The 84,600-nt window shown below is 68.0% G+C and carries 58 protein-coding genes and 4 pseudogenes; 16 read left to right on the forward strand and 46 right to left on the reverse strand.

Annotated features, from left to right (window positions below; all coding sequences use genetic code 11):
• Positions 1-1,243: 1,243 nt before the first annotated feature.
• Positions 1,244-1,486, reverse strand: coding sequence for a transposase (locus ACH4UM_RS22380; RefSeq protein WP_398181931.1), 243 nt, complete (start codon positions 1,484-1,486; stop codon positions 1,244-1,246).
• Positions 1,487-1,636: 150 nt separating this feature from the next.
• Here ACH4UM_RS22380 and ACH4UM_RS22385 point away from each other — a divergent pair.
• Positions 1,637-2,375: pseudogene (locus ACH4UM_RS22385) on the forward strand (transposase family protein).
• A 147-nt stretch (positions 2,376-2,522) separates the two neighbouring features.
• Here the strand turns inward: ACH4UM_RS22385 and ACH4UM_RS22390 are convergent.
• Positions 2,523-4,046, reverse strand: a complete 1,524-nt coding sequence (locus ACH4UM_RS22390; protein ID WP_398181934.1) for a serine/threonine-protein kinase — start codon at positions 4,044-4,046, stop codon at positions 2,523-2,525.
• 470 nt (positions 4,047-4,516) lie between these two features.
• A pseudogene (locus ACH4UM_RS22395) lies at positions 4,517-5,291 on the reverse strand (transposase); the annotation flags it as partial.
• Between the two features lie 1,090 nt (positions 5,292-6,381).
• Between ACH4UM_RS22395 and ACH4UM_RS22400 the strand changes: the two are divergent.
• From ACH4UM_RS22400 to ACH4UM_RS22420, 5 genes are all read left to right on the forward strand, one after another.
• A complete protein-coding gene (locus ACH4UM_RS22400) occupies positions 6,382-7,167 on the forward strand; it encodes an MHYT domain-containing protein (protein WP_398181936.1) in 786 nt (261 codons plus the stop codon).
• A gap of 262 nt (positions 7,168-7,429) precedes the next feature.
• A complete protein-coding gene (locus ACH4UM_RS22405) occupies positions 7,430-9,778 on the forward strand; it encodes a nitrate- and nitrite sensing domain-containing protein (protein ID WP_398181939.1) in 2,349 nt (782 codons plus the stop codon).
• The gene (locus ACH4UM_RS22410) at positions 9,775-10,209 is read left to right on the forward strand and encodes a roadblock/LC7 domain-containing protein (protein ID WP_398181942.1); all 435 of its coding nucleotides are present in this window, start codon (positions 9,775-9,777) and stop codon (positions 10,207-10,209) included. Before ACH4UM_RS22405 ends, ACH4UM_RS22410 begins: the two co-directional genes overlap by 4 nt.
• Positions 10,206-10,577 (forward strand): DUF742 domain-containing protein, encoded by a 372-nt coding sequence (locus ACH4UM_RS22415; RefSeq protein WP_398181945.1) that lies wholly within the window; start codon positions 10,206-10,208, stop codon positions 10,575-10,577. Before ACH4UM_RS22410 ends, ACH4UM_RS22415 begins: the two co-directional genes overlap by 4 nt.
• Positions 10,558-11,160 (forward strand): GTP-binding protein, encoded by a 603-nt coding sequence (locus ACH4UM_RS22420; protein ID WP_398181948.1) that lies wholly within the window; start codon positions 10,558-10,560, stop codon positions 11,158-11,160. Before ACH4UM_RS22415 ends, ACH4UM_RS22420 begins: the two co-directional genes overlap by 20 nt.
• Before the next feature lie 105 nt (positions 11,161-11,265).
• On the opposite strand, the gene ACH4UM_RS22425 is transcribed toward ACH4UM_RS22420, so the two are convergent.
• Positions 11,266-13,710, reverse strand: a complete 2,445-nt coding sequence (locus ACH4UM_RS22425) for an ATP-binding protein (protein ID WP_398181950.1) — start codon at positions 13,708-13,710, stop codon at positions 11,266-11,268.
• 1 nt (position 13,711) lies between these two features.
• Entirely contained in the window at positions 13,712-14,599 is an 888-nt protein-coding gene (locus ACH4UM_RS22430) for a LysR family transcriptional regulator (protein ID WP_398181953.1), read from the reverse strand.
• Between the two features lie 912 nt (positions 14,600-15,511).
• Between ACH4UM_RS22430 and ACH4UM_RS22435 the strand changes: the two are divergent.
• The 3 genes and pseudogenes from ACH4UM_RS22435 to ACH4UM_RS22445 all read left to right on the forward strand — a co-directional run.
• Positions 15,512-15,713, forward strand: a pseudogene (locus ACH4UM_RS22435) (hypothetical protein); the annotation flags it as partial.
• Positions 15,714-16,650: 937 nt separating this feature from the next.
• On the forward strand, positions 16,651-19,503 hold the full coding sequence (locus tag ACH4UM_RS22440; RefSeq protein WP_398181956.1) for an AAA family ATPase: 2,853 nt from the start codon (positions 16,651-16,653) through the stop codon (positions 19,501-19,503).
• Between the two features lie 179 nt (positions 19,504-19,682).
• Positions 19,683-20,888: an RICIN domain-containing protein gene (locus tag ACH4UM_RS22445; protein WP_398181959.1), complete on the forward strand. Its 1,206-nt coding sequence runs from the start codon at positions 19,683-19,685 to the stop codon at positions 20,886-20,888.
• A gap of 71 nt (positions 20,889-20,959) precedes the next feature.
• Here the strand turns inward: ACH4UM_RS22445 and ACH4UM_RS22450 are convergent, their stop codons facing one another.
• Genes ACH4UM_RS22450 through ACH4UM_RS22460 form a run of 3 tightly spaced genes read right to left on the reverse strand, consistent with a single transcriptional unit; the run spans position 20,960 to position 24,077 of the window.
• Complete coding sequence (locus tag ACH4UM_RS22450) at positions 20,960-21,349, reverse strand: DUF742 domain-containing protein (RefSeq protein WP_398181960.1); 390 nt, start codon at positions 21,347-21,349, stop codon at positions 20,960-20,962.
• Positions 21,350-21,366: 17 nt separating this feature from the next.
• Complete coding sequence (locus ACH4UM_RS22455) at positions 21,367-21,792, reverse strand: roadblock/LC7 domain-containing protein (protein WP_398182120.1); 426 nt, start codon at positions 21,790-21,792, stop codon at positions 21,367-21,369.
• A 2-nt stretch (positions 21,793-21,794) separates the two neighbouring features.
• The gene (locus ACH4UM_RS22460) at positions 21,795-24,077 is read right to left on the reverse strand and encodes a nitrate- and nitrite sensing domain-containing protein (RefSeq protein WP_398181963.1); all 2,283 of its coding nucleotides are present in this window, start codon (positions 24,075-24,077) and stop codon (positions 21,795-21,797) included.
• 612 nt (positions 24,078-24,689) lie between these two features.
• Between ACH4UM_RS22460 and ACH4UM_RS22465 the strand changes: the two genes are divergently transcribed.
• Both ACH4UM_RS22465 and ACH4UM_RS22470 read left to right on the forward strand, forming a co-directional pair.
• Positions 24,690-26,528, forward strand: a complete 1,839-nt coding sequence (locus ACH4UM_RS22465) for an RICIN domain-containing protein (RefSeq protein WP_398181966.1) — start codon at positions 24,690-24,692, stop codon at positions 26,526-26,528.
• 170 nt (positions 26,529-26,698) lie between these two features.
• Positions 26,699-29,020, forward strand: a complete 2,322-nt coding sequence (locus tag ACH4UM_RS22470) for an ATP-binding protein (protein WP_398181968.1) — start codon at positions 26,699-26,701, stop codon at positions 29,018-29,020.
• Between the two features lie 178 nt (positions 29,021-29,198).
• Here the strand turns inward: ACH4UM_RS22470 and ACH4UM_RS22475 are convergent, their stop codons facing one another.
• The gene (locus ACH4UM_RS22475; protein ID WP_398181971.1) at positions 29,199-33,611 is read right to left on the reverse strand and encodes a hypothetical protein; all 4,413 of its coding nucleotides are present in this window, start codon (positions 33,609-33,611) and stop codon (positions 29,199-29,201) included.
• A gap of 1,422 nt (positions 33,612-35,033) precedes the next feature.
• Here ACH4UM_RS22475 and ACH4UM_RS22480 point away from each other — a divergent pair.
• Positions 35,034-35,216, forward strand: a complete 183-nt coding sequence (locus tag ACH4UM_RS22480) for a hypothetical protein (RefSeq protein WP_398181973.1) — start codon at positions 35,034-35,036, stop codon at positions 35,214-35,216.
• Positions 35,217-35,785: 569 nt separating this feature from the next.
• Here ACH4UM_RS22480 and ACH4UM_RS22485 read toward each other — a convergent pair.
• The 15 genes from ACH4UM_RS22485 to ACH4UM_RS22555 form a co-directional block, all read right to left on the reverse strand.
• The gene (locus ACH4UM_RS22485) at positions 35,786-36,865 is read right to left on the reverse strand and encodes a LacI family DNA-binding transcriptional regulator (protein WP_398181976.1); all 1,080 of its coding nucleotides are present in this window, start codon (positions 36,863-36,865) and stop codon (positions 35,786-35,788) included.
• Positions 36,862-37,947, reverse strand: a complete 1,086-nt coding sequence (locus tag ACH4UM_RS22490; RefSeq protein ID WP_398181978.1) for a Gfo/Idh/MocA family protein — start codon at positions 37,945-37,947, stop codon at positions 36,862-36,864. The genes ACH4UM_RS22485 and ACH4UM_RS22490 overlap by 4 nt, the downstream gene beginning before the upstream one ends.
• Before the next feature lie 222 nt (positions 37,948-38,169).
• The gene (locus tag ACH4UM_RS22495) at positions 38,170-38,508 is read right to left on the reverse strand and encodes an L-rhamnose mutarotase (RefSeq protein ID WP_398181981.1); all 339 of its coding nucleotides are present in this window, start codon (positions 38,506-38,508) and stop codon (positions 38,170-38,172) included.
• Positions 38,509-38,514: 6 nt separating this feature from the next.
• Positions 38,515-38,997: a VOC family protein gene (locus tag ACH4UM_RS22500; RefSeq protein ID WP_398181984.1), complete on the reverse strand. Its 483-nt coding sequence runs from the start codon at positions 38,995-38,997 to the stop codon at positions 38,515-38,517.
• An 8-nt stretch (positions 38,998-39,005) separates the two neighbouring features.
• Complete coding sequence (locus ACH4UM_RS22505) at positions 39,006-40,004, reverse strand: alpha-ketoacid dehydrogenase subunit beta (RefSeq protein ID WP_398181987.1); 999 nt, start codon at positions 40,002-40,004, stop codon at positions 39,006-39,008.
• Positions 39,997-40,935 (reverse strand): thiamine pyrophosphate-dependent dehydrogenase E1 component subunit alpha, encoded by a 939-nt coding sequence (locus ACH4UM_RS22510; protein ID WP_398181990.1) that lies wholly within the window; start codon positions 40,933-40,935, stop codon positions 39,997-39,999. The genes ACH4UM_RS22505 and ACH4UM_RS22510 overlap by 8 nt, the downstream gene beginning before the upstream one ends.
• A gap of 62 nt (positions 40,936-40,997) precedes the next feature.
• The gene (locus ACH4UM_RS22515; RefSeq protein ID WP_398181992.1) at positions 40,998-42,035 is read right to left on the reverse strand and encodes a hypothetical protein; all 1,038 of its coding nucleotides are present in this window, start codon (positions 42,033-42,035) and stop codon (positions 40,998-41,000) included.
• Positions 42,036-42,054: 19 nt separating this feature from the next.
• Positions 42,055-42,915, reverse strand: a complete 861-nt coding sequence (locus tag ACH4UM_RS22520) for an amidohydrolase family protein (protein ID WP_398181995.1) — start codon at positions 42,913-42,915, stop codon at positions 42,055-42,057.
• Positions 42,916-42,988: 73 nt separating this feature from the next.
• Positions 42,989-44,224 carry an ABC transporter permease gene (locus ACH4UM_RS22525; RefSeq protein ID WP_398181997.1) on the reverse strand — a complete coding sequence of 412 codons (1,236 nt, stop codon included), beginning with the start codon at positions 44,222-44,224 and terminating at the stop codon, positions 42,989-42,991.
• Entirely contained in the window at positions 44,217-45,764 is a 1,548-nt protein-coding gene (locus ACH4UM_RS22530; protein WP_398181999.1) for a sugar ABC transporter ATP-binding protein, read from the reverse strand. The genes ACH4UM_RS22525 and ACH4UM_RS22530 overlap by 8 nt, the downstream gene beginning before the upstream one ends.
• Positions 45,765-45,819: 55 nt before the next feature.
• A complete protein-coding gene (locus ACH4UM_RS22535) occupies positions 45,820-46,812 on the reverse strand; it encodes a sugar ABC transporter substrate-binding protein (RefSeq protein ID WP_398182002.1) in 993 nt (330 codons plus the stop codon).
• Positions 46,813-47,080: 268 nt separating this feature from the next.
• Positions 47,081-48,442 carry an adenylosuccinate lyase family protein gene (locus tag ACH4UM_RS22540; RefSeq protein ID WP_398182005.1) on the reverse strand — a complete coding sequence of 454 codons (1,362 nt, stop codon included), beginning with the start codon at positions 48,440-48,442 and terminating at the stop codon, positions 47,081-47,083.
• Complete coding sequence (locus tag ACH4UM_RS22545; protein WP_398182008.1) at positions 48,442-49,218, reverse strand: SDR family NAD(P)-dependent oxidoreductase; 777 nt, start codon at positions 49,216-49,218, stop codon at positions 48,442-48,444. The genes ACH4UM_RS22540 and ACH4UM_RS22545 overlap by 1 nt, the downstream gene beginning before the upstream one ends.
• Positions 49,215-50,564 carry an aspartate aminotransferase family protein gene (locus ACH4UM_RS22550; protein ID WP_398182011.1) on the reverse strand — a complete coding sequence of 450 codons (1,350 nt, stop codon included), beginning with the start codon at positions 50,562-50,564 and terminating at the stop codon, positions 49,215-49,217. The genes ACH4UM_RS22545 and ACH4UM_RS22550 overlap by 4 nt, the downstream gene beginning before the upstream one ends.
• A gap of 1,413 nt (positions 50,565-51,977) precedes the next feature.
• A complete protein-coding gene (locus ACH4UM_RS22555; protein ID WP_398182014.1) occupies positions 51,978-53,072 on the reverse strand; it encodes a sugar ABC transporter substrate-binding protein in 1,095 nt (364 codons plus the stop codon).
• A gap of 537 nt (positions 53,073-53,609) precedes the next feature.
• On the opposite strand from ACH4UM_RS22555, the gene ACH4UM_RS22560 reads away from it, so the two are divergent.
• Positions 53,610-53,792, forward strand: coding sequence for a hypothetical protein (locus ACH4UM_RS22560; RefSeq protein ID WP_398182132.1), 183 nt, complete (start codon positions 53,610-53,612; stop codon positions 53,790-53,792).
• A gap of 125 nt (positions 53,793-53,917) precedes the next feature.
• Entirely contained in the window at positions 53,918-54,652 is a 735-nt protein-coding gene (locus ACH4UM_RS22565) for a hypothetical protein (protein ID WP_398182017.1), read from the forward strand.
• Positions 54,653-54,785: 133 nt separating this feature from the next.
• On the opposite strand, the gene ACH4UM_RS22570 is transcribed toward ACH4UM_RS22565, so the two are convergent.
• The 18 genes from ACH4UM_RS22570 to ACH4UM_RS22655 all read right to left on the reverse strand — a co-directional run bounded on the left by ACH4UM_RS22570 (position 54,786) and on the right by ACH4UM_RS22655 (position 75,530).
• On the reverse strand, positions 54,786-55,259 hold the full coding sequence (locus tag ACH4UM_RS22570) for a hypothetical protein (protein ID WP_398182020.1): 474 nt from the start codon (positions 55,257-55,259) through the stop codon (positions 54,786-54,788).
• Between the two features lie 270 nt (positions 55,260-55,529).
• Positions 55,530-57,047 (reverse strand): hypothetical protein, encoded by a 1,518-nt coding sequence (locus tag ACH4UM_RS22575; RefSeq protein WP_398182023.1) that lies wholly within the window; start codon positions 57,045-57,047, stop codon positions 55,530-55,532.
• Between the two features lie 85 nt (positions 57,048-57,132).
• Positions 57,133-59,106 carry an ATP-binding protein gene (locus ACH4UM_RS22580; protein WP_398182026.1) on the reverse strand — a complete coding sequence of 658 codons (1,974 nt, stop codon included), beginning with the start codon at positions 59,104-59,106 and terminating at the stop codon, positions 57,133-57,135.
• Entirely contained in the window at positions 59,103-59,789 is a 687-nt protein-coding gene (locus ACH4UM_RS22585; protein WP_398182029.1) for a DUF4255 domain-containing protein, read from the reverse strand. Before ACH4UM_RS22585 ends, ACH4UM_RS22580 begins: the two co-directional genes overlap by 4 nt.
• A complete protein-coding gene (locus tag ACH4UM_RS22590; protein WP_398182032.1) occupies positions 59,786-61,090 on the reverse strand; it encodes a hypothetical protein in 1,305 nt (434 codons plus the stop codon). Before ACH4UM_RS22590 ends, ACH4UM_RS22585 begins: the two co-directional genes overlap by 4 nt.
• A complete protein-coding gene (locus ACH4UM_RS22595) occupies positions 61,087-62,316 on the reverse strand; it encodes an NADase-type glycan-binding domain-containing protein (protein WP_398182034.1) in 1,230 nt (409 codons plus the stop codon). The genes ACH4UM_RS22590 and ACH4UM_RS22595 overlap by 4 nt, the downstream gene beginning before the upstream one ends.
• Entirely contained in the window at positions 62,317-62,970 is a 654-nt protein-coding gene (locus ACH4UM_RS22600) for a hypothetical protein (RefSeq protein WP_398182037.1), read from the reverse strand.
• A 48-nt stretch (positions 62,971-63,018) separates the two neighbouring features.
• Positions 63,019-64,968 (reverse strand): putative baseplate assembly protein, encoded by a 1,950-nt coding sequence (locus ACH4UM_RS22605; protein ID WP_398182040.1) that lies wholly within the window; start codon positions 64,966-64,968, stop codon positions 63,019-63,021.
• Positions 64,955-65,461 (reverse strand): GPW/gp25 family protein, encoded by a 507-nt coding sequence (locus ACH4UM_RS22610; protein ID WP_398182043.1) that lies wholly within the window; start codon positions 65,459-65,461, stop codon positions 64,955-64,957. Before ACH4UM_RS22610 ends, ACH4UM_RS22605 begins: the two co-directional genes overlap by 14 nt.
• A gap of 1 nt (position 65,462) precedes the next feature.
• A complete protein-coding gene (locus ACH4UM_RS22615) occupies positions 65,463-65,792 on the reverse strand; it encodes a PAAR domain-containing protein (protein ID WP_398182046.1) in 330 nt (109 codons plus the stop codon).
• Positions 65,793-65,926: 134 nt separating this feature from the next.
• Positions 65,927-67,696, reverse strand: a complete 1,770-nt coding sequence (locus ACH4UM_RS22620) for a VgrG-related protein (RefSeq protein WP_398182049.1) — start codon at positions 67,694-67,696, stop codon at positions 65,927-65,929.
• Between the two features lie 154 nt (positions 67,697-67,850).
• On the reverse strand, positions 67,851-68,555 hold the full coding sequence (locus ACH4UM_RS22625; protein ID WP_398182052.1) for a peptidase M23: 705 nt from the start codon (positions 68,553-68,555) through the stop codon (positions 67,851-67,853).
• A 93-nt stretch (positions 68,556-68,648) separates the two neighbouring features.
• Positions 68,649-69,089, reverse strand: coding sequence for a phage tail protein (locus ACH4UM_RS22630; RefSeq protein WP_398182055.1), 441 nt, complete (start codon positions 69,087-69,089; stop codon positions 68,649-68,651).
• Complete coding sequence (locus ACH4UM_RS22635; RefSeq protein ID WP_398182057.1) at positions 69,079-69,360, reverse strand: hypothetical protein; 282 nt, start codon at positions 69,358-69,360, stop codon at positions 69,079-69,081. The genes ACH4UM_RS22630 and ACH4UM_RS22635 overlap by 11 nt, the downstream gene beginning before the upstream one ends.
• A gap of 3,332 nt (positions 69,361-72,692) precedes the next feature.
• Complete coding sequence (locus ACH4UM_RS22640; protein WP_398182060.1) at positions 72,693-72,848, reverse strand: DUF6760 family protein; 156 nt, start codon at positions 72,846-72,848, stop codon at positions 72,693-72,695.
• Between the two features lie 2 nt (positions 72,849-72,850).
• Positions 72,851-73,330 (reverse strand): hypothetical protein, encoded by a 480-nt coding sequence (locus tag ACH4UM_RS22645; RefSeq protein WP_398182063.1) that lies wholly within the window; start codon positions 73,328-73,330, stop codon positions 72,851-72,853.
• Between the two features lie 11 nt (positions 73,331-73,341).
• Positions 73,342-73,782 (reverse strand): phage tail protein, encoded by a 441-nt coding sequence (locus tag ACH4UM_RS22650; RefSeq protein WP_398182123.1) that lies wholly within the window; start codon positions 73,780-73,782, stop codon positions 73,342-73,344.
• Between the two features lie 89 nt (positions 73,783-73,871).
• On the reverse strand, positions 73,872-75,530 hold the full coding sequence (locus ACH4UM_RS22655) for a phage tail sheath family protein (RefSeq protein WP_398182066.1): 1,659 nt from the start codon (positions 75,528-75,530) through the stop codon (positions 73,872-73,874).
• Between the two features lie 1,122 nt (positions 75,531-76,652).
• On the opposite strand from ACH4UM_RS22655, the gene ACH4UM_RS22660 reads away from it, so the two are divergent.
• Complete coding sequence (locus ACH4UM_RS22660; protein WP_398182126.1) at positions 76,653-77,099, forward strand: transposase; 447 nt, start codon at positions 76,653-76,655, stop codon at positions 77,097-77,099.
• A gap of 12 nt (positions 77,100-77,111) precedes the next feature.
• On the opposite strand, the gene ACH4UM_RS22665 is transcribed toward ACH4UM_RS22660, so the two are convergent.
• Entirely contained in the window at positions 77,112-78,617 is a 1,506-nt protein-coding gene (locus ACH4UM_RS22665) for an ISL3 family transposase (protein WP_398182129.1), read from the reverse strand.
• A gap of 173 nt (positions 78,618-78,790) precedes the next feature.
• The gene (locus ACH4UM_RS22670; protein WP_398182067.1) at positions 78,791-79,792 is read right to left on the reverse strand and encodes a DUF3626 domain-containing protein; all 1,002 of its coding nucleotides are present in this window, start codon (positions 79,790-79,792) and stop codon (positions 78,791-78,793) included.
• Between the two features lie 159 nt (positions 79,793-79,951).
• Here ACH4UM_RS22670 and ACH4UM_RS22675 point away from each other — a divergent pair.
• A pseudogene (locus tag ACH4UM_RS22675) lies at positions 79,952-80,546 on the forward strand (transposase); the annotation flags it as partial.
• A gap of 49 nt (positions 80,547-80,595) precedes the next feature.
• Here the strand turns inward: ACH4UM_RS22675 and ACH4UM_RS22680 are convergent.
• Together ACH4UM_RS22680 and ACH4UM_RS22685 are read right to left on the reverse strand one after the other, a co-directional pair.
• Entirely contained in the window at positions 80,596-81,234 is a 639-nt protein-coding gene (locus ACH4UM_RS22680; RefSeq protein ID WP_398182070.1) for an RICIN domain-containing protein, read from the reverse strand.
• A gap of 878 nt (positions 81,235-82,112) precedes the next feature.
• The coding region (locus ACH4UM_RS22685) for a ricin-type beta-trefoil lectin domain protein (protein WP_398182073.1) at positions 82,113-84,600 on the reverse strand (2,488 nt) is incomplete at its 5' end.

The raw sequence follows: 84,600 nt of genomic DNA on the forward strand, positions 1-84,600 counted from the left end.
CCCGCAGCAAGACGCTCCGCCAAAGCCCGAATCACCGGACTCGACTTCCCAGAGACGAAGAAACCATCACCCGGAAAAGCCTGGTACACACCCTGCTGAGTGCCCTTGCCAGATCCTTGCTCCGGCGTGGTCCGGACGGGAGAGGTCCGGGTTGTCGCGGTCGGCGCCGCCGTGGGCGAGCTCGCGTGTGTGTGGTGCGGCGTTGCGCCTGAGGATGAGGACTCGCCACAGGTGGGGAGGGGGCTCTCGATCCCGCTCGGCTTGCTGTTGGCCATGGCTGATGTCTCCGAGACGACAAACGCAGCTGTGAGAGCCCCGGTAGCCGTTGCTGCCGTAACCCACTTACGCGTTCGGCCCACTCGAATTTTGCGATGCATGCCCATGCTCTGGATTTCCTGATCCTTGGTGACTGGTCTTCGGTGAAACTGTTCTCGTCGAGGCCAGCAGACATTCCTGAGAGCTGCCGTCGCCCATCGAGGTGATCGCACGGCGAGGACAAACCACTGCAGCGCAATCACAATAGTCGCCGAACAGAACAACACTGATTACCGCACCCACGAGGATGCTGATCGTGCGGCGGACGGTTCGCAGAAATTGACGCGCGCGACAGGCGGTAACTGATTTCATGACGTCTCACTCACTCCAGGACGATCTGCCAGCCGGCACAGCGCACATCACCGATCGCACCATGACACGTCCGAGTCCCCAGAAAGACAAAGCCAATCCACTGCCTCTCTGGTATTGCGGCTGAACGCGCAGGTCGCTGCATCCGGGAATTCCATGAACAATACGATCATGGACACCCTTGGGATGTGCCGCCGCACTGAGGATCGAGATCAGCCCCTGCGACGGAATCTGTCGACTGGAGCACTATCTTGTCCAGCCGCCCCGGCGTCGGACAGCGTAAAAATACGTGTCTTGGTACTTGCCCTCGGAGGCCGCTCAAGGCGGTTACGTCTGCTGAACAGTGCGTGATCCGGATCGCGCGTCTCTGCCGTGTCCGCAGCTCATGGGCGCGCCCACCGGATTGGGTCCGTCATCGGACGATAGGCATGCGAGGACATGGGTGCGGCCAATTCCGCGGTGAACCACAAAGACTTCGGGTGAGCGGTCGGGCGCTCATCACCGGGCCGTCCACGGAACGGTTTGCCAGCCTACCTGCCACGGCCACCTTTGGTCACCCCACGGACGTGGTTCATGGCAGGTGCTGTGACAGCCGGGGAATCTTGCTCCCGCACATGGCTCAGCCGCCCGGGGCTTGGCTGGTCCCTGGGCGCGGGCCGTTGGTCGCGGCCGATGCGGTGCCCTGTCCGTGGGCGAGGATGTCGGGACCGACACAGTGGCGTTGCTCGGTCCATTCGTCGGAATGCTCGGCGAGCACAGCGAAGACCTGACGCAGGACAGTGTCGCGACAAGGGAAGACACCGACGAAGTCGGTGCGGCGGCGGATCCGACCTGGACCGGGACGGAGCAAGGGCTTGACCAAAGTGGAACTGGCGGTGCCCGGATTGTCGTTGACGGAGCCTTTTCAGCGTGGCCACTGATCGGGTGATGGGGTCAGGGCGCGCAACGCACGAGGCTCCTGTGCCGTTGGGTGAGTTGTTCGAAGTCTCAACCCAAAGGCACAGAAGCCGCGTTGGTTCCCCACCCTGCCGCACTCGACCTGTCTCATGCACTGGTCGCGTGGGTCACGATGCTCATCGTCACCCGCAAGGGTGACCGCCGTTGCAAGCTCCCGCCGCACCGGCATGCCCTGGTCGGCCTGGTGTATCTGCGCCGGCACGACACCCCGCGCAGATCGCCGCAGGCTTCGGCATCGCCGTCGGCACCGCCCACGCCTACGTCGCAGACGTCATTGACCTGCTCGCCAACCGCGCGCCCGGCCTGCTGCACGTCCTGCGCGAGGCCGACCCCGAGCACGTTCTGCCCGACGGCACCCTGACGGAGTGCGACCGAGTCGGCGACAGCCGGGCCGACTACTCCCACAAACACCTCCGACACGGCGTGCACGTGCGGCTCGTGACCGATCCGCATGGCCGACTGCTGTGGATCTCACCCGCACTGCCCGGCCGTGCACACCACCTGACCGCAGCCCGGATCCTCCGGATCTGCGAGCGTCAGGGCGTTCCGGTCCTCGCCGACCGCGCATACACGGGAGCCGGCCCGTGGGTGACGACACCCCTCAGACGCCCACCGGGCCGTGGCCTCACGCCCACCCAACGAACCATCAACCGCGCACTGACCGCCGCACGGGCACCGGTCGAGCGCGGCGTCGCACGACTGAAGTCCTGGCGGTCTTCCGCAAAGCCCGAGGCAGCCCGAATCGAATGCCGTCAATCTCCGCAGCCGTCCTCACCTTGGAGCGGCAACGCTGAAAGAGCTCACGGTGTCGGACTGGGCGCGGACGTGCCTCACAGATGGCCTGACGAACATCATGCGGATGTTCGAGGCGACCGTCTCGGCTGCTCCCCTGCTGATCAGGCCGCCGTAGCGGAGTTCCACCAGCCCAGTTGTCCGGCCGATTACGGGTTCAACCGCAACCCATCGACGGCGGTGTCGAAGACCGAGCGGTCCCTCCTCCACAGAACGGCCGGCGCGGAGAAGTAGAGCACGCACCGCTTTCGGTGCCGGTCGACGAAGGCGAGCTCGATCGCGTGGAACTCCCGAGCCCGTGCAAGGAAGGTGAACTCCCAATAGCCGGCCGGCTGGCCCCGGAACACTGCATCATTCATACGCACACGCCGATATCTCAGGTTGTGCCTGCGTGTTTGAGCCTCCTCCCGATCACGCCAGGGCTGCATCGGGTCCGCGCCGGCGAACGGGGTCACCCGGATCCACAGGTGCACCAGGCCAGTGGGGTCTGAGTAGGAGATTCCCCCACCAGGCAGTGCCATGCGGGTCCATCCATCAGACACAGGAAGCGACAAACCACCGCTTTCCTTGACCGCGTGGTGGCTCTTCGAGAGCGAGGCCGAAGAAGGAGGGGGCTGCGATATTCCGGCACTGGGCGCTGCGCCGACGGCCGAGTGGGCCCCGTCGACGTAATTCGTGTCTTCGCTGGCCGGCGAGAACGCCACGCGGGCTGCCATCGCGACCGCCAGGATCAGTAGCTTTGTCCTGCGCCCTGCGGTCCGGCGCCTACGCGTTCCAGCCGCAGTGACCTGGAGGGGAACCACCGCAGGTGGGTCCTTCCAGGCAGCACGCACGACCGGCGCCGGGTGCACGCTGTCGGCAATGGCATCCAGTCGGCGCCGTATCTCCTCGACGCCGATCCGCAGCCCTGGTTCCTTGACAAGCAGGTCCTCGATCACCGGGGCCATGACACCCGCGTTGCGCGGCGGCTCGTAGGAATCCGTGGCAATGATGTCGAGCAACTCCATCGGAGCAGTGCTCGAGAACGGCTGCCGACCCTCCACCATCTGGTAAAGGACCACCCCAAGAGACCACAGGTCTGATGCAGGGACCGACACCCCATTCCCCCCCTTGACACGCTCTGGTGCAAGGTAGTTGATGGTTCCCAGCAACTCGTCGGCCACGGCCGGCGATTCCGTGCCGGAGGCGGTGGCGATTCCAAAATCGGTGAGCACGACTCGGCCATCAAACCCGAGCAGAACGTTTGCTGGCTTGACATCCCGATGCACAACCCCAACAGCGTGTGCGGCGCCGAGCGCGGCGACGATGCTCCGTACGATCCGCGTGGCCTCTCCGACTGGTAGTCGGCCACGCTGCTTAAGGACATCGGCAAGCGTTACCGAGGCCACGTACTCCATGATGATGCACGGCAACCCCTCGTCGTCGACGACATCATATACCGCGACGACGTGAGGATTTACGACCCGGGCAACGCTGTGGGCTTCGTGACGTGCACGTTCATGCAGCTCTTCGATCGCCCTATCACTTAACTGCGGGGGTATGTGCAGCTTTTTGACGGCAACGTGACGACCCAGCAGGTCGTCCACCGCTCGCCAGACACTTCCCATGCCACCGGCGCCCAGAGGCTCCACCAGGCGGTACCGGCCAGCAATTGCCTTCTCCTGTTCGGGCACTGCGAACCCCCCTTCGTTGGCCTGAAGAGGAGACTAAAGGCTGCCCTCTTCCATCGATGCCTTTATGCTTTGCTGGCATAGCTGCACTTGAGTAGCTGTTCTGCGTCAACGCGACTGCATTCTGTGATGCTTGATGACTTACGGTTCATGCCGATGGTGAACCGGGCATCGATGGTGAGCCGCCCCGGCCCGCTGCTTGCGATCGGGGCAATTCAACACTCAAGTGGCTGAACGCCACGGCGTTGGTCACGACAGGGCGCAAAACCGCAGACGTAAAGTATGAGAACAGGGACACTCGTGAACTAATCTCGAACTTTCGTGAACGGTCCGCCGACGGAATCGGTGGGCCATCAGGCGTTCTTCAGCTGAGCGTGGGCAGACCAGCACCCCGGGTGTCGCCTCGGGTGGGCGCCGGGTTCCACTGCTCCGGGCCGGTCGTGCTGTCGTCGGGACGGTGCATCTGCTGGTCGGCCGGGATCCGGTAGTTGGGCGATCCGCTGGAGGGCGCCGGTGGTGTGGCGGGTCCAGGGCCAGTGGGGGCCAGGCGGAGGATCCGTCGGCGGCCGGTGGTGACGAGCTCTGGCCCGCCGCGGTGAACAGGCTGAGCCGCAGGCGTCGGGGCTCCCAGAGCCTGGCCTTGCCGGTCAGCGCGAGCATCGGCATCCAGGCCAGCAGGTCCAGAGCGATCTGGACGATCTCCAGCCAGATGCGGTTCTGGGCGGTGTGCTTCAGGGGCAGGTTCCGCAGGCCGGTGGACCGGGCGGCCCGGATCCGGTCCTCCGCACGGGCCCGCAGCCGGTGATGGAGCTCGAGTTCGGCGGTCGGCTGACCGGTGGTGTTGGTGGCGAAGCAGGTGAGCCGCATACCGTCCGCGTCGGTCAGCCTGAACTGAGCCCCGGAAAGCGGCCCTTCCTTCCGCACGATCAGCCACATCTGCTTCGGCCGCCCGGCGAGGATGTTGCCGGTGAGTTCGGCGACCCAGGCCCCCTCGCGGATCTCGCCGTCCGCCTCGACCACCGGGGTCCAGGCCGATGCGGGGACTTTCAGTACATGCTGGTGGATCGCTTCGCTGATCACCATGCCGACGGAGCAGGAGAGCCAGCGTCCGCGCTGGGCGAGCCAGGCGACGAAGTCGTGGGTGCGGCCCGCGGGTCCGGTGCGGATCAGGGTCTGCCGCCCGCGCCGGTACTTCTTCGGTAGTTGAGCCAGGGCCAGGCGGGTGGCGGTGATGTGGTCGGCTGCGGTCGGCAGGCGGTCTCGCAGGCCGGTGCGGTCCTGCTTCAGAGTTCCGTTGTTTCGGGCTACCGAGGTCGTTTGGTGATGCGGTGAGGCCTGCACATCCGGGTGGCGCAATCCAGAACCATGGGAATTGATTCCCAAAAACCCTTGCTCTCCCGAACAAGGTGTCCAGGGCCGGGCGCGCCGCGACCGGGGCGCCGGGCGAGCGGTCAGCGCCTTGGTTGTGTTCTCCACCGCCTGGTAGTTGGCTTGCTTGCCCAGCACGCCGGCGTCCTGGAGAGCATCCGCACGCGGACTGTCTGACGAACTCGTGCGTGCTGTACCCGTTGCCGGCCGGAAGCCGCCAGACCGTCTTCCGGGTCGAGTTGTGCCGCCCCTCCAGCATCAGGCCCTACAGACAGCCGTCCTCCCCCGGGCCGCTGACCAGAACCGTGATCGCGAAGACCTGGGGCAGCTGTGGAACGCGGCCCCCACCCGACGCGACAGCCGGCACACCGCAGCCCTCCCCGGCCAGCTCAGCAAGTCCGGTTGAACTGACGGGCGTCGCAAGCGGCCGAGGCTGACACAGCACGGTCCGCTGCCCCTGCAGTCCCCGCCACTCCAGCTATGACGAAACGGAATCCACCAGCTCTGGCCCACGGCAGCCACCCGGAATAGATTGCGCTTCCCGAGGCGTCACCTGGCCCGTCGCAGCACGCAACCACATGAGTCGATGCACGAGGACAGGCCGTGCAGCATGCCCTCTACATGTATCGATACGGAGGAAATATCCAATGGTGGTTCCGTCGCTCGGCAACACCGCGCCACCACACCCTGCGGGAGGCCGTTGCAATTCCGGCGGAAACTGTTGGCCCACGTACCGAACCAACAAGGACCTCGGCAACGTCCACTTGCCGCGTACGTCGCGGCGCACTTGCCGTTCCCGGAATCTCTCCGCCTGCTGCACCCGCCGTTTTCTCGTGATCCCGAAGCGATCGTTCACGCCATACATTGCGAGGCACTTAGCTGGTACATCACGCCTCAGCTCCTGACGTCATCGATCCGCGATTCCGCACTTCGCTTCCTCGCACTCGAGGAGAGCGGCAGAAGGGCATAAATGAGCGAGATGCTGCAGGTCTCCAGCGGAGGGCTGACACCTGCACTGTTTTCCTGTGCGATGGCTTGCATCGGAGGCGCACTTGGACTGCGATGCATCATCCGGGCGCGCGATGCGACCGGGGCCTCACGGCTCAACTGGCTACTCACCGCCGCGACGTCCATCGGCTCCGGCATCTGGATATCGTCCCTCATCGCAGTGCTCGGCGTCACAGTCAAAGGCACGGAGATCAGATACGACGTGCCGCTGACCCTGCTGAGCCTGTTGGTCACGATGGTCGTCGTCGGGCTGGGTCTCCTCATGGTCGGCTACATACGGTCACGAACGCACGCCCTGATCCTCGGGGGCCTCGGCACAGGGCTCGGCGTCGTGACGATGCATCTCCTCGGGACGGCCGCGCTCCGTTTGCACGGGGTCATGGTCCGCGATCCGCTGATGGCCGTCGTCTCGGCTCTGATCGCCGTCGTTGGCTCTGTGGCGGCATTGTGGGTCACCGTCTCCACACGTGGAAGGCGGGGCGCGGTAGCGGGCCCGCTGGTGATGGGCCTGGCGATCAGCGGCATGAACCAGGCAGCCATTGCTGCGACGCGAATCAATCTCAAGCCGCAGAGGGCTCCGTTGCCCGGAGCAAGCGATGTCGGGTTCGTCTTCCCGCTCGTCGTCGTGGCGGGTTGTACCCTCCTCGTCCTCTGCGCGTTCGTCGCCCTGTCACCGACGGCGGTCGAACTGGCGGAGTCGGAGCTCGTCGATCAGCTGGACGGCCCTCTTCTTCCCCTTGGTGACTGACTTCGAGCCCCGACCCGTACGACGGCCCGGCTCGCACCCGGACATGGCCGCTCCCTTGATGTGCCTGTCGCCCTTTCGCATCTACATCCCGATTGAGGAAGTCATGGTCGTACGCCAGACGCCGGCTCCCCAGGAGCCACGAGAGCAGGGGCAACTGCCCGGTGTTCCACCGGCCCCTGCGCCGAACCCGGCGCACGGGCAGTTGCCGCAGGGGCGTTCCCTCCGGCCGACGCGGCCCCGGGCCGCATCGGTGCGAGCCAGAATGACCGCGCTGCTCGTCCCACCTGTGGTGTCCCTGATGGTGCTGGTGGCCCTTGCAGCGGTCACCACCGCGGAGGACCTCGCGGAGACAGCACGCGTCAGACACGTCGAGGGCGCCCTGCTTCAACCGGCGCGGACATTCGTGACCTCCGTGCAAGCTGAACGCAGTGCGGCGGTCAGCTACCTGACGGACCCCACCGACCGCCACAGGAGCAACCTCGGCATGCAGGCGGCACGCACCGAGGCAGCAATCGGCGTGCTGCGCAATGAAGTCGACGCAAGCAGCTCGGATGCCGCAACGGTGGGGAGCGAGCTGCCCGATCGCATTGACCTGCTGCTGCAGGACGCGGAGGGCCTGCCGAAACTGCGTGAGGCAGTCGCCGCAGGCACCGACACCCTGGATGTGGTCTTCACGACCTACAGCAAGGCGATCCAGCACTGCTTCGAGCTCGACCGCGCGCTTTCCGAACTCCAGCACAGAGACAACTCCGAGGCCTCATTCGCACTTCTCCAGGTCTCACAGGCCAAGGAAACAATTGCTCAGGAGAACGATCTGGCGGGTGCCGCCCAGGCCTCCGGGCAGATGAGGAAGAGCCAGCACAATACATTCCTGAGCGCCGCGGACGCACGCGCGGTTCTGTTCGGTATGGAACTGGAGGCTGGAGACCTGCCCCCTCGGGCCGGAGTGCTCTATCGCACGATGTTGGCCAGCCCGTCCTATCAGACGGTGCGGTCACTGGAATCAGCTGTGGAGCGGGCGGGTGCCGGTGCTGGGGCGGCCCGTGCGGTGTCCGCTGTGGCGTGGAACAAACCAGCTCAATCCATGCTTCTTCAACTTGACAAGACAGAACAGGCAATCCCTCTTCCCTCGCCGGACAGTGGGAACAACATCGGCTTCGATCTGCTGGGCGGCTCTGGTGCCGCGATCATCGTGGGCCTGGCAGGTGTGCTGTTCTCGATGCTTGCCGCCGTGCAGATCGGGCGCACACTCATCGTGGACCTGGTCGGTCTGCGCAACGCCGCCCTGCACCTGGCCCGCCACGAGCTCCCCCGGAGCCTGGAACGGGTGGACGGGGGAGAAGAGGTCGACATCGATGTTGAGGCCACTCCCCTGCAGCCGCACGAGGACGACACGCTGGGACAGGTGCGTGCAGCACTCAGAGTGGTCCACCGGGTCGTACTCGTGGGTGCCGTCGAGCGGGCGAAGCTCAGGGCAACCGTGGAACGCGCCGCTGTTCTCAGCGGTATCTCCAGCGTCTATGTGAACCTGGCGCGCAGAAGTCAGGTGCTGCTCCACCGCCAGCTGTCACTCCTGGACGAGATGGAGCGGAGATCGGACAATCCTGCAGAACTCGAGGATCTGTTCCGCCTGGACCACCTCACCAGTCGCATGCGCCGTCAGGCGGAAAGTCTGGTCATTCTGTCGGGTGCGCCGCCCGCGAGGGGCTGGCGCAATCCGGTGCCGGTCATGGATGTGGTGCGGGCCGCTGTCTCCGAGGTGGAGGACTATCCGCGCGTCGACGTTCTCGGAATCCCCGAAGCCCATATGGCAGGCCCGGCAATCGCGGACATCACCCATCTGCTGGCCGAACTGGTCGAGAATGCCGTGGTCTTCTCGCCCCCGCACACCAAGGTGATCGTCCGTGGCGAACAGGTGGGCAGCGGAGTGGTCCTGGAGGTCGAGGACCGAGGGCTCGGTATGGGCCCGGACGCCATGGCCGAGGCCAATGGCCGGATCTGCCAAGCGGAGGTGGATCTCCAGGAGACCCAGCAGCTCGGCTTGTTCGTCGTCAACCGTCTCTCACACCGCCAGAACGTCTCGGTCACGCTCCAGCGCTCCTCCTACGGAGGCGTGCTGGCGGTTGTGCTGATCCCCGACAGGCTGCTGGCACCGCCGCCACCCCAAGCGACGGCACCCCCGGCCGAGCGCCACGAGTCACCCTCTCCAACCGCGCACCTGCACCAGGTCACACCACTGCACCGGCGGGGGCATGCCGTACCACGTCCGGCCTCGCTCCAAGCCGGGAAACCGCATCGATCCTCCCCGGAGACACCGTCCCTTCCTGGCACGGATGACGAGCCCCCCAGCGCGTCTCCCGCTCAGGATCCCTCCGGCCTACCGCGTCGTGTGCGGCAGGCGAGCCTTGCGCCTCAGCTCCGCGATGCCCCTCAACACACCCGGCAGCAGAACCCGACCGGGACGTCGGCGCACCCGCATCCCGTTTCGTGGCGCTCTCCGGAGGAAGCGCAAGCTCTCATGAATCGTCTGCGGGCCGGCTGGCAACGCGGTCAGGAAGCATCTGCGGCATCAACGAACACTGAGAAGCCATCGCAAGGAGAAAGATCATGAACTCCCACACGAACGGCATCGGTGAGCTCAACTGGCTCCTGGACGACTTGGCCTCCCGTGTGACACAGATCCGGCACGCGGTGGTGCTGTCGGACGACGGCCTGGTGGTTGGCGTCTCCCAAGATGTGTCCCGCGCGGACGCCGAAGTGTTTGCCGCCATATCCTCGGGATTCCACAGCCTCGCCAAGGGTGCCGGCCGCCATTTCAGTGCCGGAGGTGTGATCCAGAGCATGGTTGAACTGGAGGGTGGCCTGCTTTTCGTGGTGGCAGCGGGCGCGGGTTCCTGCCTCGCGGTCTTCAGCGACACGGGAGCAGATGTGGGCCTGGTGGCCTATGAAATGGCGGCGCTGGTGAAGCGAGTCGGTGAGCACCTGTCCACGCCCTCGCGCGCCGTGGATACAAACGCGCCGAGCAGAGTGACCCCCGCATGACCGATTCTCCGCAGTGGTATGACGACGAAGCAGGCCCCATCGTACGTCTGTACGCAATCACCGCGGGCCGTGCTCGTCCGGCCGGCGAGACATTCGACCTGATGACGGTCGTCTACGGCAGCACAACACCACTGGACGGCCAGACGCTGACACCCGAGCAGTCTTCAATTCTTCGTCTTTGCCGGGAAGGACCGCAGCCGGTCGCGGATATCGCAGCCGAATGCGACCTGCCGGTGAGCGTGATACGGGTCCTGTTGAGCGATCTACTCCGTTTCGGTTGTATCCGAGTCAGCCCCCCTGTCCCCCCCGCCGAGCTCCCAGACGTGCGTATTCTCAGGGAAGTGATCAATGGACTCCGCGCACTGTGACGACACGCCGATCGAATTGCTGACGCTCAAGATCCTTGTAGCCGGAGGTTTCGGGGCGGGCAAGACCACCCTCGTCGGCGCGGTCAGCGAGATCCGCCCTTTGCGTACCGAGGAAAGGCTCAGCGAACTGAGTAGCCCCACAGACGACCTCAAGGGGGTCGAGACCAAGACCACGACAACTGTCGCCATGGACTTCGGCAAGATCACCATCCGAGACGGTCTCGCGGTCTACCTGTTCGGCACCCCGGGTCAGGACAGGTTCTGGTTCCTGTGGGACGACCTGTCTCAAGGAGCTCTGGGAGCACTGGTTCTCGCTGATACCCGCCGCCTTGCAGACAGTTTCCCGGCCGTCGATTTCTTCGAGCGCAGAAGAATCCCGTTCGTTGTTGCAGTCAACTGCTTCGAGGGAGCCAAGCACTACACTCCGCAGGACGTCGGACGAGCACTCGATCTGACGGCGGGCACGCCTGTCGTGCTCTGCGACGCCCGCGAACGTGAATCCTGCAAGAACGCCCTCATCACGTTGATCGAGCGTGTCAGTTGCGTACTCACCAAGTCCAGGGAGCGACGGCTGACGAGTTGAGGTGATCCGAATCGCGGGAGCACCCTCCGTTCGTCGGCCGCCGCAGGGCTCTGCGGCGGCCGGCGGCCGGCGAATGTCGGGGCAGCAGCCGGTGGCGCTCCAGAGTCAGGCATCGTCCTGCTGCGCGACCCAGGTGGCGATCCTGCTGCGGGAGCTGATGCCCAGCTTGGCCAGAATGCGCTGCACATGGCCGTCGACGGTCCGTGGAGAGATGAGCAGCCGGGCGGCGATCTCCCTGTTCGACAGCCCCAGTGCGACAAGTTTCGCCACCTGCTGCTCACGTGCGGTGAGCGGCCCGCTAGCCCGTTTCCGCGCGTTCGGCCCCGTTCCTCGCCCGGTCGCACTGCGCTCGGGCGAGGACTCGGCCGCGAGGGCGTAGCTGATACCGGATCCCATGTCGAACCGCTCGCCGCGTGCTGTCGCGTCCAGGTAGGCGGCATCGCCGAGCGCCAGGCGGGCCCTGGTCTCGAACCGGTCGTTCATGAAGGCGGCCGCCGCCTCCTGCACTCCTACGAGGTTCCAGGTCCTGTGACAGATACCCAGGATCACTGCTCCGCGCTCGTGCTCCTCCGCGCTGATGGCCGCCCAGGCCACCAGCAGCAGTGCGAGACTGATCATGGGTGCGTCGTTGAGGTCACGCGCGATGGCCAGGGCCTTGCGTGCCCGCCGCTCGTCGTCGGCGGCATCTGCCCTGCCGGCCATCACGGCCCCCAGGAGTGCGCGGCATCGGATCGATTCGGCACCGGTCCTCTCGGCGAGTCGGCGGAGCTCTGCCACCATGGTCGCCGCCCGGTCGCGCTCGTCCGCCAGCGCCAGCGCGCAGCCCGCCACGGCGGCAGCCTGGAAGTGGTCGGGGTGCCGCGCGTACTGCGGGCAGGCCAGTGCCTGCTCCGCCAGCGCCACGGCTTCCCGCAGCAGTCCACGGTTCAGGGCTGCCAGGGCACGGGCGGCGTCGGCTGCGGCACTCAGGAACGGGTCACCCAGCTGGCCGGCCAGCGCCTGGCACTCGCCAAGTGCGCTGACCGCCGCCTCCCTGTCGGCCTGCATACCTGCAAGGAGCCCCAGCACCCTCAGGGCCCTCGCCCGTGCCGGGGTGGGCGCCTGCTCGCAGTCCAGGAACCGCTCCAGCCACATGCGTCCCTCTGTCAGATGACCGCAGGAGAACCAGTAGAAGTGCAGGGACGCCGCCATCGCCAGTCCGGCCTGCCCCTCGCCCGGAGTGTCGAGACAGAACCGCAAGGCGGCGCGCAGGTCGTCCTGCGCGGCGCGCATCCGGTTGCTCCACCTCATCTGGTCGGGCCCGTACCAGGCGGCCTCCATCTGCTCCGCGAGCCCCATGAACCAGTCTCTGTGCCGCCATGCCACCGTGTCGCGTTCGTTCAGGCCGGTCAGTCTGTCCCGTCCGTACCGGGCGACGGTTTCCAGCATGCGGAACCGTACGTGTCCGGCATGCTCCTCGCGCACCAGTACCGACTTGTCCACCAGCCCGGTGACGGCCTCCAGGACCTGGCCGGCCGGCAGGCCGTCCCCGCCGCACACCCCCTCCACCGCCTCGAGGCCGAAGCGGCCCGAGAAGACCGAGGCCCTGGCCCACAGCAACCGCTCGGCCGGGGAACACATGTCGTGGCTCCAGTCCATCGCCGCCCGCAACGTGCGGTGATGGTGCGGGGCGTTCCGGTCGACGTTTACGAGCAGCCCTGTCCAGTCGTCCAGCCGTTCGAGGATCTGCCGCGGGGACAGGACCCTGGTCCGCACCGCGGCCAGTTCGATGGCCAAGGGCAGCCCGTCCAGGCGTCGGCACAGCTGGGCGACCGTGGGCCAGTTCTCGTCCGTGAGCCGGAATCCGCCCACCGCTCTGCCGCGTTCGGCGAACAGCTCCAGCCCTGGGTACCCCGCGGCAGCCGCCTCCGCCGTCAAACGGCCCTCGGTCTCGGGGCCTGGAACGGGCAGCGCCTCGACGTCGTACACGTGCTCCCCGCTGACGCCGAGGAGGCGGCGGCTGGTCGCCAGTATCCGTACCTGGTCAGCGGCCCTCAGCAGGGCGTGGGCCAATCCCGCGCAAGGGGCCACCAGACGGTCGCAGTCGTCCAGAACCAGCAGCACCTGCCGGTGGGCCAGAAAGCCGGTGACGGCCTTGACCGGGTCCTCCCGGGACTGCGCCACCTCGATGCCCAGGGCCTCTGCGACCGAGTAGGCAACGAGGGAGTCGTCCGTCAGCGGCGCCAGGTCCACGAAGGCGGCACCGCCTGCGTAGGCTTTGCGTATATGACTGGCCACCCGGAGTGCCAACCGGGACTTCCCCACGCCCCCGGGCCCCGTCAGCGTGACCAGTCGTGCCATCGAGAGCGCGTTCCTGATATCGGCCACCTCATTCCGGCGGCCGACGAAACCCGTCAGTTCTGCGGGAAGGCCGATCCCGGACACTCTGACCTGCTGAGATGCGCCCACAAACGACGATATGCAGACTGCTCGACACCCGTCAACCGGGACCTCCCGCCCCTGGGGCCAGCCGGCTACCAGCACGAGTGCGGTGCCGTAGCAGCGGGGCACCTCACCAACGGGATGCCCGCATGATCATGAGCATGAGCAGTTCAGCCGCGGACAGCGACCGGTGGCGGCCATATGCGACGACCACACGACGGGGCTCGGGGCTCGGCCGGACGTCCAGCAGGCAGAAACGTCCCTCCCGCAGCTCCTGGGCCACGACGTACCGGGACATCAGCGAGACACCGAGGCTCACCCGCACCGCCTGCTTGATCGTCTCTGTGCCCCAGGCCTCGATGTGCGGTGCCGAGTCCAGTCTCCACCGGCGGAGCATCTCCAAGGTCTGCGCATGGGTGTCGGACCCTGGTTCCCGGAGCAGGAACGTCTCCGATGCCAGTTCGGCGGCTTCGAGCGGTCGCCCGGCCAGCGGATGATCGGCTCGCGCCACCAGCACCAGAGGGTCCGGCACGAGATCTTCCGTGACGAAATCCCCCTCGGGAGATACACCGCTGGCCACGGCGATGCCGATCTCCCCCCTCGTGAGCTTCGCGGCGAGGTCCGCAGCGTGACCGACCACGAGCACGCAGTCCTGCGCGGGGAAGCGTTGCCGGAACTGGTGGACGAGGGACGGCAGCACGTATGTCCCCAGTGAGGGGGTTCCCCCGACCACGAGCCGTGGCTGCTGCACGTGTGTCGCCTGCTGCACGGCGCCCACGGCTTGATCGGCCAGGGCCAGGATCTCCCGCGCCTGCGCGAGCAGCACCTCACCGGCCGGTGTCGCACGAGCAACGGGTCCGGTCCGGTCCACCAGCGTGGCCCGGACGGACGCCTCCAGCCTCCTTATTTGCTTGGAAACCGTCGACTGGCTCATGAAGAGCTCCTGCGCGGCCGCCGAGAAACCGCCGCGGTCGATGACCCGAGTGAAGATCACCAACTGGTCGAGGTTCAGTGTCATCAGAGCACTCCGCGGCGGCCCCGCGTTGGGGCGATGGGACGGACAAGGGGCAGACTGGCAGCAGTCTTTTCGCGATCTTGTGGCCGTTCAGGATGCAGGGTCGCGGAACATCCGGACAGAGCGGAACTACCTGCTCCGGTACCTGTTCGGCCTACCTGCGCGCGGATAACTGCGGCTGCGCCGAGGGACGGCCCCGACCGAGCAGCAGCGTGCGGGGAGGACACCCGCGCCGACCGTCCAGCCGGCAGACGGAGTGAGGCGGTGCGGCGAATAGAACACCTGGTGTCACTCGAACCCGCATGGCTCCCCATGGAAGAGAACAAATAAACTGGCCGCCGGGCGTCCCGTGCCCTTGAGTAGAGAGCCGTCCGGAGCTGATTTTCCGGACGGCTCGACGCCGTCTTCACGCCCCTTGGGGGAGCAGAATCTGCAGGGCTTTCCGACGGGTGCAGGCAGGTTATCGCCACGCGCATTCGATGTGGCCGAATTCGCGCCGTCATGACGATCCGTCATAGCCTGCCTCCGTCGCTGAGCGCAGGCATGGTCGAATTGTCGGCGGGCCGTTCGCCGAGTTGTCCGTCGAAGGGGCCCCGGTCCGGCCAGCACGGCCCAGTCGCCCTCCGGAACGACGCCTCGCAGAATACGGACCGGTCAGTAACCAGCTTCGGCTACCCACGAGCCATTCCGAATAGAGATCGCGCCCGGTGGCCACCTACCGGATCATTGGAAATCCATTGCGGCCCCGCATGACCTACGGCAGCGTGTGGCCGACTCCGAGCAGAATGCCCACGGCCGCGTGAACGACCTGCGTCCCGGGCTCATGCCACTGGAAATGCCAACCGCCGAACGGCGGTCGGCAGTCTCACCGGCGGGTCAGCCGAGCTTGCTCAGCAGGCATTGGGGCGAGCGGGAATGAACAGAACCGGCCACGGCCACCGCCACGGACGGCATTCGACCAGCGGATTGCGCGCCGACGTACTGGGCGCAGCCGACGCGGTCGTCATGGCGGTGGCCGGGAGCGCTCCGGCGTACACGCCGGCGGCCACCACCGCGGTGCTGCTCGAACACGGCCGGAACCGCGAGCCCCGCCGTCCTCCCGGCACCGGCGTCGCCGTGTTGCTGCTCATGGCCGGTCTCTTGGTCAAAGGCACGCGGATCACCGCCCGGGTGCGGCGGCTGATGACCGGCGTGGAGGTCTGTCTCCTCCTGGTCGTGGGGGTCATGGTCTTCGGGCGACGCCCGACTTGCCCTCGCCTGCCAGGACCTTCACCTGGGGCGCCGGCAAGGGACACGGGACGCGCTGCGCGACAGCGGACACGACGGGGACCGGAGTACCTTCCGAGTACGGCTACTCGCCCAGGTCGCGGCGACCACCCGCAGCGTCGAATCCTGGCAGACAGCCCAGCCCAGCAGCGCAGACGCCCTCGTCCTGCGGGCCGACACAGAAGTCGTGCCTCCACTCACTTCGGCAATCCCGAAACCCTGTACGCCACATGGCGGGACCGGCTCCTGGATCCGGCCGCCGGGTAGCTGATGGGCTCGGACACCACGCATGGGGGGCAACGTGGTGCCCGAGCCGTGGACTCGCGCACCGCTCATCGTGGGGAACCTGGTGCCCGAGCCATGCCATCAACCCTAGGGCGGCCGGTCCAAAGCCACACAGCGGAGAAATACCCGCATCCATGCCTGCATCACCCGGCGTTCGGCGCCGTGGTCGCCGCGCAGTCCGGTATCAAGGTTCCCATGTGGTCCGATGCCCCCTGTTCGCATCGTGGACGGCACGTCCGGGGCCGCCCGGCCATCGGCCGGTCTGACTCCTCCTGTCCGACGCGTAGCGACGGGAAGGGCGGTCTGTGGAATTCGTCGCTCGGCGCCATGTGTCTGCGGGGCTCCTGGCACAGAGGCCGAGTACCGGGGAGCGGACCGGACCGGACCGGCGTGCGCCGACTCTGTGACCAAGGGGCGGCCAGATGTGTGCAACGACGGTCCGGTTGCTGATGGTGGCTTTTCGGCTCACCGGATGCCAGGCCGGTGTGACGGGGGATGACAGGATGGCGAAGACCGGGGACCGGCTGGTGGGTCGCGAGGCCGAGACGCAGGTGCTGGCCGAGTTGGCTGCGACTGCGGCGGCCGGATCGGGGAGAGTGGCGATCGTGACCGGTGAGCCGGGTCTGGGCAAGACGGCCCTTCTCGGCTTGGCAGCGGCCATCGCGGAGCGGCGAGGGATGCGGGTGCTCTGCGGAGCGGCGCAGGACTCCGAGCGCCAGTGGCCGTTTGCCTTGATCTCTGCCTGTCTTTTGGGCGTGGACGGCGACCCAACCGACGCGGCGCGGGCCCGTGCCGCCGACGTGCTGCGTGGCGAGGCGCGGTACGGGATCCCGGGCTCGGCATCGGTGGCAGACCACGCCGGCGTCGACGCGGTGCTCGACCTGGTCGAGAGCATGTGCGCACAGGGGCCTGTGACCCTGTTGCTCGATGACCTCCAGTGGGCGGATCCGGCAAGCCTGCAGGTACTGCACCGGCTGCTGCTGTCAGGCCGCCAGCTGCCCTTGCTGATGGTGGCGGCGTGCCGTCCGGTGCCCAGGGTCGTGGAAGTGGAACAGCTCTTGCGGACGCTCGCCGCCGGCACCGTCACACCGCTGGAACTGCAGCCGCTGAACGCCTCGGCGGTCTCGGCACTACTGGCGGACCGGTGCGGGGGCGAGCCCGGTCCACGGCTGCTCCGTGTGGCCGAAGGGGCGGCCGGAAACCCGTTCTACCTCACGGAGCTGGCGGCTGCCCTCCGCCGGGAGGGAGCGATCGAGGTGCGGTGCGGCGTCGCGGAGATCCTGGTCGATGGCGCGCTGCCGTCCCTTCCCGCGTTGACGGCTCATCGGCTGGCGTATCTGCACGATGAGGTGCTGCACGCCCTCCGTGTCGCTTCCGTACTCGGGGCCGACTGCACCGTCACCGGACTCGCGGCGGTCCTGGACCAGCCGACGCACGAACTGCTGGTCGTCCTGGCCAAGGCAGAAGCGGCCGGTGTTCTCCAGGACGACGGCGACAGGCTCGTCTTCTGTCACGACCTCGTGCGGCGCTCGCTGTACGACTCCGTGCCGGGTTCGACCAGGGGCATGCTGCACCTGAAGGCGGCGCAGGCCCTGGCGGAGGTCGGCGCCGCGCCCGAGCAAGTGGCCGGGCACCTTCTCCGCGCCGCGCCGGCGAGCGGAAAGTTCCTGACCACGTGGCTCGTGCGGTCCGGGACCAAACTGACGACGCGGGCACCGGAACTCGCTCTCGGCCTGTTCCAAAGAGCCCTCACGCTCGGCGACCCCGATGATCCCCTCCGCGATCAGCTGCACCTGCACCACGCGCGTGCACAGTTGAGCCGGGGCTACGTTTACGCAGCGGAGGAAAGTGCTCGGTCGGCTCTCGCAAGTCTACACGATCACGGTCTGGAGCCGCCGTTGCGCTGGATCCTCGTGCAGGCCACGTTCGCCACAGGCCGGCCCGACCGCGCGCTCAAAGAGGCCCGGGCGGCATGCGTGAGTCGCCACGTGCCGCCAGTGGAAACCGTGCGGTTCCAGGCGTTCAGCTCCCTGTGCCTGCTCGCCTCGGGCGACCTCACCCAGGCAGGAAGGACGGCCGCGGCGGCGCGGCGCCGGGCCGACGAACTCGGCGACAGTCCCGCCCTCGCCTATGCGCTGCAGACCCTTGCGACCAAGCGCTTCCTCGAAACACCGGACGCAGAAGCCCTGGAGCTCGCGCAACAGGCCACCAGCCTCGCGCCCGAGACCATGCTTCCCGCGCAATGGATCGGGCTGCACCTCGCCATGGCCAACTGTTATGCGGAACTCGACCGTCGCCAGGAGGCGCTGCACAGGCTGGGCACGGTCCGTGAAGCCGTGTCGCGCGCGGGCGGGATCTTCCTCCCGTGGTACCACCTCTCCTGTGCCCTCCTGGCGTTCAACGCAGGTGACTGGGAGGACGCTCTGGCAGAGGTCGAGTCGGGGCTCGAGTCGGACGAAGCCTTTGGAATGAACCGGGCGCTGCGCGCCGTGGCGGCTCTCATCGCAGTCCATCGGGGTCAGGAGGCTGTTGCCGAGGCGCATTTGGCCGCCTCGGCCTGGGCTTCGGACATGGGGACGTTCGCCCGCTTCTACGAGTACCTGCCGCTGTACGCGGGCGCTCTTCTCGACGAGGCGCGCCGCAATCCCCAGGGCGCGTACAAACGGCTCGCGCTCGCGTTCGACCGCGGTACCGGCCATCTGACCGGGCGACTGATCCTGGGCTTCCTGACACCCGATCTCGTCCGACTCGCCCTGGCCGTGAACGACACCGCCCATGCGAGGCGGTACTCCGACATCGCCCAGGCGAGGGGGGAGATCAGTGGCGCTCCGTACCACCTCGGTGACGCGCACCGGTGCCGAGGACTGCTGCTGCAGGATCCGGATCTACTTCTCGACGCTGCGCGCTGTTATCACCAGGCACCGCGACCGCTGGACGAGGCACACGCGTACACGGACGCCGCGGAACTGCTGGCGCGGAACGGGCGGCCGGCCGAAGCCCGTGCCGCTCTCGGCGAGGCGTTGGCAATCCATGCCCGCCTGAGGGCCGACGGGGACGCCGCTCGCGCCACCAGTCGGCTGCGTGCCCTTGGCGTAGGTCGCGGTGGGCGCGCAACCCGGAACGGGGCTCGTCGCGGATGGAACGCACTCACCAGCACGGAGCGCCTCATCGCCGATCACGTCGCCGAAGGCCATTCCAACCCCGAGACCGCGGCGCACTTGGGTATTTCACCCCGCACGGTGAGCACACACGTGTCCAACATCCTCAGAAAAATGGGTATGACCTCACGCGTCGAGCTCGCAGCGGAGGTGGTCCGCCGGCGGGAGTCGAGGAGGCAACCGCCGTCCCCTGATTGACGATGCCCCGCCGCGCCATCAACACAAGGGAATTCGTACGTCAGTTGACGGATGTTCGCTCCCTCACTGAAAAGTAGGTTCGTCCTGCGGAACAGCACTGCATTCCGTTCGCACCTGAACCAGAGGGGGTACAACTCTTGATCACTGATTCGCCCGCCAGCAAGACGGGGCCGTGCATCATGGCCGCGCTTCTCACCCTGGCCTTGGGAACGCTCGGCGTCGCGGTGTCACCGCTCATGGCGGGAATCGCGCACGCGGACTCCCTGTCCGACATCCGGGGAGTGGACATCCGGTCCTTCCTGACACGGGACACGGCGGGCTGGCCGGCCCTGGACTTGAAGAGCGACTTCCCGAACGGCCGCACCGAGACGGTCCTGCGGATACACCCCGCAGAGGACTCCTGGACGTTCGTCCCCAACCCGAACGGCAGCGGCAGCTTCCAGATCCGAAACGACACCACCAATAACTGCCTCGACTACAACACAGACGACGACAACGTCGGTTACGGTCAGTCGGGGTACTGCGACGCGAAGAACCCGAAGCAAAACTGGTATGTCCAGCCGTCGGACACCAAGGACAACACCTACGGCTACAAGACATGGATCCTGCGCAACGTCAACAGCAACAAGTGTCTGGACGACTATTTCGGCAATACAGCCGAATCCACCTCGGTGGGCCTCCACGACTGCGGAACCGACCATCCCAACCAGACGTGGAGTATCAGAAAGACCGACCCGGTAGATGTCAACAGCGACACGCAGACCCATCACAACCAGGACGCCGTTGACGGGCAGCTCGATGACCTGGCCATGCAATACGCACTCACGCAGTACGACCAGGGGCTCGGCGGCATCAGATCAGCATCGTACGTGGTGGATCAAGACCACAGCGACAGCGCTGCCCCTGGCACCTACACGAACGTGACGCCTGAAAGCGGAACGGTGTCGAACGACACAACACTCCCCGCAGACCAGTCGGTGAGCTGGAGCCATACGACCGGGACCACCGTCACGATCAGCAACTCCGTCATGGTCACGCTTGGAGTGGATCTCAAGGTGGGAGGACCTGTCGAGACCACGGTCAGGACTTCCGTGGCGTACACGTTCACACACTCGCGAGCCGATTCGGTGTCCGACACCCAGACCGGTACCGCCACGCTCCACATCAAGCCCGGTGAGCACGGCTGGATCCTGCGCGCCCAGCTGTCCAAGAGGGTGACGGGGACATGGACGGTCGTCAGTGACCTCGGGACCTCGTGGACCGGCCCCGGAAGCGCCACGACCCCCGTCGCGGAGGGCACGGACAACCAGCACAGCAACATCGTCCTGTGCACGTCCGACAGTACGGCCGAGATCTGCAAGGACACCGACCCGCTTGGGGCGTGACGCCTCCCCGTTGCTGTCGGCCTGTCGGCTCCGACAGGCCGACAGCCATGTGTGATCGCACGGGCTCGCGGTCACAATCGTGCAAGGCCCTCCCTCACTCTGCGCAGCAGTGCGGGCCCAGGGCCCTCCTCAGCACCGTCCGGCGGATGAGCGGTCACCAGTCCTTCGTCCAGCATGTCGGACAACATGACGGTGGCCACCGAGACCGGCAGGTCCAGGCGGGCGGCGACCTCGGCGACCGCCTTGGGCGTGGTGCACATCAGCAGGATCTCCCGTTGCTCCGGGGAGAGAGGGCGCGGGGAGTGGGGTGCGGGAGCATCCACTGTGGTGACGAGGGTGATGAGGGTGAAGACATCCCGTGTCGGCCGGGTGCGGCCGCCGACCAGGGTGAAGGGGCGAACCAGGCGGCAGACGGCGTGGCGTGGTGTCGCATCGCCCGGCTGAGCGATGTGTGGGTTCATGTCTCGCAACGTCACGGTCAGGTTCGGGAGGCGCGTTCGTCACGCTCAGGTGCGCTGAGCTGATTGCCGATCTTCCTGACGAGCATGTTCATCTCGAAAACCACGGCGCCTACGTCTGCTTGGGCGGAGGCGAGCACGGCGAGGTGCGCGCCGGTCCCCGCAGAGGTGAGGAGGACGAAACCTTCCCGCATCTCGATCAGTGTCTGCAGCACCTGCTCGCCGCCGAACTCGGCGCAGAGGCCGCCGGCCAGGCTCACGAGTCCCGATGCCGTGGCCGCGAGGCGTTCCGCGGCGGCGCGCTCCACGGACGTGGACCGGCTGACGACCAGACCGTCCTCGGACACGACGACGGCGTGGCGCACGTGCGCCATTCGCTCGACCAGACTTGTCAGCAGAAGCTCGAGCGCGGTGTCGTTCCCGGTGGCGTTTTCAGGACGAGAGATCATCAGGATTCCTTCGGGGGGAGCGATGTGTTGCGAGGGTGCTGGCCACCCAAGTCGCGTGCGTGCGTCGTTCCGCGCTGGAACGCCGACATCGTCCTGGCCAGACGTTCGGCGGTCACCGGCGAGCCCGGAGACCGGTCCGGCCCTCCGGGAGCGGTGGCTCCGGACCTCACCTCCTTGATCGGACTCTTCTGGGGGACGCGCCGCGGCAGCCGGCGGGAAGGCGAGGCGGAGGAATGGTGCGGCTCCACCTTCGTAAGAGGCCCCTGGGCCGAAAGCGGCGGGGGACTCTCGGAGTCGTCGGCGGCGTCTTGGCCGGCGCCTCCGAGTTCCTCCAGCGGCGGGGCACCGACCACCAGTGCCGCCGGGACAAGCACGATGGCGGACATACCACCGAACGGGGACGGCCGCAGTGTCGTCCTGATGCCGTGTTTGGCCGCCAGTCTGGCGACCACGAACAGGCCCACACGAGCGTCCTCAGCGAGGGCGAAGACGTCGAAGAGAGGTGGTTGGGTGAGCTTCCTGTTCGCCTCGGCGTAGGCGTCATCGCTCATGCCGAAGCCGCGGTCCTCGATCTCGATGACGAGCCCCCTGCTGACCAGCGCCACCTCGATCGAAACAGGGAAGACCGGAGGCGAGAAGGTCGCGGCGTTGTCGACGAGTTCGGTCACCAGACGGATGATGTCGGCGACCACGTGCGGGGCGAACTGGAGTGTGTAGTCGGCATGGAGGATGACGCGCTGATAGTCGGCGACGTCTCCCACCGCGCTCCGCAGCACGTCCACGATGGACACCGGCTCGGTAAAACGCCGCCCCGGATGGGCTCCGGTCATGATCACCAGATTCTCCTGGTAGCGGCGCATCTGACTGGCATGCGAGTCCAGTTCGTACAGATCCTTGAGGACGTCGGGCTCCTCGTGCTTGCGCTCCAGCGTGTCCAGCAGGGTCAGTTGGCGGTTGACCAGGTTCTGCGTTCGGCGGGCCACACCCACGATGGCGTTCTCCAGCCCGTGACGCATATCAGCCAGGGCGACGACACTGCGGACGGCGGTCAGCTGCGCCGAGTTGAACGCCTTGACGACCTGCCCCAGCTCGTCGTCGCCGTAGTCGAGTTCAGGGGCCTCCTTCGCGACGTCGACCGTCTCGTTCCGGTTCAACCGGTCGACCAGGGTGGGGAGTCGGCCCACGGCCAGCTCCAGGGTGGCCCGCCGCAGGCCCGCCATTCTCCGGAGCAGCGACCGGGAAAGACGCCATGACAGCAGGGACACGACGACGACCGCGACGAGCCCCCCCGCGCCGACGGTAATGGCCTCCCGCATCAGCTGGTTGCCCCGGGCCGTCTGGCGCGCAAGAAGGATCTGACCGCTTTTCTGGGTGAACTGTTCGAGATCGTCGGTCACCTGCCAGAGCGCGTTTGACCACGCAGCTGCCCACGCCGGTGGGTCTGCGGCCCTGACCGGCCGGGACCCGGTACGGTCGGCCGCCGGCTGCTGGCTGAGTACCGCGTTCTCGATGGAGACCATCCTCTTCCAGGCGGCGCTGCCGGTCACCTTCTCGAACAGCATCCGGCTTTCCCCGGAGAGCCGGGCGGACAGGGACGTCAGCAGAAACCGCTGCGTGCCCACAGCCATGGCGAACTGGGTCTGCGCCGAAGCCGTGAGCCGGCCGGTGGCCACGGCCGGGGCGAGCACGGTGTTGGCCTGCTGGATCTGTTCCGCCGCGTTCACGAGCAGGCCCAGCGGTTCCGCCGCCACCACCAGGGAGCCGTCGTCCACTTGGACACTGACCGCCGTCACCACCTCGACTTCGAGGTCGATGAGCTGGGTGAACTCGCCGACGGCCCATTCATCACTGACGGACCGCGAGTCCGTACCGGCACGCAGCGCCTGGAGGGGGAACTGCCGGAGCGCGTCAGCAAGTGGCTGGAAGCTGGTTCTCGCGCGTGCGGGGGCATTCTTCAGCGCTTCCGACAGTCCGCTCATGGTGCGCAGGGCGGCATCAGTCTTCAGCCGCTGTTTGTCCAGGGCCGCGTGCGTGGAGGTCGGGTCGGCGAGCCAGACCGCGGTGAGGGCGCGTTCCCGTTGCAGGTTGTAGAACATCCCGATGGCCGGCGACTCGAGCAGCCGACCGGCCTTGGAGCCGTTGCGGAGATCGAGTCCCTCCTGCAGCACCCGGCTGGTGGTCGCACCCCAGAAGCCGGCCAGTGCAATGCAGGGAACCAGGGCCAGAGTCAGGAGAGTGGAGCGGATCGATCTGTGCCGGGCGTTGCCATGTGTTCGTGACAATCGCATCCTGGGGAACCGCGGCGGTCTCCGATGTGAGGCAGACCCCCGTGAGGTCCCTCTCGTCGCCGTTCTCTCAGGCATGTATGTCGCTCCTCGCCGTCGCGGCTGCTCCGGGTGCGCCCCTGTGCCCTGGACCTTGCTGCGGTGACATCGGCACTCCCCCACCGCCCGCACTAGCCGGACGTGTCCCGTCTTTCAGGTGGCACACCGTAGACGCACAGAGATGCGTGTCGCGCCGTGTTCTGCGTGCGATGCAAATGCGTCATGGCCCTTCGGCTGTTGCGATTCAGCGAAGAGCTCCTCGCACGTGTGTCGTCTGCCATGCCCGTCCGGCTTCGGAACGGGCCAAGTGCCCATGCCGCCCTTGGCGAGCCGTGGGTTGCCGACGGGTGGGGATCAAGTCGTCCTCGGGTTCTCGAAAGCGGGGTCCGCAGGATGTCCCTGCGCCAGGTTCTGTCCGGCGCCCCTCCAAGGCTCACGAACGACACGGTGCACAACGCCTATGACGACACGTCATGTACCTGTTTGCGTTTTCCGCCATTGTTCCCGGCCCCACCGGCTTCGGGACGCGCGCGGCGCGGACGACCGGCCTGGCCTCACCCTGGACGGGGCGTGTTCCTCGCCGGGACGCCCGATTTCCGGCGACGGTTCCGAGCATTCGATATCCGAACAGGAGTGCCAGCATGGACGCTTGAGCTGTTTGACTCGGGAGAGCAACGGCGCCCAGCATTCCCGGTTGACGGCGCCACAACGCGCAGTCGGAGGAGGAAAGTGTCCGATCCAGCGGCGACCCGGTCCGTCGACGGTGAACTCTCCCGGCTTGTCCGCGACGCCGAGGATCCACAGCGGTGGGAGGCCACCGCCGAGATAACGCGTCGGCACAGGGAGGCCGTCATGGCCTATGCCCGCCTGTGCTTCCGTGAACCGCAGACGGCACAGGACATGACGGACGAGGCATTCACCCACGCATTCGGATCCGTCCGTGCGGGGGAGGGCCCCGTCGAGGCGTGGCGGCCCTACCTGGTTGCGGCAGTGAGACGAACGGCTGTCCGATGTGCAGTCGATGGCCGTGCGTCCGGGCTGACTCCTGGGTTCGCCTCGTGGCTCCGGGGGCTGCCGGGAGCTCACTGTCCCGAATGCGCTGCCAGAGCCGCCGAAAGGAACTCGACCCTTTTCAGGGCATTCCACAGTCTGCCGGAACGTTGGCAGGCGGTGTTGTGGAGCGTCTGCGTGGAGGGCGCCGAACCTGCCGATCCCGTTCCGGGAGCGGCACACACTGACATCACCTCCAGGACAGCACTCGCACAGAAGGGCCTCTTCAACGCATACCTGCGGGAGCACGCCACCCGGGCCTCCACCCGTGAGTGCCGCCACTTGGCGGCCTCCCTCGGCGACATCGCGCGTGGGGATCTCTCCCTCTATTCCGAGGACCTCCATCTGCACGTCCTGGGCTGCGATGGTTGCCGCGCGGCGCAGGCCGACCTCGGCGTCATCGATTTCCGGCAACCTGGCGCCCTGGCGAGCCCCCTGTATTGGCCGTTCCCTTCGCCGCTCTTCTCCTCGTTCAGGACGGGCACCGACGACACAGCGGGACTGCTGCCACTGGCTGCGGGAACGGGCGGGACCGTCATCTCGCCGACCGGCCCCCACCCGGCGCACGCCCGCCGCTACGTCCTGCCGAAGGCCTCTCTTCGTGCGGGAGCGATAACGGCCCTCACCGCGGTGGCGGTCGTCGTGGTGGGAGCCGGCCTGGCATCCCGCGAGGGAGGCGGCACCGCACAGTCTCGCGCAACACCGGCCGCCACCGCTCAGAACAGCACGACGGACGCCACGTTGACGTCCGGCGCTTTCGCGACATCGACGCCGACCGGGACACCGAGTGCCTCTGCGAAGGATCGCACGGCGACCACCACTCCCCCGCCCGCCGTCCCGAAGCAGACCGCCACGGCCGCCGCTGCGGCCCCCCGCCCGAAGCCGGCCGGCTTCCAGCTGGTGAACTTGCGGTCGGGGCTGTGCGTCGGAATCGAGGACTCCAGCAGACGCAACGACGCCCTGCTGCAGCTGCAGGACTGCACCACCACGCCGTACCAGCGCTGGGAGCGCGTCGCGGAAGGCGACGGCACCTACCTCATGCGCAACCGGGGCAGCGGAAAGTGCCTCGACGGGACGTTCCGACGCGGAAACGTCGTCAGAGTCGTGCAGTGGGACTGCTTCTACTCCGCCGGTGACGACCAGGACGTACAGCTCTGGAGTTTCCGTCCCGCGGGCTCCCCCTCCTCCTACCGCCTGCTGTACATGCCCACGGCAGGTGGGAGGTACTACGACCCCCACCTGCTCGGCCCCGAGGAGGGTTCCGATCGGAATCCGCCTGATCCCGGGACCTATCTCGCCCACCTGACCGACTACTACGACTCAGACAGCTTTGTCTTCACAATGACCACCGGCACATGAACGGAGCGCCGAACGGCCGGACCGGGGACACGGGGACGCCCTTCACATGGGCGGCATGTCGCCGGACGACGGGGCGCGAGTGCGGAACCACCGGACGCGGGCAGCGCCCACGCCGGCGCTGACCGCCGAACCGAAGTGCCGGGGAAAGGCCAGCCCCACACATGAGTGTCATGCGAAAAGGAGCCACCAACCTGCCGGAGGAGGCGACGAGCTTCATCGGACGCCGCCACGAACTGGCCACGGCCCGGCGCCTCCTGTCCCAGAGCCGACTGCTCACCCTGACCGGACCGGGCGGCGTGGGCAAGACCAGACTCGCCCTCCGGCTGGCAGCCCACACGCGGCGCTCCTACCCCTCCGGGGTATGGCTGGTCGACGTGGCCGAGGTCGAGACGGAGCAGGCTCTCACGGACCTGCTACTGGAGGCGCTCGACCTGGACGACGGCCTCGGACACCGTGCAGTGGCCGGCCTCGCCGCCCGCGTGCGGACCGAACGGATGCTGATCGTCCTTGACAACTGCGAGCATCTTCTGGGTCCCTGCGCCGTCCTCGCCAATACTCTGCTGGAGTCGGCACCGCACCTGCAGATCATCGCCACCAGCCGGCAGGCTCTGGGCGTCAGCGGTGAGCGCCTCCTGACGGTGCCTCCACTGGCGGCCCCAGATCCGGACGACGCCTCCTCCCCTTCCACGGCACGCCCCAACGAGGCGCTCGACCTGTTCATCGACAGAGCTGCCTACGTCAGCGGGGATTTCACCCTGACCGAGGAGGACCGCAGGGTGGCGGCCCGGATCTGCCACCGGCTGGACGGCATACCACTCGCGATCGAACTGGCGGCCGCACGTCTGCGAGTCCTCACCTGCCAGCAGATCCTCGAACGCCTGGACGACCGTTTCGGCCTGCTGACGGGAGGAAGCGGCGTCACGATGCCCCGCCAGCAGACCCTGCGGGCCACCCTCGACTGGAGCTTCGACCTGTGTTCTTCCCACGAGCAGCTGCTGTGGGCCCGGTTGTCCGTCTTCTGTGGCGGGGTCGATCTGGAAACCGCGGAATCGGTGTGCAGCGGCACTGGTCTCCGCCGGGAGGAGATCCTCGACGTGCTGGCCGGACTGACGGACAAGTCCGTACTGTTCCGGGACGGCGGTGGCTCACCGGTGCGTTACCGCATGCTGGAGACGCTTCGGCGGTACGGCCTCGAGCGGCTCCGTGACCGCGGTGAGGTCCTGGCCCTGCAATGCCGTCATCGCAACCACTTCCGCGCCCTGGTCCTGCAGGCCGACAAGGAGTGGTTCACCGGACGGCAGAGTGCGTGGTCCGCCCGGATCCGAAAGGAGCGGTCCAACATCCGTGCCGCCATGCAGTTCTGTCTCCAGGAGCCGGGAGAGGAGGAGGCCGGTCTCGAGATGGCCGCGGCAATATGGAGCCACCGGTTTTGCGCCGGTGGACTGGCTGAGGAACGTCAGTGGCTGACCGAGGCACTGGCGTCGGCCACCGCCCCCAGCCCCACCCGGGCCCGCGCTCTGTGGGCCGACGCCTGGCTCGCCCTGCTGTGCGGGGACACCGCTGCGGCAGAGGGCCGATTGGCCGAGTGCCGCGCCTTGGCACAATCCCTGGGGGACCCGCCGACCAGGGCCCACGCCGAACAACTCGCCGGTCTGTGCGCCCTTTTCCGGGACGACTTCCGCGGCGCTGTCCGCCGGCTGGAGGCCGCGCTGGCGCAGTACCGCCGCCAGGAGAACGCCGGATCCACGTGGGTCACCCTGTTCCTCCTCAGTCTCGCTTGCTGCTTGGGCGGCGACGCGCGCGCCATCGGCCTGGCCCAGGAGAGCCTGGCCCTGTGCGACGACAACGGCGCTCAGTGGTCGCGTCCCTACGCGCTGTGGGTCGTGGGACTGCAGCATTGGCTGCAGGGCGAAGCCCGATCGGCGGTACGGATCCTTCGCCTGGGGCTGAGTGCGGCAGACGCCTTGCACAACCGGCTGGTGGTGGCCCAGTGCCTGGAGGTGCTGGCCTGGGCAAGGGCGGAGGGCGGCCATGCCGACGAGGCGGCGGAACTGCTCGGTGCGGCACAGCGGGTCTGGGAGCAGTTGGGCACCTCGCTTCCAGGGGTCGGACAGTTGCTGGAGCATCACGTCGAGTGCGAAAGGCTTCTGCGGAAGCTCCTGGGCGACGCAGCCTTCACCGAGCACCTTCGCATCGGAACCGCGATGCCGCTCCAGTCCGCAGTGGCCCGGGCACTGGGCCGGTCGGCGGCGCGCCCGGTGGCGCCATCGACGGCCTCCGCGCCGGTTCTCACCCCAAGGGAGCGTGAGGTGGCCCTGCTCGTCCGCGGTGGGCTGACGGACCGGCAGATCGCCGCTCGGCTGGTGATCTCCGTCCGTACTGCACAAGGCCACGTCCAGCGTAGCCTGCGCAAGCTCGGGTTCAGCCGCCGCGCCCAGCTGGCCGCCTGGGTACAGGCACACAAGGACCACGACGGCGGCGCGCCGATCTGACAGCCGACGCATATGGTGCTCGCGCTTCACCCCGTTCACGGGCCGGGGCATCAAGGAACTCCGTGCTGCGCGCGATGTTGCTGGTGCGCCATGCCTCGTCCAACACGTCCCGGCGAGAAGTGACCGACTCCTCGCCGGGACGTGGTCCAGCGGCGTTGTGTGTGGCTGGGTTCGCCGGTCAGTTGATGGGGACGACGGGGGCGGGGGCGTGCTGTGTCGCGCCCCCGCCCAGCGGGTGATTGGGGAAGGATCCCCCGGGGATGATGCGCCAACCGTTCGCTGCCGGAGATTCTGAGCTGGCGCCGGCGCTGGGCCGGTTGTTGGGTTCGGTGTCGATGGTGACGTCGTCGATCACGACCGTGTAGTTCCCGGAGGCCGGTGCCTGCACTTCGAACAAGATGCGCTGGATCACCTTGTTGCTGTTGCTGGCTGCGAGATCGACGGTGACGTGATTCCACTGATCCGGTTGGAGACGCCCGCACTGTCCCCCGGCGCTTGCCCCGTGGTCGCGCAGCGCGGTGCCGTCGGAGAACACCAGGTCCAAGGCGGCGCAGGTGCTGACCGCTGCGATGGAGGTCTCCGAGTTTGCGCTGCCCAGCGGGAAGATCCAGTAGCTGAGGGTCTTTCGTGTGCCTACGGCAACGGGGTGGCTGCTGAGGTCGAAGACCACGGTGCTGCTGGGCCGTCCAGGGGCGGCGTCGTAATTCCCCATGTACTGGTCCGCGGCCTGACCGGAGTGGGACTGGCCGTGGTTCACATCGCCGGAGGCCGCCCTGGGGTCTCCCTCCTCGAAACCGGAGCTGAAGCTGCTGACTGTGGTCGGCTTCGACGAGGAAGCGCGAGCTGGGGTGGTGGTGCCGGGGGTGGGCCGGGGGTAGGTGAAGGTGGTCTGGGTGGTGTCGTAGTCGAGGGCGGGCGGGGCGAGCAGGAAGCAGTGGGCGACGTTCAGGTAGGGGTCGCGGGAGGTGAACGCCGTGTACCCGCAGTGGGTGATATTCCTGGTCGGCTGTTTGACGTAGTAGGTGCCGCTGCCCGAGTTGTAGTTGTAGATGCCGTAGGCCAGTTCGGCGTTGCCGTCGGTGGCGCAGGGCCCTGTGTCTCCGTCGCGTGCGCAGGCCGCCTGGTACCAGTCGCTGCCCCCGTTCTGGGGGTTGTAGGCGTGGTCGCCCAGGACCAGGTCGGCGCCGGAGGCGGAGAGGTAGCAGTAGTTGTGGGTGTTGCCCTGGAGGTTGCTCACGTCCTCGAAGGTGGTGTCCTTGCACTCGGTGCTGCCCGGGGTCGCCGTCTTGACGACCCAGGCACCGTCGCCGCCGTAGGCGACCTGGTGGATGCCGTCGTTGGGTACGGTGCAGGTGCCTCCTGGTCCGGCGCAGTAGGTGAAGCGCGCCTGAGGCCGGGCTGTGTAGCAGGAGTTGGGGTGGCCGTGGGAGGGGTCCTTGCCGAAGGTGGCGGTGGTGCAGGGCACGCCGTGGGGGTAGTGGGCCTCGTCGAAGGTCCGGTAGATCCAGGAGCCGCCCGCGGCACGGGTGCCGAAGGCCAGCGTGGTGGTGCCGCTCACGTAGCAGGTGCCGTCCTGCGCGGCGCACAGGCCCGCGGGAGCCGACCGGGCCACCGGGCCGGGCACAGCGCCGGCCAGGACGGTGCAGTTCTTGTCCGCACCCGGGTCCGGATCCCCGCCGAAGCCGCGGCTGTCACAGGTGATCGAGCCGGTGACGGGCTTGGTGATCCACCTCGCGCCGGCGCCGTAGGCGACTTCCTGTGTTCCGCTCACCTCGCACAGGTGGCCCTGCCTGGCGCAGGTACGTACCACCGGCAGCCACGATCCGCCGGCCCCACCGGCCTTGTTGTCCGTGGCTGGGACGAAGCACGTTTCGTGCGCGTGCGGGTTCGCATCGACGGCGAAGGAGGACGCCTTGCACGCCAGACCCGCGGAAGGCAGCGGCGCAGTGACGTAACTGCCGGCGGCGCCGAAGGCGACCTGACCGGTACCGGCCGGGCTGCCCGCGCAGGTGTCGTGCGGACTGTCCGCGCAGTTGGTGAACCCGGTCGGCGGCACGGGAGCGGTGTCCAATGGGGGCACCGTGGCGAACATCTTGCCCGCGCTGATTCGGTCGTCCACCTGCGTCCGGTACGCCTGCAGGTCATCGGCGCTGAACTTGTTCATCGGAACGTCGCTCTTCACCCGCGGAGCCACATGCGCCCAGAAATAGGCCTGCAGCGCTTTGCTGTACTCACGAGATGTCCTTCCATACTTCCTGCCGGCGGCCTCCGACGCGGAGTCGGGGTAGGCGGGCTGGACGGACCGGTTGAACTTGCCGATTTCCCGATCGTGGCAGGCCGTGTCGTAGTGCCAGTAGCCGTGGTCGTCCCAGTAGCAACTCCACGCGGGGAAGTAGTAGTTCATCCAGTCGGGCAGCACGACCTTCTGGTTGTACAGATCAGTGAAGGTGTCCGAGCCGGTTCCGTTGTTCAGCCCCTTGAGGGCGTCGTCAAGTGCCTGGTGCACATTGTTGACGAAGCCGCTGCGGAGTGCTTGCTCAGCACTCTCCGTCTCCGCGATCAGACGCGCCTTGGCAGCCCGCGCGGCCTCTATCGCTGCACTGTCGCCGGAGGTTTGAGCCGCTGTGTCCAGCGAAGCCATCGTCACATCAGCGCCCCAGAGCAGTTGCTTCTGCGCGGCATCGAATGCTGACTGCGCGTCCGCCAGCAGCGCCGGAATGGTCTTGTTCTTTATGGCGCTGCCCATGAAGTCGTGCCAGGCGGTGTCACGCTTGGCGATGATCTGATCCATGTCGATCAGCGCACTCCTGGCAATGGCGTTCTGGATAGCATTCACCAGGCCGCCCACGACCCACGTGACGAAGCCCGCGACTCCCAGCACCAATGCCGCCTCCGGCTGTCCCGTCAACTCGGCGGCCGACGCCAAGAGCACGATGAGGTTCGTGGCCAGTCCGACGTAGTCCTTGTTGACGGAGGTTTGGGCTATCCCGACCAACTGGCCCACGACCGGCACGACGGCCAGGGTTGCGGCCGCCTTGTCCAGATCAGAGGCGTCCGTCGAAAATGCCTGCACCACGGAATGGATCCACAACGCCACCATGGCCGGCGTCGCGGCATGGTTGAACAACGACCAGCCATTCGTCAACGTTTTCGACAGGCTCCCGGTCTTCTCGCCGACCGCGCCGGACGAAGCACCAAACGGCTGGAACACCTTGTTGGGGTTCCGCCAAGTCTCCGCAAGATCGGACGTGAAGCTGGGTGCTTTGCCCGAACCGGCCCGCGCTTCCAGCGCGCTCTGCTCCACCACGGCACGCGCATACACCGGAAGCTCATCCGCCGGTAGGTTTCGAATGATGAGCTGGTCAGCAGGCTCACGCACCACTTTCCCCGCGGCGTCGGCCTCCTCGAAAGCACGTGCAGCCTTGGCCTCATCGGCAGTCGCGGCACGCGAAGGGGCGGCACATGCTTCGACGGGGTTCGCACCACTGCAAGCCGCAGCGGCGGCGCGCGACTCGGCCAGACGGGAATTCCTGCTGGTGGGCTCGTTGTAGTCCGCCGGTGTCAGGGCATTCCATGAGGCACCTGGAGCCAAGGCGAACCGGACTCTCTGCAGAGTTGAGGGAACATCGTATGTGGAACGGAAGGGCTGCGGGATGGGGCTTGCCTTGACGAACGACAGCTCTGTGAGCGGTTTCCGGGCAACGGACTGGCGGGCCATGAGCGTCCGCTGTATCTCCACATCACCGGGGCTCCGCCGAGCCGCCTCGAGGGCGATGCGCACCGACTTGGCCGCATACGGATCAGCCTTGATCCCATAGGGAATGCCAGCCGCCTTCTTTTCCCCGAAGACTTCTCTCAAGCCCGCACTTCCACCATGAGTGATCAGCTCCTCGGCATTTTGCGTCTTCACCTCGTAGCGCGGGACACCGAGGGCGTCTTTTGTGCCCGGCACTTCCAAGGGATAGTCTGCTCGCACAGGACTCTTCGATGCGTCCAACGACCCAAAGCCCAGTACGCTTCGCAGTGAGTGAACGAGCTCATGGAACAGCACTGTTGCAGAGCGCATCGCAAAGAGCCTGCCCTCTTTCGTGTACATTCCAGGCGTGTCGTCGCGGATCTGGATGAAATTCGACGAGCTCCCGGCGCCCTCACCGTCCCAAGATCCGGATAGTGACACTCCTGTCGCCGGGCCCGCCAACTTCAATGTCACAGTCTCGCCGCCCGGGTCGGCATGCGTAATCAGCACATTCATTGCCGGTGTACTAAACAGATCGTCCGGATTAGTGAAGTGGTCGAACGGCACTTCAGAAGGCAGCGGCGACGCTTGGCCCATCGTCTCAAGTAGCCGCAAACCCTCCGGGTTGGATGCGATCTCGTCCAGGTCCGCCCACATCCTGTCCAGGAAGGTCTGGGCCTCTGGACCAGACGCTGCCACAGGCGGCCATGAACTCTTGAGAAGGCTCCCATGCTCGTCAGTTATCACGCCGGGATAAACCGAGATCCTGCTGGCCTGCCCCGAGGGCAGCACATACTGATAGGCGAGCACCTTGGCTTTTCTCGCCCGCAGACCGCTCCCATAATAGTCGGGCATACCGAGCAGGACGGCGCGCGAATCGCTACTCCCCTTGCTCAAGTCGGGCGGCGCGGTGTGTACGGGCGCCGGCGGCGCGGCCCCTGCATGCGACGCCCACTGACGGGCCACAAGGCCCGCGCTTGCAAGCAACGACGAGATCACCAGCAACGCGACCCAACGGGATCGCCGTCTGGTTATGCGGTGTTTCGACAACCTACATACCTATCCTCAAAGGCCATCATCCGGTCGCTTCCCCTGCATGAAGCGGCCACAATTGGCTTGTGCGGAGTGTTTTTGTTTCGACTGCGCAGCGGACTCACCAAGACGGACCTGTCGTGCACTGCGAAGACGGACCTCAAATAAGGCCCTTACGCGCTCATCCGATCGGATTTCTCATTCATCTCGGAGACTTGCACGCTGTCCTATCTCACGTTCAGGGAGCGGTTACCGAATGCGGATGCAGACCCCCGGCAGGCAACCTGCGCGTTCCCAATCCTGATCACGATGCGGCGGGATGGGCGCCGGTGGTGCGGCCCCTGCATGCGGCGGCGCGCGGCCGCGTGCCGCGAGGACCCTGGTTGCGATCGGCACGAAATCACCAGCCGCGCAACCGAGCAGAACTGGAATTTGGTTATGCAGGCTTTGAGAGACGACTCACAAACAGGCGACCGCGAGGCTGCCTCCCCCGCATGGGGCAGCTAAACAGCGCTCTGCGCTGTCACTGTTTCACCCCCTTCGCTCTGGGCGTACTCCGCGCTGGATTCCAACTCACGTAGGACCAGTTTGGATCCTCGGCGCCATGGTCAGAAGCGTAAAATTACCTGGCCCGATACCTGTCGATGCGGCCCGAGGGCGCCTTTTTCTTTACGCAGGATTGGAGGTGACGCTTCTTTGCCGGCAGTTTGTCAAACCCGGCAATAGAGTGGATCCTTGTCGGTCCAGGCTCGTCGGAGCATGGGTGGCGTCGACGGGGTGTGCGGCTGGTCGGCCGGGGCCCAGGCATCGAGGGACCAGTCGTCGCTGACGGAGTAGGCGCAGTCGGCGCCCATCGCCCGGCAGCCGAGGCCCGCCTCCTTCCCGCGGGCCGCGGGGGCGGCGGCCGGCTGCGGTTTCGTGCGGAGAAGGCCGGGTCGGACCGGCTGCGGGCGAAGTGGTGTGCCGGGGTGTACGGCCGGGCGTTGGAGCGGGTGTCACACACGGCCGTCGGTCCACACGGTGGTCACGCTGACGATGCCGTTGCCGGTTCTGTCGTACCGGCCCAGCCACTGCCGGCCCGCGGGCGCGGGCGCACACGGACGGCGGGCGGTCATCTTGTTCTGCCCACGCGCCGGCGCCGCCGAGGTGAAGGACCAACGGCCGGGGATGAGGACCAGGCGGATGCCCGCTGTCCTTGTTGAGCGATGCGCGGCGGGCGCCGCGCATGCGGCAAGAGTCAGGGGGGTGGACGACTCCGTCGGCGGCCTCGTCGAGGAATGGGCGGACGGTCTGCTGGGGAAGGGTGCCGCCAAGCAGCGCGGTGAGGCGGGCCTGGCTGTGGACGAGGCGAATGGCCACGCTGGTGAGCCGGCGGAGGGCGATGACCGGGCTCACCGGCGCGCGGCATCCAGTACCCAGGTCGTCTGACCCTCCCGTTCCGCCCTGACCTTCACCCGCGACGAGGCCGGAAAGTCTTGCGGTCTGCGCCGGTGGCCGCAACCGGGCTCGGGCCAACAGGGTCGAGGGCATGTTCCCCACGTTCTCGCCCTCGGCGGCCATCTGCTGGGCAAGCGTACGCCCGGTCCCATCAGCGTCTTGCCCGTCTGCCCGGCCGGCACGTTCCCCCCTCACGCGTCATACGGAAGGGCAGCAGCTTCCAGCTCGGCAGCAGCCGAGATAGCGGTTGCCGGCGGGATCGGCCCCGACACCCGCCAGGCCGGGCTCATCGACACGGTCGGCCGGCACCTGCGCGCGGAGCCGGAGTCGGAGACGGCTGGTGCAAGTTGGTCCTTGGCGCCTGTTCCGCGGGCCCGGCAACGTGCGCCCCCGGCTGCGCGTGTCGGATCTGCTCGCGCATGCCATCAAGTGCCGGGCAGTATGCGGGTGAGGTCATCCGGTTGTTGATGTGTCATGACTTCGGCCGCTCGCGCCACGGCCCACACTCCACCATGACCCGGCAGCCGGCCCCGGTCCCCACCAGCAGACGCCCCTACGGCCTAACCATGCTCTGCGGCCCCTAAGGTCTTGCGACGGCGTCGCGGGGGGCGTGTGGTGGAGTCGCGGACGATGAGCTCGACCGAGTTGTCCACTGTCTCCTCGATGGGAGCGTCAGGATCGCTGCCGGTCAGCAGTTCGACGCCGCGGCGGCCGAGGTCCTCCAGCGGCATCCGCACGGTGGTGAGAGGTGGCGTGAGGTAGCCGGCCAGCGGCAGGTCATGTACCGCCACCAACGACAGGTCGCGCGGAACCTCGACACCAGCAGCCTGCGCGGCGTGCAGCGCACCGATGGCCGAGGCGACGTTGGCCACGAACACCGCGGTCGGAGGCTCGTCAAGCGCCAGCAAGTCGGCAATGGCCGCGGCGCCTCCGGCAGGCGTGTAGTCGGCATCGACGATGAGCCGTTCGTCGTGGGCCAGACCGACTCGTTCCATCGCGGCAAGATAGCCGGCGCGTCGGCGGCGAGCGGTGTCTGACGTGGGCGGGCCGGCCAGGTGCGCGATACGGCGGTGCCCCAGATCCACCAGATGTTCGACTGCGAGGTCGCCGGCTCGTTCGTCGTCGAGAATGACGTAGCGCCGTGCCCAGCTCACTCGCTGGTTGACCAGGATCCAGGGCAGCAAGGCATCGTTCAACCTGTCGATCAACGCACTGCTGGCATCGGTCCCTGCCAGCAGGAGCCCGTCCACCCGGCCTTGGCCGAGCAGATCGACGTAGTGGCCTGTCCCGGGCTTGCTGCCACTCGCGCTGCCCGTCACCAGAAGGTATCCGAGCTGCGCAGCGGCTGCCTCGGCGCCTTTGATGATCTCTGCGTAGACGGGATTGGCGAAATCCGGGATGAACAGCCCCAGCATGCCTGCGCGCGCGGTTCGCAGGCTGCGGCCGACGGCATTGGGGCGGTAGCCCAGTTCCTTGATGGCGGCGACAACGCGCTCGCGTGTCTCCGGCCTGACCGACAGACGCGGGTCGTGGTTGATGACACGGGAGACCACCGAAGGGTCCACACCCGCGTGCTCCGCGACCTGCTTGATGGTGACACGCCCCCGACGGCGGCCGGACGAAGGGTTGTCCATTCTCATGGGCTCACCAGCAACTGGCTCTCGCCGGTGTCCATCGACCGGTAAAGGGCGTGGAGCAGCCGCAGCGTCTGGAGGTTGTCGCTCGCCGCGGTGTCGGCCACGGATCCGGTGGAGATCGCTTTGAGCAGCGAGCCCATCGGGCCGGCGAAGGCGTCCGGGATCCAGCGCCTCGTCACGGGGTAAGGCAGCCAACCGTCGGTGGGAAGCACACGGCTGTTGACTTCCAACGTGTCGGGGCGGCCATCCGGATAGTTGTACATAAGGCCGAGCGTGCCCTTGATGCTGCCCTCGCTGCCGTCGATGCGGAACAGCGCCTCCGGGTCACCGGCCCTGTTCTCATGGGTGACGTGGACGAGCGCGCGCATGTCGCCAGGGTAGACGAGCGTGCTCATCGTCCGCGTTTCACCCCTCGGAAGCTGGCCCGGGGTGCGGCTGCCGGTACAGAAGACGCGTACGGGATCGCCCAGGATCGAGCGGATGGTGTCGAGGTAGTGGATGGAGTGAAACATGATCTCCAGCCGGTCGACCGTGAGCAGCCACTCCCAGGCGGACCAGTCAGTGGCGACATTGACCGTGACCGACATGGCAGTGGGGCTGCCGATCCAGCCGGCCCGGACCATCGCTCGGGCAGCGGCGATGCCCTCTTCGAAGCGCATCTGCTGATTGACTGCGACATGGAGGCCGCGTTCGGCGGCCAGCGCGGCGATTTCCTGCCCGGTTCCTATGTCTGGGGCGAACGGCTTCTGGCAGAGCAGGTGCTTGCCCGCTCGCAATGCCTGTCGGGCGATGTCAGGCTGAGCCTGCGGGGCGACGGCGATGTCGAGCACTGCTACGCGCTCGTCGTCGAGCAGTTCATCGAGTGACCGGTAGATCGTCTCCACGCCGTGGCGGGCCGCCACCTCGGCCGCACGCTCAGCTTTCAAATCGTAGATCCCCACCACCTCGAGTCCTGCGCGACGGTACGCGGGCAGGTGGGCGACGTCCACAATGGCTCCCGCGCCGATGACGGCGATCGGGCGCTTGTGCTCCTCCGCGACAGTGAGGTCGCAGTCGGCCGCGATCGGGGCGAAGTGTTCCAGCATGCGATTCCTTCCAACAGCACGCGACAGTCACGCCGCAGGACAGGGCAGTGATGCCGCCGACGACGCAGGCTCCGGGCCGCCGTGCTTCCGGTGATCGGCGATTGAGCGCAGCGGTCGCCACCCACTCGGAAGTCAATCGATTGTCTTCCGCAGACTCTAGCGCCCGTCCCAAGCCTTAACAAGCCTTGGTCCCGCGACTCCCCCAGTGGGCGGCATCGAAGCTCACTCGGTGTCGGTCGTCATTTGATCCGTAAGTGTCCATACCTGTCGCAGGCCCAGGTCGGCGGCGCCGCCGGGGTTCTCGGCGAAGGAGGCGACGTATGCCTTCATGGTCTCCTGCCAACGCTGGTTGGCGGGGTCTTCCTGCAGCTCACGCATGGCTGCGCCGAAGTCTGCGCATTCCACGACATGGAACAGGTCCGAGCCGCTGCGCCAGATGGCCCACTCGGAGATGCCTGCCCGTCGTAGTGCGGCGAGCAGCTCCTCGGGCACGGCCCGGTGTTCGGCCTCGTAGGCGAGTTCCCTGCCCTCGTGCAGGCGGCTGTGCAGCGCGATGCGCATGTGGTGTCACTCCTTGCCGGCGATGCGTGCGGGCGGGGGTTGGACGAGTTCGAGCGTGTGGTCGTCGGGATCGAGGAAGTAGCAGGCGGCGCCGCCCCTGTTGACTCCGGAGGTGATCCGGTTGGGTGGGGAGATCAGCCGTACTCCGCGCGCGATCAACCGAGCGCAGGCGGCGTCGATGTCCGCTACGGCGAAGGCGAGGTGGGCCGTGCCCGGGTCGCAACGGCGAGCCCGGATGTGGGTGCCGCGCGGTACCACGTACTCGATCAGCTCGATGTCATGGGTGGAGGCGGCGGCCGGGGGACGGGTGGGAAGGGCCAGTTGGGCGACCTTGAGGTGAGCGCCGCCGAAACCGACGAGGGAGGCGGTGTAGGCATTGTGCTGCTCCTGCTGGTGCACCAGCATCATGCCCAGCACGTCACGGTAGAACGCCACCGAGCGCTCCAGGTCGCTTACGTGCAGGCCGGTGTGCCACAGTCCGGTGAGCACACCGCCCCCTACGCCGTCGTGGCGGGGAGTGCCGCCAGCAACCGTTCGGTGATCACGTCGGCCGTGGGGACAAGCGCCTGGGCCAGGACCGGGGCGGCAGGAATCCGCGCGTCAGGGGTGGCGATGCGGACCGGTGGGGCGGTCAGCCGCACTCCCGCCTCCGCGACCCTCGCCAGCACCTCGGCGCCGAAGCCGCCGGTGATGTTGGCCTCGTGGACCACGGCGAGGCGGCCGGTACGGGCAATGCTTGCCAGCACCGCGTCCAGGTCGAACGGGTTCAGCCAGACCATCTCCAGCACGTCGGCGTGCAGGCCGTGCTCGCGGGCGAGACCCTCGGCGGCCTCGAGGACCCGATGCGTCATCGCGCCCCAGGTGACGACGGTGATGTCGTCGCCCTCTCGGCGGCGGTGATGCCAACCGGCGCGGCGCGGCTGCTCACGCAGCTCGACTTCGGCCTTCTCGCCGGGGTACAGCGTGCGGTTCTCCACCACCAGCACCGGGTCGTCCAGGGCGTGTGCGGTGAGCAGTGCGTCGTAGGCGTCCTGGGGGAACGCGGGCATGACCAGCCGCAGCCCGGGGGTGTGCAGGAAGAAGGCCTCCAGACACTGGGAGTGCTGGGCGCAGGCACCGGGGGCATTGCCCTGCTGTGTGCGCACGGTGATCGGGGTGGGAGCCTGGCCCTGGGAGATGTAACGGGCATTGGCCGCCTGGTTGACGAGTTGGTCGAGTGCTACCAGGGAGAAGTCGGCCCACATGATCTCGACGATCGGCCGACTGCCCATGAGTGCCGCGCCCACGGCGCTTCCCAGGATCGCGGACTCGCTGATCGGCGTGTCGAAGACGCGGTTTTCTCCGAATTCCTTGCGCAGGCCGCGGGTTATGCCGAACACGCCGCCGGGCAGTGCCACGTCCTCGCCATAGAGGAGCGAGCGAGGGTCGGTGGCCAGGATGTGCCGGAGGGCGGCGTTGGCAGCGCCCCCGTAGTTCAGCTTCTTCGTCTCAGGCATAGATGTGGTCCTTAGCGGTGGAAGGGTCAGCAAGGGGTGCGCCCAGGCTCTGCTCAGCAGCGCTTTCGATCTCGGCGCGGGCCCGCACCTCGGCCGCGTCGAGGTCGGTCTCCAAGGCTCCGGCGGCGGCAAGTCCGGAGTGCAGCCGCACCAGCGGTTCGCGGGACCTGGCGTTCTCCACCTCGCCGCGGGGCCGATACTGCTCGGCGTCGCCGATGTAGTGCCCCACCAGCCGCTCCGTCATCAGTTCCAGCAGTGTGGGGCCTTCTCCGGCACGGGCCCGGGCGATGGCCTCCGCTGCTGCTGCGCGCACGGTGGCCGGGTCGTTGCCGTCCACCCGGATGCCGGGCATGCCGTAGGCGGCGGCCCGCCTGAACAGTTCGGGATCGCGGACCATGGCATGGATCGGAGTGAGCTCGGAGTACTTGTTGTTCTCGCAGACGAAGACCACCGGCAACCCGAAGGCGGCGGCCATGTTCATCGCTTCGTGCACGGAGCCCTGGTTGAGGGCACCGTCGCCGAAGACGGTGACCGCGACTCGTCCGCTGCCCTCCGCCTGGGCGGCGACGGCGGCGCCGACGGCAATCGGGGCGCCGGCGCCCACGATCGAGTTCTCACCGTAGAAGCCGTAAGCGGGGGCGGTGAAATAGGCGGAGCCGCCCCGCCCGCCGTTGATCCCGGTACTGCGCCCGAGCAGCTCGGCCAGAAGCAGCGTGGGCGGCACGCCACGCGCGAGGGCCCAGCCGTGGCCGCGGTAGGTGGCGAACAGCGCGTCGCGCTCTTCCAGCTCCGTGCACACTCCCACCGGGCCGGCCTCCTGGCCGATGCACAGATGGACAGAGCCGGCAATATCACCGGCCAGCCGCAGGTCCCGTACCTTCTCTTCGAATGCTCGTATGCGCCACATTGCATGCAGATCGGCCAGTGTCATCCCGGTCTCCTCAGTTGCACTCGTAGGGTGTGTCAAACGATTGTTTTTCGGAACGCCGGCCGTCACGACCTCGGCGATTCGTCTGCGACAGCCTCCGGGTGCTCCGCGTCAGCGCTTCCCGACCTGCTGTTGCCCAGGAGAGCAGCCATCGCCGGCTCAGCGGGATACGCGGCGGCCGCGTTCTTGAACACGAACCATGTGCACGGCCCGTCCAGATCGCACCCCAGGAGGGGCCTGAAGGGCGGTCGGCCCTCGCGTACTTGCAGCCACTCCATCACGATCGCCGAGTGGACGGCGTACCAGCCCATGTCGGTGCGGTTGTAAGTCCACTCGTATGGCTTGCGCGGACCGGCCGGATCGCACGCGCGTCGGCCGCTGTCCGGATCTCCGCGCCGCAGCACACCGCAGCTGCCGCACGGATCCAGGACCATGCGGTACGCGTCCTCGTCTTCGGCGATGACGACGTCTCCGCGGTGGCGGGGTCCCGACAGGTGACCGCGCATGCCTTCGACGGACAGCTGGAGGCGTTCGAGCGCGTCCATCTCGTACCAGTTGGCGTATCGCCTGGACCACAAGGAGTTGTACGCCTCAAGCACGACGTCCCGAACCGCCTCGTCACCGTGGTCGGTGGCAAGCTCGGTCAGCAGGTGCTGGGTCCACCAGACCAGGAGGTCGTGAACGCTGGCCGTGCGGATCCGCATCAGTTCGGCTCTTGCGGCCGCCGCATCTCGGTCACCGGCCCGGCAGGCGGAAATGGCAGCCACGAGGTCACCCTCGCCGGCGTTGAACGAGCCCAGCGACGAGGTGATCACCGCGGCCTCGGCCGATGCCGCCGACCGGTGCAGGCCGGCCAGGCCGGCTCGATGGGCCAGGATCTCGGTCAGCCAGGTGAGGACCGCTTCGTTGATGCGTGTCATCTCCTCGTGCTGATAGGCGATGAGATCGGCCGCGACGTCGTACCGGCTCTCTTCCAGGGCCCGTTCTGCAAGCGTCAGACTGGACGTGCCCAGGGTGACCAGGTCGTCGTCTCGCATGCGCCGCCCCAGCGACGCGTTCCATCCGACCGGCGACCCGGCCACTCGTTCATAGAGGTGAGTCATGAGTATCCTCGGTGAGGTCTTAAAGATCGCCTTCGCGTTCCAGGTCGATCCCATAGAATCTGATCGCGGTTTCCCCGAAGACGGCGTCCTGGTCACGCTGGGGCAGATGCGCCATGAGTGAGCGCGTGGCCTCCCACACCTTCCGGTAGCCGCCTGCGAGAAGCGTGACCGGCCAGTCACCCCCGTACATGAGCCGGTCCGGGCCGAAGACTTCCAGGGCGAAGTCCACGTAAGGCTTCAGGTCGACCGCCGTCCAGTGGATGGGATCCGCAGCGGTGTTGAGGCCCGAGATCTTCGCGTGCACGAGCGGGTTCTCTGCCGCGACGCGCAGGTTGTCCGCCCACGGGTTCCAACCTCCGTCGGCGATGGGGGGCTTCGCCAGGTGGTTGATGACCATCCGCAGATTCGGGTGCCGCTCCGAGAGCCTGGGTACATGCATCAGGTGCCGCTGGGTCACCGCGACGATGTCGAAGGTGAGGCCGTGCTCCGCGAGCAGGGCGAGGCCGTCTTGGACCTCAGGTCTCAACAGCCAGTCCTCGTCGGACTCGGTGTGGATCAGGTGCCGGACACCCACGATGCGACGATCGTCGGCGTAGTTCTCCAGGAGGGCCTCGGCCTTGTCCGGTCGGTCGAGCGGCACCCAGCCCACGATCGCCTTCACCAGTGGCGACCGGTCCGCTACCGCTTGCATCCAGCGGGTCTCCTCGACCGAGTCCGCCGACTGCACCATGACCGTTCCGTCCACGCCACAGCCGTGAAGGTCGGGCTCGAGCTCGGCAAAACGGTACGTGCGGTACAGCACGCCGAACTGCGGGGTGAGCCACGGGTAGGCGACACGCTTGAGGTCCCATACGTGCTGGTGAGCGTCGATGATGGCCATGTCTGTCTCCGAAGTGACGGCCCGGGCAGGCACCGTACAAGCCTGGTTGCCGGGTGGCGAGGTAGACGTGTTCTTATGCCGTTGCCTGCGTCGCATCGAGGGTGCTCTGAGTCAATGCCGGGCTCGGTTCCTGCGGTTGCGTCCCTTGGCGCGCCGGCTGCCTGGACTTGCGTCGGCCGCTCACCGTGTAGATTCCGGCCGCCACGATGAGCACGACGCCCTCGATCAGCCCCTGCCAGTTCGCGCCCAGGTTCAGCACGTTGAAGCCGTTGCGCAGTGTGAACAGGATCAACGCGCCGACGAGGGACTTGGCGACGGTTCCGCTGCCGCCGAAGAGCGATGTGCCACCGAGGATCGCCGCTGCCAGCGCCGTCAGCTCGAAGCCGGTGAGTCCGGTCGGGTTGATCGAGCCGAGGCGAGCCGCGTAGAGGGCGCCGGCGAACGCCGCGACCGTTCCGTTGAGCACGAAGGCGACGACCTTGTAGCGGTTCACCGCGATACCTGACAGACGGGCCGCCTCGGCGTTGCCTCCGACCGCGTAGAGTCGTCGGCCGACCGTGGTGTACCGCAGCACCGCGCCCGCACCGACGCCGAGCACGAGCAGGAAGATCGTCTGGTGGGTCACGCTCAGGGAGTAGCTGAGGAAGAACGAGGCGATCGTGCCGGCGGTTCCGAAGCTGATGCACACATACACCATCCGGTCCAGCGGTGCCCGGCGATGCCGGCAGGCGACGGCACGGACCCCGCCAGCCAGGAGCAGGACGATGCCTGCCACCAGCCACAGGTTGGGGGTGGGGAGCGCCGAGCCGTCGAGGGTCTGCAGGGCCTTCGCCCCGCTGCCGTCGGAAATGATGATGGTGCGACCGTTGGTGAGCACCAGGACGAGGCTGCGGACCGCGGTCATGGTGCCCAGGGTCACGATGAATGCGTTGATCCCGATGAGTTGCACGATCACGCCGTTCAGCAGGCCTACGCCCGCTCCGACGAGCAGCGTGACGGCCAATCCGCCCCACAGCCCGAGTGAGGGTACGGCCATGAGGAAGACCGCGGCTCCCAGCGCGCCCACCGACCCGATGGACAGGTCGAAGTTTCCGCTGATGAGAACGACTGTGGTGAAGATGACCAGGATGGCGACCACGGCCGTCTGGTCGAGCAGGTTTCCGATGTTCGCCGGCGCCAGGTAGGGCGGTCGGCCGAGATCAGCGCTGAGGAAGGACAGGACCGCGACGATCGAAACGAAGGCGTAGTAGACGCCGGCGTTGGCCAATCCGAAGCTTGAAGACACCAGTGCGGACTTGCGGTTAGACATGGCCGTTCTGCTCTCGTTGAGGTTGCCCGCCCCGGTCGATTCCGTTCGCGAGCATGATCAGTTCTTCTTCGTCGGTCGCCCGTGGATCACGCTCGGCGACGAGGTGCCCATTGCGCATCACGACGATGCGAGTGCAGACCGCGAGGAGTTCCTCGAACTCACTCGACAGTACGAGGGCTGCCTGCCCCTGCCCGGCGAAGTCCCGGATCAGCTGCAGGATCTCCGCCTTGGCTCCGACGTCGACTCCGGCCGTCGGCTCGTCCAGGAGCCACAGGCGCGCGTCCGTATAGAGCCACTTGGCGAACACCACCTTCTGGGCGTTGCCACCGGACAGCTCCCCCGGGACGGTGTCCGCGCCATGGGCCACGATGCCCAGGTCTCGGATCGCGCGCTGGGACCTGTCCCTCTCCCGCTGCTCGTTGGCGATGCCGTAGCGGGACACGGCGTTGAGATCGGTGATGGATACGTTCTTCCAGATCGGCATCTGAGGGAACAGGCCCTGCGCTGTCCTGTCCTCCGGGACGAGGGCGATTCCGGCGGCGACGGCAGCCTTGGGGTTCCCTGCCACCTCGACGCCGTCGAGGGTGATCGTCCCCGACCGCTTGTCCGCGCCGAAGATGGCGCGTACCAGCTCGGTGCGGCCCGAGCCCAGCAGCCCGGCGACGCCCACGATCTCCCCCTGCCGCACGGCCAGGTTCAGGCCGCGGATGCCGCTGGCGGTGGAGAGGTCGCGCACGTCCAGCAGCACCGGGGCGTCCTGATCAGCCCGGGTCGGGGCGAGGTGCTCGACGGCGAACAGTTGCCGCCCTGCCACGGCCCGGGCGATGTCCTCCTCGGCGAGACCGCTGGACTGCGCCGACAGCACGACCTGGCCGTCCCGCAGCACGGTCACGACGTCGGTGAGGTCAGTGATCTCGTCGAGGAAGTGGCTGACGTAGAGGAACGCGGTGCCGTCGGCCGAGAGCCGTCGTACCACATCGAAGACGACCTGCCGTTCGGCGTGCGCCAGGCTGGCAGTCGGCTCGTCCATGACGATCAGGCGTGCACCGGAAGCGAGCGCCTGGAACAGACAGACCATCTGCCGTTGCCCGATGGGCAGATCCCCGACGATGGCGGATGAGTCCAGGTGGTAGTTGACTCGCTCGCAAATGGCGTCGAACGCGGCCGGAAGGTCCCCAGGCCGACGGAGCCAGCCGCCCCTGTCCAGGAAGACGTTCTCCAGGACCGAAAGCGTGGGCACCAGGGGCACGTGCTGGTAGATGGTCGCAAGACCCCTGTCCCGGGCGGCGCGCGGGGACCTCCACGAAACAGGCTGGCCCTCCCAGCGGATCTCACCGGCGGTGGGCCGGTCCGCCCCGGCTATGATACGGATCAAGGTGGACTTGCCGGCACCGTTGGCGCCGACCAGGCCGTGCACCTCGCCGGGGTTGACCGCCAAGGTGACGCCGCGCAGCGCACGAGTTCCGTTGGGGAACTGCCGCTGGATTCCGGTAAGTTGCAGCAGTGGCGGGTGAGCTGTGCATTGCGCGACGTCAGTCATGTGTCTGCATCCTTGGTGCCTTGCGGTGGTCGTACTTGACTGCGGTGCGCGGATGTCACCACTGCGGCGTGCATTCAGCCACGTTGTCCTTGGTGATGGCTGGTGTCGGGTAGGTGACGAACCGCGAATTCTGAGGCTTGCCCGCCAGCGCGTCGTACAGGGTCTGCATGGCCAGCTCCCCCATGTCCACCGGCTTGTAGCAGACGGTCCCGTAGACGCTTCCCTGCTTGACCGCGTCCACGCCCAGCTTGCTGCCGCCCACGCCGATCACGACCGCCTTGCTGGATGCGGCCTTGATGGCCTTCCCGCAGCCGACGGCCATATCGTCGCTGAGAGCGTAGAAGAGCTTGATCTTCGGGTGGGCCTGGAGCATGTTCTGGCACGCGGCCTGGGCCTTGTCCGGCACCCAGTCGCCGGGCTGACTCGCGACGACGCTCAAGTTGACACCGGCGGTCTTCGCGGCGGCCTGGAACTTCGCGACACGGGTGGTGTTCTCCGCGAAGCCGGCCGCGCCCTCCACGATGGCCATCTGCCCACCGTGAGGCAGCGCCTTGAGCGCGAGTTGACCCGCCTTTGCCCCGGCTTGTTCTTCGTTCTGCGTGACGAGTGCGGCCAGCGCGGGGTAGACGTCCTCGGGCTGACGGGTCTTGGGGTCGCCCACCTGGGAGGCAACCGCGACGGTCGTGATCCCGGCTGCCTTCAGTTCATCGGCCCACTTGGTCGACGTGGTGCTGTCCACGGGGAGCAGCAGCGCGCCCTTGGGGTGCTGGGAGATGATGTCCTGGACGTCCGATGACTGCTTGTCCGCCTTTCCCTGGGCATCGGTCTCGGTCACGATGGTGACACCGAGCTGAGCTGCCTTCTCTCTTATGCCCTTGCTGATCGCTGCGGGGAAGGGGAAGTTCAGACCCAGGTTGCTGATCGCGACCGTGAACTTCTTCGGTGCGTCCGAGTGACCCGGCGCTGCCGAGTCGCCCGAACCGGGACCACAGGCTGTGAGAGTGGCGCTCATGAGGGCTGCGACGACCACCCAGCGTGATTTGATCACGATGACTCCATTCGATTCTCTAGTGAGATGCATCGCCGTCATTCGACGGCCTGCCCGGTGATACCTCCGCGTTGCGGCGGAGGGCGTCTGTGTTGTCAGCGGCGTCCGACGGGACATACCGAACGATCCAAGCGACGAAGATGTCCGTGTGAGATTCCGGGAATCGCCCCGGGCTATGCCGGTGCGGCACCCGCCTCTCCCACCAGGCGACGAGCTCGGCCGCGAGTCCTCCGGTCCGGCCCGGAGCCACGTCATTGCTGCTCCGTTCTCAGGAGCGCCGGGTGGACTCCTTCACCACTGCGGACCAACGGTCGCAGGCGGCCTTGCAGATTCCACGTGCCTCGCCGAGGTATGCCTCGGGACTGATGGGCTGACCAAGTCCGTCCGCCAGGCCACGGCCGGCGAGCTGGGAGGCGACGGCCTCATGGAACGGCCGGCCTTCGCTACGGCTGCCGTGCGCGGCCTCGTAGACCAGGTCGTGTGCCTGTTCCCGTCCCAGGACCGGCGCGAGGCTCATCATCATGGCCTCACTCATGAGCAGCCCACCGTCGGCGTTCAGGTTCTGCCGCATGGATCCTGCGTCGACCACCAGCGTCGACACCACCTCGTGCAGCAACTTCAACGCCGAAGCCGTGTGCTCGACGACCTGGGGCAGCAGGATCCACTCCGCCTGCCATTCGCCGGCGCTCCGCTCATGCCCGGCTTCGATGGCCCGAACCAGTCCCGTGCCCTCGGACTGGGCTGCGATGCCGAATCCCACGATCGATTCCGCACCGATCGGGTTCGCCTTCTGGGGCATCGTGGACGACGCGCCCTTCAGGGGGGCGAGTTGCTCCCGCAACTCCCCGATCTCGTTGCGAGACAGGTCGATCACCTCGCGGGCAAAGCGAACGCACACAGCGGCGGCCATGGCGCAGCCGAGCGCGAAGTCTACGACCCGGTGCCGGGCGACGTGCCAGGGCACGTCTGATGCGCGCAGACCCAGCCCGGCCGCCATCGCGTGCCGGACCTCGACCCCGTACGGGGACATTGCCGCGTTGGTGCCTCCGGCTCCGAAGAGGCTCACCACCGACAGCTGTGAGTGGCTCGCACGCAGTCGTTCCAGGCAGTCGGCGAACTGGGAGAGATACACCGCCATCTTGGCGCCGAACGTGGTGGGAACTGCCTGCTGCCCATGCGTTCGCGCGGCGAGGACCGTGTCCACATGCTCGGTCACCTTCTCGGCGATGGCCTCGCCGATGGCGATGGTCAGGGACTGGAGATGGTCGCAGGACTCGACGAGCTGGAGGGACAGAGCGGAGTCCATGATGTCCTGCGTGGTGGCACCGTAGTGCACTCGCCCACCCGGGCCCGGCGGGAGCTGGCGCACAATCTCCCGAACCAGTCCAAGGATCGGATAACCGACGTTGCGAGCCGCCTTCCACAGGTTCTGCTGCTCGACCAGCCCGCTATCACACGCCGCCGCGATGGCCTCAGCCTCCGCCTCGGTCAGCAGACCCACCCCTGCCTGTGCGCGGGCCAGTTCGCGTTCGACGCGCAGCCACGAGGAGATGGTGCTGTCGGCGGACCAGATACTTCGGGCGACCGGGTCGGCGTACATGTGCTCGAGCAATCGGAACGAGGGTTCCATCAGTCCATCTCCAGTCCGCCGCACACATTCAGTGCTTGGCCGGTGACGTAGCCGGCGAGATCTGACAGCAGGAAGGCGACGACGTTCGCCAGCTCCGCGGGCAGCCCATCACGCCCGAGAGGAGTTGCCTGCCGGATCTCCTCGAAGTAACGCGCCCCCGCGCCGGGACCGAATACGGCATCACGGTCCGCCAGGATCTTGTCCCACATCGGCGTCTTGAACAGGCCCGGGCACACGGCGTTGACGCGGATCCGGGGCGCGAGGGCGGCCGCCGCGGACTTGGTCAGCGAGAGTACTGCGCTCTTGGACGCGGCGTAGTGCGCCGCGTTGGGGCGTGCGGATCGGGCGGCGACACTTGCGATGTTCACCACGGACCCGCCCTTCGTCATCGCCGCCGCCGCGGCCTGGACGGTCTGGAAGGTGGCGGTCAGGTTCACCGCCAGGGTCTGCTGCCACTCCTCGGGGTTGACATCCGTGAAGGGAGTGGTGTGCATGACCCCCGCCGCGTTGACCAACCCGTCCAGTCCGCCAAGCGCCGCGGTCGCGGCACCTGGGAGCGACGCAGCCTGTGCGACGAGATCGAAGGCAAGTCCGACGACGGTGCGGTCGTCGGGAGCCAGCGCGGCAGCGACGTCCTCCACGCCCGAGCCCGGACGGTCGGTGAGCACCACGTTCGCTCCGGACTGGACCAGAGTCGCGGCAATGGCTCCGCCCAGTGCGCCCGCGGCTCCCGTCACGAGGATCCGCCTGCCCGCCAGGTCGATCCTGGAGGTCATCGTGCCGCCTCAAGGTCGTTGAGCCCCTGGTCGAGCATGGCGACAAGCGTGTCGATCTCGGCATTGGAGATGACCAGCGGAGGAGCCAGCAGGAAGACGCGACCGGGATGCACGGTGAGCGTGACGAGTCCGATGTCGCGCAGTCGCTTGCGCAGCCAGACGCAGGCCGCGGCAGCCGTCCCGAACCGTCCCGCGTCGGCGTCGCCGCCCGGGAACACTTCGAGTCCGTTGAGCATGCCGACCCCGCGGGAGTCGGCGTAGACGCCATGGTGGCTGAGTGTGGCGAGCCCGTCCCGCAGGTAGGCGCCCTTCGCCGCCGCTGCCTCGGCCAGCCCCTCCTCCTCGAGGATCGCGATGTTCTCCGCGGCCACCGCGCAGGCGACCGGATGGCCACCGTACGTGTGTCCGTGAGCGAAGATCCCGTCCGGGCCGTGGACATCGTTGATCGTCTTGGTGACCTTGGAGTGCACGACGGTCGCACCGATGGGCATGTAGCCGCTGGACAGCGCCTTCGACACCGTCATCAAGTCCGGGGTGACGCCCGCCAGCTGACTGGCGAACATCTCGCCCGTACGGCAGAACCCGGTGATGACCTCATCGGCGATGAGGAGGATGCCGTGCGCGTCGCACAGGGCCCGCAGGGCCTTGAGGTCTGATGGCGGAGCGGCGGCCACCCCCGATGCCGTGGCACACGGGTCCACGATCACTGCGGCAACGTTCTCCGGGCCGACCTCCTCGATGGTTGCGGCGAACTGCGCCGCGCCCGCCGCGTAGGGCGCCCCCTTGCCCCATCCCTCGCCGGTAGCCGGTCCCTGCGCGATGACGCCGAACCTGTTGTCACCGAGGTAGACGTCGTTGCGGGTCGAGTAGTAGCCACCATCGCAGTTCATGGCGCCGAACGTCACCCCGTGGTAAGCGCCATTGCGGCAGACCACGAGCCGGCGATTCCTGTCGCCACGCACCCAGTGGTACTGCAGAGCCAGCTTCAGCGCCGTCTCCACTGCCTCCGATCCACCCGGTGTGAAGAGCACCCGGTCCATGCCAGGGGGTGCGATCGAGATCAGCTTGTCCGCAAGTGACAGCGCGGGGGGTGAGGAGTAGCGGAACACGTCAAGAAACGCGAGCTCCTGCATCTGCCGGGCCGCGGCGTCTACGAGTCGCTGCCTCCCATGGCCGACAGCCATGGCTTCGAGGGCCCCCACACCGTCGAGCAGCCTCCCCCCGTCCTGGCGCTCCAGCCAGACACCCCGGCCCCGTACCAGCGTCGGGGGGCCGTCAACAGCGGATGCCTCGTCCGGACGGCTGAACGGTGGCCACCAGGCAGTCTCGGAAACGGTCACGCTCACGGATCTGCTCCTCTCGATTACGGGGCGTCGGTCAAACGATTGACCTGAAACGTAGGTCCGGCAGTTGCCCCTGTCAAGACTGCGGTCAATCGTTTGATCACTTCCCCCGGTCCGGGTGGGACGAGGGAGCCGATCCTGCTGCCCGGACGCGGGGCCGGCATAGCGCGGGGACGCTGGTAAGGCGACTGCGGATCGCCAGTTTGGGTGGCTTTGACATAGAACGCGGAGGCCCGCGCCCGTGGCACGTTACAGCTGGCCGCACGGCAGCAGGTCGGCCCATGCCGAATTGGCATAACGGGCCCAGAGGGCAGGTGGGCAAGGGTGCGCGCGCTTGCCGTGGGCGAGGACCGGTTCCATGACCGCGTACTGGCGGTGCTGCCCTCGGCCGCCGCAGCGTCGAAGGGGCTCCACCGCAGTCCGGACGAACACCGCTTGCGCGTGAAGTCGACATCGGTGAGCTCGCCTCGGGCCGAACGCCGGCGGGATGGATTACGCGGTTCGGCTGCCTGGCTTGGTAGGTGAAAACGGACACCGTCCGTATCCGGGTTTGGACATCACTTGTCGATCACAGAGCCCGAAATCGTTGATGAGAAGTAACACCACTGCGGAGTGGACAGGGCGGACCTATTCGGCGGGTTCGGCGATCAGCACCGTCCCGATCTTGCGGAAGCCGAGTCGGGCGTAGATCTGCGCGACGTCGTCGTCACCTGCCGGCAGGAAGACGGTTTCCGCTCCCCGCTACCGGGCGTTGGCCACCAGTGCCGCGGTGACCGCGAACGCGAGACCGTGACGGCGAGCTGCGGGAAGCGTTCCGACGCCGACGATCTCGCTGACTCCTGCGAGCGGTTGCTGCCGGCCCGCGGACAGTGCCGACCCGTGCTCAACAGCACAGGGCTGCTGGCACGCGGCATTCCGGCAGTGGCGCCCCTGTCCCGCCGCCGGGCCGGCAGCTCCCACGGGCCCGCCGGGCCACCGGTGGGCAGCGGTTGGCCGCGGTCCTTGGGCGGACCTGGAGATGCCGTCGCCCGTGGCGTTGTTGGGGATCTCGCCCGCACTGCCCGGCCGCGCCCACGATCTCACCGCGGCGTCCCCATACTGGCCGACCGCGCCTGCATGGGGCACTGTCTGCGCCGAGCCGGGCGACGGCGGATGCTCGATGTTCGCGCGTGACGGCAGTGCCGGTCGGACTCACCCCGGGCGGCAGCGGGAACTGCCGCCCGGGCGGTATCACGTTCTTCCAGCCGGTGATCACGGCGCTGGCCGCGGTCGGTGCACAGCTCGGGTCCCGCCGGCCGGCCGAAGGCGATGCTGTAGACCTGCGTTGCCCGCCTGCTGGGGGAATCCTTCCGCCATCCGGGGAAGAGTTCACTCCCCTCCGGCGCGGCACTGGGATCCGCCGCATCGTCGAACCCACTACTTCGTGAGGCCGATCGCGGCGCAGGCCGCCTTGTACTTGGCGGTGCAGATGTCGGAGATCTTGTAGATGCCGTCCGCGACGACCGTGTCCTTGATGTTCTTCTTCGTCAGGGCGGTCACGGGGACGAGTTGGGCGGGGATGTCCTTGTTGGTCGGGCTGTCGACGTGGTCCCGGGTGAGGGCGTCGAACTCGATGTCCTTGCCCTGGAACCTGTCGACGGCCATCTCGGCGGCGGCCTCGGCCTCGCCGGGGTACGGCTTGTAGACGGTCATGTACTGGTTGCCGGTGACGATCCGCTGGACCGCGTCCAGATCTGCGTCCTGGCCGGTGAGCGGAGGGATGTCCGTTACGCCGGCTGCCTTGAGTGCCTTGACGATGCCGCCCGCCATGGCATCGTTGGCGGAGTAGACAGCGGCGATGTTGTCCTTGCCGATCTTGCCGAGTGCTTCGGTCATGTTGGCCTGGGCCAGATCCGGGCTCCAGTTCCTCGTGTCGTAGGACGCCGCGATCGTCACCTTGCCGTTCAGCTCGGAGAGGGCGCCCTGCTTGAACTGCTTCGTGTTCGGGTCGGTGGGCGAGCCGTTCATCATGACGACCTTGTCGGAGGTGTCGGCGTTCGGACCCAGCGCCTCCAGCAGGGTGCGGGCCTGCACCTCACCGACGAGTTCGTTGTCGAAGGAGATGTACGCGTCGATCGGACCCTCGGCCAGACGGTCGTAGGCGATGACCGGAATGTCCGCGTCCCTGGCCTTCTGCACCATGCCCGCGATGGCGTGCGAGTCGACCGCGTCGAGCAGGATGACGTCGACCTTGTTGTCGATCATCTCCTGCATCTGCTGCATCTGCCTGCTCGCGCTCGCGGCCGCGTTGACGTATTCGACCTTGCCCTGCTTCCGGGTAAGGTCGGCGACCTTGCTTTTGATGATGGGGTAGTCGAAATTCACGTAACGCGTGTTCGTTGTCTCCGGCATCAGCAGACCCACCGTGACGTTGTTGCCCCTGGTCGGGCTTGTGTCAGTGGAGCCCACCGGAGCGTTCAGCACGCTACAGCCGGCGAGTGAGAGGGAGACCGTGGCGGCTGCCACAGACATGACGAAGCTACGCATTCTCGGGCTCACTTCAGGCGCATTCCAAAGGTGAGAAGGTTTCACCACCCAGATGAACCAACAGGGAAGGAGGTCAGAGCCATCGGCGTCAAGCGAAACTACTGGACTGAGAAGCCGTATTCCTATCGTTCATGAGGACGGGTCTGTTCGAACGGGTCACTGGTCGGGTGACCTTGTCCGGATGGACGCATGACAGCAGGGCCTCTTGGCAGCTCGGGGTTGCGACGCCACGAACACCAAGAAGGCCCTGTTGTTCCAGTCTTGTGTGACGAACCGGGGCATGTCCAACTCCCGTGTGCCGTCATGCGATTGCCCTGCCTCAACACCGGTTCGGGAGCTCAGCCGACCGGCCGGAGAGGGTACGGAGGTACCCGTCGGACATGACCGACGCGGAGTGGGTGGTGGTACGTGAGGCGCTGCCGGTGCCGGCCTGGCTGGAGGGCCGGGGCGCGGCCGGCCGGAGGGCCACTGTCATCGGCAGATGCTGGATGCGGTCTTCTACGTCACCGGCAACGGCGTCAAGTGGCGCTCCGTTCCACGGCCTTTTCCGCATGGGACCGCGTCTATGCCTTCTTCCGCAGGCGGCGCAGGAACGGCCTGGTCAAAGAGCTGCACGACTGGCTGCGCGGCAAGGCCCGCGAGGCCGCGGGCCGCGATTGCGAGCCGACTGCGGCGGTCACTGAGCTCTTTCAGCGTGGCCACTGATCGGGTGATGGGGTCAGGGCGCGCAGCGCACAAGGCTCCCGTGCCGTTGGGTGAGGTGTTCGAAGTCTCAACCCACAGGCACAGGGCCGCGTTGGTTCCCTGTCCTGCCGCACTCGACCTGCCTCATGCACTGGTCGTGGGTCACGATGCACATCGTCACCCGCGAGGGTGACCGCCGCACCGGCATCGGCGTCCTGCGCGCCGTGCACACCGCCGGCAGCCCCGAGGCCGCCCACATGGGCGGCGGCGCGGACTGGTTCATGGACCACCGCATCGCCGACGGCAGCCAAGGGCAGATGTGCGGCAACGGCATCCGCGTCCTGGCCCGCTACCTCGTCGACGCCGGTCACTGCCCGCCCGGCACCCTCGCCCTTCCCCCCGCAGGCATCCGCCTGGCCCACCTCGACCATCGCACCGCCGGCTTCGGGGGACGCGTCACCGTCGGCATGGGCCGCCCCCGCCGGCCCGGCCCCGACCTGATCTGGTCTGCGCTTCCGGACTGCTCCACGAGGTACCTGCGCATCAGGAGGAGGTTGACGCCCAGCCCCTGCCAACAGTCGGGACCCCGCTTTTTCGAAGATGCCGTAGACGTCGATGAGACCCTTGCCCCGTGGACTGGCGGAACAGATCGCGCCCTACTCCGGCCGGACGCAGTCCGCCATGGACATCACCGGCACCCCGCCCAAGTCGACAGGGGCGTCCTGCAGCGGCAGAGACGAGGCCGTCTCCGCATCGGCCATGGCACCCGACGGGCCGGACACAACCAGAGCGGCGCCACTGCCCGACGGCGTCGCTTCGACGGCGTATCCGGCCGCCCTCAGCGCATCGACGACCGTCTGCCGGTAACCTTTCCGTCCTGAGAGCGCGAACAGGTCGAAGTCGTCAGTGGTCCGTTCGGTGAGTTCGTGCAGGAGGGCCGGCGGGCCTGACCTGCCGATGTGAGGATCCGGGCCACGCTGCCGGCGTAGGCGTCTTACAGGGCGCCGGACGCCATCAATCGGATATTTTCCGGAAATGGGTTTCACGGGGTGCTCGACAGGCCTCGATGTACCGCAGGGGAATCCCATCGAAGAAGTCCACCTCTCCGGTTTGCTTCGCCGTTTCCATCAGGACCATCGTGGCGGCTTCGAAGGACGGGGCGTTGGCGTAGATGACCGGCTTCTTCAGGATCCGGCTGCGTGCTGGGGGCGTCTGCTCGAACCGGTACAGCCCTGGAATCGTGATCCTGTACAGAAACCTGTCGTTGGCCAGTCCGCCGCACTCCTCGTCTGTCGCTGTAGAGACCAGGTACGGCAAATTGCTGCGGACATGGCTTTCTTCGAATGCTCTGGGATCACGGCAGAAGAGTTGTTTGACATCCTTGAGTGGCCGACTCTCCCTGGTCAGCATCCCGCCCTTCTCCTTGATGAGCTCCGGAGGTCTCCCGTCCGCACGATAAAGCGTCAGGGTCCGCTGTTCGGCGGCCACCGCGTACCCTTCGAGCCCCGCGGCACCCGCCGGCCCGACCGCTCCCGGCTCGGGCCTTTCCAACGTGGCCGGTCGGCCCTGCCCACCGCCACGCGCCCAGGCTGTCAGTTGCCTCTCGTGAAACGATGATCCGGCTGCAGGCCCTTGCGGGGGGACCATCGGTTGTGCCGCGGCCTCAACTGCGGGCACCACGGGCTTCGGAGCAATCCTCGGTCTGACCCCCCTTCGTCCCGCATGGGTACCTATCACGCTTTCTCCCCTCAGGCCCTGTCAGCCGCACCGGGTGTAGCGCAGGACGTGGACCGCCGTGGCGAGTTGCAGCAGTTTCCGGCGGAAATCGCGGAGCGAGTCGATTCCGAGGACCTCCCGGGTGTGGGCGGTCGCCACTGCCGACTTCTCCTCGTCCGTGAGGCCGGCGAACGCGCTGTCCGTGCCACCGCGGAGCCGCAGAAGGACGCCCTCCTTGGCGCCCAGCTCCTTGAATGCGGCCAGCAGGGCAACCGCCCCGGGGTCCAGGGGACCGCCGCAGCGCTGCAGGACCTCGTCCGCGGCGATCACCATCCGCCGGACGTATTTGACGCTCTGGTAGAACGCCTTTCCCGGGTCCTTCTCGTAGTGATGGAGGTCCTTGAGGGTGTCTCCGGCCTGTTCGTTGAAGGACTGGACGAAGTCGGAGAAAACGAGATCGGACCGGTCGATCAGTCCGGCCTGCTGCCGGTAGACCACATCGAAGACGGCGCCGGCGGAGTGATAGGCCTCCATCGCGTAGAGCAGCGCCTGGGAGTTGAGTTCGCTGACGCCCGCCTGGGTGCGCCAGCTGCCCTGGCTGTGCGGGGACGGTCTCTGCTGCAGGAAGGACTGCTCGGAGTCCTGGGCGCCGCGGGTGTGCATCGCGTACAGGATGTTGCGCGCACGCATCACGGCGTTCTCGTTCCGGTGTTCCATGGAGCGTACGAAGTCCTCGTCGCTCTGGGTGGGCCGGCGGGCGTGACCTTCCGATGTGAGGATCCGGGCCACGCTGCCGGCGTAGGCGTCGCACATGGCGCTGGCCGCGGAGAACGCGCCACGGGCATGTGTGGCGTGGGCGAACCGGGTCCCCGAGGGACGCGGAGCCGACGGGGACGGCGCCAGCACACCGTCTGCGACCTGGTTGACGTAGTGCTGCCATTCCCTGGCGTCCATGAATCTGCGGATCTTCGACAGGGATGCCACCTCCTGGGCGTACTGCCACTCGGGCGTCGCGCCTGCGTTGCCACCTCTCATCAGCCAGGAGTCCGGGCTGTGCCGCATCGTCGGCGGGGGGATCGTCCCCACGTAGACGTTGGTGTCGAAGACGACCCCGGATTCCTTCCCCCAGACGCTGCGGAACACGGCGTTGAATTCCTTCATCGCCGACCAGGTCTGCCGGCCGCCGATCAGCGTGACGTCGTAGTCGGACGTCTCGTTCTGGCTTCCGACGGCGCTCTTGGTGGCGCCCCGGCAGCCCGCGAGGATGGCGTCGAGGAGTGCGTTGACGTAGGCCTCGCGGAACCGGGTCAGCGCCAGCATGGGGCGGCCCGGCCGGCCGGTATAGGCCTTCTTGGCGGCCACCCAGTCGTTCCCCGTGCGCTGCAACATGGCGACGGCTTCGCTGTGTTCGGTCCGGCCGCTCCAGCCCTCCAGCTGGGCGAGCTCGTACGGGGATGGCGTCCCGGGGCGGGAGGTGCCCGGTGCAGAGGGGCGCCGGACTGGCGTCGTGGCGTTCACGTACACGGCGTCCCTCGTGGCAGCGGCGGGTGTCAGGGGCATCGTGTTCTCCTTTTCCTGGTGGGAGCCGTAGGCTCCGCCCGGCACCGGGTTCTCCGGCCGGTGCGTGGTGCTGCGCCGCCGTGGTTCACAGGTCGTCGAAGAGCCGGCCCAGCTTGCGGTATTCGACTTCGACGCCCTTGAGCAGGTCGCGCATGGAGACGTCTCGGTCCTCCGCCGCGGCGGCGAAGGCAGCGGTCTCGACGGCGGCCCGGATGCTGCCTCCGGCGAGGCCGAACCGAGCCGCCAGATGGTCGATGTCGCAGATGTCCGCGCGCTCCGCGCCGAGGAACGCGCGCCACAGCCGGGCCCGCACCTCGGGTTCCGGGCTCTGGAATTCGATGACCTCGTCGAACCGGCGGGTGAAGGCGCTGTCCATGTTGGAGCGCAGGTTCGTGGTCAGGACGGCGAGGCCGTCGAAGGACTCCAGGCGCTGCAGCAGATAGGCGCTCTGCATGTTCGCGTAGCGGTCGTTCGCGTCGCGTACGGCGCCGCGCTTGGCGAACATCGAGTCGGCCTCGTCGAAGAGGAGCACGCCGCCGAGCGACTCCGCGGCGGAGAAGACCCGCTCGAGGTTCTTCTCCGTCTCGCCGATGTATTTCGACACCACGGTCGACAGGCTGACGATGTAGAGATCAACACCCAGTTCGGCGGCGACCGCCTCGGCGGCCATCGTCTTGCCCGTGCCCGACTCGCCCGCGAACAAGGCGGCAGCTCCCCAACCGCGCCCACCGCCGCGGCGCAGCTGCCACGCGTCCAGCACCCGCTGCCGGTGCCTGATCCGGTAGGTCAGGGCCTGAAGCCGCTCGCGTACCGGCGGGGGCAGCACCAAGTCGTCCCACTTCACGCTCGGCTGGACGTGCCGGGCCAGGCGTCCCAGATCACGCAGCGCGCAGCCGCGGGAGATCTGCCGGGCACCGTCGGGTGACAGGATGCGAGCGTGGCGCGCGGCGTGACGCCGGGCACGGTCCAGGGCGGGTGCCGCGGTCGCGCACAGCCGTTCACCGAGAGGAGGCCGGGGCGGCGACACCTGCGGGGCCGGGGCCGCGCAGGCGCGGGTCAGGTCCAGGAGGACCGTCGGTGTCCCGCCCCACGCCTCGGCGTCCCAAGCGCCACTTCCGTACAGCACTGTCAGCAGCGGTGCCCCGGCCAGGCCCGTGAGCAGGCGGCGCAGCGCCGGGGCTTCCCTGGCGTCCGGTTCGACGAAGACGGGGACGACGGCGGCTCCGTGCAGCAGTCGCGCCTCCCGCACCACCGTGTCCGTGAAGTCGTCAGGCGCGTGCTCCAGTTCCTCGGGATTCACCACGAGCGGTGTCCGGCCGGCCTCTCTCAGGGCTGCACAGGCCGCGGGCAGCGCCAGCCCGCTGGTGTCCTCCTGGACATAGACGCTGCTCCCCCGCCCGGCACCGTCCGTGTGTTCCGTGAGACAGGCCTTCAGCGCGGCGAGGGCGGCCGGGTCTGCCGGGCCCGCTCCCTGGCCGAGCGCCTGCAGGTGGGGGCCGCACGTGTACGCCACGGCGTCCTCCCAGTCTCCGAGGAGGTGGCCCACGACCCGGTCCGGCACCCGCATCAGGCGTTCGAGATGGGTCGACCCGGGGTTCTCGTACGTGATCAGGCCGCCCCTCAACAGGGCGGAGCTCGCGCGGAGCAACCCGCGCGCCGTGCCCTCGGCGGCCGGGATGCCCAGCACCTCCAGGGCGAGGGCGACGGTGGGCCGGGACGAGTTGGCGCCGCTCAGCATCCGGTATGCGGCCCCGCACACCGCGTTGAGCTCGGGCAGCACCGCGCACACCAGCAGGTCGGTCTCGGCCGGACTCAGGCCGAACTCCCGCACCAGGTGGACCAACGGGTCGCCGTCGCCGTACTGCTCGAGGTCCCAGACACCTGTGGACGCGGTGTCCGCCGGGGGCCTGTCGAGCGCCGCGCCCGGGGCATCCTGAGGATCGGCGGCGCGCTGGGCGTACAGCAGCCGCAGCCTGTCCTCGACCACGGTCAGGCGGGTTTCCAGCAGGCCGCCGTGAGCCTCCGCACCGTCGGCAGGACTCCGGAGGAGAGGACTCATGCGATCTCCTCGACGTTACGGCGGTGCCGGGTGGAGGCGGCCGCCGGGCCTGGTGGTTCGCCCGGTGCGTCGCCGGCGCCCGGTACGTCGCCGGCCACTTCCCTGTCTGCCAGATGTCGCGCCCTCAGGCGCATACCCTTGGCCGGCGCCGGCCCGCTCTCCTCGGCGGGTCTGTTGAGGGAAACGGTGACCGCGAGGTCGAGTACGGGTCTGGCGGCGATGCCCAGGGCCGGCCACAGCCGGGAGGCCGCGGTCTCCGCCGCACCGCCGGCCTCGCGCAGTCCCAGTGACAGCCGCCTGTTGGCGTCGATGCTGCCGTCGGGGCTGTGCACCACCAGCTCCTCGGTGCGCACACACCATTCGAGCAGGGCGCCGAGCATGTGGTGCTCGTCCTGGACCGACTGCGCCCAGACACTGACCAGGTAGGTGAACCGGAAGTAGCGCGGGGGGGCGGCGTAACCGACCACGGTGCCCTGCTCGTCGACGATGCTGACGCCGCCCGACTGGCTGCGGGAGGCGTCCTCCTCGATGCCGTACAGGAAGAGGTTGACGCATGGCCCGGCGCGCCGGGCGGCCCAGGTGGCGTCGGGCGTGTCGAAGGTCACCTGGATGCCGGCGGCCCGCAGCGGGCCGCATACCAGTTCCTTTCTGAGGGTCTCGTCAACCTGCTGCACCACACTCACCGGTGGCCCTCCTGCGCCGTGTCGTCCTTGGAGAAAGGCCCCTTGTCCGGGATGAGTTCACCCGTCACCAGCGCCGTGGCCGTGCATGTGCCTGCGCCCGCCGACGACCCGGGAGACGGTGACGCCGAGGGGAGGGCCGCGGCCGAGGGGTTGGCGCCCTCGGCACACTGCACGGTCATCCGCACGGTCCCGCCCTCCTGCACCACCACGGGAACCTTGGGGGTGATGTCCTTGGCCTGGCTCAGGGACAGGCTCCCCAGCGGCTTGTCCCCGGCGCTGAGCAGGAGTGTGCCGGTGCCTGCCGCGGTGATCTGCACCGTCGTCAGCAGCAGCCGGTAGCCCTTCTTCACCGTGTATGCGCTGTCCTTGCTGCCCGCGGTGGTCTGGACGAACAGCGGTTGCTGGAGCTGTCTCTTCTTCGGGGCCTGGGCCGCTTCCTGGCTCTTCTGTTTCTCCTCGGCCTTCTTCTGCTCCTCCTGTCGGGCTTTGGCCGCGGCGTCGTTGACCTGCTCCAGCTGCGCGGGGCCTGCGGCGGTCTGGGTACGCGGCGCGCGGGTTCCGCCGCCGACGGGGGACATCCACAGGGCCGCGCCGGCGACGACGGTTGCCAGCAGCACCATCGCCGCCTTGGAGCCGCCGGTGGTCAGGACCGGGCGCCGCCGGTAGGTGAACACCGTCTCGCGGGCCGCTGCCTTGCCCCATTCGGCGGTGACCTTGACGTTCCAGTTCTGGGCCTTGCCGACCACGGCCGGCCGGGCAGGCCGTAGCGCGATGCCGACACGTGCCTTCTCGCCCACTCCGAGCACCACCCGCGAGCGGCGCAACTGTGAGCGCAGCGGTGCCTTCTCGTCCTGGGGAGCGGTGCGCAGCCGGACGGCGACCACGGTGTTCCCGGTGTTGCACAGGGTGATGAGGTTGCTGCCAAAAAGGCGTCCGGCCGTCTGCGGTCGGGCGAGTTCCGCCTCGACGTCGCGGAAGGCGCCGATGTCGATCTCGGCTTCGGGGACGGCGACGAGGGAGGGGTCCTGCACCGATGCGACGTGGACCGCGAACACCATGGGACCTGGCCTCAGTTCGCTGCTCCGGGGCACGGCGATCGGGATCTTGATCTTCTCGTGCATGCCGGGGTAGACCGGCAGCTGCCCCAGCCTGCACTCGCCCCATTGCCCTGGCGGGCCCAGCAGTGTCAGGTCGTAGGCATCGACGATGCGGCCTTCGTTCCAGACGTGGAGCTCGGCGCTCAGCATGCTGCCGGGCACGACGGTCTCGGGGGGTACGGTCAGTTCGGCGCGTGGCGTCATGTGTCCTGCCTGGTGAAGAACTGCACTTCGGCCACCGCGACAGGAGTGCCGGGCTGCAGGCCGGCGTGCACGCCGCTGATCCGCAGTCGTATCGAGACGACGTCGTCGACGCCCCACCCGACGTCTTGCGGACCGGGCTGGTCGGCGAGGGTGATCTCCTTCCGCACGGACGTCCCGTCGGCCGTGACGGCGATCGCGCTGAGACGGGTGAGCCGTCCCACGGCCAAGTACTGCTTGGGTTCCTTGCCGGCTCCGTTGACGATGACGAGCCCGGTCAGCCGGAACGGCCGGGGGAACCTGGCTGTCAGGGACTGGCCGACCGCGTCCTCGCCCCGCTGCTCGGGAGCCCAGGCGCGGTTGTCCACACCGTCGACCGACTTGCTCGCCTCATAGCCGTTCGCCTCGCTGGTCGCCTCGACCGTGCTCGGCGCCATGAGGACCTGGGAGGAGAACCTGTCCTGGACCGCGGGAATCATCGCACGCAGCGTGCCGCCCGACGAGGCCGCCGTCAGGACAGCGGCGAAGCAGAACGGCATCGCGACCGGCAGAAGCAGCCAGCGGCGGTCCAGGTGCCAGGGCCGGGGGCGCTCGTCCCACCGCTTGCGCAGCCGCTGCCACCCGGTGAGCTGAGGCGGTTTTGGTGCGGGCCGCAGTCCCGCTCCGCAGGAACAGCAGTAGCTGCGGGCCTCGTCGTTGTCCGTGCCGCACTCCGGGCAGGGCAGGGCGCATCGCAGCGGTGTCCGCCACACGGCCTCGTCCGCCAAGTCCCCGTCCCGGTGGGTGGGTTCGTGGTGAGGCATGTGCGGCCCGGTCTGCAGCGCCGTGTGCGGCCGGTCGCAGGCGGGGGCCATCGGCACGTGGCCGGGTTGGCCGACGAGACTCGCGGGGTCGTCCGGACCGGTGCTCGGCGGCGGGTGGGCCGACTCCGACGGCGGGACCGGCGACGGCGGGACCGGCGACGGCGGCTGCTGCCAGGACGCCGGTACGGATGCCGGCTGCTGTGCTGCCCAGCCGGCATCGGCGGCATGTCCCGGATGCGCGGCAGGGGGTGCTTCGCGGACCACGGCGCGCGCCCCCGTATCGTCCCATCCCAGATAGGCGCCGCAGGAGACGCAGAACATCTCGCCGCTGTGAGCAGGCGTGCCGCAGGTGGCGCACAGCTCCCGGCCGCCCACCCCGCCAGTGTGTCCCGCACGGTCCGCGGCGCCGTCCCAGAATCCCGTCATTCAGACCACGTCCCCGGGCGAGGCGGGCGTCGCGGAGGCGGCGGGGGCCTGCAGGGACACGCTCACCCGGCCTGTGACATGGGCGGGGAGCCAGTCGCGCACCAGCGCTTCGATGTCCCGGGTACGGCCCGCGCAGCGGGCAGCGGCCGCGGGCGAGAGGACGAGGCGGACCTCGGCCCACGGGCGCGCCGCGCCGCCGGCCACCGGGCACTCCTGCGGCCTCCAGCCGCGGAACGTGCCGCCGGACTCGGTGATCTCCACTGTCGCGTCCAGCACCTCGCGGGCCAGGAGTTCCAGCCCGGCCCGCGTCCCTCGCAGGCCGTGCAGCCGACGTCCCAGCAGCAGGGCGGCACGGCCCCCGGTGGTGCCGACGACGGAGGGCAGATCGGTTCCGGTCCATCCGAGTATCCATGCCAGGAAGTCGGCGGGCGCCGTGCGCGGGCCGAAGTACGCCTCCAGACTGTCAAGGGTCTCGATGAGCGGGGCGAGGGTGTCGTCGAAGCCCGCGACGAAGCGGTCTGCGAAGTCTCCCGCCCGGTAGCTGTCGGGCAGCATCGACCGCAGCGACCGGCTGCCGGGGACCAGCGGTGGCGGTGCGTTCGTACCGCTCCCGCCGGCTGCCCGCCCACGGGAGCCGTCACCTGGTGTCCGCATAGCGTCTTTCCCCCTTTCTTGCATGTGTGGTCGTCGCGCTGGGTGCTGCTATCGGGGCTTGGTCACGGCCACTTGGTGCCGGTAGGACAGGAAGAAGGTCGTCGGCCCCGCCTCGATCCGTTTCTCGGCCTGCCGGCGCTCGCCCGTGGCCGTATCGGCGGCGTACATCTCCGCCTTGGTCACCGCCTCCACGCCGGGGCAGCGGGCGACCACCGCGTACACGTCACTCATCCGCAGCGCCCGCCCCATCGGCCAGCCCGCACGCCCGCCGTCCTGGGAGGGCAGCGGGCTGAGGAACCCGTGCAGCGCCCGCAGCACCTCCTCACGTACGGCCGCCGGGTCCGCGCCGCGCGCGGCCTCGACCTCGGCGATCACCGTCACGCCCTGATAGTCCGGGCCGCTCACCGCCACCCGGGTCCCCAGCGGGCGCGCCGCCTCGACGGCGTCGGCCACCGTGTCGAGCATGTCCTGCGAGGGGATCAACTCCCGCCAGCCCGCGGCCGCCTGGTGGTCCGTGACCTCGGGTACGACCAGGACACGCACCAGCGGACCGCCGCCCTCGTCGGCGTCGGCCACGCATTCGATGCGGCATGCCTCGCGGCAGGCGGCCCGTGCGATCGCCTCGTAGTCCCGTGCGGTCACCGCTCGCTCTTGGGTGCGCAGCCACTGCGCGGCGCGCTGCCGCACGCCCTCGACCGTCTCGGCGTCGACCCCGCCGACCGCGCCCGTGCGGTTCTCCACCCGGCAGATCAGCGCGATCGGTGTGCGCAGAACCGTCAGGGTGTGCGCGGCGACGTTGCCCGCGCGACCGCCGCCCCTGCGGTACCCGGCGACGCTGATGCGCGCACCGATGGCCGGCACGGCCCCGTACTGACGGATGGTGCCGTCCGGCTCGCGGACCGCCGGGCCGAACCGCACCTCTCCCGCGACCTCATCCACCGTCACATGCCGTTCGTCCGGCCCGGAATCGGCGAAGTTCGTCACCGCCGTCCACTCGTGCGGGCTGCCGGATTCCACGGTGATCACGGTGTGCAGCGAGCCGGCGGCCACGGGGGTGCGCTCCAGGGTGAAGCGCTGCCCCGGTGTGCCGTCCGAGGTGCCCAGTTCTTCGCTGCTGATGACCTCGCCGTGCACGGCGGTGGTGGTACCGCCCACGGTGAACGCCTCCACGGCGTTGATCTGGGGCGAGGCCGCGTACGGCGGCTGCCCGGGGGCGGGCTCGACGACGCGGCAGCGCAGCCAGGCGGCGCGGCGCCTGCCGATCAGCGAGGGCGTGTGACCCTCCGGGACGAACAGCACCACCTCGCCGGGCCGGTTCAGGCCACCGGTGGAGTCGCGGTCGACCTCGCACCGGGACCAGCCCTCCTCGCACCACGCCTCCCACACCAGCGGTGGGCGCCGCGGGTCCACGCCGATGCCCTCCAGCGAGCAGTCGATGCGCAACACGAGGGCGCACCGCGGGACGGCCTCGGTAACCCCGATCAGCAGGCTGTCTCCCGGCGTGGGCCGGGGCGAGAAGCAGGTGACGCCCTCTCCCGCCAGGAAGCGCTCGGTGACCAGCACCGCGCCGTGGCCCACCTCCGCCGTGCCGATGTGCTTGAACGCGGTGGGCACGATGTCCAGTTCACGGTCGACGGTGAAGATGCAAGCCGGTCTGTGTCCGGTGCGTGGCGTGGCGACCTCGGCGCCGGCCGGTACCGTCACCGTGGCCTCCAGGGTCGCGGAGAGCCAGAAGGTCAGCTCGGTGCGGGCCGCCCGAGGGGGCAGCAGCTGGACGCCCAGCAGGTCCAGAAAGTCGAGGTGGATCTTGTCGGGTATCTGGTTGAGGCGGTAGCTGAGCTGGTCGACCATGTGCGCGAACGCCTCGATGAGGGCGACACCGGGGTCGGAGACGTTGTGGTCGGTCCACTCGGGGCAGCGGCGCTGGATGAACCGTTTGGCGTCGTCGACCAGGTCCTGGAAGCGCCGGTCGTCGAGGTTCGGACTAGGCAGTGGCATCGTGGTGGGCTTCTTCTCGTGCAGTGTGGGAAGGGCCGGGAGCGGGGACCTCGCCGGGCGGGCTCGCGGCCTGGGCGGCCGGTGTCCCCTCGGTGTCGCCGTGAGGAGGGATGACGTAGAAGGGGTGGACGAGGTTGCGGCGGCTGTTGGTGGTCGCCAGGTGGTAGCGGACGTGGATGTGCAGCACATCCGGCTCGTCCACCCGCTGGACGACGTCGACGTCGTCCACGACGATCCGCGGTTCCCAGCGGTCCAGCGCCCGCCACACCTCCCGGGCGATCGCCCCGCTGGTGGAGGCGTCGAAGGAACCGAAGACCTGGTCGCGTATGGCGCAGCCGAACTCCGGGCGCATCGGCCGCTCGCCGGGCTCGGTGCCCAGGATGAGGCGGATGGACTGCTCGATCTCCGGCCAGCCCTCGACCATGGCCACCCCGCCGGACGGGCTGACACCCATCGGCCACGCCCAGCCCCGGCCGATGAAGAGTTCCGACATCTCAGCCGCCGATGTGCACGGTCGGTGCGCCGCCGACGACCGCTGCCCCACAGGGCAGCTTGTCGCCGAGCCTGGCCGCGGGCATGCCACCGATGAGCACGGTCTTGCCGGAGGCGGGGACCGGGACCAGCGGCATGGGAGGCAGCGGCGGTATGTGGGCGGGGAAGGTGCAGGTGGCCAGCGAGGCTGCCACCGCGGCGGGCTGCCCGGCGATCAGCACGGTGGGGACGAGCGGCGGCCCGGTGATGACTCCAGTGCCGACAGGGACAGGAACGGGGGTGGGGTTGGGGATGTGGGAGGTGGCGTCGCCGATCCGGGCTGCTGGAGGCATGTCACCGGTCTCCTTTCGTCACGGCGGTGGGATGCGGATGTCGTAGGGCGTACTCGGGGGCTTCGGACGGGGTCTGGGGCATCGGCGGGGTGTGGGGCGATGAGGGGGCTGGGGCAACAGGGCGTCCTTGTCGCTCAGTTGAGCTTGACCAGCGTTGCCGAGATCTCGGCGAGGGCGCCGCCCTGGACCTTCACCGCGCCGCTGCCGGAAACCTTGACGTCGGTGCCGGACACCTCGACCTGCGTACCGGAGAGCTTGATCTGGGCCCCGTTGAGCGTCAGGGCCCCCGAGCCGGCATCCAGCGTGATGCCCTCCCCCTTGACCTGCACGGTGCGCTGCGCCTCGATGACGACGGAGCCGTCGCTGTGGATGGCGACGCGAGTGCCGTGCTGGTCCAGGTCGATGCGGAACTTGTTGTCCCCGGTGGCCAGCAGCACCCCCAACGGCCCCTGCTCGGCGTCCAGCAGTTCCAGCCGGTGCCCCTTCTTCGACACGAAGGAGCGGCGGTTCGTGGTGCCCCTGGTCCTGTCGTACAGGTCGACCTGGTGGGGGCTGGGCTTGTCGACGCCGTTGTAGAGCCCGCCGATCACGTACGGGCGGTCCAGGTCACCCTGCTCGAAGCCGACCAGCACCTCGTCGCCGGTCTCCGGCAGGACGACGCCGCCGCCCTTGCTGCCGCCCAGCTGCACGGTCCGGGCCCACGCGCTGACGTAGTCGTCCGACAGCCACGGGAACCGCAGCCTGACCCGGCCCTGGTCCTTGGGATCCTTGATGTCGACGACCTCGGCTGGAACCAGCCCCGGTATCCGGTGTGCGCCGCTCTCGGTGTCACCGGGGCCGCCGACCGCCGAGCGATCGGCGCCCTCGCACACCGCCGCCTCGGTCAGGTAACCGGTGTCCGGGTGGTACTCATGCCGTACCGACGTGACGGTGTAGCGCCCGCCGTACCGGTCGCCGAGCCCGCTGAGCGTGACCGCGGAGCGCAGCCGCAGCCGAGGCTCTCCCCGGACCACGGCACGCAGCTCGGTCAGGCTCCCGGCGACCTCCTGCGCCATCGCTCCGGCGAGCAGCTCGACCTCGTTCTGGCTCGCGCGCGGGACCGAGGACAGCCGAAGCGGCTCGCCGCCCACCGCGGCCGGGGCCTTCCAGCGGACGTCGCGGGACGGGGTGCCCTCCACCTTCCGCTCGGCGACCAGCTTCTGCTTGCGCTCCGGGTCCCAGCCCCTCACCTCCACGCCGACGACCTGCTGCCGCAGCAAGGCGCCGGAGTGCATCTTCACCAGGTTCTGCCCGTACTCCAGGACGAACGCGCTCTGCCGGGCGCGCGCCCGGCCCGCGGGCGCCCCGGACGCCGCCGCCAGCCGCCTGAAGTGCAGGGCACCAGCGCGGACGAAGACGTCGCAGCCGTTCTCCCGCGCCAGGTGGGTGAGGAAGTCCCAGTCGCAGACCCCGGGCTGGGTGAGGAATTCGTACACCAGCGGTGTACGGTCCACCTCCCCGACCTTCAGCCCGGCCTTGCGCGCCAGCGAGGCGGCGATCTCCCCCGCGGACATCTGGTGGTAGCCGGCCACCCGGCGCCCCCGCTTCAGCCGGTGCGCCAGATCCTCTGCCAGGACGACGCTGAAGGTGCCCGATTCCCCGGCCCGCACCTCGCAGCCGGTGACCTCGCCGTCGAACAGCTCGGTCTTCCCGCGCGGGTCCCGGGCCGCCAGCTTCAGGGGCGCCCCGAGCGCCAGAGGGGTGCTGCCCGGCAGCTCGCACCCGGGATCGCGGAACCCCAGCTCGCACGAGGCTGAGGCGCGGGCCGACTCCTCGACCACCGCCCAGGCCAGGGCAAGTCCCCAGAGACGGGGCAACGCCTGCCCTGCGACCTGCACGTCGAGTCCTGCGGTGTGCCGCTCCACGACTTCCTCTTCTCTCCGGCTTCTTCGCGGTCGCTTCCTTGTGGTCGCCTCTTCGTGGCAGAGGCCCTGTTGAGGGTCCTTGATGCCGTATGCCGACTTGCCGCGACCTGATCCGTGCTGCCCGGCCGAGGTCGGTCCCCGCCGCCGATCGAGGTCACTCCTCGTCCCGCCCCGGCAGCAAGATCTGCGTGCCCGGGCGCAGCAGCCACGGGTCGCGCAGTCCGTTCAGCTCGGCGACGGCCCGCCAGGCCGCCGCTCCGCCCAGCTCCTGGTGGGCGATGGACTGCAGCGAGTCCCCGGCGACGACGGTGCGGGCACGGCGCGACGACGGCGAACCGGAGGTGGGGTTCTGCCCCTTCGTCGCCCCGCCGATCTCCTCCAGCGTGATCTCACACACCGCCCGCTGGGGACTGCCCTGCGGGGAGAACCGGGTATAGGTGGCTTGCAGCTTCCGCAGATACGCCAGGAAGGACACCGAGGCGAAGTCCCCCCACCGGAACCTGACCCAGGGGGGCGAGGGCCGGTCCGCGTCGATGCTGTCCTCGGTCGGCGCACAGCACTCCAGCAGCTTGCCGACCCGCGCGTCGATCGACCGGCCGCGTTGGTCCGCACCGTCCAGCAGCACCGTCATCGCCAGCACCCGCGGCAGACTCCCGGTGAACTCCGGCACCGGGGCACGGGGCGCGGAGCGCACGCTGTGGCGCGTCCATGCGGCCCCCTTGACGAGCGCCAGCTCGGCCGGGTTGAACTGCAGCTCGATCTCGTCGATCCGCCCGCCCGGGTCGGTTCCGCCGTTGCCCGGCGGGGCGTACACCTCCAACGATGCCCGCACCATCTTGTCGAGGCTCTCACCGGACATGCCGTCTCCCTGGAATGATCTTCCGGATGGCCTTCCACGTGCGGACGGGCCCGGGGTGGCGCGAGCCCGCCCAGGTGACCGCGTCGCCCCGCCTCACGTCGTCCCCGCCTTGAAGAAGCCGTGGTGGACGATCTCCAGCACCTCCGTGGCGGCCATCGGCGCCGACACGTCGAAGTTCGGCCCGCTCCAGGAGACGGGCACCACGTTCAGCAGATCCCACTTGGCGACCACCGTGCCGGTGGACGACAGCGACGCGATCTGCCCCGTCCGCTGCCGGGATTCGTTGACCGCGTCCATCACCCACTGACTCGTCTTCTCGGCCTCGGCGGTGAGCGGACGCGTCAGCACCAGGGGCGGGAACCTGACGCGCTTGGGGAGGTACCACGTCGAGTCGTTGCGACCGCCTTCGGCGTACTCCTCCATCTCGACAGTGGCGGACAGCCCCGTGCACCCAGTGAACACACCGAGGTCGACACCGTCGATAACGAGCCGGAACCGATGGGTGGTCCCCGGTTCGACCGGGTTACCCTGCATGCGTCACTCCCTCCTCGTCCTGTGCCGGCCACAGGCCGGTCGGCCGTTCCAGCCAGGTGCCGGGCCGTGCGGGCCGGCTCACGGCGGTGGCGACGCCGGGCTCCTGCCGGCCCAGCGGCAGGCCGGTGCTCCCGCGGTACCACCCGTCGGGCAGGGGCACCTGCGCGTCCGCAGGGTGCGGGTCCAGGCCGATGCGCGGGGCGCGCGCCGCGATGGGCGTGACCTTGCCCGCACGTCTTTCGGGTTCGCCTCCGCGTACGGCGCCGGGCATCGGACGGCGGTACGTCGCAACGGCACCGGGGTGGCCGTACGGGAGCGGGGCGACGGAGGGCGTGGCCTCGCGCCCCGGCTCGGAGCAGGGGGCCGGCTCCGGGTCGGCCGGCTCCGCGTGAAGCGCATCCTGGACGGCGGGCGTCGGCGCCACGGTGCGTGGCGGCTCGCAGACCGCCTGCCCGCCCTCTGGCCCCGTCCCTGCGTGCTGGGTCGTCCTGTTGGCTGCCCAGGGCGTGGACCGCGGACCGATGGGCTCATCCGCGGCCGCCGGGACTGCTCCGGGTGACAACGTGCGAAAGGCGTTGCTCCTCGCGGGAAGCGAGAGCGGCTTCGACGAGTCGGCAGCACCAACAGCCCGCGTCAGCGCCGCCACCGCGGGGGCGATCCCCGGGACAGACACGGCCCCGCCGCCGCGCGCGCCATCGCGCACGGCCGCCGTCAGCCGCCCCGGCACCCGAGTGATCGAGGCGCGCGCGCCGGCCGTCCTGGCACGGGCGGGCACCCGCGCCGACCGCGTGCGAACTGCGGGCTCCGTCCGTCCGGCCCCGAGGTTGAGCGCGCGAGGCGACCCGGTGCCCCGGGTGGTGTCTGCCTCCGCTACGGCAACGTCCGGGCGCACGAGCCGGGATGGCTCACTCAGCCGCTCGCCCGCCACCTTCGCCCCGCCGGTGGCGTCGGCGGAGAGACGACCAGCCGCCCGCTTGTGGGGCACCGTCCCCGAGTGCCGCGTGTGGCGCAGGTCGCTCGTACCCACGTGCGGGTACGGGGGGCGATCAGGCCGCACCGGAGCAGCAGCCGTGCCTGTCGGGCGGGGCCGAGGGCCGAAGCCCGGGCGCGGCAGCTCAGCCCCCTCGGCTCCAGCCCCTTCGGCGGACGGAGCTGTGGCAGCGTCAGAGACGTCGACTCCGGCGGTTTCGGTCTTCGCACGGCGTGATGGCCACGCAGCCGGTGGAGGCGTACGGCCACTGTGCGGACGCTCTGATGGGCGCGCCGCCGGGCGGCGGTGCCCCTCGTCCCGAGGCAGGCCGAGCGCATGTGGCTGATCCGGTGCGCCGGCATCCGCACCGCCAGGGCCCTCTGCCTCGGCGGGGCCCAAGTCCTTGGGCGTTCCCGCACTGGACCGTGCCGGGTTCCGAGTCAGGTCTGTCCCCACCCCGTGCGGGGCAGCGGCCTGGGGCGGCACGTTCTGTTCCGGTCGGCTCCCGGCGTGCTCGCCGCGGCGCACCGCGGTGCCCCGGACGTGAGCATCAGCAGCGGCGGGCACGGGGTTGCCGGGCCTGCGTCGAGGATCTTCCTGCGGCTGATGGGCATTTGGTTCGGCGCAGGGCGCGCCGACGGCGTGGCGGCTCTTCGGCGACTGCTGTGCACGGACGCGATCAGGGCTGTCGCCACGCGCAGCGCGGCCCCGTCCCCCGGAGGGTCGCACGGGCGGTTCCTCGAGGGATCCGACGCTGCTCGGCGCGGGTGCGCCGGAAGGCCCCGGCGGCGCAGAAGCCTGGTGCTGCACCGTCTCCAGGGCGCCCGGCGGCAGCTCCATGCTACGGCTCGTCTCATGCCGTGAACCCCGTGACGCCACAGCGGACTTACCTCGTGACCCAACAGCGGTCTGGCTGCGGACGGCGTTGGCCGGCGCGGACGCGCCGCTTCGTGCGGTACCGTCCGCAGCGCGCCTGCCAACCGGCTCGTCCTCGGGTGCGGCCCGCTGGCCATAATCGGCCTGCCGAAGCCCGCCGGCCTGCTCGCCCCGTACCGCCGCGGGTCCGGGCCCAGTCCCAGCGGCGTACTGCGCCTCCGGAACCCCATCCGAGGTCACGATGCCGGGTGAGTGCCGCTTCCGTGCGAGGCTCAGTGGGGCCGGACCGCTCCGCTGAGCCGCCACCGGGTGTTCGCGTCCCGCCTCCTCGCGCGCTGTGTTCTGCACCTGCCGTGTACTGGGGCCCTCGGTGACCGGACTCCCCTGCGGGTTTGCCGGAGCGTCCCGTCCCGACAGGCCGGAGTCCGGCGTACGAGGCCCGCGTCGTACCGCCTCACCCGCCACGTCTTCCGGTGACGCCGCTCGCGCGCGTTCGTCACGCCGGTACGCCGCCGGGCCCGCCTCCACGGCTGCGCTCACCCTGAGGTCCTCACGGACGCGAGCCTGGGCCTCAGCCCTCTCCGCAGAACCGCCCGCGCAGGTGTCGCGGACGGGCCCCGCGCTCTCGGGAGCGCGCTGCGGCTGACGCCGGACTCGGGGTGTTCCAAGCGCCCTCGTCAGGGCAGCACTCCGGAGCTCCTCGGCTCCTCCAGGGGCGCGGGGCGCCGAAGGCACCGGCGATGGAGAGTCCGCACCACCAGCCGACCGGGCCCGGGAGTCCCCGACGGTGGCCTGGGCTGCGGTTTCCGTCACGCCGGACTGGGCGGTGGCGTGCACCGGCACGGCTGCCGCCGAGAGAGCCGGGGCCTCCCGGCCCCGGGCGCCCGCGTTCGCCGGGTTGCCGCCGTCGGCCGTCGGCGAGCTTCCACGGCCCCGGGTCTCGCGCGCCCCGCGCATCACCTCGGGCCGCTCTGCCCGTGTACCGTCCGGAGCCGCGCCCGCGGCATCCACGCCGGCCGAACCACCCGAGGCGGCCGGGTCGGAGACGTCGGCGCGGTGAGCGGAGACTCTCACGGCCGCGGTGCCGGCCGCCCGGGCCGAACCCTCCTTCCTGCGCAACCGCCGTCCACCGGCCCGGACCGCACCATCCTCGCTGCGGTTCCGCCGCACACCCGCCCGGCGCCACCACCGCGTGCGCGGCCGGGTCGTGTGGTGGTCGTCTCCTGCAGCGCGCCCGGCCACGGGAATCCGCCCCGTGCCGGAACCCTGGCCGTCCACCGTGGCCGCGCGTAGCGCAGCAGCCGCCCCCGCCTCGGCGGCCGTAGCGGCTGGAGCGCCGTGCGCAGTGGGCCGCACCTCGGGTGTCACGCCGGGGTCGTGGTGGCGTGCGTCCCCGGCCCAGAGAAGGTACGCCGCCCGACGGTGCCGGGGTGCACCGGTCCACATGCCGACGGCCCCCCGGAACATCAGCTGAGGTTCCAGGTTCACCAGCAGCATCTGGTCCCCGCTCAACCGGACATCGCGCCAGGATGCGAGGGCTGCCGCGACGGTCGGCGCGTGCGTGACCGTGCGCAGCGTTCCCACGCAGAGGGTGGTGGCCGGCGGCACGATCCTGGGGATCCTCGCCGCCACTTGCGCCACCGCGGATTCCTCGGAACCCTCCGGCGTCCCGGCCCGCCCGGTCAGCGCGCCGGCGGCATCAGGTTCCACGGCCGTCTGCCCGCCGATCCTGCGGAACTTACGAAGCACCACGTTTCCTAACCTCTGCCTGCCACATGCTCGTTGATGGTTCTGATCTGGCGGATGTAGCGCATGCGCTCGCCGTGTTCCAGGTCGAGGATTTCGCTCAGCGGCCAGTGGAAGTGATAGGCGATGTACGCGATCTCGGCATACAGGTCGTCGATCGCGTACAACGTCATTCCCCCAGGCGGCTCCCCATGTCCACATGGAATTCATGGCTGCATTCCGGACATGCCGTGGTCGCCAGCGACGTGCCGTCCGTGTTGATCTTCTCGTAGAAGTTCTGCAGAAAGGCGAGGTCCGCCGCGAACATTTCCTCGATGATGCCGGCGTGCACATCGGTCAGGCTGCCCAGCCGGGGAATCAGCCGTCCCAGCAGCACGACCGAGAGATAGGCGGGATTCTCCTGGACCCGCTGGTCCTTGAGCGGGATGAGCTCGTCGCGGGCCGTCGCCAGGCGCATCACACCCTCTCGGTGGACGTTTCCCTCGCCATCCACATAGCCGCGCGGCAGTGTGAAGGGGAACTCCGTCCGGAGGGCTGCGGACCCGCGGGGCGGGACCGCAGCAGCACCGGGCGTGGCCGGCGAGTGCAGCGCGGTGCGTTCTCCGGCAGCAGCCGGATCCGGCAGCACCGGGACCACCGCCTCCGTCACCCGCCCGCGCCTCACGAGTCCGCTACCTTCAGCTCTTCGAATTCGATGGTGACGCTTTCGTCGACCGCGTTGGTCTGGCCGGCGATCAGGTCGCCGCTCTGCCACGAGCTCACCCAGGCACGCTCCAGCGTGATGCGCCGCACCGTCTGGCCGGTGTTGTCCTTCATCTCGATGGTGACGTTCTTCCGGGCTTTGGCGATGTCACCCTTGTCGTAGGTCTCCTTGATCCACTCGCTGAGTGCCTTGCTCTTGTCCATGCCGCGGGTGATGGTGACGCTGCCCGGCGTCTTGGCCCCGGGCTGCTTCCGGGTGTACACGACGCCCTTGTCGGTCACGTGCTGGCTGGTGATGACGTCCTGCTGCATACCGAGCCCGCTGACGCTCTTCAGCTGCTCCAGCTGCACCCCGTCGATCTGGATGCCGAAGGCGTGGACGATGAAATTGTCCTGCATGTCTGCCACTGCTGTTCCTCAATATCTCTCTCGAACGCACTCATGGGTGCGGTGCTGCTGTTCTCCCGGTGGCCGGCTTCGGCCTGCGGTTACTCGCCCGCCCCTGCCCCACCGGGTGATTCTTGGGAAATCCGGAAGACCACGAACTCGGCCGGCTTGACCGGGGCCACCCCGATCTCACAGACGACCTGGCCGGACTCGATGACGTCCGGCGGGTTGGTCTCGGCATCGCACTTGACGTAGAAGGCTTCGTCCGGGGTGGCGCCGAACAGCGCGCCCTGGCGCCACTCCCCGACGAGGAAGGCCGCGACATTCCGGCGGACCGTCGCCCACAGCCGCTCGTCGTTGGGCTCGAACACCACCCACTGAGAGCCCCGGAAAATCGATTCCTCCAGGTAGTTGAAGAGCCGGCGGACGTTCAGATAGCGCCAGGCGGGATCGCTGGAGAGAGTGCGCGCGCCCCAGACCCGGATGCCGCGCCCGGGGAAGCTGCGGATGCAGTTGATGCCCGCCGGATTGAGCCTTTCCTGCTCCCCCCTGGTGATCTGGATCCCCAGGTCCAGAGCTCCGCGCAGCACCTCGTTCGCCGGCGCCTTGTGCACACCTCGAGCCTCGTCGTTACGTGCCCACAGACCCGCGACATGCCCCGACGGCGGCATTATGAAGGTACTGCCGTTGGACGGGTCGGCCACCTTGATCCAGGGGTAGTACAGGGCCGCGAACTTGGAATCGAATCCGGCCTCGTTCTGCCGCCATTCATGGACCTTGGTCGGGCTCATGTCCGGCAGCGGGTCGATGATGGCCATCCGGTTGGCCATGTTCTCGCAGTGATCGATCATCGCCAGCTGCACTGCCTTGACCTGTTCGCGGGACAGGTCACCGCGCTGGTAGGCGGCCATCAGATCGGGGGCGGCCACCATCGTCACATCGTCGATCGCCTCAAGGCCCGACAGCCCCGAGCGCCGGCTGACATCGCCCACGTAGTGCGCGAGCACGCCACTGGCAGCACCCGCGTCGCCCTCCTCGGCTCCGGCCGCGGCAGGAGCCGAGGGCAGCACCAGGGACTGCTTCTCGGGCAGTGCCAGGGCGGCACCCGCGGTGGCGGCGGTCTCCTCCACGGAGAGGAGCTTCGAGCGCTCCTTGACCTGGGTCACCACGTACCGGTCCGAGGACGGGTCGGTGGAGACGTTGAAGGACTCGACCACCGAGCCCCCGACCTTGACCGACAGTTTGTAGGTTTCGTCGGCGTCCTTGGCGGCCTTCGCATCGCCCGGCTTCGCGTCCTCGCCGCCCTTGACGGCCGGTGGCCGGCGCGTCTTTGACGCCGCGTCGCTCTCCGGCGAGCGCTGCACCTCGACGGTCACGTCCGTGCCCGCGGCCGACGGCAGCGCCGCAATGCGGAAGCTGCCCAGCTGGTGCCGTGGGGCGTCGGTGAGAGGCCGCACGGCACCGTCTGCGTCCGCTCCCGGGCCGTCGCCGCCCGCAGGAGCTCCGACGCGTACGACGTAACAGGTTCCGCCACCGTTGGCGAAGAACCCGTACACGGAGTGACCCAGATAGCAGCCTTCCGCGAAATCCCCGAAGACACTGGTGAACTGACCCCAGTTGCTGACCCGGACGGGCTCGTTGAGCGGACCCTGTTCGGCGAATCCGACGAAGGCGGCGACCGCGGTGCCAACTCCTTCAACCGGGCGCGACCCGCTCTCCATCTCCTCCACGAACACGCCGGGGGACAAGTAATTGGGCACCCATCACTCCTATTCTCAACCGTACTGACCCGGATTCATCAACGGGAGAGGGCAGGCCGAACTCACCTGGCGAAACAGGCAGGGACGGGGCCTCAGCAGCCTCCCCGGATCGAACCGGGAGTTGGAAGCTACCACGCGAATATCGACGGTTCGGCAGAGTCGAAGTCCCGGAAGACAGCAGCCGAAGTCCCGGAAAGACACTCAGCCCTTGTGCTGACCTGCGGTGCTGCGCAAGGAAGTGCCGAGGGCCCCGGCCGAGCGCCTGCGACTTTGCGGGAAAACAGGTACCGGAAACGCGTAGTACTACGTATAAGCACACGGTCCAGGGCTGCGGGACGCCAACCGTCACCGGGCGGACCCGACCCGGTCCCGAGCTCTGTCCCGTCACCGGCCGGGAGACCCGACCCAAGTCCCTGGCCATCCGTCCCAGAGCCCCGGCCAACCTCAATACCGCGACTCTGTTGGTGGTGTTGGCGGCGTGCTGACACCTGGTCCGGTGGGTGCTCGTCTGGCGGGAGCGGGTGGTGTCGGCGGTGCGCCTGCTGCCGCAGGTGGAGATCCTCCGCCAGGTGTGGGTCCACCACTACTATCGGGATGCGCGCGGACGGCTGCGCCGGCGGGACGGCCACGCCCTGCCGCCGGCTCACCTGCGGCTCGACTCGCCGTACGACAACCGCTGGCGCACTACTGCGTCAAGCGGGACACCACCTGGAGTGGCTACCGTGCCCATCAGACCGAGTCCTGCGACGAAGAACGCCCCGGGCTGGTGGTCCACGTGGCCACGACGTACTCGACCGTGCAGGACCTTGAGATGACTGCGATCATCCATGACGACCTCGCCAAGAAGGAGTTGTGGTGCGAGCACGTCGTGGACAGCGGTGACGTCACCCCGGCGCACGTCGAGCGGGCCGCTCGGGTGCACGGCATCGCCCTGCTCGACCCGGTCGTACCTGCCAACAGCCGCCAGGCCAAGGCGGGTTCGGGTCTTGCCAAGTCGGCCTTCCCCGTCGACTGGGACCGCCGCCGGCCACCTGCCCACAGGGCGCGGTCAGCCGGGAGTGGAGACCGTAGCGGATCAGCAGACATGACCACATCCAGGTCGAGTTCGCCGAGGCCGACTGCCTGGCCTGCCCGGTCCGCCCGGTCCGCCCGGTCCGCCCGGTCCGCCCCGTCCGCCCGGTCCGCCCGGTCCGCCCGGTCCGCCCGCAGTGCACCACCTCCGCCACCCGGCCAAGAGCCCCAGCCCTGCTGCCCACCCGCGAACTCCACGAGATCCAGATGCGCAACCGGCTCGACCAGGCCACCGAAGAGTCGCAACGCCGCTACGCGATCCGGGCCGGCATCGAGGCCACCCTCTTGCAGAACGTCTGCGCCCACGGCCTGCGCCGCTCCCGCTACCACGGCCTGGCGAAAACCCACTTCCAACGCGTACTCACCGCGCTGGCCCGCAACGTCCCCCGCATCGCCGACTGGATCAACATCCCATCCACGGCCCGCCGCCGATCAGGCCACTTCCGTGCTTCTGCGGGGTGTGTCAATTTACGGGCCCTGTCTCACATTCGGTGGTGACGGAGCGTGTCGCTATCCGAGGAGGATGCGGTGCCGAAGCAGGGTGAAGCCTGCTCGGCCGTGCATCTGACGTGCGATCCGTTTGGTCTTGGTGTTGACGCCCTCGGTGGGGCCGTTGCTGTACGGAAGCGTGAGCCCAGCGATCACGGCGTCGACGTCCCGGTCCAGGCCCCGGGTGAAGGCTTGTAGATGGGGCAGGTCGGTTGCTCGGACTTGGGTGATCCAGCGCGTGAGTGCCTCGGCGTTGTCGGCGTGCGGCGTGAGGAGCGGGGCGAAGTCCCTGATATCGGAGGTCAGTTGGGTCATCTCGGGGCAGGCGGTGGTGAGCTTGGCCAGGAGCTCGTGTTGCTCGGCCTTGAGGTTGTCGGGCCTGGTCAGCAGCATCCGGGCGAGCTTGCGCGGGGAGATATGGCTGCGGTCGGCGTCCGCGCGGCCCTGGTTGATGTACTTGTGCAGGAGGTTCAGGCAGCCCGTGAAGCCGAGGGCTTTGATCTCTTCGAAGAGGTGCTTGACGGGGACGCCGGGATCATCGGCTCGGCGTTTACGCAGGTGCTCGCGGTACGGGTCGACGAGGCCGGCGCGGTACTTGGGGACGCGGAGCATGCGCTCAGGCCGATCGGCTCGCGCGTAGCGTTTGACGGTGTTCAGGGCCAGCTGGAGACGGCGGGCGCACTCGAGCAGGCCGACGCCCTGGTCGAGCAGCCTGTGGACCTGGTGCCAGCGTTCCAGGGTGGTCTGGGCGCGGGGCCCGTCGTAAATGGGCGCGTCCAGCACGGTGGCCCAACAGGCGCTGTGCGCCTTGACCTCGCTCAGAGCGGCTTCGCACAAGTTGTGCCACACATGCCACCGGTCCGCGACCTGCACCGCGTCGGGCAGAGCGCGCCGGATGGCCTCGGCGTAGGTCGCCGAGCCGTCACGGCACACGATCTCGATCCCCGGATGCTCGCGCAGCCACGCCTCCAGGGTGCCGGCCGTGCGGTCGGGCAGCACGTCGATCCGCTCATGAGTCTCGGCGTCGATGATCACGGTGGCGTAGCGGTGCCGCCGGCGCAGTGCGAAGTCGTCGACGCCGATCACACGCGGCACCCGGCCGGTGGGCAAAGGGATCCGCAGCAGGGCGCGCAGGGCCGTGTGTCGCGACAGGCTCACCGCCAATATCGCCAGCAGACGTGCCCCGGCCCGGCCCGCTAACTCCTTGACCACGGCTTTGACTTGCCTGGTCAGGCGGGTCGTACGCCGCTGGTACCGGTCCAGGACGCCGGGCACCTGTTCGCGGAAGGTGTGGCGGCAGTCGCGCGTGGGACACACCAGACGCCGCACTCGCACACGGACCACCACTCGTCGTTCATCGACCGGCACGTCCGCGACTGTCCGCCAGTGATAGCCGTGCACGCGTTCCGACGGGGCCTCGCACACCGGGCAGACCGCAGTGTCCCGCGGAGTCTGTGCCAGCACCACGATCCGCTCACCTTCGTCGACCACATCCTCGACGACCAGCGGGGAAAGACCCGAAAACACCGTCTGCACAAGCTCGTTGACATCCTTCACGCGAATGCCAACGACGCTCACGACTCTCCGTCACCACCGAATGTGAGACAGGGCCGTTGATTGGACACTCCCCATACGGTCGTACGCAGCAGGTTCTTGACCTCGTCCGGCGCGGCGTGGCCGGTGTTTCGCCGAGGTTGCAGTCAATTGCATCCCCGCAACGGGTGGTACGAGCGTATTTTGAAATCAAGCCCATGCGTCCGCCGATATGTTTCATGGGCTTCGATGATCTCCCTGTATTCCGGCACAGTTGCATCGATCACGACTTCGGCCACATCAGAGAGTGTCACAGCCCCCGCTACCTGCACTTCAATGAATTGGTCGTCGACGTAGTCGGTCAAATTACGATGTACGTTTTGCGCCGACAGATCCATCTTGTCTTTGCCGCCCCCGGTCGCTTGTGCGAAGCAGATTCTGAACAGGACGGTATTGAGAGTCGAAGAAAGTGCCAATACGGAGTCTATATCCCCTGTGGGGACGTTCGGATGACCGCCATATATAAGGGAATCGCCGGAGCACATTGTCGACCGTCCCTTCACCTCTTCTTTGAGCACCCAGTAACTGTGCCCGTAAGCGCCACTGGGAACCCCACCGTTCGGAGAGTGCGCAATGTTGAGGGCCGCGTACCTGGGCATCTCGCTTGGGTTTCGGTCACTCCTTTCATTGCTCAGCGCCGACTGGAATCCTATTCTTCCCTCGAATTTCCGCCTAGCCTTGGCGTATATGCCCTCGTCTTCCATCCTGCCGGGAGACTCCCAGTATGAGCGATAGCTCTCGATGAGCAAGGGATTGCCCGCCCCTAGCTTCATGTTGATGGTCACTGGTGCTTGGGCAATATATTCCCTGATCGCCTCCGCGTCGGACGAGTCATAATTCGTGCGATATATCCTGTTGATACGCTCCAGGTAATTCTCAAGGGGGGCCAGTTCTCCCACCTCGCCCGGGTTGTGAACTTTTTCACGCGCCAGACCGAGCATCCACAGTTGATTGGGGGTAAGCTCCGGATGGGACCATTGCAGGAGGCTCTGCCTTTGCCAAGCGTCTTTCCTCACCTCCTCTTCCGGGATGAGCCGACGCCCCTGTATCGGCCGGGACACTACCGGCCGTTCAGGCTTCCGCCTCCGATGCTTCATGTGAGAGAACATATGCCTAAAGCTCCTTGGTCGTTCGCGGCAGGTTGGGAGCGTGGCTGAACAGAACGAGCCCCAACGTCCTCCTCGTTGACCGAGCACCCGGCCCTGCCGGGGCCGTGGGCCGGCTGCTCGGTCTGCCCACCATCGGCGTGGTTCCGCGGCCGTGCCACGGCGTACCGGCGCACCAACGTCACACTGCGCCAACTCGCCCCGCTGTTCGGGGTGCCGAAGTCCGTGGCCGACCGCATCATCGACCACCTCGGCCCGGCGCTGGCGCTGCAGCAGCGTGAGCGGTTCCGCCGGGACACCGTGCCGGTCGTGGACGGCACCCTGGTGCCCACCCGCGACCACACCGTTGCCGAGCAGGCGAAGAACTGCCGGTACTCCACCAGCCACCAGGCCGTCATCGACGCCGGCACCCGGCTCGTCGCCGTCGGCCGGCCGCTGCCCGGAAACCGCAACGGCTGCAAGGCACGGGAGTTGGCCGGCGCAGAAGAGGCCGTCGGCAGGACCACGGTCATCGCGGACGGCGGCTACCGGGGCACCGGCCTGGTCATCCCGCACCCAGGCGAGAAAGACCAGGCCGACCTCCCGGCTGGAAGGAGGAACACAACGCCTCTCACCGGAAGGTCCCTGCCCGCGTCGAGCGCACCGTCGCCCGTATGAAGACCTGGAAGATCCTGCGCGACTGCCGCGTCAAGGGCGACGGCGTCCGTCACGCCATGTTTGGCGTCGCCGCCCGCACAACCTTGCCCTCGCCAGGTGACGGACCAACCAGCAGGCCAGGGCACGCCGTAGATCATTTACGGACAGCCCTAGCCCCTGAACTCGTAGTCATCGGCGAGATTCTGCAGAGCCGAAGAGTTGGATGCATTCCCATCCCCGGCGTCCCGGATATTCCAGGTATCTGCCCGGTCGCATCGCGTGATGGTGGCGTAGTTGTGTTCTTCGGCGGTCGCGGTGACACATCCCGCTCCGTCGTCAAGGACGATCCGGAAATTACCCGTTTGCCCATCCTTCGCAAGATGGAAGGACTGAGGTTTGTCGAAGAACCAAAAGCCTTTGGAGTCGGGGGTGCTGCAGTCCGCCTCGGCAAGTGCACCATCAACCACGGAGACACATTTACCGCTGTCCTTGACGACCATCTGGAAACGGCCATGACTCTCAACCTTGAACCAGAACTTCTGGTTGTCTCGGTCGTTCGGCGACCAGAGATCGACTGAACCATACGCCGGACCGCCGTCTGAGCCCCGACTGGCATCCAGAACGCTCCCGCTGAAAAAATTGGACCCATTCTTGATGATCAGGCACTGCAGCGGCTTGGTGCAGTCTGCACCACTGTCGGCCTGTGCTTCACCAGTACCGAATGGTGAAATGAGAAGGCCGACGCAGGTCGCGAAGGCCATCGCGATTGCCGGACGCAGGCGGCGGCGTGTGTATCGAGACGAGTTCACGCTTCATACCCTCTTTCTCTTGGTCTGGTTTACTTTCTCGTCCGACTCGTTGAATTCGCGTCAAGGTGTTGGACACGGCCTATTCCCTGTCTCCTCCGTGAACACACAATGAGCAGGTAATTGGACACGCGTCTTCCTTGTCCAGACGTACGATGACCGAGCTCACACCTACGAAAATTCAACTCGTCTTTGTGGGAGGTGCGAGGTAACCATATAGCCCCTAAGGCCGGACCACGACCAAGTGGTGACACCCCAAAGGCTGACCGGCGCACCAAGCAAAGTCCATGAGAAAGCCGATCCTGCGGTCCTCACCTGCGACATCACGGGAAATCCCCTCTCCGGGCGCCGCGAACCGTGTGCTTTGCGGCACAGCGCAAACAGGTACCGGGGTACGTACTCATACGCATCCGCGCACCGCTCGCCGGGGTCACACCCTGGCGGTGCAGCCGACATCCGCGTCCGACGGTTTCCTGCGGTGCATGACTCTGCGCCCGGCCCGCGTGGGAGAAGCAACCTTGGTGTGGGCCTCTTCGGCGGACATCCTGGATCAGGAGTTGAGGCCCAGGAAGGATAAGGAGAGCAGGCGAAGAGGAAGCCTCGTCGTCGCCACTGCCAAGCGCCGAGAGCCGCACTTCTCTCACCTAGACCACGATCACCATCCGGCTGTGCGTCTCCCGGCGGATGCCGGAGCCCTTGCAGCCGCCGAAGGCGGCGTGGGCCGGGTAGGCGTGGGAGATGGTCGGGCCGGTCTCCACGGCCCGAGGCGATCGATGGTCGAGGGATTGGTGGGGGCGGTTCAGACCCACCGAACAAGCGAACAACGGAGTCGGCCTGCGCGCTCGCCTCGCGCACAGGCCGACTCGGTTTGCGGAACCTTTCTAGAACCCGATCGTGCGCGTGACCCCGGTGGTTCCGATGTTGCCGGTGAGGGTGATCGGCTGCGATGCGGGCGTGGCTGTCACCTGCTGGTAGGTCATCCCACCTATCGGCGCGGAGACCTGCTCGACGACGTATGTATGGCCACTGGTGGCCGTGATGTTGATCTGGGAACTCGTCGTCGATGCGACGACGACGTTTGTCGTGTTGCTCCCATCGACGACCTGTACGGCACTGCCCGGCCACGGGTTGCGCACCGTGATCGTGTAGGTGCCATCAGTGCCCGGGTTGACGCCGGGCCCCGCGGTGATCCCGACCGGCCCGATCGAGCCGTGATGGATCTGCACCGACACCCGGGTACCGCCCTGGACTGCGACGGTGCCGTCGGCGTCCCACGTCGCCGGCACGCTCGGCGCGATCCGCAGCTCACCGTCGTAGTCCTGCGCCAGCGCCTCATTCAGTGCCGTCGTCACGACGCCCTGCTGTTCACCGTAGAACTCGTCAGGCGCCGCGGGCGCACTCGCCGTCGCGCCGAAGTACCCGAAGCCGTTCGCGTACACCTGGTTGTTGACGACTGCCTGCTTGAGGGTCGACGCGAACTGATCGCTGAGTCCGAGCCGCGCCGCTTGGATCGCGTCAACGTTCCAGTCGTAGCCGCCGCCGCCGCCGACGGAGAACGGGCGACTCAGAAACGTCGTCTTCCCCAGAGCGGTCAACGACGTGTCATCGCCGATCAATCCGTACGGCCACACGGGCTCTAGCCCAACGTTCTGGAAGTTGTCCGTCCCAGCACTGACGTCAGCCGACATCGCGATGACGTTGCTCCAGATCTGGTTGTCACTGACCGGACTTGCGCATGCGTACACACCGACGGCCGTGCCATCGGTCATGAAGCCGCCGGTCACGTCCAGACACATGCCTGCCGCGTTCGTGATCTGCCCATTGGTCTGGGGAGTCCACTGCTGCGTGGTCGCCGTGCTACAGGGGTTGATGACGACGCTGCTGCCTGAGGTGTCCAGACACATCACATAGCTCTGGCCCTGGTAGACGGTGTACTGCTTGGTGGTGGAGTTCCACGCCCAGGTCTGGTTGGCCGCGCCGCGCGAGCATCCCCAGATCTCGACGGGGTTCCCCGTGTTGTGCGTGCCGTTGGTGACGTCGAGACACTTGCCCGAGCGAGCACCGACCAACTCCGACGGATACGTCAGCGGGAAGTCACGGAGCTTGCCGATCGCGTTTGTCAGTTCGGTCCGGAGACCAGTGTCGACGTTGAGCTTCTGCGCTGCCGACTTGACCGCGGGGAACAGTGCCTTCATCGCGGCGATGTCCGTCGTCGGGTCGTGCACATCCCACTGCGTCTCGTGCGCGTTCGACGGGTAGGTGTGCAACTTGCCGTCAGCGCCCGTACTCGCGTAATCGAGCAAGAACTCGGCTGCGTACTTCATCAACGGGTAGTAGGTGCTCAAGAACGTGGTGTCACCCGTGTCGAGGTACTGGTTCCAGACCTCCAGACCCACCTCAGCGCCGGTTGTGAGGGTCCGCGCGTTGTAGAACGCACCGCTCTTGTCGGTGTTGACGCAGTCATCCGCCACAGAGGACCAGGTTTCGTTCTCGTAGCCGGCGCCGTTGAAGCGCATGGTCTCGGGAACGCAGATGTCGGGGTTGCGCCAGATCTGACCACTGTCCGCTGTATTCGAACACGACTGCACGCTGACGGCCGAGCCCTCGGTGGTGGCGCCGCCGGTGTCCAGACACTTGCCTGCCGCGTTCGTGATCTGCCCGTTGGCCTGGGGAGTCCACTGCTGCGTGGTCGCCGTGCTACAGGGGTTGATGACGACGCTGCTGCCTGAGGTGTCCAGACACATCACATAGCTCTGGCCCTGGTAGACGGTATACTGCTTGGTGGTGGAGTTCCACGCCCAGGTCTGGTTGGCCGCGCCGCGCGAGCATCCCCAGATCTCGACGGGGTTCCCCGTGTTGTGCGTGCCGTTGGTGACGTCGAGGCAGTCATCGGAACCGTCGCCGATCAACAGCCCCGGGATGTGCATGTTCACCGTCGTCCAGGTCTGCATGTTCTTGAGGTTGCTCAGGTACAAGTTGAAGAACGGGTTGTTCAGCTGGGACTCGCCGGACGACTGGTTGGCTGCCGTCTGCATCCGAAGATTCCAGTGCCAGAAGGCGCTCGGGTCCCAGTTGCGGAAGTCACCAGCGGACGAGAACAGATCGGCCACACCCGCCTGCGAGCCCGGGTACGAGCTGCTGCTCGACGAATTCGCGACGTACAGATCGAGCGTGCGCAGTACCTGCATGTACTGGCCGGTACCGTCGTCGGAGGCGGTCTTCATGAGCGCGGCCGAGTTCCAGAAGTCGTGCCAGTCAGTGAGATGCGTGCTCTGGAGCGTCGCCAACGTTGCGGTGGCATCCGAGCCGAGCGTGGTCTGTGCGTAGCTGGTCGCAGATCCCCCCGATTGGGTTCCGTTCCATGCCGGG

Source organism: Streptomyces sp. NPDC020801 (genome assembly GCF_044334385.1).
Taxonomy (GTDB): domain Bacteria; phylum Actinomycetota; class Actinomycetes; order Streptomycetales; family Streptomycetaceae; genus Streptomyces.

What these genes read in the sequence shown, in the direction of transcription:
- ACH4UM_RS22400 (WP_398181936.1), top strand. Translation starts at nt 6,382, where the DNA reads ATGAGCGAGATGCTGCAGGTCTCCAGCGGAGGGCTGACACCTGCACTG.
- ACH4UM_RS22405 (WP_398181939.1), top strand. Translation starts at nt 7,430, where the DNA reads ATGACCGCGCTGCTCGTCCCACCTGTGGTGTCCCTGATGGTGCTGGTG.
- ACH4UM_RS22410 (WP_398181942.1), top strand. Translation starts at nt 9,775, where the DNA reads ATGAACTCCCACACGAACGGCATCGGTGAGCTCAACTGGCTCCTGGAC.
- ACH4UM_RS22415 (WP_398181945.1), top strand. Translation starts at nt 10,206, where the DNA reads ATGACCGATTCTCCGCAGTGGTATGACGACGAAGCAGGCCCCATCGTA.
- ACH4UM_RS22420 (WP_398181948.1), top strand. Translation starts at nt 10,558, where the DNA reads ATGGACTCCGCGCACTGTGACGACACGCCGATCGAATTGCTGACGCTC.
- ACH4UM_RS22430 (WP_398181953.1), bottom strand. Translation starts at nt 14,599, where the DNA reads ATGACACTGAACCTCGACCAGTTGGTGATCTTCACTCGGGTCATCGAC.
- ACH4UM_RS22440 (WP_398181956.1), top strand. Translation starts at nt 16,651, where the DNA reads ATGGCGAAGACCGGGGACCGGCTGGTGGGTCGCGAGGCCGAGACGCAG.
- ACH4UM_RS22445 (WP_398181959.1), top strand. Translation starts at nt 19,683, where the DNA reads ATGGCCGCGCTTCTCACCCTGGCCTTGGGAACGCTCGGCGTCGCGGTG.
- ACH4UM_RS22450 (WP_398181960.1), bottom strand. Translation starts at nt 21,349, where the DNA reads ATGAACCCACACATCGCTCAGCCGGGCGATGCGACACCACGCCACGCC.
- ACH4UM_RS22470 (WP_398181968.1), top strand. Translation starts at nt 26,699, where the DNA reads ATGCGAAAAGGAGCCACCAACCTGCCGGAGGAGGCGACGAGCTTCATC.
- ACH4UM_RS22475 (WP_398181971.1), bottom strand. Translation starts at nt 33,611, where the DNA reads ATGCCCGACTATTATGGGAGCGGTCTGCGGGCGAGAAAAGCCAAGGTG.
- ACH4UM_RS22485 (WP_398181976.1), bottom strand. Translation starts at nt 36,865, where the DNA reads ATGAGAATGGACAACCCTTCGTCCGGCCGCCGTCGGGGGCGTGTCACC.
- ACH4UM_RS22490 (WP_398181978.1), bottom strand. Translation starts at nt 37,947, where the DNA reads ATGCTGGAACACTTCGCCCCGATCGCGGCCGACTGCGACCTCACTGTC.
- ACH4UM_RS22495 (WP_398181981.1), bottom strand. Translation starts at nt 38,508, where the DNA reads ATGCGCATCGCGCTGCACAGCCGCCTGCACGAGGGCAGGGAACTCGCC.
- ACH4UM_RS22505 (WP_398181987.1), bottom strand. Translation starts at nt 40,004, where the DNA reads ATGCCTGAGACGAAGAAGCTGAACTACGGGGGCGCTGCCAACGCCGCC.
- ACH4UM_RS22510 (WP_398181990.1), bottom strand. Translation starts at nt 40,935, where the DNA reads ATGACACTGGCCGATCTGCATGCAATGTGGCGCATACGAGCATTCGAA.
- ACH4UM_RS22515 (WP_398181992.1), bottom strand. Translation starts at nt 42,035, where the DNA reads ATGACTCACCTCTATGAACGAGTGGCCGGGTCGCCGGTCGGATGGAAC.
- ACH4UM_RS22520 (WP_398181995.1), bottom strand. Translation starts at nt 42,915, where the DNA reads ATGGCCATCATCGACGCTCACCAGCACGTATGGGACCTCAAGCGTGTC.
- ACH4UM_RS22525 (WP_398181997.1), bottom strand. Translation starts at nt 44,224, where the DNA reads ATGTCTAACCGCAAGTCCGCACTGGTGTCTTCAAGCTTCGGATTGGCC.
- ACH4UM_RS22530 (WP_398181999.1), bottom strand. Translation starts at nt 45,764, where the DNA reads ATGACTGACGTCGCGCAATGCACAGCTCACCCGCCACTGCTGCAACTT.
- ACH4UM_RS22540 (WP_398182005.1), bottom strand. Translation starts at nt 48,442, where the DNA reads ATGGAACCCTCGTTCCGATTGCTCGAGCACATGTACGCCGACCCGGTC.
- ACH4UM_RS22545 (WP_398182008.1), bottom strand. Translation starts at nt 49,218, where the DNA reads ATGACCTCCAGGATCGACCTGGCGGGCAGGCGGATCCTCGTGACGGGA.
- ACH4UM_RS22555 (WP_398182014.1), bottom strand. Translation starts at nt 53,072, where the DNA reads ATGTCTGTGGCAGCCGCCACGGTCTCCCTCTCACTCGCCGGCTGTAGC.
- ACH4UM_RS22565 (WP_398182017.1), top strand. Translation starts at nt 53,918, where the DNA reads ATGCACTGGTCGTGGGTCACGATGCACATCGTCACCCGCGAGGGTGAC.
- ACH4UM_RS22575 (WP_398182023.1), bottom strand. Translation starts at nt 57,047, where the DNA reads ATGCCCCTGACACCCGCCGCTGCCACGAGGGACGCCGTGTACGTGAAC.
- ACH4UM_RS22580 (WP_398182026.1), bottom strand. Translation starts at nt 59,106, where the DNA reads ATGAGTCCTCTCCTCCGGAGTCCTGCCGACGGTGCGGAGGCTCACGGC.
- ACH4UM_RS22590 (WP_398182032.1), bottom strand. Translation starts at nt 61,090, where the DNA reads ATGACGCCACGCGCCGAACTGACCGTACCCCCCGAGACCGTCGTGCCC.
- ACH4UM_RS22595 (WP_398182034.1), bottom strand. Translation starts at nt 62,316, where the DNA reads ATGACGGGATTCTGGGACGGCGCCGCGGACCGTGCGGGACACACTGGC.
- ACH4UM_RS22600 (WP_398182037.1), bottom strand. Translation starts at nt 62,970, where the DNA reads ATGCGGACACCAGGTGACGGCTCCCGTGGGCGGGCAGCCGGCGGGAGC.
- ACH4UM_RS22605 (WP_398182040.1), bottom strand. Translation starts at nt 64,968, where the DNA reads ATGCCACTGCCTAGTCCGAACCTCGACGACCGGCGCTTCCAGGACCTG.
- ACH4UM_RS22610 (WP_398182043.1), bottom strand. Translation starts at nt 65,461, where the DNA reads ATGTCGGAACTCTTCATCGGCCGGGGCTGGGCGTGGCCGATGGGTGTC.
- ACH4UM_RS22615 (WP_398182046.1), bottom strand. Translation starts at nt 65,792, where the DNA reads ATGCCTCCAGCAGCCCGGATCGGCGACGCCACCTCCCACATCCCCAAC.
- ACH4UM_RS22625 (WP_398182052.1), bottom strand. Translation starts at nt 68,555, where the DNA reads ATGTCCGGTGAGAGCCTCGACAAGATGGTGCGGGCATCGTTGGAGGTG.
- ACH4UM_RS22630 (WP_398182055.1), bottom strand. Translation starts at nt 69,089, where the DNA reads ATGCAGGGTAACCCGGTCGAACCGGGGACCACCCATCGGTTCCGGCTC.
- ACH4UM_RS22635 (WP_398182057.1), bottom strand. Translation starts at nt 69,360, where the DNA reads ATGCCCGGCGCCGTACGCGGAGGCGAACCCGAAAGACGTGCGGGCAAG.
- ACH4UM_RS22650 (WP_398182123.1), bottom strand. Translation starts at nt 73,782, where the DNA reads ATGCAGGACAATTTCATCGTCCACGCCTTCGGCATCCAGATCGACGGG.
- ACH4UM_RS22670 (WP_398182067.1), bottom strand. Translation starts at nt 79,792, where the DNA reads ATGTTCTCTCACATGAAGCATCGGAGGCGGAAGCCTGAACGGCCGGTA.